This window comes from Luteimonas sp. 3794 (genome assembly GCF_031456825.1).
GTDB lineage: Bacteria > Pseudomonadota > Gammaproteobacteria > Xanthomonadales > Xanthomonadaceae > Luteimonas.
Window position 1 is genome coordinate 57,672 of sequence record NZ_JAVDVJ010000008.1, and the last position, 84,590, is coordinate 142,261.

An 84,590-nucleotide genomic window follows, 5' to 3' on the forward strand; every position below is an offset into this window, starting at 1 on the left:
CGCGATGCTCAAGAAGCGCGTCGACGACGAATTCGAAGCGCAGCTGCCGGGCGGCCTGGTGCGCTTCGCGGTGCTCGCCGTGGACTATCGCGCGGCGTGAGCGCGTCTGTTGTCCCGGCGTGGCGGCGGCGCTTGAACATTCGCCTCGCTGCGCGCGTTCTGTCAGCGCTGCTGCTGCCAGTCGGCTTGTTCGCCCTGCCCGCATGCACGCGTGACGCATCGCCGACGACCTCGCAGGACCGTGCCGCGCCGGCACCGGACGCGAAGGCGCTCGCGCACGCGGACCTGGCGCATCGCCTGCGGCGGTTCCTGATAGAGCGCACCGCACCCGGCATCGCGCGCGGACCGATGGCGGCCGCCGACGAACGTTTCCGGCTCGGCGCGTTCTGGCGTGCCCGCACGGACACCCATCATTTCGGCGCCGATTTTCGGTCGCGCGCGGAGATAGCACTCGCGGCATCCGGCTCGGCGCCGGCCGCCGACGCCGCGCTACGCCAGCTGCGCGACACCGTGGAAGCTCGCTTGCCAGCGTGGCAGGCCCTGGTCGACTACAACGCCGCAGGCACGATGCGCGACGACGGTGGTGACGAAGGCCGCCGCCTGCTGCCCTGGGCGATCGCGTCGATCGACGCGATCGAGGTCGCGACCTGGGACTATGTGGATGCAGTCGAGGCGGCGCGCTGACACACGCTAACGTGCCGACGATCCACGCCTGGTAACGAATCGCGCGTCATCCGCAGCAGGGAGGACGTGCAAAGAACGCATGGCGCGCTCGACCAAGCAGAGGTCGGCGCAGATGCACGCTGTCAATCGACGCGACGCATCTCGAAGATCCCGTCATCCGACAACGCAGTGAAATACCCGGTCGTCGACGTGAAGTTCTTGTCCGGAAACTCGGTGCCCGGCGACACGCGGCAGAACAGGAACGCGCGCGAATACGCGCACTGCAGACGCGCTTCCGGCCCGATGTCCGGGAACAGCCCGTGCTGCTCCATCGCGCTCAGCGGCAACAGCGCGAGGCCCTCGCCGCGGAACATCGCCAGCCAGCCCCGGCCTTCGGCGCGCACTATCAGCTGGGCATCGGCGGGAAACGCCGCGCCGCCTTCGCCGGCCGGCTGATACGTGCCGCTCAATCCGTCGGCGCCCTGCGCGACACCGGCTGCGCATAACCCAGCCGCGAGCAGCACCGCGCGGCGGATCACGCCAGCACCTCGGCGACCTCGCCGTAGAGATCGTGCTCGTCGCTGCCCATGATCGCGACATCGACGAAATCGCCGGGCTGCAGGTCGGCCTCGCGGCCATCCTGGATCTGCACCACGCCGTCGATCTCGGGCGCATCGCCCATCGAGCGGGCGATCGCGAGATCGCCGTCGACCATGTCGACGATGCACATCTGCACCGTGCCGACCTTGGCTTCGAGGCGCGCGGTCGAGATCTCCGCCTGCTTCTCCATGAAGCGCGCGAGGCGCTCCTGCTTCACCTCTTCGGGCACGGCGTCGGGCAGCGCATTGGCCGTTGCGCCGGTGACGGGCGAATACGCAAACGCACCGACGCGATCGAGCTGCGCCTCGTCGAGGAAGTCCAGCAGCTGCTGGAAATCGTCTTCGGTCTCGCCGGGGAACCCGACGATGAAGGTGCTGCGGATCGTCAGCTCGGGGCAGATTTCGCGCCAGCGCGCGATGCGCTCGCGGGTCTTGTCGATCGCGCCTGGCCGCTTCATCAACTTGAGGATGCGCGGGCTGGCGTGCTGCAGCGGCACGTCGAGATACGGCAGCAGCTTCGGCATGCCGTCGGCGTGGCGCTCGGTCATCAGCGGAATGATGTCGTCGACGTGCGGATATGGATACACGTAATGCAGGCGCGTCCACACGCCGAGTTCCGACAGCCCTTCGCACAGCGCTTTCATGCGCGTGGCGTATTGGCGCTCGCGCCATGTGCGCTCCGCGTAGCGCACGTCGACGCCATAGGCCGAGGTGTCCTGCGAGATCACCAGCAGTTCGCGCACGCCGCCGCGCACGAGCTTCTCGGCCTCGCGCAGCACGTCGTCGACCGGGCGCGAGACCAGATCGCCACGCATGGACGGAATGATGCAGAAGCTGCAGCGGTGGTTGCAGCCTTCGGAAATCTTCAGATACGCGTAGTGCTTGGGCGTGAGCTTGATGCCGATGTCGTCGGCCGCCGCGCGGCGCGGCACCAGATCGAGGAAGGGATTGTGCGTCTGCGGCGCCGCCGAGTGCACCGCGCGCATCACCGAGCCGTAATCCTGCGGGCCGCTGATCGACAGCACGCCGGGATGCGCCTCGCGGATCACTTCTTCGCGCTTGCCCAGGCACCCGGTGACGATGACCTTGCCGTTCTCGGCGATGGCCTCGCCGATCGCGTCCAGCGATTCGGTGACCGCCGAATCGATGAAGCCACAGGTGTTGACGACGACGACGTCGGCATCGTCGTAGGTCTGGACGATGTCGTAGCCCTCGACGCGGAGCTGGGTGAGGATGCGTTCGGAATCGACGAGGGCTTTCGGACAGCCGAGGCTGACGAACCCGACCTTGGGATTGGCTGCGGACATGGGAACCATGGCTTGGAGATGGCCGCCGAGGGCGGCTGGGATCGCGGTCGCACGGCGCAGGGCCCGCGCGCGATGGCTGCGCAGTATAGCGCCGGGCCAGGCATGGACCGGGCGCACGGAAACGTCATTGCTGCCTCGGTTAGACTCGGGTCGCCACCTGAACAGGGAATCCGCCATGGGCCGGGATGTCGTCCTCGCCACGCCCTCCGGACCGGTGAACGCTTGGCGTGCCGAACCGCCGCACGGCGCCGCGGCCCTCGGCGCGGTCGTCGTGATCCAGGAGATCTTCGGCGTCAATGCGCATATCCGCAGCGTCGCCGACGGATATGCCGCCGCGGGCTATCTGTCGCTGGCGCCGGCACTGTTCGACCCCGTCGCCCGCCATGTCGAACTTGCCTATGACGCCGACGGCTTTGCGCGCGGCCGCGAACTGGTCGACGCGCTGGGACTGGAGCGCGCACTCGGCATCCTCCGCGCCTGCCGCGACGCGCTGCAGGCCGAAGGACACCGCCGCCTCTGCGTGGTGGGCTTCTGCTGGGGCGGCACGCTGGCCTTTCTCGCCAATACGCGCTTGGGGCTGCCCGCGGTGAGCTATTACGGCGCACGGACCGTTCCGTTTCTCGACGAACCGCTGCAGGCGCCGATGCTGTTCCAGTTCGGCGCGGACGATTCCGCCATTTCGCCCGGGGACATCGCGCGTCATCGCGCGGCCAAGCCCGACGCGGAAGTCCTGGTGCATCCAGGCGGACACGGCTTCAACCGCGATGTCGATCCGGATCACTACCATCCGGCCAGCGCCGCTGCCGCGCGACGCGCCACCCTCGCCTTCCTCGACGCCGCGCTGCGGCAGGATGCGACGCCATGACCCCTGCCTACACGCTGCATTCGCAGCTCGCCGACGACACCCACCCTCTCACGACGCTCACCCTGTGCGAGCTGCGGCTGATGGACGACGCCAACTATCCCTGGCTGGTGCTGGTGCCGCGCATTGCGAACGCGCGCGAACTGATCGATCTCGATGCCGACCAGCGTCGCCAGTTGACCGACGAGATCGACATCGCTGCGCGCCTGTTACGCGCCGTATGCCAGCCCTACAAGCTCAACATCGCCGCGCTCGGCAACATGGTCGAGCAGTTGCATGTGCACGTGATCGGCCGCGAACAGGACGATCCGGCCTGGCCGGCGCCGGTGTGGGGCCGGGTCGCTGCGCGGCCTTATACGCCGGAGCAACTCGTCGCGCGGGTCAGCCAGTTGCAGGCCGGGCTCCCCCGCTGATTCAGCGCGCGCGGACCACGCGCGTGCCGGCGACGAAATCGTGCCCGCAACGGCGGTCCTGACGGAAGATCATGCCCAGGCTGCCGAGCACGACCAACGCACCCAGGCACGGAATTCCGCCCACGATCTGCAGCGGGAAATAACGCGCGAAGATCGCGCGCAGCGCCGTCACCGGCCGGCCATCGAGCGTAACGATGCGGATGCCGAGCAGACGCTTGCCCCAGGTCTGGCCACCGACGTGCAGTGGCCAGGCGTGGATCGCGGCGAATGCGAGCATGCCGATCAGCATCCATATCGCCTGCAGACCGAAGCCGACCTGCTCACCACGTTGCGCTGCGTCGATTACCGCGCTCCAGTAGCCGCCAAGCCACATCAGCGGCGTGAGCACGGCCAACCCGATCAGGCCATCGATCAGTACGGCGCCCAGGCGCGTGCCACGCTCCGCAAGCTGCTCGACCGCATCGGTCTGCAGCTGCGCGGTCGGCGCTTGGTAGGGATTCGGGTCCTGCATCGCAGCGTCCTTGCGTAGTGGTTCGAACGATCAGGTGCGCGGCAGGGTGACGCCGCGCTGGCCCTGGTACTTGCCGCCGCGATCCTTGTACGAGGTCTCGCACACGTCGTCGGCATCGGACTGGAAGAACAGCATCTGCGCGACGCCTTCGTTGGCGTAGATGCGCGCCGGCAGCGGCGTCGTATTGCTGAACTCCAGCGTGACGTGGCCTTCCCATTCCGGCTCGAGCGGCGTGACGTTGACGATGATGCCGCAGCGCGCGTACGTGCTCTTGCCCAGGCACACCACAAGCGTGTCGCGCGGGATGCGGAAGTACTCGACCGTGCGCGCCAGCGCGAACGAGTTCGGCGGAATGATGCACTCGTCCGCCTCGATGTCGACGAAGCTGCCGGGGTCGAAATGCTTCGGATCGACGATCGTCGAGTTGATGTTGGTGAAGATCTTGAACTCGCGCGAGCAGCGCACGTCGTAGCCGTAGCTCGACGTGCCGTAGCTGACGATGCGCTGGCCGGCCGGGTCCTGCTTGACCTGGCCCGGCTCGAAGGGCTCGATCATGCCCTGCTCGGACATGCGGCGGATCCAGCGGTCGCTTTTGATGCTCATCGTGGGATTCCTGCGGCGCGGCGGCCTGGGCGCCCATTGTCGCCGCGCGGGCCGCCTGCGTCACCCCGCTGCGGCAGCGGCTTCAGACCAGCGACGCGGAAATCGACATCGGCGCCCGGGGTCGCTTCTCGAGTGCTTCCACCAGCCGCCGCGCCGTGGCGAGGTACGCCTGTGCGGCAGGCGAATCGGGCGCCGCAACGACGATCGGCACACCCGCATCGCCCTGCGCGCGGATGCCGATCTCCAGCGGCAGCGAGCCCAGCAGCGGTACGCCGTACTGCGTTGCCATGCGCTGGCCGCCGCCGTCGCCGAACAGGTGCTCGACATGCCCGCAGTTCGAGCACACATGCTGGGCCATGTTCTCCACCAGCCCGAGCACCGCGACCTCGACCTTCTCGAACATCTTCAGCGCCTTGCGCGCATCGAGCGTCGCCACGTCCTGCGGCGTCGTCACGATCACCGCACCGGCCACCGGAATCTTCTGCGCCAGCGTGAGCTGGATGTCACCCGTACCCGGCGGCAGATCCACCAGCAGATAGTCCAGCGCCTCGTCGCCGCCCCACAGCGTGTCGTTGAGCAATTGCGTCAATGCCGACGTCGCCATCGGCCCACGCCAGATCATCGGCGTGTCCTGATCGACCAGCAGCCCGATCGACATCGCCTCAATGCAATGCGCGCGCATCGGCAGGATCGACTTGCCATCCGGACTGTCCGGCTTGCCGGACAGCCCAAGCATCATCGGAATGCTCGGGCCGTACACGTCGGCATCCAGCACGCCCACCCGCGCCCCATCCGCCGCGAGCGCAAGCGCGAGGTTCACCGCAGTCGTGGACTTGCCCACGCCACCCTTGCCGGAGCCGATGGCGAGGATGTTGCGGATGCGGGGAAGTGGCGACAGCGCGTTTTGTACTGCGCGTGCGGGAACTGGTACGTACTTCATGGGGGCGAATGACTGATGCAGGACGTGCATTCTCCCATCATCTTGCTTGCCAGCACGCTTGATCGCGCGCCTTCCTAGACTGAGGACATCCTGGTAATAGCCTGCACGATGCATCAGGTAGCAGCGACCACCTCATCAGGATTTGCTGCAGCGTCTCGACAATCGTAGTCAACTTCTCCCCGTCGTTCGCTTATCAGCTATAACTCCGCTATCTGCGCAAGCGCTGTGCTGGACGCAGCTTGAGGGAGGGATAGCAATGCTGAACAAGAAGAAGGGAGGACTGACGGCCTTGGTGGGCCTGACGTTGGCGCTGGCGTCCATGGTTGCTGCCGCGCAGTCGCCGGTCGGCCGCTGGAAGACCATCGATGATGAAACCGGCCGAGTGAAGTCGATCGTCGAGATCACTCAGGCGGCGAACGGCACGCTCAGCGGACGCGTGGCCCAGGTGCTGCATTCCGATCGAGGCCCGAATCCGGTCTGCGACAAGTGCACCGGCAGCCGCCAGAACCAGCCGATCACCGGCATGACGATCCTCTGGGATTTGAAGCCGAATGGCAGCGAGTGGTCGGGCGGCACGATCCTCGATCCCGCCAATGGCAAGACCTACAAGTCCAAGGCGAAGATGCTCGACGCGAACCGCATCGGGGTGTCGGGCTGCGTCGCCTTCATCTGCCGTGAGCAGGTTTGGCAGCGCGAGTGATGGAGGTGGACGTACCTGCCCGCATCAAGACGCTCTGACCGCACTCGGGTAGCGACTGGCTCGTCGCGCCGGGGGAGGCTGACGCTTTGACCCGGCGCCAACGACGCTGGATGAACGCACTGCACGTTGCAGCCTTCAGCAAGGTCTATGCGCAAATTGCGAGCGGATCAGGCACAACTAAACATCTATTCATGCAAAAAATTAAAAAAAACCCCTTGCATTGGTTACCGCCTTGTGGCAAATAGGTTAACGCTGCGTTAAGCAGCTGCTCGCAAGCCACGTGTTCCAGGTGGCGTGCGGTTTTCTTTCAAGGGGACCCAAATGCTCGTGAACAAGATTTCTCCGCTGTATGCGGCTATTGCCACAACCCTGCTGGCCACCGCTGCGAGTACCGCGCACGCACAGACCGCACCCGCCGCCAGTGGCGAAGCCCAGACGCTTGATCGTGTCAACGTCACCGGTTCGCGCATCGCGCGTGAAGGTTTCGTCACGCCGTCGCCTGTCACCTCCATCTCCGCCGAAGAGATCCGTGCCACCGGCGCGGTCACGATCGCCGACCTGATGACCAAGATGCCGGCGTTGAGCCCGACCTACACGCTCGGCAACTCCACACGTTTCATCGGTACCGCCGGTCTGGGCCTGCTCGATCTGCGCGGCCTGGGCACGGCGCGCACTCTGGTACTGGTCAACGGCCGTCGCCACGTCGGCGCCACTCCCGGCTCAACCGCGGTTGACGTCAACACCATTCCGGTCGAGTGGATCGAGCGCGTCGAGGTGATCACGGGCGGCGCGTCCGCGGTCTACGGCGCCGACGCCGTTGCCGGCGTTGTCAACTTCATCACCAGGAAGTCGTTCGACGGCATTGAAATGCGCGGCCAGAAGGGTTCGGCCAGCGAAGGAGGCTTCGGTCGGCAGTTCTTCAGCATCTCGGCCGGCAGCGATTTTGCCGAAGGCCGCGGTACCGCTGCGATCTCTATCGAGCGCAGCGAGCAGGATCGCTTCAGCCGCACCAGCCGCGAAATCGGCCGCCGTTACCTGGTGACCACACCCAATCCCAACTTCGACCGCACGCAGCCTTCCAGCGAGTCAAACCCGCAGAACATTCTGGGCGGCCCGGGCGGCAATCACTCGATCTCCACTGGTGGTTCGTTCTACACGGGCGGCGTCATCAACGCGAACAGCAATCCGTTTAATCCGAACCTGCGTTACCGCTTCAACCCGGATGGCAGCTTCCAGCGCAACCGTTACGACGGCTGGTACAACGCGACCGGCACGTCTTGTATCGATTGTGACTTCACGGATCTCAACGCGCTCGCCGACCTCGAGCCTACGTTCAACCGTTCCAGCGTGAACGCGATCTTCGGTTTCGACCTCAACGACAATCATCGGGTGTTTGCCGAAGCCAAGTACAGCAAGACAGAATCGAACTTCTACGGCCAATCCGCGTTCGACTCTGCGCTGCGCATCCGCACCGACAACGCCTATATCAGCCCCGAGCTGAGCGCGCTTATCGCCGCCAACCCGGGCCTCGTGCGCACGGCGAATCTGGGAGGAACGCCTACTCAGTTCTTCGAGCTCGGCCGCATGAACGTCGACGCCGGTCGCCGCGGCGAGCAGGTGGACCGCGACACCAAGCGCCTTGTGGTCGGGGTGGAAGGCTTCTTCGGCGAGAACTGGTCGTATGAAACCTCGTTTAACTATGGCGAATCCTCGATCTCGCGCCTGAACCTGAACAACCGCATCAATGAGCGTTGGTGGGCAGGCCTGGATACTGTCCGTGACGCTGGCGGCAACATCGTCTGCCGCAGCACTCTCGACCCGAACGCCTTCAACATCGCCACCGGACAACGCTACAACGCCGCGCTTGTCGCGGGTTGCGTGCCGTTCTCGGTGTTCGGCGATGGTGCAGTGGCAGCCAATCCGGCTGCTGCGCAGTGGTTCAACGTCAACTCCCTCAACACCTCCAAGCTCAAGCAAACGGTGTACGCAGCATCTGTCGCCAATAGCGCGCTGTTTTCGCTGCCCGCAGGCGATGTCGGCTTTGCTGCCGGCGTCGAGCACCGCAGAGAGCAGAGCCAGGAGAACACCGACCCACTGGCTGCGCTCGGCCTGACCTTCCTGAACGCGATCTCCAGCCGTGGCGGCCAGTACGACGTCAGTGAAGTGTTCCTGGAGACTTCGATCCCGCTGCTCGCCGACCTGCCCGGCATCGAGCGCCTCGCCGTCGATCTCGCCGGCCGCTACTCGGACTACGACACCATCGGCAGCACCAAGACCTGGAACATTGGTCTCGACTGGCAGATGTTCTCGTCGCTGCGTCTGCGCGGCACGCTTGCCAAAGCCGTCCGGGCACCTGGTATTGGCGAACTGTTCAATCCGCAGTCGCAGAACTTCGCCCCTGTCAACGACCCTTGCAGCTACACGCCGACGAACAGCAACCGGCCTGGAACTGCGGCCGACCAGGCACTGCGCCAGGCCAACTGCACCGCACTGGGGATCCCGGTCGGCTGGCAGGACAGCTATTCGGCGAACCGTCCCGGCGTGAGTGGCGGCAACCCTAATCTGAGCCCCGAGTCTGCTGACACCGTGTCCTTCGGTGTGGTGTGGCAGCCGGAATTCGTCAGGGGTCTGGGCGTATCGGTCGACTACTGGCGCGTCACGCTGGACGATGCGATCGGCGCCGTCACTGCACAGGTCAATGCGACCCGCTGCGTGGACTCGCCCGGTGGCGTGAGCAACAACCAGTTCTGCGACCAGATCAGGCGCGCGGGTCCTGGCGGCCTCACCGATACACAGGGGCGTTTCTTCCCCGAGCACAGCATCTACGACTGGCGCGCGCTCAATGAGAACCTTGCCAAGTCGCGCCGCGTCGGCGTCGATTTCGAAGTGGACTATCGCTTCGATCTGGCAGGCGGCAACGCGGTCACGCGTCTGGTCGGCACCCGCCTGATCCAGTCGCGCGAGTGGGCGTTCCAGGACTTCCCGAACGAGTTCCGTGAGTGGTCCACCTCGGTGACCGACCCGCGCTACCGTGCGAACCTGGAAGCGTCGTACAACCGCAATGACTGGGATGCCTCCTGGACGATGCGCTACATGCACCACAACCTGCGCGTCGAGCCGGCGTCCTATCAGAGCAACCCGGGTCAGACCACGCCGATCCGCAACGGTTCGTACGTCTACCACAATGCACAGGTCGGCTTCACGTTCCCCGACTCGGGCATTAAGGTGTACATCGGTGCAGACAACCTGTTCGACAAGGATCCGCCGGCGAACTACTTCGGCGCGGACGTCGGTACAGCGTTCTACGACAGCGTGGGTCGCTTCGTGTACATGGGTGCCACTTACAGGTTCTGATGTTCCTGTAATTGCTGCATGAAAGAGCCCGGCTTCGGCCGGGCTCTTTTTTTATGGCAAGGGCCGCATGCGATAATCCCGCTCCGCCCGCTCCCGCAAGCGTCAGTCCATGCCGCGCACGCTGCTCGTCACCACTGCTCTGCCCTATGCCAACGGGCCGCTGCACCTCGGCCATCTGGTCGGTTACATCCAGGCCGACATCTGGGTGCGCGCGCGGCGCATGGATGGGGACACGGCGCGCTTCGTCTGCGCCGACGACACGCACGGCACGCCGATCATGCTCGCGGCCGAGAAGGCGGGCACAACACCCGAAGCCTTCATCGCCGACATCCAGGCCGGGCATGAGCGCGATTTCGCAGCGTTCGGCGTGGATTTCGATCACTACGATTCGACCCATTCGGCGGGCAATCGCAGCATGGTGGAGACGATCTACGGGCGGCTCGATGCCGGCGGTCATATCGCCCGTCGCGATGTCGCGCAGCTGTTCGATCCGGTGCGCGGCATGTTCCTGCCGGACCGCTACGTCAAGGGCATCTGCCCCAAGTGCGGCACGCCGGACCAGTACGGCGACAACTGTGAAAATTGTGGTGCCACGTATTCGCCGAGCGACCTGATCGATCCGGTCTCGGTCGTCAGCGGGGCGACGCCGGAAGTACGCGAGTCGGAACACTTCTTCTTCGAACTCGGCCACTTCGAAGCCTTCCTGCGCGAGTGGCTGGCCGGCGATGTCGCCGTGTCGGGCGTCAAGGCGAAGCTCGCGGAATGGCTCGATGGCGAAGGCGGCCTGCGCGCCTGGGATATCTCGCGCGATGCGCCCTATTTCGGCTTCGAGATTCCGGGCCATCCCGGCAAGTTCTTCTACGTCTGGCTGGACGCGCCGATCGGGTATCTCAGCAGCTTCAAGGCGCTAAGCGCGCGCGAAGGCCTGGACTTCGATGCCTGGCTCGCGCCCGAGGGCGGCGCCGAGCTGCACCACTTCATCGGCAAGGACATCGTCAACTTCCACGGCCTGTTCTGGCCGGCGATGCTGCACGGCGCCGGCCTGCGCGCGCCGACGCGTCTGCACGTCAACGGCTATCTGACCGTCGACGGGGCGAAGATGTCGAAATCGCGCGGCACCTTCGTCATGGCGCGTACCTACCTCGACCAGGGACTCGATCCGGAAGCGCTGCGCTACTATTTCGCCGCGAAGTCCTCGGGCGGTGTCGACGATCTCGACCTCAACCTCGGCGACTTCATCGCACGCGTGAACAGCGATGTCGTCGGCAAGCTGGTCAATCTCGCCAGCCGCTGTGCCGGCTTCATCGGCAAGCGCTTCGACGGACGTCTGGCCGAGGCGTTGCCGGAGCCGGAAACGTATGCGCGCTTCATTGAAGCGCTCGCGCCGATCCGCGAGAGCTACGCGCGCAACGAACCTGCAAGCGTGCTGCGCCAGGTGATGGCGTTGGCCGACGAGGCCAACCGCTACATCGACGACCGCAAGCCGTGGGTGATCGCCAAGCAGGACGGCAGCGATGCCGAGCTGCAGGCGGTCTGCACACAGGGCCTGAACCTGTTCCGCGTGCTGGCGACCGCGCTGCGGCCCGTGTTGCCACGCGTGTCGCGCGAGGTCGACGCGTTCTTCGCTGCGCCGGCCGACACCTGGTCCGCGCTCGACGCGCCGCTGCTCGGCCACGTGATCCAACCGTATGCCCCGCTCTTCACCCGAATCGACCCCAAGCAGATCGACGCTATGACCGACGCCTCCAAGGACACCCTCGCCGCCGCACCGGCTGCACCCGCCGCCGCGAAGAAGCCGGTCGAAGCACCTGCTGCGGCGCCCACGAAAGACGCTGACGCGGATGCGCCGGCGCACATCTCGATCGATGATTTCGCCAAGCTCGACCTGCGCATCGGCAAGGTGGTCGCCTGCGAGTTCGTCGAGGGTTCGGACAAGCTGCTGCGCTTCGAACTCGACGCCGGCGATCTCGGCACGCGCCAGATCTTCTCGGGCATCCGCGCGAGCTACGGCGCGCCGGACACGCTGGTGGGTCGCAACGTGGTGTTCATCGCCAATCTGGCGCCGCGCAAGATGCGCTTCGGCATCAGCGAAGGCATGATCCTGTCCGCCGGTTTCGATGGCGGCGCGCTCGCACTGCTGGATGCGGACGCCGCAGCGCAGCCGGGCATGCCGGTCCGCTGAGCCGGCGCGGCATCGCCGCGACGACACAGACCGCACGCCCAGCCGAACGCCACGCATGCCGCCGTCCCTCGTCGAACGTCTCGACCGCCTGTTGCCGCAGACCCAATGCGGCCAGTGCGGTTTCGACGGCTGCCGCCCCTACGCTGAGGCAATGGCCCGTAGCGAGGCCGACGTCGACCGGTGTCCGCCCGGCGGCGATGCGGGGGCACGCGCGCTCGCCCGCGCACTCGATACCGCCGCGTTGCCGTTCGACCGCGAACGCGGCGTGCACAACGCGCTGCCGCCGGTCGCGCTGGTCATCGAGGCCGATTGCATCGGCTGCACCAAGTGCATCCAGGCCTGCCCGGTCGACGCCATCGTCGGCGGCTCGAAGCTGATGCACACGGTGCTCGTCGACGCGTGCACCGGCTGCGCGCTGTGCGTACCGGCGTGTCCGGTGGACTGCATCGAGATGATTGCCGCCGCCTAGGCGGCCGTCTGCGTCAGGTACCCGTTTCGGGCTGCACCTGAGCAGGCGTTGCAGGTAGGGTCGTGTCGGGCGGTGCGCAGGCCGAACACACGCGCTCCACCGAGTAACCTTTCGCCGCAAGCTTCTCGACCACGCCGTCGGGGCCGAGGAGATGCAGCGCGCCGACGACGACGAGGATGTCGCCAGGCTGTTGCAGCATCTGCTCCAGCTTGGGCAGCCAGGCGTCGTTGCGCTCGGTGTTGATGCGCGCGTAGAGAGCGGGGAATCGCGCCCGCATGTCGAGACCCATCTCCTGCCACAGTGCATCTGCGTTGCCCGCGCGCCAGGTTTCATGCAGTGCCTGGATCGATTCGGGCCCCGCACCCGCCTGCTCCAGCGCCTCCTGCAGCATCTGCGTCTGTTCGACACGGCCCATGCCGTCGAGCAACTCGATCTGTTGCTGCGCGGATTCCAGGCCTGCGGTGGGCGTACCCGCGGCTTGCGCCTGACGCGCGAGTTGGGCATCCATGCCCAGCTTCGCTTCCAGGCCAAAACGACCAAGTTCGGTCGTCGTCACCAGCAACGAGACGAACCAGGGTTCGAACAGCTGCAGGCTCGAGCCGCCGCCTGCGCCCTGCAACGACGCCGCATTCGCATCCGCCCATGCGCGCAGTTGCGTCGCCGTCTGCGCGGGAATCTCGTCGTCGAGCTTGCTGCCGTCGCTGCGCAGGCCGGCCTGCATCATCTGCAGGCCCAGCGTGGGCGAATGCAGCTCCTCCGGTGCAAGCTCGAACACCACTTCGCCGGCGCCGGAGATCACCCGTGCAACGTCTTCGGACAGCGGGTAGTCGGCCGGCGTGAGGAAATGGAACGAACCGAGCAGATACAACGCCCCGTGCTCGCCGCTCACCCGCCACAGCAGCGGCACCGGCGCAGGGGCCAACGCGCCGTAGCCGATCGCGGGGATTTCCTGCAGTCCATCGGCAGGCACGACCACCGGCGAGAGCAGCGTCGCAGGCGCTTCCAGCAACGGCAGTTCGGCCTGGCTCGCGCCACCGGCGAACAGGCAGATCAGCAGTGCACACGAACGGAGCAAACGGAACGGCGCGGGTCGACGCATGCGGAGGCGGTCCTGTTCGGAATCTGGGGTCATACCGTGGTGGCCGGGATATAGGTCTTCTCGCCCGCGGGAATCGCGAGGTCGAGGCGGTTGCCGTCAGGCGGCAGCGGACAGGTCGCGAACGCGGTGAACGCGCACGGCGGGTTGTAGGCGCGGTTGAAATCGATCTGCAGCCGCCCGTCGGCGCCCGGCGCCGGCGCATCGAGGTAGCGGCCGGCGCTGTAGCTGCCGTGGCCACTGGTGCGGTCGGCGAAGATCAGGAACAAGCTGCCATCACCGCCTTCGAGCGCCTGCAAGGTGTAGCGCTTGCCGTCGCGTTCGAATGCGACCGAGCCCGGCGTCGGTGTGTCTTCGACCATGCCCAGGATGTTGGCGATCGGCAGCGTCGTACCGGATGCCGCGGGCACGAATTCCGCATCGACCTGCCAGTCGCGTGCGGTCGACCAGTACTCCAGGCCGGTGAAGCGCCTGCGCGTAGGCGCGTCTTCATGACGCGCCCGCACGAACGCCGAGCCGCCGCGTTCGATGATCGTCAGCGCGCCTTTGCCGTCGTCGAAGCCCAGCACGCTGGGCGAAGCATCGGTGTCGGTCTGCAGAAGTACACGGCCGCGCGCCGGCGCGCCATCGAGCGTCACCGCGACGCCGCGCTCGGGCGTGAACGCATACGCGCCATTGTCGGATTGCAGCAGGCCGAGCTTCTCCGGCCCCATCGACAGGCGGATGCCGGCCGTCTGTCCGCTGCCGATGAAATGCGACTTCAGTTCGATGCGATACAGGCCGATCAGGCTCAGCCAGCCATCGGGCGCGACCAGTTCGGCGCGGCGCGTGTCCTGCCAGACGCGGGTCTGCGCGGAGAACATCACATCGAGTCGCGCAGCGTCGGCGCGCGCGGACGGATCCTCACTCTCGACGGTCTCCCCGCAGCCAGCGAGAAGCACCAACAGGCCGATCGTGCAGCAGTGGCGCCATCGCAGCATGTCAGCGTCCTCGCAGGAACCAGCGGTCGATCTCGGCGAGCGGAAAATGCGCCCACGTCGGACGGCCATGATTGCATTGCCCGGAGCGTTCGGTCGCTTCCATCTGCCGCAGCAGTGCGTTCATCTCGGGCACCGTCAGGCGCCGATTCGCGCGAACCGCGCCATGACAGGCCATCGTCGACAGCAGTTCGTCGCGTGCCGAGCGCACCCGCAGGCTCTCGCCATGCTCGCGCAGATCGGCCAGCACGTCGCGCAGCAGGGCTTCGGTGTCGCTCTGCGCGAGCAGGGCCGGCACGCCGCGCAGCAACAACGACTGGATACCGGCGCGCGAGACTTCGAAGCCGAGCTCGGCGAGCGTCGCGGCTTCGGCTTCGGCGACATCGGCTTCGCGCTCCGACACCGCGACGGTCTGCGGCACGAGCAGCGGTTGCGTGCGCACACCCTCTCCGTCGTGCGCGGTCTTGAGCTTCTCGTAGCCGATGCGTTCGTGCGCGGCGTGCATGTCGACGACGATCATGCCGTCGGCCGCCTGGCTGAGAATGTAGATGCCGTGCAGTTGCGCGACCGCATAACCAAGCGGCGGCACCAGCGTGCCGGCATCGTCGACGGCGGCGTCGGGTGCCATCGGCGACGGCGTCCAGGTCTCGGCACCCGATGCGATCTGCGCCGGTGTCGGCCCATAGAGCCCGGCATACGCTGCGCGGGTTTCGTCCACGCGCAGCGCGAGATTCGGCTGCGGCATCGGCCGCGACCAGTCGGGCATCGCCGCAGTGCCGGACGCGGGCACGGCGGCGAATGCCTGCATCGCCGCATCTGCCGGCGCGTGGTTCGTCTGCCCTGCGCGCGTATCGGCCAGAGCCTCGTGCAGCGTGCGGTAGACGAAATCGTGGATCAGGCGCGCATCGCGGAAGCGCACTTCGTGCTTGGCCGGATGCACGTTGACGTCGACGCGCGTCGGATCGAGCTCGAGAAACAGCACGTAGGCCGGCTGGCGGCCGTGGTACATCACATCGGCGAACGCCTGCTTCACCGCATGCGCCACGCTCCGGTCGCGCACCGCGCGGCCGTTGACATAGAGATACTGCTGGTCGGCGCTCGCGCGCGAGTACGCGGGCTTGGCAATCCAGCCGTGCAGGCGCAAACCCGCGGCGCTGTGATCGATACGCAGCGCGTTGTCGGCGAATTCGCGGCCCACCGTTTCGACCAGGCGCGCGCCCGAGAACAGATCCTCGTCACCCTTGTAGCGGCGCGAAGGCTTGCCGTTGTGGCTGATGCGCAGTTCGACGTCGGGCCGCACCAGCGCCAGCGCGCGCAGCCATTCCTCGATGTGGCCGAGCTCGGTGCGTTCGGCGCGCAGGAATTTGCGGCGCGCGGGCACGTTGTAGAACAGATCGCGCACTTCGACCGTCGTCCCGCGCGGATGCGATCGCGGCGTGACTTCGCCGACGCGGCCGCCTTCGACTTCCAAAGCGGAGCCGTGGGTTTCGTCTTCACGGCGCGAGATCAGGGAGAAGCGGCTCACCGAGGCGATCGACGGCAGCGCCTCGCCGCGGAAGCCGAGCGTGGCGACGGCCTCCAGATCATCCAGTGACCCGATCTTGCTGGTCGCGTGTCGCTGTACGGCCAACGTCAGTTCTTCGGGCGGAATGCCGCCACCGTCATCGCGGATACGGATCAGGCGGACGCCGCCTTCTTCCAGATCGATATCGACGCGCAGCGCGCCGGCATCGAGCGCGTTCTCGACCAGTTCCTTGACCACGGACGCAGGGCGTTCGACCACTTCGCCGGCGGCGATCTGGTTGACGAGGATGTCGGGGAGCTGGCGGATCGGCACGTGGGCATCGGCGACGCTGGCGCGTCGCGGCAGGAATCAACGTGGATGATACCGGCTTGGGCGTCGCGCCCGGGGCTCAGGGGCTGCCGCCGGCGGCGCCGTTCGCATCGGCCGCAGCGGCGCGCGCGGCGTACAGCGTGCCCGGCGGCGGCTGGGCGATGAAGTAGGCGTTGATGCCGTTGAGCACGGCGCTGGCAAGACGGCGCTGGTGCGCCGGATCAAGCAGGCGACGTTCTTCCTCGGGATTGGAGATGAAGCCGGTCTCGACCAGCATCGCCGGCATGTCCGCGTTGCGCAGCACCGAGAAGTTCGCGTACTCGACGTTCGCCTTGTGCGTCTTGCCGACATTGCGCAGACCCGACAGCACATGGGTCGCGGCATCCTGGGACGCTCGCATGTGGCCGCTCTGCGCCATCTCCAGCAGCACGTTCGACAGCGTGTCCTGCGACAGCGATACGCCGCCGACCAGATCGGCGCTGTTCTCGCGATCCGCCAGCCAGCGCGCCTGCTGGGACGAGGCGCCGCGCGTGGACAGGGTGTAGACCGACGAACCGTAAGCCGCACGATTGTGCGCGGCATCGGCGTGGATCGACACGAACATGTCGGCCTTGGCCCTGCGTGCACGCAGGGCACGCTGCGGCAACTCGATGTAGCTGTCGTTCTCGCGCACCAGATGCGCACGCATGCCGGGCGTGGCGTTGATCTGACGCGCGAGTTCGCGCGAGATCGCCAACACCACATTCTTCTCGTGCGTGCCGGCCGGCCCGATGGCGCCGGGATCGCGGCCACCGTGGCCGGGATCGATCGCGATCACCAGCGGACGCATGCCCGGCCCGACCGCGGCGGGCATCGGCACCTGCGCCGCCGGCGCGATGTCGCGCTGCACGGCAGGCGGCGGCGTCGGAATGGGCGCCGGGGGCAGCTGCGTGGCAGGTGCTTGCGCGGTGACCGTCTCCGGCGCAGGCGCGGAAGGCGCAGGGCCCTGCTGCGGACCCATGCTCGAAATCAGACGCGAGGTCGCATCTTTCGACGCCAGCGCCGGATCGACCACAGGCGTTGCAGTCGGCGCTGCGGCGGCGGGCGTCGACGCGGTCGCAGCAGCAATGCGTGCGATCGGATCGGCAGCGCCGTCACCCGGCCATTCGATGACGAGCGTCGGCCCGTCCGGACTGTCTTCGATCCGCGGCGGCATGGCCTTCACCGACGACGCCAGGTCGAACACGATGCGCGTGGTGCCGGCAACCGGCTGTCCGCTGCGCACGGAGCGGATCGTGCCGGCACCGGCCGGCATCGCGGTCGCCCGCAACCGGGTACCGGGCAGGTCGACGACCAGGCGATCGGGATTGGCGAGGGAAATCACCGAATACTCGGCGCGCGCATCGAGCTTGAGCTCGGCGCGAGTGCCGGTGGCGCCGGAGCGCACGTCGATCCCGCGCAGCTCGGCGCCGTAGGCGATGTTCCAGCACAACGCGGCGATCAGGGCGACCGCCAACGCGAGCTGAGACAGATTGATCCCCCGGATGCGCATGCGGGCTAGTCAATCACCGCACCCGGAACAATGCAAGTCGTTTTCCCTTTCAAATCCGTAACCTGCAGATCCTTCCTATGGTTTCGGTTCAGGAAGCGTCGACAAACGGGGATCATCGATCAGCTGTGCCAGCCACCTCGTTCCAGCCGCTCCGTACGGCCACAGCTCGACTGCGCGCCCCGCGCCGTCGATCGCCAGTCGTATCTCGAGATCCGCCGGCGGCAGCGCTGCGGCGCCGCGCTCGGGCCATTCGACCAGCCACAGTGCGGCGTCGATGTCGTCGAGCCCGAGGAAGTCGAGCTCGCCCGCATCGCCGATCCGGTAGAGATCCAGGTGCAGGGCCTCGCCGCCGTCCACCGGATAGCGCTCGACAAGGGTGTAGGTCGGGCTGCGTACGGTGCCGGTCACACCGAGCGCGCGCAGCCAGGCGCGGGCCAGCGTGGACTTGCCCGCGCCCAGATCGCCCTGCAGATGCACGACAGCGCCTCTGGGCTGATGCGTGGCGAGCACTTCGGCAAGCCCTTGCGTCGCGGCCTCGTCGGGCAGATGACGGCGGATCATGGGTGAGGCTCCGGATTCGCGCAGGCGCGCAGCACATCGATCAGATCGCCCGGCAGCAGTCCACGCTCGCCCGCCGTGCGCGCGGCCCGGTCGCCGGCCACTGCATGCAGCAAGGCGCCGCAGGCAGCCGCGTGTTCGGCGTCGAGCCCCTGGGCGCGCAGCGCCGCGATGACGCCGGTCAGCACGTCACCCATGCCGCCGGTCGCCATGCCGGGATTGCCTGCAGCGATGAGCCAGGGCAGTCCGCCGGGCGCGCAGACCAGCGTGCCGGCACCCTTGAGCACCACGACCGCATTCCAGCGCGCGGCGAGTGCGCGCACCGCGGATGGGCGGTCATGTTGGACCGCGGCGGTGTCGGTATCGAGCAGACGCGCGGCTTCGCCCGGGTGCGGGGTCAGCACAGCGCCTGCCGGCAGTCCGCGCGGCCGTGCGGCGAGCAGGTTGAGCGCATCGGCATCGAGCACCAGCGGCGTGTCGGCTGCGATGGCCGCATCGAACGTCTCGTCAAACAGCGCGTGCCCCCAGCTGCCCTGCCCCAGGCCGGGACCGAGCGCGATGACATCGGCCGCGTCGAGGGCGCCGGCGAGTGCGGACACGTTGTCAGTGCGGCGGACCATCACCTCGGGCCAGCGCGCGAGCAACGGCGCGACATGCACGCCCTGGGTCGCGACTTCCACCAGTCCGGCGCCGGCGCGCAGCGCGGCCCCGGCCGCGAGCATCACCGCGCCGCCGGTGCCGTGATCACCACCGATGCACAGCACGCGACCGTGGCTGCCCTTGTGTGCATTGCGCGGACGCGGCCGCAGCCAGTGCGCGAGAGCTTGCGCGTCGATCCGTCGCGCCAGTGCCTGCGCTGCTTCGAAGCAGTGCGCATCGACGCCGAGCGCGTCCAGCGACAGGGCGCCGGCGTGATCGGGACCATCGCCGGTCTGCAGACCGAGCTGCGGGGCGAGGAACTGCAAGGTGCGTGTCGCGCGTACGGCGGCGCCATCCGCGCTGCCGCGATCGCCCGACAGGCCACTGGGAGTGTCGAGCGCGAGCACCGGCACGCCGGCGGCGTTGATGGCGTCGATCAGCGCGGCAGTCGCGTGGTCGGGCGCGCGCGACAGGCCGATGCCGAACAGGGCGTCGACGAGAATGTCTGCAGGCGGCAACGCGCCACCAAATGCCTCGACCTTGCCGCCCGCCGCTTCGAAGGCCGCGCACATTGCCCGCGACGCCCCGGTGCGCGGCGCATGCGATTCGAGCCGGACGACGACTGCCTCACATCCCGACGCCAGCGCCTGCGTCGCCAGCACATAGCCGTCGCCGCCGTTGTTGCCCGGCCCGCAGACCACGACGATGCGACGCGCCTGCGGCCAGTGCGACGACAGCGTGCGCCAGCCGGCCTGCCCGGCCCGTTGCATCAGCGCGGTGGCCTCGCCTGCGTGCGCGAGCGCTGCGGCCTCGATCGCCCGCAGCGCGGCTGCGTCGTACAGCGGGGAGCCCGGCAGCAAAGCGCCGGGCGCAGGCGTGGCACAGGAAGCACTCATCGCGCGGATTCTATACTTCGCGCATCGTGATGCCTTCCGCCGCCACCGCCGTTCCGTCCCACGCAGCGCCCGACGCGCTTGCCGCGCGCATCAAGGCGATCGCGGGCGAGATGGGCTTCCAGCGCTGCGGCATCGCCGGCATCGATCTGCGCGAGGACGAAGCGCACCTGCGCGACTGGTTGGCGCAGGGTCTGTACGGCACCATGGACTGGATGGCGCGCCACGGCGACATGCGCGCGCGCCCGGACGAGCTGCTGCCGGGTACGGTGCGCGTGTTGTCGGTCGGGCTCGACTACGGCCGCAACGACGACGAAAGCGCTTGGGACACGCTGGCCGACGGCAGCCGCGCCTACGTGGCGCGGTATGCGCTGGGCCGCGACTACCACAAGCTCATGCGCAACCGGCTGCAGAAATTCGCGCATCGCATTGCCGAGGAAATCGGTCCGTTCGGCCACCGCGTGTTCGTCGATTCGGCGCCGGTGCTCGAACGCGCGCTTGCGCGCAACGCGGGCCTGGGCTGGATCGGCAAGCACACCTGCCTGATCGACAAGAACGGCGGCTCCTGGTTCTTTCTCGGCGAGATCTATGTCGATGTGCCGCTGCCGGTCGATCCGCCGGCGAGCGCGCACTGCGGCATCTGCGTGCGCTGCATCGATGTGTGTCCGACGCGCGCGATCACCGCGCCGCACCGGCTCGATGCGCGACGCTGCATCGCCTATCTGACGATCGAACACGAAGGCGCGATCGACGCTTCCTTGCGCCCGCTGATCGGCAACCGCATCTTCGGCTGCGACGACTGCCAGCTGGTCTGCCCCTGGAACAAGTTCGCCAAGCGTACCGACGAGCCGGACTTCCGCGCGCGCAACAGCCTCGACACCGCGAGCCTGGCCGAGCTGTTCGCCTGGGATGAGAACGAGTTTCTGCAGCGCACCGAAGGCTCGCCGATCCGCCGCAGTGGACACCGCCGCTGGCTGCGCAACCTCGCGGTCGCGCTCGGCAATGCGCCGACCACCCCGGATACCATCGCCGCGCTGCGCACGCGGCAGAATTCAGGCGATCTTCTGATCGAGGAACATGTGGACTGGGCGCTTGCGCGCCATGGCGATCGCTGACCCGATGCGCGCCTCAACGGGCTGAAAGATGCTTCGGATTCAGACGTCGGCGGCGAGCCGTGCCATCAACATCACGTCGACATACGCGCCGTCGCGCAGCGCGTAGGCGCGCGCCAGTCCTTCTTCTGCAAAACCGTGGCGCGCGTACAAGGCGATCGCCGCTGCATTGTCGACGTAGACCTCGAGTTCGATCCGGCGGACGCCGTGCCAGCGCTCGGCAGTATCGATGGCCGCCATCAGCAGCGCCGTGCCAATCCCCTCACCACGCCGATCATTCGACACCGCCATGCCGAGGTTCGCAACATGCCGACGGCGAGGATGCTGGATCACATCGAAACCGGCAGCGCCAACCACAGCACCCCGATCCTCGGCCACCAGTTGCACAACGTGAGACGGCATGTCGGTCAGCTGCCGCGTCCATGCGGACAGCGACGGATACGGCGGCTGCAAGGTGCCGGCATAGGCCGAGAATTCCGAAAACAGTATCTGCAGGCCGACTGCATCGGCCGGCTCGGCATGGCGGATTCGGACTTCGGCGCTCACCTGTGACGGGTGCGCGCGCGGATCTCGTCCAGCAACGCGCGCGTGACCGGGTCGGCCACCGCCACGTCATCGCCCTGCACCGCCGGCATCAGTTCGCCTGCAATGCGCTTGCCGAGTTCCACGCCCCACTGGTCGAACGCATTGATGCCCCACAACACCGACTGCGCGTAGACGCTGTGCTCGTAGAGCGCGATCAGCGCGCCGAGGCTGCGCGGGTCAAGGCGGTCGAGCAGCAACAGCGTCGACGGGCGGTTGCCCGGATACGACTTCTGCGGATCATCGGCCGAGTAACCGTTGGCCAGCGCCTCTGTCTGCGCGAGCAGGTTCGACAGCAGTGCGGCATGGTTGTCGGCATGGGGATGCGCGGGGTTCACCACGCCGATGAAATCGGCCGGGATGGTCTGCGTACCCTGGTGCAGCGCCTGGAAGAAACTGTGCTGCGAATTGGTGCCCGGCCCGCCCCACAGCACCGGCACGGTATCGAGACCGACGGCTTCGCCATCAGGCGTGACCGACTTGCCGAGACTTTCCATGACCAGTTGCTGCAGATATGCCGGCAGCAGCGCGAGGCGCTCGTCGTAGGGCAGCACCGCATGCGTTGCGAGACCGAGCGCGTTGCGGTTCCACACGCCCGTCAGCGCATGCAGCATCGGCAGATTCCCGGCGAGCGGCGCCTGCAACACATGCGCATCCATCTCGGCAGCGCCGGCGAGCAGGGCCTCGAAGCCGTCCATGCCGACTGCCAGCGCGATCGAGAACCCCACCGCGGACCACAGCGAATAACGACCGCCGACCCAGTCCCACATCGGCAGCACGCGCTCGGGCGCGACGCCGAAGGCTTCGGCGCGCGGCACGTTGGCGCTCACCGCGTACAGGCGTTCGCTGCCGCCGAGCCAGTCGCGCACGACTGCGCCGTTGAGCAGGGTCTCCTGCGTGCCGAAGGTCTTGGAGACCAGAATCGCAGCGGTCCTGGCCGGGTCGAGTTTCGCAAGCCGATGCTGGGCATCGCTGCCGTCAACGTTGGTCAGGAAATGCACACGAAAACGACCGGTGCCGAAATCCTTCAGCGCGTCGACGACCAGGCGCGGACCCAGATCCGAGCCGCCGATGCCGACGTTGACGATGTCGGTGACATCGGACGCTTCAAGTTGCGCGACCAGTTCCGCCATGCGCACGCGCGCCTCTGCGGCCTGTGCGTGGGCATCCCGCGCGATCGCGGTCTCCGACAGCGCGGAGCGCAGCGCGACGTGCAGCGCCGGACGATTCTCGGACGTGTTGACAGTGACGCCGTCGAACAGCGCGCGGAACGCCTGCGGCAAGGCCGCGGCTTCGCCGAGCCCGACCAGCGCATCGCGTGCCTCGCGGTCGAGCCGCTGGCGCGCGAAGCTGGCATACAGCCCGCCGATGCGCAGTGCGAAATCGTGCGGACGCGCCGAACCGGCTTCGACGAGGTCGGCGATGCGCGCCGAATCGAGGCGCCGCGCGTGCGGCGCCAGCGTGTCTCGGATCAGTCGCACCGCCATGGTCATCAGGCGGCCTGCGCGGGAATCGAATCGTTGGTGTGGGTCATGCGGTTGTCGCGGTCGACGTACACCAGCTTCGGCTTGAACTTCGCCACCTCGGCTTCGTCCAGCGCGCCATAGGCGCAGATGATCACCAGATCACCCACGCCGGCCTTGTGCGCGGCGGCGCCGTTGACCGAGATGATGCCGCTGCCGACATCGGCGCGGATCGCGTAGGTCGCGAAGCGTTCGCCGTTGTTGATGTTGTAGATCTCGATGCGCTCGTACTCGCGGATGCCCGACAGGTCGAGCAGGCGACCGTCGATCGCACACGAGCCTTCGTAATGCAGCTCGGCATGGGTCACGGAGGCGCGGTGGATCTTGGCTTTCAGCAGGGTGAGTTGCATGGCGTAGGCGGCCGGATCACGGCAGCGGACAACGCGGGAAGCCCGCAGGAACCGCGAAGTATAGGGACCATCTGCGGCATCGCAACATCAGCGGCGCGCCGCAGCGACGCTGATTCAGCGGGCCGCAGGCGTCCTGTGAAGACTGAATTCGAGGTTGTCGATCAAGCGCGTGGTGCCCAGGCGCGCCGCTGCCAGCGCGACGGCGGCAGGTTGCGCCTCGCCATGCGGCGACAGGTCGGGCGCGCGCACCTCGACGTAATCGACCTCGAAGCCGGTATCGCGCAGCGTCGCGATCGCACGCGCGCTCGCTTCGGCCGCGGATTGGCCCGCCTGCATGGCATCGCGCAACGCGCGCAGGGCGCGATGAATCCCCGGCGCGCGCGCGCGCGCATCGGCATCCAGGTACTGGTTGCGCGAACTCATCGCCAGACCGTCGGCCTCGCGGGCGATCGCGACCGGCAGCAGTTCCACCGGGAACGCGAGGTCGGCGACCATGTGCGCGATGACCGCCAGCTGCTGGTAGTCCTTGCGGCCGAACGCGGCAACGTCGGGCTGCACCTGGTTGAACAGGCGTGCGACCACGGTGGCGACGCCGTCGAAATGTCCCGGGCGGTGCGCGCCATCCAGCACTTCGGTGATGCCGGGCACGCGCACGGTCACCGTGTTGTGCAGGCCCAGCGGATACATCGCCTCGACCGACGGCAGCCACAGCAAGTCGCAGCCGGCCGCCGCGAGGCCCTGCGCGTCCTGTTCGGGCGTGCGCGGATAGCGGGCGAAATCCTCGTTCGGGCCGAACTGGGTCGGATTCACGAACACGCTGGCGACCACGCGGTCGACGCGTGCGCGCAGCGCCTCCACCAGCGAGAAATGGCCCGCATGCAGATTGCCCATCGTCGGCACCAGGCCGACGCGCAGGCCCGCACGCTTCCAGCCGGCGATCCGGGTCCGCAGCGCGGCGAGGTCATGCACGGTGTCGATCACGGCGGGTCCAGCGATGGGTGAGCGCCGATTTTCGCAGATCGGCGACGTCCGGCGTCAGCGCGTGTGCTTGGGCAGGTCGTCGTCGAGCGCGTAGTAGTCGCCCTGCTCAGAGACGAAGATGTGCATGTGCAACCGGGTACCGGTGGGTGTGTCGAATGCCCCCATCGCTACCGCGGTCTTGCTGCCGCCCACCGGCGCCCAGAACAGTGAGCAACCGCAGCGCCCGCAGAATCCGCGGCGCACGCGCGCCGAGCTGGCGTACCAGCGCAGCACGGCCTGCGGGTCATGGATCGTCAGCGCCTCGACCGGCACGTCGGTCGAGGCGAACACATGACCGGACGATTTCCGGCAGGCGACGCAATGACAGGCATCGGGCGGCGCGAGTTTGGCCGCGACCTCGAATCGCACATCGCCGCACAGGCAACTGCCGCTGTGCATCGCCGGCTACCGGTAGGAGTGTTCGGGGCCGGGGAAGCTGCCGTCGCGCACTGCAGCGACGTAGGCGCGCGCAGCGCCCGCCACCGAGCCGCCGCCGACAAGGAAATCGCGGACGAACTTCGGGCGGCGATGGCCGCTGTCGAGGCCCAGCATGTCGTGCAGCACCAGCACCTGACCGTCGCAATCCGGTCCTGCGCCGATGCCGATCGTCGGCACCGGCGAGGCGGCGGTGATGTCGGCGGCGAGCGCAGCCGGCACGCCTTCAAGCACGATCAGCGTCGCACCTGCTTCGGCAATCGCGCGCGCATCGTCGCGCAGCGCCTGGGCAGCGGCGTCGCCGCGTCCCTGGATCTTGAAGCCGCCGAAGCGCAGCACCGACTGCGGGGTCAGGCCCAGGTGCGCGCAGACCGGAATCTCGCGCTCGACGAGGAAGCGCACCACCTCGCACTTGTTCGGCGTCGCACCTTCGAGCTTGACCATGCCGGCACCCGCCTGCAGCAGCCGCGTCGAGGCATCGAGCGCGCGCTCGGGCGTGGCGTCGGCCTGGAATGGCAGATCGGCGACGACCAGTGCACGCTGCACTGCCCGGGCCACGCAGGCGGTGTGATAGGCGATGTCGTCGACGGTGACCGGCAACGTCGAGCCGTGGCCCTGCACCACCATGCCCAGCGAATCGCCGACCAGCAGCAGGTCCACACCTGCGGCATCGAACGTGCGGGCGAAGCCGGCGTCGTAGGCGGTCAGCATCGCGAGCCGGCGACCGGCGGCGCGTGCCTCGAACAGCGCGGGGACGGTGACGGGCGCGGAAGATGAAGTGTTCATGGCGCTAGCGTAGCGCTTCGATGCCGGCGCGATCCACGCGGATGAGCGCATCTGCGGCCGCGCCGATGCGCGGAATCACGATCTCGGCGTCGAGTTCCAGCATCGGCACGAGGGCGAAGGCGCGTTCGTGCAGGCGCGGGTGCGGAACGGTCAGTCCCGGCAGTGTGATCACCGCGTCGCCGTAGAGCAGCAGGTCGAGGTCCAGCGTGCGTGGACCCCACTGGTCGTCGGCCTCGTCGCTACGGGTACGGCCGAACCTGCGTTCGATGTCGAGCAGCGCGTCGAGCAGATCCATCGGCGCGCGGCTGGTGTCGAGCACTGCGACCGCGTTGACAAAATCAGGCTGGTCAGTGCGCCCCCAGGCCGGCGTGCGGTACAGCGACGAGAGTCGCAGGCCCTCGACATCGGGCAACGCCGACAGCGCCGCGGCGGCATCGCGCAGCACCTGCGGCACATCACCGAGATTGCCGCCGAGCCCGATCCACGCGCGCACGCTCATGCGTGGGCCTCAGGCTGCACGCCGCGGACGGCGCGGGGTGTCATCCAGTGGCGGCCGGCGTGCGGCGACGCCGACGGCGACGACGCGGCGCGTCTTCGTCGCCGGCCACCTCCTCCTCGCCCGGATACAGCGCGATCGCATGATCGGGATCGTGCTGGGCTTCTTCCCAGAACGCCACATCGGCTGCATGCGCATCGGACGCGGTCTGGCGGAGTACGAGGAAATCGAATGCGGCGCGGAAGCGCGGATGCGACAGCGTGCGCGTGACCCGCTTGCGCTGACGCAGCGGGAAGCGCGCCTGCAGCAGCCAGATCTCCTGCATCGGCAGTGAGAAGCGACGCGGCAACGCAACCGTCGTCACCTGATGCAGCGTGACGCGGTCAGCCGCGCGGCGCTGCGCCTCGACCGGCTGCACACCGTCGGCCTGCAGCTTCATCCAGGCGCGGCAGAACGCCGGCCACAGCAGCGTGGCGAACAGGAAGGCGGGCGAGACCGGATCGCCCGCGGCGATGCGCGCATCGGTCGATGCGAGGCCCGCGAGCACCATCGACCGCAACGCGCCGCTGCGGTTGCTGGCGAGTGCTGCAGCCGACTCGGGAAACAGCGCCGACAGCAGACCGTGACGCTCGAGACCTTCGAAACTGGCGACCGCGTGCCCCGACAGGAACAGCTTCAGGCATTCCTCGAACAGCCGCGCCGGCGCGGCTTCGCCGAGCAACGCCGCCAGACGCGGAATGGGCTCGGCAGTGCCCGGCTCGATGGTGAAGTCGAGCTTGGCCGCCAGACGCACCGCGCGCAGCATGCGCACCGGATCTTCGCGGTAGCGCGTGTCGGGATCGCCGATCAGGCGCATGACCCGGTTCTGCACGTCCTCGAAACCGCCGGTGTAGTCGCGCACCGAAAAATCGGCGATCGCGTAATACAAGGCGTTGGCGGTGAAGTCGCGGCGCACCGCGTCGTCCTCGATCGTGCCGTAGACGTTGTCGCGCAGCAGGCGCCCGCCGTCGTGGACTTCGCGGTCGCCACTGCCGTCGTCGACATTGGCGCGGAACGTCGCCACCTCGATGATCTCGCGGCCGAAGACCACATGCGCCAGCCGGAACCGGCGGCCGATCAACCGGCAGTTGCGGAACAGTCCCTTGACCTGCTCCGGCGTCGCGTCGGTCGCGATATCGAAGTCCTTCGGGGTCAGGCCGACCAGCACGTCACGCACCGCCCCACCGACCAGATAGGCCTGATGGCCGGCCTCGTGCAGGCGGTACAACACACGCAGCGCGTTCTGGCTGATCTGCCGCCGCGAGATGGTGTGCTGGTCGCGCGGAATGACCCGCAGTTCGGCGGACACGTCGCTTGGAATCGGAGTGGGATCGGTATGCATCAAGTCTGAAAATTTTCTCAGGCGGCCGTTGCGGCGCCAGCAAGCCTGCTATACTAGCAAGCTGCAAACGACTTAGACGCGTTTGCAGGCCGGTCGTCCAACCGGAGCCGTTCGCGGCACCCCAGCTCCCTTCGTCTAGAGGCCCAGGACGTGGCCCTCTCAAGGCTAAAACACGGGTTCGAATCCCGTAGGGAGCACCACATCAAAGCAGACAGCCCATGCCGCAAGGCGTGGGCTGTCTGCATTTGTACGGTTGCGGCAGCACGGCGCTACCTGGCATTCAATGGATGACGCAGCGTTCGCGTGGCGACAGTCCTGGCGGGTTGCCTGCGCGTGCCGGGACGCGACGATTGCCAAAAATGCGAACACTTCGCACCGGTGCCGGCACTGCTGCCTTAAACTGCAGCCCGTCGTCGCCCCGCCCGATCCGAATCCATGCCTTTCGTCGTCACCGAAAACTGCATCAAGTGCAAGTACACCGACTGCGTCGAGGTCTGCCCGGTGGACTGTTTCCACGAAGGGCCGAACTTCCTCGTCATCGATCCAGACGAATGCATCGACTGCACGCTGTGCGAGCCCGAGTGCCCGATCAACGCGATCTATCCCGAAGACGATGTGCCGGCGGGCCAGGAAGCGTTCGTCGCGCTCAATGCCGATCTGGCCAAGGCCTGGCCGGTGATCACGACACGCAAGGATGCGCTGCCCGACGCCAAGGATTGGGAAGGCAGGCCGGACAAGCTGCCGCTGCTGGAGCGCTGATCCGCGCGCCGCGAGCGAATTCACGAATTCACGAAAACGGGCGCCGAGGCGCCCGTTTTCGTATCCGGTGATCGACGACGCCCGGCTCTCGGACGTCGCCTCCAGCCGCTTATTGCGCCAGCGCCGCCTGCAGCGAAGCGATCAGACGCGTCGGTGCGTCACCGGTCGCGGCCACGCCGCGTGGATCGACTGCCGACACCACCGCGCCGCCCTGCTGCGACGCGATGCGCACCAGGAACTGGCTGCCGGCATAGGAGACGTCGTAGGTGCCCAGCACCTGCGAGCGGCTGTTGACGGTGACGCCATCGGTCGCGGCCAGCGCTTCGCCGACCTGCGCGAACACCGCATCGCGCGCACCGGTCGCGCTGAAGGACACGTTCGAATCGGCCGGCACGGCCGCCGTACCCGAACGCGTCACGGACGTGGGGGCTTCCGGCAGCGCCATCGCACCGTCGGTACGCGGACGGTCGAGATCCGGCGGCACTTCCAGCGGACGGGTTTCCGGGCTCTGCGCGTACAGCGCGTTGTCCTTCTTGAACCAGCGGCAGCCGCTGGTGCCCACGACTGCGACCGCGACGACGGCAATGGCGAGATAGCGCATGGAGGAACGGGGTGGACGCATCGTGGAATCTCCTGGGAAATCAGGCGGCGCGGGCACGGCAGGACGTTTCGAGGTCCGCCGCGAGTCGCGTCGCATCGTCAGCCTGCGCATCATGCGCCTGGGCCAGTGTCGTCAAAGGCAGACGCAGGCCGTGGCCGAGGCCCTGCCTGGCTAGCACCGCCTTGACGGGAATGGGGTTGGGTTCTATGCCGCAGAACAGATGCAGCGGCTGCAGACGCGCGTCCCAGTCGTGCGCGGCATCAGCCTGACCGCTGCGCGCGAGATCGCTGAGCTTGCGGAATGCACCGGGCACCACGTTGGAGACCACCGAAATGACGCCATCGGCACCGGCGAGCATCGCCCGCGCGGCCGTCGGGTCGTCGCCGCTGAGCACTGCGAAATCATCACTCTGCAGCGCGAGCAGCGCCTGCATGCGCTCGACGCCACTGTGTGCTTCCTTGATGCCGACGATGCGCGGGTGGCGCGCGAGTTCGGCGACGGTCTCGGGCAGCATGTCGGTGCCGGTGCGGCCGGGCACGTTGTAGAGCAGCACCGGCAGGCCCCCGTCATCGGCGACTGCGCGGTAATGCGCGAGCAGGCCCGCCTGGGTCGGCCGCACATAGGCCGGCACGACGACCAGCGCGATATCGGCGCCAAGCTGCGCGAGCCGCCGGGTCGCGGCGATGGTCTTCGACGTCGCCGACAGGCCGGTACCGGCAAGCACCGGCACCCGGCCGGCAGCCAGCTCAACCGCGCTGCGCACCAGCCAGTCGTATTCATCGTCTTCCAGCGTCGCCGCTTCGCCGGTCGAGCCGGCGACTACGAGGCCCTGCGTTCCGGCCGCCAACTGCCACTCGATCAGCCGTTTCCACGCCGCGCGGTCGAGTGCACCGGTGGCGTCGAAGGGGGTGGCGAGTGCGGTGATGCTGCCTGAAAGTCGCAAGATGAATATCCGATGGGCGACTGCAGCGCGGTCGCGAAGCAAAAAAGGGCCGGGAAACGCGTTGGTTTGGCCCGGAAAATGCTGGCCGATGTTACTTGCGGCCACGAAGCGCGGGCAAGTATGCTGACCACCGCATCCGGCCGTGACCGGACTGCCGTTCACCCCCCAGTCGCCATCGACCTTCGCAGTCGAACAGATTTCCCGCCGCGGACGCCCCCTTGACCGATTCCGACACCGCTGCCCGGCCCTCGCCGAACGAGAACTACCTGCTGATCAACGCGTACACCACGCATCCGGCCTCGCCGCTGCTGTCGGTGTCGCGTCGCATTTCCGACAGCGGTTGCAACATGGTCGACACGCGCCTGTCGACGGTGGGCCGGGATGTCTCGGTGACCGCGCTGGCGAATGGTCCATGGGACGCGGTCGCCAAGCTCGAAGCCATGCTCACGCGTCTGGAGCGCGAGGAAGACCTGAAGCTGGTGTGGTACCGCACCGGTCCGAAGCCGATCCAGTCGAACCTGCTGCCCTACGTGGTGGAAGTGGTCGCTGCCGACAAGGCCGGCATCCTGTTCCAGCTGGCGGACTTCTTCGATCGCCAGGGCATCACCATCGAAAGCCTGCATTCCTCGCGCTATCGCGCCATGCAGACCGGCGCCGACATGTTCTCGGCGCAGATCACCATCGGCATCCCGGCGAACATGCACATTGCCGCGCTGCGCGACGATTTCCTCGAGTTCTGCGATCACCTGAACCTCGACGCGATCATGGATCCGATGAAGTTCTGAGGTGAGGCGCGCGGACGCTTGCGAAAGCAGGAACACGCGCGCATTGTGATCATGACCGTCGCAATGGAACGCCCGTTCGAACGATGAGCGGAACACGCAAGAAGCTCGCAAAGGCCACCCTGCAGCTGCCACTGGCGCTGTCGGGCGGCGCGAAGGCCACACTGGCCGACTACGCCGGACGCTGGCTCGTCCTCTACTTCTACCCGAAGGATTCCACGCCCGGTTGCACGACCGAGGGCCTGGATTTCAGCGCGCTGCTGCCGCAATTCCAGTCACTCGATGCCGACGTGCTGGGCGTCTCCCGCGACTCGGTGAAATCGCACGACAACTTCTGCGCCAAGCAGGGCTTCGCGTTTCCGCTGATCAGCGACACGGACGAAGCGCTGTGCGGCGCGTTCGACGTGATCCGCGAAAAGAACATGTATGGCCGCACCGTGCTGGGCATCGAGCGCAGCACGTTCCTGATCGATCCCGATGGCCGCATCGCGGCGCAGTGGCGCAAGGTCCGCGTGCCGGGCCATGCGCAGGCCGTACTCGACGCACTACAGGCTGCGCAGTCGCAGTGACGGCCACTTCCGAACGTTCCGAACGCCGTCCCGCATCGCGGGTCACGGCGGCGCGGCCGTGCGTGTGCGACACAGGCTCCACTCCGTCATCCCCACTCAACACGGAACGCTGACACTCCGATGATGACCAAAGGCAAGCGCGTCTACGTGCTCGACACCAACGTGCTCATGCACGATCCCACGGCGCTGTTCAAGTTCGAGGAGCACGATGTCTACCTGCCGATGCAGGTGATCGAAGAACTCGACAACGGCAAGAAGGGCACCACCGAGGCCAGCCGCAATGCGCGGCAGGTCAGCCGATTCCTCAACGAACTGATCGAAGCGGCGGGCAGCGACCAGATCGCGACCGGCCTGCCATTGCTGCGCCCACAGGGCCTGCAGCTGCGCGGCGTGCAGAGCGTCGGCAAGCTGCGCTTCCAGACCACGACGCCCAGCGAAGACCCGACCTCGTTCGGCGCGGCCGCGCCCGACAACCGCATCCTCGGCGCGATCCTCGACCTGGTGCGCACCGAACCGGACTACCCGGTGGTGTTCGTCTCCAAGGACATCAATCTGCGGATCAAGGCGGCGATCGCCGGTATTCCGAACGAGGATTACGAAAACGACCGCGCGCTCGACGATTTCAGCCTGCTCTACACGGGCGCGACGGCGTTGCCGGCGGATTTCTGGACGATCCACGGCAAGGACCTGCGGTCGTGGACCGACCGCGGCCGCACCTTCTACGAGCTGGCGGCCGACGAGAACGATGGCTGGTATCCCAACCAGTTCCTCTTCCTGCCGGGCGACGAGGAATCGGAATTCCGCGTGGTCGGCGTCGAGAACGGCCGGGCGACGCTGCAGATCGTCGACGACTTCCGCCATAGCCAGCACGCGGTGTGGGGCATCAATGCGCGCAACCGCGAGCAGAACTTCGCACTCAACGCGTTGATGGATCCGGAGATCGATTTCGTCACCCTGCTCGGTACCGCCGGCACCGGCAAGACGCTGCTCGCACTCGCGGCAGGGCTGGCGCAGACGATGGACCAGCAGCGCTACCGCGAAATCATCATGACCCGCGCGACGGTCAGCGTCGGCGAAGACATCGGCTTTCTGCCCGGCACCGAAGAGGAAAAAATGACGCCGTGGATGGGCGCGCTGACCGACAACCTCGAAGTGCTGACGCACAACCAGGAAGGCGGCAGCTGGGGCCGCGCGGCGACCAACGACCTGCTGGCCTCGCGCATCAAGATCCGCTCGATGAACTTCATGCGCGGGCGCACGTTCCTGTCGCGCTATCTGATCCTCGACGAGGCGCAGAACCTCACGCCCAAGCAGATGAAGACGCTGATCACCCGCGCCGGTCCCGGCACGAAGATCGTGTGCCTGGGCAACGTCGAACAGATCGATACGCCCTATCTCACCGAGACCACGTCGGGCCTGACCTACGCGGTCGACCGGTTCAAGAACTGGGCGCACAGCGCGCACGTGACCTTGCGTCGGGGCGAGCGCTCTCGCCTGGCGGATTTCGCTTCGGAAGTCCTGTGATGCGACCGCGTGCGCCTCGCCGTCGCACGCTGCAGATCGGGGCCGCCTGCGCCCCCGTCTGCGGCGTGCGTGGCGCGGCGCGTGCCGGCAGCGGCAGCGGCAGCGAATGACGGACCCGCGTCGACAACCCGGCACACCGGCGCTCCAGACGACACCGGAGTGCTGAGCCTGGGCATGCGGCTGCCGCCTTGGGTGTGGATCGGTGCGGTCGCCCTCGCCTGCGTGGCCGGCATGGTCAATGTCATCGGATACCTGGGGTTCGAGCACCAGGCGGTGAGCCACCTGACCGGCACCACCAGCCTGCTCGGCGCCGCACTCGTCGAGCGGGACTGGCGCACGGTGATGCATCTGTGGGGCGTGGTCATTGCGTTCTGCGCGGGCGCAACGGTCAGCGGCGTGATCCTGCAGGACGAGACACTGCGTCTGGGCCGCCGTTACGGCGTGGTGCTGGCATTGGAGGCCGCGCTGTTGGCAACTGCGGTACCGATGTTCGAACGCGCGCAGATCTACGGCGCGCTGCTCGCGGCAATGGCCTGCGGTCTGCAGAACGCGATGGTGACGACCTACAGCGGCGCACTCGTGCGCACGACGCATCTGAGCGGCATGTTCACCGACCTGGGCATCGGGCTCGGCCATCTGATCCGTGGCCTGCCGTTGCCGATCAAGCGATTGACACTCAGCGGCTTGATCATCAGCGGGTTTCTCGGCGGCGGCATCCTCGGCGCCTGGCTCTACGGCGCGATCGGCTACCAAGCGTTGCTGGTGCCTGCCGCGCTGACCGGTGCGACGGGTATCGGCTACACCGCCTATCGACACTGGCGTGGCGTGCCACTCGACAGGGCACCTTGAACCTCTGCGTCTGCCCAGCCTCGCAGGCACAATGCACGCATGTCGCAATTTACTGCCCGCCCCCCGTCCGCACTGACCATCGCCGGTTCCGATTCCGGCGGCGGCGCCGGTATCCAGGCCGATCTCAAGACCTTCGCCGCGCACGGTGTGCATGGGCTGTCCGCGATTGCCGCGCTAACCGCGCAGCACACGCGCGGCGTCACCGCAGTGCATGCGCCGCCCGTTGCGTTCCTGCGTGCGCAGATCGAGGCCTGCTTCGATGACTTCGACGTGCGTGCGGTGAAGATCGGCATGCTGGCGACGGCGGAGATCGTCGAGGCCGTGGCCGACGCGCTGGCGCTGTATCCCGACGTGCCGGTGGTGCTGGATCCGGTGATGATCGCGACCTCCGGCGCGAAGCTGCTTCATGACGATGCACTGGGGGCATTACGCACCCGTCTGATTCCGCGCGCGGATGTGCTGACACCCAACCTGCCGGAAGCCGAGCTGCTGCTCGGCCGCCGCATTGGTGCAGGCGCAGATGCGGAAAATGCACTCGCGGCGCTTCGCGCACTGGGCGCACGCGGCGTCCTGCTCAAGGGCGGCCATCTCGACGAGGGCGATCAGGTCGTCGATCGCTATACCGATGCCGCGACCGCGTTCGCGCATCATGCCCCGCGGCTCGATATCGACGGTCACGGCACAGGTTGCACGTTGTCGTCGGCGATCGCCGCGCGTCTCGCACTCGGCGACGACGCGGCGACCGCATGCCGCGCGGGCATCGACTACGTGCATCGCGCAATGCGCGACGCCTATCGTCCCGGTCGCAGTGCGGTCGGCGTGCTCGGACATCTGGGCCCGCTCGCGTCGTGAGCACGCTGGCTGCCCGCGTCGAACCGCTCGACAGCGGTGACGGCCATCGCTTCGAACTGATCATGCGCGTGCCCGATGCGCCGACCCGTCGGCTGCTGTGGCTGCCCGCGATGGGCGTGCCCGCGAAGCACTACCTGCCCTTCGCCGATGCCCTGGCCTTGCGCGGGATTGCCGTCGGCCTGCACGAGTGGCGCGGTATCGGCTCGAGCAGCCTGCGCGCCGGCCGCGCGCACGACTGGGGCTATCGCGAACTGCTGGTCGACATCGCGCGCAGCGACGCGGCGCTGGATGCCGCCGTGCCGGGCACGACACGCGTCATCGGCGGCCACAGCCTCGGCGGTCAGCTCGCCTGCTGCCATCTCGCACTGCAGCCCGATGCGGCCGACGCACTGTGGCTGGTCGCCAGCGGCGCGCCCTACTGGCGTGCGTTCCCGCCGCATATGCGCTACACGCTGCCGCCGCTGTACCGCTTCATGGCGTGGCTCGCGCGCACGCGCGGCGTGTTGCCGGGGCGCCGGCTGCGCTTTGCCGGCAACGAGTCGCGCGGCGTGATCGCCGACTGGACGCGCAGTGGATTGCGCGGGCGTTATGCGGCGGCCGGACTCGATGTCGACATCGATGCGGCGATGGCGCGTATCGACATTCGTGTGCGCGCCGCATGGCTCGACGAAGACTGGCTCGGACCGCCGTCCTCGCTGCGTTTCTTGCTGGACAAGTTGGGTAGTGCCGACACGAAGATCGACGGTTTCGATGCGAAACGTCTGGGTGCGAAAGCCGACCATTTCGCGTGGATGCGCACGCCGGACGCGATCGCCGCCTGGCTCGCCGACAGCTGAGGCAGTGTGCGGGCGTCCGCTACACTGCGCCGATTGTCCAACGAGCGACTTCCTGCATGACTGCACCGCTGCCCGCACGCGACGCCATCCGCATCGCCGTCATCGGCCTCGGCTACGTGGGCCTGCCGCTCGCGGTCGCATTCGGGCGCCGCCACGCGACACTGGGCTTCGACATCGATCAGACGCGTGTGGCGGGCCTGCAGCGTGGCGACGACCACACCCGCGAACTTTCGCAAGACGAACTGCGCGCGGCCGCGCACCTGCGCTATAGCGCCGACGCGGCCGACCTCGCGGACTGCAACGTGCACATCGTGACCGTGCCGACGCCGGTCGACGCCTACAAGCGGCCCGACCTGTCGGCGCTGGAAGCAGCGAGCCGCGCGGTCGGCGCCGCCCTGCAGCGTGGTGGCGTGGTGATCTACGAATCGACGGTATATCCGGGCGCGACGGAAGAGATCTGCGTCCCGATCCTCGAAGCCGCGTCGGGCCTGCGCTACCGCGAGGACTTCCATGTCGGCTACAGCCCTGAACGCATCAATCCGGGCGACAAGCAGCACCGGCTTGAGAACACGCTCAAGGTCACCGCGGGTTCCAGCGACGCGGCCGCGGCATTCGTCGACGCGTTGTATCGCGACATCGTCGAAGCCGGCACGCATCGTGTATCGAGCATTCGCGTAGCCGAAGCCGCCAAGGTCATCGAGAACACCCAGCGCGACGTCAACATCGCACTGGTCAACGAGCTTGCGCTGATCTTTGATCGCCTCGGCATCGACACGCACGAAGTACTGGAAGCCGCCGGCACAAAGTGGAACTTCCTGCCATTCCGGCCGGGCCTGGTCGGCGGCCATTGCATCGGCGTCGATCCGTACTACCTGACGCACAAGGCGCAGGAGATCGGCTATCACCCGGAAGTGATCCTCGCCGGCCGCCGCATCAACGACAGCATGGGCCTGCACGTCGCACAGCGCGTGGTGAAGCTGATGCAGCAGCGCGGCATCCAGACCGCCGGCGCGCGTGTCCTGGTGCTGGGCCTGGCGTTCAAGGAGAACTGCCCGGACCTGCGCAACACGCGCGTGATCGACGTCGTGCGCGAACTGCAGAGTTACAGCATCGAAGTCGACGTGCACGATCCGTGGGTGGCCGCGGCATATGCGCAGCACGAATACGGCCTGACGCCGATCGACACGCCGGATGCCGGCGCGTACGACGCGATCATTCTTGCCGTTGCACACACCCAGTTCCGTGAACTCGGCGCTGTGGGTATGCGCGCTTTCGGCAAGCCGGGCGCAGTGCTGTTCGACGTCAAGGCCGCGCTGCCCGCCGACGCGGTGGACGCGCGGCTCTAGCGCGTCGCTGCAACACGCTCTCCGGGCGGGCTGCATCCAGAGGCAGCCGGTCATATGCGCAGAATCCCCGGACACCCGCCTGTACGGGGATGACGAGAACTGGGCGATCGCCCCGCGTTTCTGGATGATTGCGCCTGTGCAGTAGTGGCTTCCATGTGCCCCGCGCTGACGCGCTATCTCCCTTTCATCGACTGGTGTCGACGACAGGTGTTGTGGAGACCACACGCCTGCATCGGATCGCACACCGCGGCATTGCGCGGGCGAATCTCGCTGCAGCAAATACACGCCGACAGGAGCCGTGGCTCACCACGCGCAATCCATGTCATCGCAGACGCGCCATATCACTGGGCGATACACGCGCAGCACGCGTTCGCGCGACCGATCGAAAGCGTCACCAACGTCGCGGCAAAAACACGCACGCAACAAAAAAGCCAGCGATCGCTCGCTGGCCTCTTCGTTGTTCTGGTGCGCCCGGAAGGATTCGAACCTCCGACCCCCAAGTTCGTAGCCTGGTGCTCTATCCAACTGAGCTACGGGCGCCTTGAACAGAAGCGGAATTTTCTAGCAAAACGTTTGCTTCGTCAACCACTATCCGAAATTTTTCTCTGCGATTTCCGGGGAAATCCGATCGAATTCGAGCAGTGGCGGAGAGTGAGGGATTCGAACCCTCGATGGAGTTTTAAGCCCCATACTCCCTTAGCAGGGGAGCCCCTTCAGCCACTCGGGCAACTCTCCGAAGCAACACGTCCGACGCAAGCGCCGAACGCGGTGCGAAGGATACCGGCTTTATGGCGTCTGCGGCAAATCTTCTTGCGCTTCGGCCTCTTCGCCTTCGCGATGGATGCGCTGGTAGATCTCTTCGCGGTGCACGGCGACATCCTTGGGCGCGGTGATACCGATGCGCACCTGGTTGCCCTTGACGCCCAGCACGGTCACCGAGACCTCGTCACCAATCATCAGCGTCTCCCCGACGCGGCGGGTCAGAATCAACATAGAAATCTCCTGGAACCGGCGCGTTTCAACGCACCGGCGTGGACTGTATTCGGACCGTTCTCGACCGTGGAAACCGATTACAGACCTAATGAGGTCGTGAAGCATGTCCCCTGCCGGGCACCCGGTCAACAACCCGGGACAGGCGTTTAGCGCCCGCTTAGCCGAGGCGTTCCGCGACCCACTGACGCACCTCGCCGAGGGCCGCCACCAGCGCCGGGCCATCCTCGCCGCCGCCCTGCGCCATGTCGGGTCGACCGCCGCCCTTGCCGCCGGTCTTCGCCGCGACGTGCGACAGCAGTTCGCCCGCCTTGACGCGACCGGTCGCGGCGCCGCCGACACCCGCCACAAGTGCGGCCTTGCCATCGCTCGCGCCTGCCAGCAACACGACCACATCGCCGAGCTGCTGCTTCAGGCGATCAACCGCATCCCGCAGCGCCTTGGCGTCGAGACCTTCGATACGCGCGGCCACGACCTTGATGCCGCCGACGTCGACCGCGGAGGCGCCGAGGTCCGCGGTCGCGCCGCTGGCCGCCTTGGCCTTCAATGATTCGAGCTCGCGCTCGAGCTGCTTCTGGCGGTCGAGCAGTGCGCGCAGACGCTCGCCCACTTCGCCCGCGGTGCCACCGAGCAGACCGGCCGCCTGGCGCATGCGCTCTTCGTCGCTGCGCACGTGGTCGAGCGCGGCTTGGCCGGTCAACGCTTCGACGCGGCGCACGCCGGAGGACACACCACCCTCCGACACGAGCTTGAACAAACCGATACGGCCAGTGCGATCGACATGCGTGCCGCCGCATAGTTCGACCGACTCACCCATCGTCACCACCCGCACGCGTTCGCCGTATTTCTCGCCGAACAGCGCCATCGCGCCGGAATCGAGCGCGGACTGCATGTCCATCTGCTCGATGCTCACCGGATGGTTGGCGCGGACTTCGACGTTGACACGGCGTTCGATCTCAGCCAGTTCGTCGGCGGTCACCGGCTGGAAGTGCGAGAAGTCGAAACGCAGGCGCTCGGGTGCGACCAGCGAGCCCTTCTGCGCGACGTGCGTACCCAGCAGATCGCGCAGCGCGCCGTGCAGCAGATGCGTCGCGCTGTGGTTGAGCACGATGCTGCCGCGGCGTGCGACATCGATCGCGCCGCGCACGCGGTCACCGCGCTGCAGCGTGCCCGACACCAGGCGGCCGACGTGGCCGTGGAACTGGCCGGCGAATTTCTGGGTGTCGTCGACTTCGAAACGCATACCGTCGGCTTCGAGCACGCCGGTGTCACCGACCTGGCCACCCGACTCGCCGTAGAACGGCGTGCGGTCGAGGATCACGACGACTTCGTCGCCGGCCGATGCGGACTCGACCGGGCGCCCGCCGACCAGCAGCGCGAGAATCTGAAGGCCGTCGGCTTCGGTCTGGTCGTCGCCGACGAACACGGTCGGCAAGAGCTGGGCGACGAGATCGGCCGACAAGCCGGCGCTGGAGGTGAACTTGCCGGCCGCGCGCGCAGTCTCGCGCTGGCGCTGCATGGCCGCGTCGAAGCCGGGCATGTCGACCTCGAGACCGCGCTCGCGCGCGATGTCCTGGGTCAGATCGAGCGGGAAGCCGTAGGTGTCGTAGAGACGGAACGCATCCTCGCCCGGAATCGCGCCGCTGCTGCGCGAGGCGACGTCGTCGAAGATGCGCATGCCGGCGTCGAGCGTTTCGGCAAAGCGTTCTTCTTCAGCCTTGAGCGCACGTTCGACCAGTTCGCGCTTCTCGCGCAGTTCCGGATACGCATCGCCCATCACGTCGTCGAGCGTTCCCACCATCGCGCTGAAGAACGGCTGGCGGACGCCGAGCATCCAGCCGTGGCGCAGTGCGCGGCGGATGATCCGGCGCAGCACGTAACCGCGGCCTTCATTGGACGGCAGCACGCCGTCGACAATCAGGAAGCTGCAGGCGCGGATGTGGTCGGCGATCACGCGCAGCGACTTGTTTTCCAGATCCTGGGTGCCGGTGAGCTCGCCGGCCTTGCGGATCAGGGCCTGGAACAGGTCGATTTCGTAGTTGCTGTGCACGCCCTGCAGGATCGCGGCGAGGCGCTCCAGACCCATGCCGGTGTCGACGCACGGTGCAGGCAGCGGCACCAGGGTGCCGTCGGACTGCTTGTCGAACTGCATGAAGACCAGATTCCAGATCTCGATGAAACGGTCGCCGTCTTCGTCGGGCGAACCCGGGGGACCGCCGAAATGCGCGGGACCGTGGTCGTAGAAGATCTCGGTGCAGGGCCCGCAGGGGCCGGTGTCGGCCATCTGCCAGAAATTGTCGGAGGCGAACGGCGCGCCCTTGTTGTCGCCGATGCGGACGATGCGGTCTTCCGGAATGCCGACCATGTCACGCCACAGCGCGTAGGCCTCGTCGTCGGTCTGGTAGACAGTCACCAGCAGGCGCTCGGCCGGCAGTTTCCAGACCTGGGTCAGCAGTTCCCAGGCCCAGGCGATGGCGTCTTTCTTGAAGTAGTCGCCGAACGACCAGTTGCCGAGCATCTCGAAGAAAGTGTGGTGACGCGCGGTGTAGCCGACGACGTCGAGATCGTTGTGCTTGCCGCCCGCGCGCAGGCAGCGCTGGACGTCGGCGGCGCGCACGTAGCTGCGCTTCTCGGCGCCCAGGAACACATCCTTGAACTGCACCATGCCGGAGTTGGTGAACAGCAGCGTGGGGTCGTTGCCGGGGACCAGCGGCGCCGACGGCACGATGGTGTGGCCCTTGCCCTTGAAGAACTCGAGGAAGTCGCTGCGGATCTGGGCGGTGCTGGTGGGGGTCTGCGTGGTCATGGGCCTGGCGTGACGGACGTGCTGGAGGGGAATGGGCACCCCCGGCAGCCGCGCGCGCCCATCGTCGACGGGTGCCGGTCCGGAGCCATGCCCACAGCCGCAAAGGGTAGCAGGCCGTCCGGGGGCCACGCGCGCCCGCACTTCCGGTGGATATCCGCCCGTGCCTTCCGCAGTGCCTAATCGCCTCGCAACGCACGGACCGCGCCGTAGGCGGTCTCGCCATCGAATCCACGGCGCAACAGGAAATCCACTGCTTTGCGCCGCAACGCCGGATCGTCCGTAAACGCGGCCACGTCGTACCGACGCTCGAGCAGATCGCGCGCACGTCCCGGCCAGTCGGCCTCGCCATCGGCGGCCAGTGATTCGAAGGCGGCGGCAATCGTGCCCGCATCGAGCCGGTGCGTCGCCAGTTCGGCCTCGATCCGCAGCGGGCCGTGTCCGCCGGTCGCCCGGGCGCGCGCAAGGCTCGCGGCGAAACGTCCATCGTCCTGCCAGCCGGCGTCGCGCATGCGCTCGACGGCTTCGGCGGCGGCGTCGGGCTCGATCCCGCGCGCTGCAAGCTTGCGCAGGAGTTCGGATTGCGAGTGCTCACGCCGCACCAGCAACGACAACGCCCGCTGGGCGGGCGTCAGTTCGCGGCGTTTCTTGCGCCTGCCGGTGGCAGGCGCGTCACTCTCGGTGCTCGATCCAGACCCGGCTGCGTCGAAGCCTTCCACGGACCCGCCAGCCGGCAGGTCCGTGTCATGCGCTTCGCCGCTGCCGGGCAGGCCCGGCGCGACCGGCTCAGTCGTCGTCGTTTTCTTCATTGCCCGCCGCTGCGGCCGCCAGCACTGCCGCAGGCAGCAGCTTCTCGCGGATGCCCGCCTCGATGCGCGCGGCGACTTCCGGGTTGTCCTTCAGGTACTGGCGGGCGTTCTCCTTGCCCTGCCCGATCCGCTCGTCGCCCGCGCTGTACCAAGCGCCCGCCTTTTCGATCAGCTTGGCCTCGACACCCATGTCGATCAGCTCGCCTTCGCGGCTGATGCCTTCGCCGTAGAGGATTTCGGTGATGACCTGCTTGAACGGGGGCGCCATCTTGTTCTTGACGACCTTGATGCGGGTCTGGTTGCCGATGATCTCGTCGCCCTTCTTGATCGCACCGATGCGGCGGATGTCGAGGCGGACAGAGGCGTAGAACTTCAGCGCGTTGCCGCCGGTCGTCGTCTCGGGGCTCTGGCCCGGCATCATGATGCCGATCTTCATGCGCAGCTGGTTGATGAAGAACACCATGCAGTTGCTGCGCTTGATGTTGCCGGTCAGCTTGCGCAGCGCTTGGCTCATCAGGCGGGCCTGCAGGCCCGGCAACTGGTCGCCCATCTCGCCTTCGATTTCGGCACGCGGGGTCAGCGCGGCGACCGAGTCGATGACGACCATGTCGACCGAGTTCGAGCGCACCAGCATGTCGGCGATCTCGAGCGCCTGCTCACCCGTGTCGGGCTGCGAGACCAGCAGATCCTCGACGTTGACGCCGAGCTTCGCGGCGTACGTCGGATCTAGCGCATGCTCGGCGTCGATAAACGCCGCGACGCCACCGAGCTTCTGGCACTGCGCGATCGTCTGCAGGGTCAGCGTGGTCTTGCCCGAGGATTCAGGGCCGTAGACCTCGATGACGCGGCCGCGCGGCAGGCCGCCGATACCGAGTGCGAGATCAAGCTGCAGCGAACCGGTCGGAATCACCGGGACCACTTCCGACACGCGGTCGCCCATGCGGATCACCGAGCCCTTGCCGAACTGCTTCTCGATCTGGCTCAGGGCTGCGGAGAGCGCGCGCTTCTTGTTCTCGTCCATCGTGGTGGTCCTCGTCATTCGTGTTCCGGTCTGGTGGAGGCATCCTCGCAATCACAGGTCGCACAGGCTGCGACGCTGCAGGGAGAATGCAAAATTAAGTGGGTGGATGCGCGCCGGTCAGCGGCGCGCGACGCGGATGCCCGTCGGAGAACGCCGCGCGCGCCATGCGCCGGAGCGGCAAGTCGCTCAACGGTTCGGCCTGACCAGCCCGCAATACAGGCCTTCGATCGCGAAGTCCTGGTCGGGCAGCACCTCGATGGGTGCGTAATCGGGATTGCGCGGCATCAAGCGGATGCGGTCCTTGCCGATCTTCAGCAGCTTGACCGTGATCGCGTCATCGACCCGGGCGACGACGATCTGGCCCGAGCGCGCATCGCGGGTGCGGTGCACGCCGATCAGATCGCCTTCGAAGATACCTTCGTCGCGCATCGAATCGCCCTTGACCTTGAGCAGGTAGTCGGGCGACGGCGAGAACAGCACCCGGTCGAGCACGAGGTAGTCGTCGGAGCCGATGTCCGCACCGATCGGCGCGCCGGCAGCGACCTGTCCGAGCACCGGCAGGCGCAGGGCTTCGTCCGGCGTCGCGCCAAGTGTCAGCGCATGTTGCGCCTGCTGCACCGGCACCAGTACCCGGATGCCGCGCGCCCGCCCCGGCACCCGCTCGATCGCGCCGGCAGCTTCGAGTGCATCGAGGTGGTACTGCGCGGCGCGCACACCGCTGAAGCCGAATGCACGGGCGATCTCGGTCTGCGACGGCGGCATGCCTTCGGACGCGATGCGCTCGCCGATCATCTCGAGAATGGCGTGCTGGGTCTGGGTGATGTCCATGGTGAGTAGTATTACTACTAACGCATGGGCGGTGCAAGCGCTGGCGTCCGTGCGGGGCCAGGCGTCGCAGGTCAGCGCGGGATGGCGAGGTGGGCGGCGTCCAGTGCCTTGCCGGCACCGCGCGGGGTCGTGGAGATGGAAGCATCCGTCGGCAGTGCGCTCTTGTCGTCCAGGTGCGCGTCGACGTGGTCGAGCGCGGCATACACATACGGCAGCAGCGGCACATAGCGCGCTGCGTAGTCCGGCAATCCGAGGAACCCGTCGAAATGCTGCGCGTTGGCAACCTGCCACAGGCGCACGTCGCGCCCCGCGGCCTGTGCCCAGCCGACGTAGGGGGTGCTGGTGAAGGCCAACGGAATCAGGCCGTCGTCGGTGCCGTGGACCACCACGACCGGCAGGCCTGCGCGCGGCAGGCCGACCCGGGTTTCGGCGATGCCGGCCTGGACGCGACGCGCGGCCGCATCGTCGCCTTCATTGAGCGCACGCAGGCACTGCAGGCCCGGCAGCAGCGGATCGGGGCCGGCCATACGCGTGTCGACGAGACCGACGCCCGCACCCGGTGGAATGCCGCTGCCGTCGCTCCACCACGCCGCGCGTTCGATCGCGGTCGACGGACGCGGACTGCCGTCGGGTGCCTGCGCGGCGTAGCGGTACCCGCAGGGATGCGCGTCGGCATCGAAACGGCCATAGGCCGATGCATAGGTCGCGGCGACCGCGCGCCACAGGTCGAAGCCGGCCGACAGCGCGCCGGCACGCAGCGCGCCGTCAGTCCAGCCCTGCGTGCGCAGGATCTCCAACGCGGAGCGCGCCTGCGCCGCGGCATCCTTGCCTTCGACCAGGCCGGCCGCGCGCAGCGAGGCGCAGCGCGCGGTCCACAGCGGTGCAACCTGCGCGGTCAACGGCGGCTGCGGCAGATTGTCGACCGCCAGCAGCGCGCACGGCATCAGCAGCGCCGCCTCGGTGGTGTAGTCGTAAAGCGAACGCGCGCCGGGCGCATCGACATGGATGCTGGGCTCGCCGGCGACCACGGCATCGAGCCAGTCGCCTTCGAGCTCCGCCGCGCGCAGCACCGCGCCGCCGCCGTTGGAAATCCCGACCGCGATGACGCGGGTGTTGTCGAAATCGAACGGCGCGTCGTCGGGATACGCCTCGCCAAGGGCCTGCAGGGCGAATTCGGCGGCCTGGCGCACATGACGGCCCCAGTCGGCCTCGGGGTTGTCGCCAGAATGCGCATGCTTGAACGCGACGCCCTGCCCCGCGCCCTCAGGCGCGAACACGGCCTGCGTGCGACCGGCGGACGGCGTGCCATCGGCCGCGATGCCGATGCCCGCGTCTGCATCGAAGTAATCGGTGCCTGCACCCTTGTCGGTGTACGCGACGGCGCAGCCCTTCGGCAGACCCCAGGCGCCGGCGACGGCGATCGCGCCATAGATGCCGCGGGAGCCGGACGACGCGGTCACCACGATGCAGCGGCGCTTGCGGTCGAAGCCGTCGGGCACCTGCACCAGCACGCGATGTGGCTGCGAGGCACCGGGCACCGTCGCCAAGGCGTGGAACTCGCGGCCCGGCACCGTGGCAAGGCTGCCGTAGAGCGTGCCGTAGCCGCCGCCGGGCGCGAGGTCGGCGATGCCGCGCCAGTTCGCCCATAGCGCGCGGCGGCGCGCTTCGGCGGCGAGCGGACGCTCGGGATCGGCAAATGCCGGCGGAGTCATCGCCTGCAGGCCGACCAGACCGAGGCCGGCGGTCAGCAGGTCGTCATTGCCGCGATGGAGACTGGTGCGCTGGGCAGTGAACATCGTGGCGTCGTCTCCGCGCATCGAGGCAGGATCGCCTCGCGTCGCATTGCCGGCACAGGCGGCGCACGTGGCGAAGCGTAGGGGACGGAACATGCAGGTCCCAGTCGCGCAGGCAGCGTAGCAGCACATCCGCTGTGGGCCATCGTACTTTGTCGTAAGGCGCGGAACTGGCTTGTGCTTGCCCAGACGTCTGAGCGCCGGGACGGTGAACTGGTGATTCGAGAACGCGGATGATTCGATCCGTCCCTCGTCACCCATTGATAGACCATCGCGCTCGATGCCCGGGTTGCCGATCGCCGACGACGCCCCTTTTCCGCCGTATTGGATGACGCGCGACGCACGGGCGCAGGCCGCCGGTGTGCATGCGGACTAGATGGTCCGGAAGCAGCACACCACGGTGGTACTTCGCGGCACTGGCCCGCGAGCAGGTCCGTCGACGTGACGGCCTCTGCCCTTGCGCCATATCCCTGCGGCACGCGCGGGGATCAAACGTCCGTCGGCGCTGCCGCCGCCAGCCGACGGACGGCGGCGTTGCCGATAGTGCCGAGTTCGGCGAGCACCGAGGTCGCGTAGCAACCGGCCGGCAATACGAACGCAATTTGCAGCCGGTCTGGCGACTGCCAGGTCCACTCCAAATCGCCCGGTCGCAGCCGGGTCGCGCGGCGTTCCTGCGACAGTCCGGCGGTTTCCAGACCGTCGCGCAGCGCGAGCGCCTGCGCATCTTCGAGCGCCGCGGTTTCGCGCACGAGCGCCGTGCCCGTGCTCCGCAGCGGGCCACGGCCCCACAGGGGCGCGGTGGGATGGATATCGTGCGCGGCGACGCGCGCGTCGAGTGCGGCGCTGGCCGGCTCGGGTCCGAACACGCTGCGGCTGCCGTCGAGCATCCACACCTCGCCGTCTAGACCTGTGTCCCAGTCGCCGCCCTCGACACGCGCAGCAAGCACGCGGTTGAACAGGGCCGAGCGCGCGGCCGACAACAGCATCGCGCGCTGATCGCGATCCATGCGCCGACGCGGCGCGGCGAACATGCGCAGCGCCTTGTCGACGTTGCCGCCGTCGTGGCCGAAGCGTTGTTCGCCGAAATAGTTGGGCACACCGCGTGCGGCAATCACTTCGAGGCGAGCGTCGATCGCGGCAGCATCGCCGACGACGTCGCGCAGGGTCAGCACGAAGCGGTTGCCCGCCAAGGCTCCACGCGGCAGTTTCCTCGAATGCCGCGCCTGCGCCAGTACGCGCAGCGACTGTCCATGACCCGTCGCCAGGGCTTCGAGCGCGGCGATGTCGGGTGCGTCGCGGCCCGGAAGCTGCACGGTGAAACGCTGTGTCGTCAGCGCGTGGCGATCCTTTAGGCCGGCATAGCCGACCGCGCGACCGTCCACGTCCGCCCATTGCGCCAGCAGGCGCGCGACAAACGCGGTGTTCATGCCCGTCTTCTCGACCGTCAGCAGCAGGTGCTCGCCCGCGCCGCTGGCCTCGAAGCTGTCGATCTCGTCGACGCGGAAGTCGGAAGGATGCTGGCGGATCGTCGCCGACAGTACCGGCGCGCCATGCGCGGTCGGCGTGCCGGTCGCGATGTCGGCGCTGCCGTCCGCCTCAGCCGTCATCTCGCACCAGCAGGCACACGGCCTGTGCGGCGATGCCTTCGCCACGGCCGGTGAAGCCGAGCTGCTCGCTGGTCGTCGCCTTGACCGACATGCAGTCGAGCGCGATGCCGAGGTCCTCGGCGATCGCCGCGCGCATTGCTGAGGCGTGCGGACCGATCTTCGGCCGCTCGCAGATCACGGTGACGTCGGCATTGCCGACGCGCCAGCCACGCTGGGCCAGCAGCGTGTTGCAGTGACGCAGCAGCGCGCGGCTGTCGGCGCCCTTCCAGCGATCATCCGACGGCGGGAAGTGCACGCCGATATCGCCGAGCGCGAGCGCACCCAGCATCGCGTCGCACAGCGCGTGCAGTGCGACATCGCCATCGCTGTGCGCGAGCACGCCCCGCTCGAACGGAATACGGACGCCGCCGACCATGACGTGGTCGCCGTCGCCGAAGGCGTGGACGTCGAAGCCCTGGCCGATGCGGAAAGCAGGCGTGGCGGTCATGGGTTGGGCCCTGCAGAAAACGGGACGGCAGCTTGCCATGGATCGGGGCGTGGGCAAGTCGGGAGTGCGCCAGGACAAAGGTGCCGGAACCATCACCTGGAGGTCTTTTGGTCGGCCGGGTGGAGCGTCAGCGAACCCCACATTGGATCGGGCGGCGCGCTTGCCGGCGTGCGGAAGATGCCTTCCTGTAATGCTCCATGCCTCTTGCGAACCGCTTCAGTGCGCTCGGAGCTGCTCTCGGCAGCGCCCTGCCCTCACTCGACGCGCAGAGCGTCACAGACGGCGCGACAACTCGAACTCGAAGCGCGCGAAATCGGCCGGCGTGGTGATCTTGAAGTTGTCCTCGCGGCCTTCGACCAGCAGCGGGCGGGCGCCCTGGCGCTCCATGGCCATGGCTTCGTCGGTGACGGCGATACCGTCGGCGTCGGCAGCCTCCAGTGCGCGCGCCAGTTGCAGGCGGCGGAACAGCTGCGGGGTCAGCGCCCGCCACAGGCGTTCGCGCGGTTCGGTGCCGTCGATGCCGCCATCGTCGCCGGCGCGCTTGAGGGTGTCGCGTACGGGCGCGGCGAGAATCGCGCCGACCGGATCCATGCGGCCGCGTTCGAGCAGGGCATCAAGATCGTCGGCATGCAGGTTCGGGCGGGCGGCATCGTGCACCAGCACGAAGTCGTCCGGACGGACCGATTCGGGCAATGCGCGAAGACCCGCGAGTACCGAGGCCGCACGCGTGGCACCGCCCGCAGCGCGAACCCACGGCTTGCCATGCAGCACGGCCTCAGGCACGACAGGCGCGTCTTCCGCACCCAGCACCAGCACAACGCCAGCGATGCCGGGATGACACGCGAGCGCGTCAAGCGTGTGCGCCAACACGCTGCGCCCACCGACGTCGAGAAATTGTTTCGGCACCTCGCCACCGAACCGGCTGCCGCGACCGGCGGCCGGCACGATCACCCAGAGCCCGCCCCGGACCCGATCCGGGGTGCTCAAGGCGTCTGGTCCTGCGCGCGGCGCTGGGCGTCGGGGTCGAGCGCGTGCTCGGCCGGCAGCGGCGCGATGCGCGCATCGTCGACGACGCGGTAGAAGGTCTCGCCGGGCTTGATCATGCCGAGCTCGCCACGCGCACGTTCCTCGATCGCCGCCTCACCGGATTTCAGATCGGCGACTTCCGCAGCGAGTGCGGCATTGCGCTGTTCAAGGCCTTCGTTCTGACGCGCCTGCGCCTCGACGCGACCGCGCAGTTCCTCGACCTGTTCGGTCCCGCCCACGCCGAACCACAACCGGTACTGCAACCAGGCCAGCAGCGTGGCGAGCACCAGCAGCACGACGAGCAACGCGCGCATCGACCTGTGACCTGTGGAATCAGCGCTTCAGCGACACGAACGCATCGCGACCGGCGTACCGGGCAGCGCTGCCCAGGGCCTCTTCGATGCGCAGCAGCTGGTTGTACTTGGCGACGCGATCGCTGCGGCACAGCGAACCGGTCTTGATCTGCGTGGCGGTGGTGGCGACCGCGATGTCGGCGATCGTCGTGTCCTCGGTCTCGCCCGAACGGTGCGAAACGACCGCGGCATAGCCGGCCGCATCCGCCATCGCGATGGCTTCGAGCGTCTCGGTCAGCGTGCCGATCTGGTTGACCTTGATCAGGATCGCGTTCGCGGTCTTCGAATCGATGCCTTCCTTGAAGATCTTCGGGTTGGTGACGAACAGATCGTCACCAACCAGCTGCACCTTGTCACCGATGCGGTCGGTCAGCAGCTTCCAGCTGGCCCAATCGTCCTCGGCCATGCCGTCCTCGATCGTGACGATCGGATACTGCGCGGCCCAGTCGGCGAGGAAGTCGACGAACTGTTCGCCGGTCAGGCGCTTGTTCTCACCGACCAGGTGGTACTTGCCGTTGTCATGGAATTCGCTCGAGGCGACGTCCAGACCCAGCAGCACGTCGTCGCCCGCGGCGTAACCGGCCTTGCCGATTGCTTCGAGGATGGTATCGAGCGCTTCGACATTGCTGCGGAAGTCCGGTGCGAAGCCGCCCTCGTCTCCAACCGCGGTGCTCAGGCCGTGGCCTTTGAGCACCGACTTGAGCGCATGGAAGATTTCGGTGCCTGCGCGCAGCGACTCGGAAAAGCTGGTGAAGCCGACCGGCAAGACCATGAATTCCTGGAAATCGACGTTGTTGTCGGCATGCGCGCCACCATTGATGATGTTCATCATCGGCACCGGCAGCACCGGCGCGCGGTCGCCGCCGAGCAGCTTCCACAGCGGAATCTTCTTCGACGCGGCCAGCGCGTGCGCATTCGCCATCGAAACGCCCAGCAGCGCATTCGCGCCCAGGCGGCCCTTGTTCTCGGTGCCGTCGAGATCGATCAGGCGCTTGTCGAGCCCGGCCTGGTCGGCGGCGTCGAAGCCCTTGAGCGCCTCGGCGATCGCGCCGTTGACGTTGCCCACGGCCTTCTGCACACCCTTGCCCAGATACCGCGTCTTGTCGCCATCGCGCAGTTCCACCGCCTCACGGGCGCCGGTCGAGGCGCCGGAGGGCACCATCGCACGGCCGAAGCTGCCGTCTTCCAACGTCACTTCGGCTTCGAGGGTCGGATTGCCACGGGAGTCGAGGATTTCGCGGGCGTGGATCTTGGCGATGGTCGTCATGGTCGGTTCGGAAGTCTCGTTCGGCAGAAATGGGAAGGATCAGACGATGGCGCAGCCGCAAGATGATGCGGGCGACGCTGCAGTCAGAGGTCGGATTCGGCAAAGCCCGCGCGCTTGGTCACGGCGTCGAGTTCGAGCATCGTTTCCAACAGCGCGCGCATTCGGTGCAGAGGCCATGCATTCGGGCCGTCGCTGAGCGCCTCTTCCGGCTTGGGATGCGTTTCCATGAACACGCCGGCCACGCCGACGGCGATCGCCGCGCGTGCCAGCACGGGCACGAACTCGCGCTGACCGCCGCTGGAATTGCCCTGCCCGCCCGGCAGCTGCACCGAGTGGGTGGCATCGAACACGACCGGGCAATTGGTTTCGCGCATCACCGCCAGCGAGCGCATGTCACTGACGAGGTTGTTGTAGCCGAAGCTCGCGCCGCGCTCGCAGACCATGATCTGGTCGTTGCCGGTGGACTTGGCCTTCTCGACGACCGGCTTCATGTCCCAGGGCGACAGGAACTGCCCCTTCTTGATGTTGACCGGCTTGCCGGCCGCGCAGACCTTCTTGATGAAGTCGGTCTGGCGCACGAGGAAGGCTGGCGTCTGCAGCACGTCGACGACCGACGCGACCTCGTCCATCGGCGTGTATTCGTGCACGTCGGTGAGCACCGGCACGCCGAGCTGGCGCTTCACTTCACTCAGCACCCGCAGGCCTTCTTCCATGCCCGGGCCGCGAAAGCTCGTGCCGGAGGTGCGATTGGCCTTGTCGAAGCTCGACTTGAAGATGAAGTTGATGCCGAGATCGGATGTGATCTCCTTCAACTGGCCGGCGACGTCGAGCTGCAACTGCTCGGACTCGATGACGCACGGACCGGCGATCAGGAAGAACGGCTGGTCGAGACCGACCTCGAATCCACAGAGTTTCATTGCGTCATCCCAGTGCGCAGACCATCCGCGCGTTGTTGTGTCTTACGCCGCGACAGCAGGCAGACGATCGCACAAATCAGCGCGACGACCACCAGCAGCGCGGCCACCAGGCCGGCGCCGATGAGGGTGTACACCAGCCCGTAGCCATAGGGGTCCTGCAGCTGCTGCGTCGCCATCCAGTAGCGGTATCCCAACCACGCCAGCGGAAAACAGGCCGCCGCCGCAACCACCAGGCCCAACGCCCAGCGGTTGCCCGCGCAGCGACGCGAGGCCGGCAGGTTCACCGGATCACTTCATTGAGCAGTTTGCCGCCGGCCTTGCGCTCGCGTGAGGCGCGGACGAAGCCGACGAACAGCGGATGGCCACCGCGCGGCGTCGACAGGAACTCGGGATGCGCCTGGCAGGCGATGAACCACGGATGCTGCGGCAGCTCCACCATCTCCACCAGCAGGTCGTCCATCGACTTGGCGGCGATCACCAGGCCGGCGTCCTCCAGCTGGGTGCGGTAGCGGTTGTTGAATTCGTAACGGTGGCGGTGACGCTCGCCGACGACATCCTGACCGTAGAGTTCGCGCGACTTTGTGCCGGGCTTGAGACGCTGCTCCTGCAGCCCCAAACGCATCGTGCCGCCAAGGTCGCTCTTCTCGTCGCGCCGTTCCACTTCACCGGTCTGCGTGCGCCATTCGGTGATCAGGCCGATCACCGGGTGCGGCGACTGCTTGTCGTTCTCGGTGCTGTTGGCGCTTTCCAGGCCGGCGACGTTGCGCGCCATGTCGACGACGGCCGCCTGCATGCCGTAGCAGATGCCGAAGTACGGCAAGCCCGACTCGCGCGAATACTGCGAAGCCAGCACCTTGCCTTCGAAGCCGCGATCGCCGAAACCGCCGGGCACCAGCACCCCGTCGACATCACCGAGCCACGCGGCGGCGCCGTCGCGCTCGATGTCCTGGGATTCGATCCACTTCAGGCTCACGCGCGTGCGCTGGCGGATGCCGCCGTGCTTGAGCGCTTCGCCGACCGACTTGTAGGCGTCCTTGTGATCGACGTACTTGCCGACGACGCCGATCACGACCTCGTCGATCGGATGCTCCACTGCCTCGACCACATCGACCCATTCCGACAGATCCGCATGCGGCGCGGCCTTGCCGCCCAGCTGCAGGCGTTCGACGATGATCTCGTCCAGACCCTGGGCATGCAGCCACATCGGAATCTTGTGGATGTTGTCGAGATCGACGGCGGAGATCACCGCCTTCTCCGACACGTTGGTGAAGGAGGCGATCTTGCGGCGCTCGCTGTCGGGCAGCGGCTGCTCGCTGCGGCACAGCAGGATGTCGGGCTGGATGCCGATCGAACGCAGCTCCTTGACCGAATGCTGCGTGGGCTTGGTCTTCAGCTCGCCGGCGGCCGCGATGTAGGGCACCAGGGTGAGATGCATGAAGACGGCCTTGTCGCTGCCGCGGTCGGTGCGGATCTGGCGGATGGCTTCGAGGAACGGCAGCGACTCGATGTCACCCACCGTGCCGCCGATCTCGACCAGCGCCACGTCGAAGCCCTGGGTGGCTTCGTCGATCGCGCGCTTGATCGCGTCGGTGATGTGCGGGATGACCTGCACGGTCGCGCCGAGGTAGTCACCGCGGCGTTCCTTGCGAATCACGCTCTCGTAGATCTTGCCGGTCGTGATCGAGTTCTTGCCCGACAGGCGCACATTGATGAAGCGCTCGTAGTGGCCGAGATCGAGGTCGGTCTCCGCACCGTCGTCGGTCACGTAGACCTCGCCGTGCTGGAACGGGCTCATCGTGCCCGGATCGACGTTGATATAGGGATCGAGCTTCATCATCGTCACCCGCAGGCCGCGGGCTTCGAGAATGGCCGCCAGCGAGGCGGCCGCGATGCCCTTCCCGAGGGAAGAGACCACGCCGCCGGTCACGAACACGAGCGGAGTGATGGAACTGGAAGAAGGCGTCATGGGCACAGCAGGTCGCTGGAAAGCCCCATTCTACAGGCTGTGACCGAATGGCGCCCGGTCGGGCGCACCGAAAGGGCACATCGCCGCCATTCCAGACAGCAGAACGCCCCGGATGACCGGGGCGTTCCGTGGGTGATGCCAGGCGCCTGGATCAGGCCGGATCTTCCTCTTCTTCCTCGACCTGCGGCACCGGCTCTTCAGCGGTCTGTGCGGCGGCCTCGGCCTGCGCGTCGTAGGCCTCGTTCACCGCGTCGGTCGCGTAGTCGGCCTCGGTCGCAGCGGTCTTGGCAGCCTGCGCCGATGCTTCAGCGGTCTGGGCCGCCTGCTCGGCCTGCTGCGCGGCGACCTGGGCGTCGCGGGCCTGCTGCTCGATAGAGGCATCCTGGGCGAACGCGGGGGCAGCGAAGGCGGTGGCGACAATGGCGGCGAACAGCACGTTGCGGGTCTTCATGAGGACTCTCCGATATTTGAATTCGAAAGATGGAGCAGCGTTTCGTCTTGCAAACCATCCGCAGTGGAGCGGCGGATGAAGGGTGTCGGCTGGACTGCTCGACGGTTCGAACCTAGCCATTGCAACCCGGCCCGGAACTGAACAACGGCCTGCTTACAACGGGTGCACAAGGCCCTAACTTCACTGCAACCGCTTACACGCAGCGGTGACGCGGATCCGGCGATTTCACGCTGTGACGAGCGGGAAAATCGGCGAACCGTCAATTCCTTTAACATGCGCCGATTCCCGCCGCGCAGCATCGAATGAACACCCGTTACAACGCCGCCGACATCGAAGTCCTCTCTGGCCTGGATCCGGTCAAGCGCCGCCCCGGCATGTACACCGACACCACGCGCCCGAACCATCTGGCGCAGGAAGTCATCGACAACGCCGTCGACGAAGCGCTGGCCGGGCACGCCCGCGAGATCGCAGTCACGCTGTTCAAGGACGGCAGCTGCGAGGTATCCGACGACGGCCGCGGCATGCCGGTCGACATCCATCCGGAAGAAAAGATTCCGGGCGTGGAGCTGATCCTCACCCGGCTGCACGCGGGCGGAAAGTTCAACAACAAGAACTACACCTTCAGCGGCGGCCTGCATGGCGTCGGCGTCAGCGTGGTCAATGCGCTCTCGACGCTGGTGGAAGTGCACATCAAGCGCGACGGCAGCGAGCACCGCATCACTTTCCAGAACGGCGACCGCGCCTCGCCGCTGGAAGTCGTCGGCACGGTCGGCAAGAAGAACACCGGCACCCGCGTGCGCTTCTGGGCCGACCCGAAGTATTTCGACAGCCCGAAGTTCAGCGTGCGCGCCCTGCGCCACCTGCTGCGCGCCAAGGCCGTGCTGTGTCCGGGTCTGACCGTGACGCTGCTGGACGAAGCGACCGGCGAACGCGACCAGTGGCTGTTCGAAGACGGCCTCCGCGATTACCTCAAGGGCGAGCTTGCCGAACGCGAACTGCTGCCGCCGGAGCTGTTCGTCGGCGCGCTCAAGAAGGACACCGAAACCGTCGACTGGGCGGTCGCGTGGGTGGTCGACGGCGAACTGGTGCAGGAGAGCTACGTCAATCTGATCCCAACCGCGCAGCACGGCACCCATGTCAACGGTCTGCGCACCGGCTTCACCGACGCGCTGCGCGAATTCTGCGACTTCCGCAATCTGCTGCCGCGCGGCGTCAAGCTGGCGCCGGAAGACGTCTGGGACCGCGTCGCCTTCGTGCTGTCGATGAAGATGACCGACCCGCAGTTCTCCGGCCAGACCAAGGAGCGGCTGTCCTCGCGGCAGGCCGCGGGCTTTGTCGAAGGCGCCGCGCACGATGCCTTCAGCCTGTGGCTCAACCAGCACACGGATCTGGGCGAGAAGATCGCCCAGCTGGCGATCGACCGCGCCAGCGCGCGCCTGAAGACCGAAAAGCAGATCGTCCGCAAGAAGGTCACCCAGGGGCCGGCGCTGCCAGGCAAGCTGGCCGACTGCATCAGCCAGGATCTCTCGCGCACCGAATTGTTCCTGGTCGAGGGCGACTCGGCGGGCGGCAGTGCCAAACAGGCGCGCGACAAGGACTTCCAGGCGATCCTTCCCCTTCGAGGCAAGATCCTCAACACCTGGGAAGTGGCGAGCACGTCGGTCCTGGCGTCGGAGGAAGTGCACAACCTGGCGATCGCGATCGGCTGCGATCCGGGCAAGGATGACATCTCCGGCCTGCGCTACGGCAAGGTGGTGATCCTGGCCGATGCCGACTCCGACGGCCTGCACATCGCAACGCTGCTGTGCGCGCTGTTCCTGCAGCACTTTCCGGCGCTGGTCGCGGCCGGCAACATCTTCGTCGCGATGCCGCCGCTGTTCCGTGTCGACGTGGGCAAGCAGGTATTCTACGCGCTGGACGAAGAAGAGAAGCGTCTGCTGCTGGAGAAGATCGCGCGCGAGAAGCTCAAGGGCCAGATCAACGTCACCCGGTTCAAGGGCCTGGGCGAGATGAACCCCTCGCAGTTGCGCGAATCGGCGATCCATCCCGATACGCGCCGCCTGGTGCAGCTGACCATCGACGACAACCTGCAGACGCGTTCACTGGTCGACATGCTGCTGGCGAAGAAGCGCGCCGGTGATCGCAAGGCGTGGCTGGAGACCAAGGGCGACCTCGCGACGCTGGAGGTCTGAGCATGGGGGACGCCGCGTCCGTTCGCGAGCATGCCGAACCGACTGAGTCGGCGCCCGTCGACGCTCACGGCGCCGTGAGCGTCATCCACTGGACGTCGACGTCGCTGTGACGCGACCACGCCCTGTCGCGAGCCTGTTCGCGCTCGGGCTGCTGGCCGGGTGGCCGGTGCTGGCCTGGGCCCTGGTCCGCCTGCTGGTCGACCCGATGCACTGCGGCTTTGCCGGACTGTCTTGCGCCATCGGCATCCTGATCGCGTGCCTGATGGGATGGGTCGGCGGCGCGCTATGCGCGATTGCCGCGCTCAAACGCGGCGAGCGCCGCCCGTTCGCGTTAAGCATGTTGGGCTTGAATCTGCTGCCCTTGGTGATTGCCCTGAGCGACAGCATCGGTGTCCTGACGCACTAGCGGATCCGCACCTGCGCACGATAGCCGGCAGCGCATGGCTAACGGCCGCGTAACGCCTGAATGCGTGTTTCGCGGCACAATCCGGGGATGCCACTTCCCGACCGCCATCTCGATCTCGGCTGCGGTGATGCCCCGCGCAACCCCTACGGGCGTGCGCAGCTGTGCGGCATCGACATCCGCGCCCCCGACGGCGACCTCGCACACGAGCACCGCACCGCGAACCTCGTGGTCGCGCCGATTCCCTACCCCGATGACAACTTCGGCTCGGTGTCGGCCTACGATTTCATCGAGCACGTGCCGCGGATCTTTCCCGATGGCCAAGGCGGCACGCGCTTTCCCTTCATCGAGCTGATGAACGAGGTTTGGCGGGTGCTCGCGCACGACGGCCGTCTGTACGCGCTGACGCCGGCGTTCCCGCACACCGATGCCTTCGTCGATCCGACCCACGTCAACATCATCACCGACGACAGCCACACGTATTTCTGCGGGCCCGCGCCCGACGGGCGCATGTACGGCTTCCACGGGCATTTCGAGATCGTGCGGGTGATCCGCACCGAACGTGGCGCGGCCTACAGCGGCCTGCCCGGCTCGCCGCAGAATCACGGCCCGCGCAAGCTCGCCGCACGCGCATTGCGGCGCTGGCTGCGCTGGATGCGTGGCCGCGCGTTCACGCCGCGCGCGCCGTATCTGCTGTGGGAACTGCGCGCGGTCAAACAAGCGTCGCGTCAGGCCTGATCGCTGGTCTCGACAACGCGCCCCGGAATGCGATGGGTGCGGCCGAGCTGGGCAAAAATCGCCGCCGATGCCAGTGTCAGCGCGCCGATGCAGACGAACGTCCAGCGGAAGGCCGCGAGCACCGGCGCATCGCCGACCGGCTCGCCACTGAAGGCGCCGAGCAGCCCGCCCGCAGTCGCGACCCCCAGACTCATCGCCAGCATCATCACCATCGACAGCAGACTGTTGCCGGCGCTCGCTTCCGGGCCGCCGAGATCGCGCAGCGCCAGGGTGTTCATTGCGGTGAACTGCAGCGAATTGACCGCGCCGAAGATCGCGAACTGGACGATGTGCAGCCAGGTCGGCTGGCCCCTGTCGACCAGTGCGAAGCTGGCCATCGTCAGGCCCGTCAGCACGGTGTTGACCACCAGCACGTTGCGGTAGCCGAAGCGCTGGACCAGCGGCACGACAATGCGCTTGGAGAACATGCCGGCCAACGCGACCGGAATCATCATCAGCCCGGCACGGGTCGGCGGATAGCCGAGTGCGACCTGCAGCAGCAGCGGAATCATGTAGGGCATACCGCTGCTGCCCAGGCGCGCGAACAGGTTGCCCAGCAGGCCGACGCTGAAGGTGCGCGTGCGGAACAAGCTCAGCGGAAACAACGGCGCGACCGCCCGCGCGGCGTGCAGCCAGTACGCGACCAGCGCGGCGAGGCCGGTGACCAGCAGCACGACCAGGGCCGCATGCCGCCCCGCATGGCCGGACAAGGCCTCGACCGACAGCGAGATCGCGATCATGCCGAAGGCGAGCATCGCGTAGCCCGGCAGGTCGAAACGCGACACCGGCGCGCGCAGATCGGGCATCCACTTCAAGGCCGCAATCGCACCGAGCACACCCAACGGCAGGTTGATCAGGAAGATCCAGTGCCAGGACGCGACCTCCGTCAGCCAGCCGCCGAGCGCCGGCCCGATCAGCGGACCGATCAGGCCGGGCACGGTGACGAAACTCATCGCCGCAAGAAACGCCGTGCGCGGCACCGCGCGCAGCACCGCCAGTCGCCCGACCGGCAGCATCATCGCGCCGCCAATGCCCTGCAGCACGCGCGCGGCGACCAGCGCATCGAGGTTCTGCGAGAGCGCACAGGCCAGCGAGCCTGCTGAGAACAACACGATCGCGGCGACGAACAGACGCCGGGTGCCAAAGCGGTCGGCCAGCCAGCCCGACGCGGGAATCAGCATCGCCACCGTCAGCGCGTAGGCCACGACGACCGACTGCATGCGCAGCGGCGACTGGCCCAGATCGACCGCCATCGACGGCAGCGCGGTGTTGACGATCGTGGTGTCGAGCATCTGCATGAACACCGCCGCGGCCACCAGCCACAGCATCGGCCGGAACGGCCTCAGCAGCTCGGAATCGCGGGCGCGCGCGTCGCTCATGCGCGGCGGGCGTCTCCGATGGCATGCCCGATCGCGTCTTCGATCAACATGCGCAGCAGCGGCTGCAGCCGTGCGGCGCGCGCGGCGTCCCAGGCAAAGCTGTCTTCGTCCATGTAGCAGCGCTGGCTGATTTCCAGCTGCACGGCTTCGATGCCGGTCTCCGGGCGTCCGTAATGGCGCGTGATGTGGCCACCCTTGAAGCGCCCGTTGGCGACGAAGCGGAACGTCGACTGCGCCGCCAGTTGCGCGGTCATCCGCGCTTCCAGTTCGGCACTGCAGCTCGCCCCGCTGGCGGTGCCGAGATTGAGATCGGGCAGCGGGCCTTCGAACAGGAACGGCAGCGTGCCGCGGATCGAATGCGCTTCCCACAACACGACCCGCCCGTGCGCGGCCCGCAATCGCGCGAGCTCTTCGGTGAGCGCGGCGTGGTAGGGGCGCCAGTAGGTGTCGATGCGCGCCTTGATGTCGGCTGGTGACGGCTCTGCACCGGGCATGTAGACCGGACCGCCGTCAAAGCGCACCACCGGGCACAGGCCGGTCGTGTTCTGGCCCGGATACAGCGAGACATCGTCTTCGGACCGGTTGAGGTCGACGACATAGCGCGAATGCGTGGGCACCAGCATCGAGGCGCCGAGTTCGCGCGCGAACGCGTAGAGGTCGGCTACGTGCCAGTCAGTGTCGGGCACGCGACGCGATTCACCGGTCAATCCCGAGGCGATCGCGTCGGGCACGCGCGTGCCATTGTGCGGAATGCTGATCAGCAGCGGCGCGGCGCCGCGATGGAGCTCGAAGAGATCGGTGCGCATTGGCGCATTGTAGGCGCGCCCCGGCGATGCCGGTGTCCTCGCCGCCCGACGCTCAGCGCATCAGCACCACTTCCTCGGCGCTGGTCGGGTGGATCGCGATCGTGTCGTGCAGGTCGTCGAGGGCTGCGCCCATCTTCAGCGCGACCGCGAAGCCCTGCAGGATCTCGTCAGCCGCATCGCCGAGCAGATGGATACCGACCACGCGCCGTTCGTCGCCGACGCAGACCAGCTTGAACAGGCTGCGCTGGCTCGATTCAGCCAGCGCCTCGCGCATCGGGCGGAAATTGCTGCAATAGACGTGCACGTCCTCGCCGTAGGTCTCGCGCGCCTGCGCCTCGGTCAGCCCGACCATCGCCAACGGTGGATGCGAGAACACTACCGACGGCACGTTGTCGGCATCCAGCTTCGCATCCGGCTTGCCGCCGAACAGGCGATCGCACAGACGACGCGCCGCAGCGATCGCGACCGGGGTCAGCGTCGGTCCACAGCCGCAGATGTCGCCGACCGCATACACGCCCGGCGCAGGTGTGGATTGCCACGCGTCGACCGGGATGTTGCCGGCCGCATCGGGCGTGATGCCGACGGTGTCGAGCCCGAGATCGCCAGTATTGGGACGGCGGCCGGTCGCGAACAGGACTTCGTCATAGCCGTTGCGCATCGTGCCGTCTTCGGCTTCGAGACGCAGGCCATCGTCGTCGCGATGCAGGGCCTTGAGCCCGTACCCGAACACCAGTTCGATACCCTGCTGGCAGTAGTTGTCCTGCAGCTGCGCGACGAGTTCGGCATCGGCCTGCCGCAGCAGGCGCTGGTCGCGCACGAACACGTCCACCTGGCTGCCGAGCGCCTGCAGCACGCCTGCGAGTTCGACGGCGATATAGCCGCCACCAATGAGCGCGACGCGTGGCGGCGCCTCGCACCAGCGGAAGAAATCGTCGGAGATCGCGCCCAGCGCGGCGCCCGGGATATCGGGACGCTGCGGATGTGAACCGGCGGCCAGCACGATGTGCGGCGCGGTCAGACAGGTACCGTCGTCGCACTCGACGCGGTCGCGCCCGGCAAGCCGCCCACGCGTCGGCAGCACGAGGATGCCGTCGCGATCGAGACGCTTGCGATAGCTGTCATGGATACCGTGGATGTAGCGCTGACGGTCGGTGATGAAGGACGGCCAGTCGAAGGCGACATGCGCATCCATCGGCAGGTCGAAGCCCAGCCGCGCTGCCTGCTCCAAACGCAGGCGCAGATCGGCCGCGAGCCACATCGCCTTCTTCGGCACGCAACCGACGTTCACACAGGTGCCGCCGAGCGGCTGCGGCTCGAGCAGCGCCACGCGCTGGCCGTATTCGGCGGCGCGGAATGCTGCGGCCAGACCACCGGAGCCCCCGCCGATGACGATGAGGTCGAAGTGCAGCAGCGTGGAATCGTCGTGTTGCGATGCGCTCATGCGAACCGCGCCGGCGCGTAGGGCGCGGGGTCGAAACGCGGCGCGTGGCCGCAGATCAGATCGCTCATCAGTTGTCCGGTCGCCACGCTCATGCTGACCCCGAGCATGCCATGCCCGGTCGCGAGCCAGAGGTGACGATGGCCGGGTGCGAGGCCGAGAATCGGCACGTCGTCGACGCTGACCGGACGCCAGCCGTACCACTCTTCCTCACGCACCGGCCCCACCGGCTCACGCAGATATTCGCGCGCGGCGCGCTCCAGCGCATCGAGACGCACGCGATTGAGCGAGCGGTCGTAGCCGGAGAATTCCATGGTGCTGCCAAGCCGGAACCCGCTGTCCCAGACGGTCACGCAGACGCTGCGTTCGTGCAGCACCATCGGCATGCGCGGCACGATCGACGGACGCGAGTAGGTGATCGAGTACCCCTTGCCCGGTTGCACAGGCACCCGCAGCCGCAGCGACTTCGCGAGCAGCGGCGACCAGGCGCCGGTGGCCAGCAGTAGATCGCGCCCGGTCAGCACCCCTTGGCTGGTGTCCACGCGCACGCCGTCGCCGGTGTCCTCGATCGAGCGCACTTCGCAATGTTCGACCAGTTCGCCGCCCAGCGCGCGGAACGCCTGGGCGAGGCCTGCGACGTAGCGATCGGGGCGCAGGCGCGCATCACCAGGAAAGCGAATCGCGCCGACCACGCCCTCGCGCAAGGCCGGCTCCTGGCGCAGATAGTCGGCGCCGTCGATGCGTTCGACCGCGACGCCCAGTGCGCGCAGCTGCGTGGCCTCGTCCTCGAAGGCATCGAAATCGGCTCGGTCGCGATAAACGTAATCAACGCCGGAGGCTTCGAATTCGCAGTCGATACCCAGTGCGTCCAGCCAGTCCGGAAACGCGGCGCGCGAGGCTTCGAGGATCGTCGAGCGCGCGTGCATTGCGCGCAGCCAGTCGGGCCGGTTGCAGTGGCGTGCGAAGCCGATCATCCAGCGCCACAACACCGGGTCAACGCGCGGGCTCACCCGGAACGGCGCGTCGGGCATCAGCATCCAGCGCAGCGCCTTGGCGACGGCGCCGGGCGCGGCGAGCGGCGCGGCGTGGCTCGGCGTGATCGTGCCGCAGTTGCCGTGTGAGCTGCCGCTACCGGCAGTGGCGGCCTCGAGCACGCGGACGCTGCGACCGGCCTGCAGTAGCGCGATGCCGCTGGCGAGGCCGATGACCCCGCCGCCGACGATCAGCACATCGTTACGCGCGTTCAAGCGGGGTCGCTCACGGCAGGGCGGGAATGCGCCGCCAACCCGGACGCCGTCCGTAGGTCAGCCAGCGCCAGGTCCACTCCATCGGCCCATGGCGGTGATGCGACAGCCAGAGGTGGCTGACCGCGATCTGCAGCGCGAATACGCCCAGCACGATGCCGGTCTGCGCTGCGCGGCCGAGTTCACCCCACAAGCCGAATCCGTAGCCGTAGAACACCAGCGAGCAGATCAGCGACTGGCCGAGGTAATGCGTCAACGCCATGCGTCCGGCCGGCGCGAACACGCCGAGCACGCGCGCGCCCGTGGCACTGGTCCAGGCGAGCACGACCAGCGCGACATAGGCCAGCGACATCGGCAGCGCGCCGCACAGCATCAGGCCCTGCGCCAGAATCCCGCGCGGATCCATCGCGCCCAGGGCGAACGTCGTGCCCACGCTGACACCGAGCGCGGTGAACAGCAGTCCCATCGGCAGGGTGAGCGCCAGCAGGCGCCACCAGAACCGGCGCTGCCCGGCCGGTGCCTGCAGCCAGCCGCCGGACATCAGCCAGCTGCCGATCAGGAACACGCCCAGCACCATCGGCACCAACATCGTCTGGCCCATCAGGCCGATCTGCGCGTAGTCGCTGACGCGCTGCACGAGCACCGCACCGAAGCCGCCGTCGGGATAGACACTCGCTGCGCGCTCGGCGCTGGCCGCGATCGGTGCGGTCAGCTCGACCAGTGTGGCCTCGGGCAGCAAGAACATGACGGCGGCGAACAACAGATAGCACGCCGCAATCCCGGCATAGAGCAGCAGGCCGGTCAGCAATTGCCACTTGGGCGCCAGCGTGCGCATCGCCATCAGGATGGCGCCGGCGATCGCATAGGTATGCAGGATGTCGCCTGGCCACAGCACCACGATGTGCAGCACGCCGAACAGCAGCAGTGCCGCCATCCGGCGCAGGTAGACGCGTTCAACCGACAGCCCGGCAGCGGCGATGCGCCCGCTCAGCAGCACGAAGCCCATGCCGAACAACAGCGAGAACATCGTCCAGAACTTGCCGGCGACGAACACGTATACGACCCACGCGACCGCGTAATCGAGCCCCGTCGCATCGACCGGAATGCCCGAACCCATCTGCTGCATCGGCCGGTTGAACCATTCGATGTTCATCGCGAACACGCCGAGCAGCGCGATCCCGCGCAGCACGTCCATGACTTCGAGACGTTCGCCGGTGGGCACCGGTCCAAGCGTGGCTTGTGTCTGCATCCTGCGGTCCTCGCGATATGGGCGCCGCCGGGCGATTGCCGGCGGCGCGGATCATCCCCGGAGCCTGCCCCAACTCCCGCTGCGCGTATCACTCACCGCGCCTGCGGTGCCCGGAGCCCGCCCGTATCGACTCTATCTATATAAGTGGCGCTTTGTTGCCGTCCGCCGCATTGCAGTGGGCCGCGTCTGCGACGGACGCTGCAGCAGGCCTCAGTGCTGGTGGCCGCCGTCGCCGTGCACATGGCCGTGCTCGACTTCCTCGGCCGAGGCTTCGCGCACTTCGACGATCTCGATGTCGAACTGCAGATCCTTGCCGGCCATCGGGTGATTGAGGTCCACGTCGACCACACTCATGCCGATCTTTTCGATCGTCACCGCACGCGGGCCGAAGCTCGTGTTGAGCACGACCTGCTGGCCGACCGAGAGCCGCTGGTCGCCGAAATGCTTCTTGGGCACGCGCTGGGTCATGCCGTCACGGCGCTCGCCGTAGGCGTCGGCCGCGATCACGTCGGCCTTGAAGGTCTCGCCCGCCTCGCGGCCGTCCATCGCCTTCTCCAGGCCCGGAATGATGTTGCCGTGGCCGAACAGGATGGCCAGCGGCTCGCGATCGCGCGAGGTCTCGACCGGCTCCTGGCCCGCTTCGGCGACGCTGTAATGGAAACGGACGACGCGGTCTTTTTCGATCTTCATTGCTGGAATATCCGGGTAGCGCGGCAACGCCGCTTGAGGAGGAAGGTGTGGTGGGGCAGGATGCCGCGATGCAATCCACCGGGCGCCCCATGCAATCAACCCCGCATTATCCGGACTCCAGCACGCCGGCGCCAACCGCCGCGTACCGCTGGCTGGTGCCGCTGCTCGCGGGCAGCCTCGCGCTGGCCGCCTGCGGGCGCCAGGACGTGCGCCCCTCCCCGCCAGCGGCAAAGCCGCAGGCCGCGACCCGTACCTGGACGCCGGTCGCGCCGGCCGACCCGGCGGCGGCGAACGCGGTGCTGATGCGGGCGATCAGCCTCGTCGGCACGCCCTACCGCTATGGCGGCAACACGCCGGAGGGCGGCTTCGACTGCAGCGGGCTGGTGAACTACGTGTTCCGCGACATGCTGGACCTGCGGTTGCCGCGGACCTCACGGGACCTGTTCGCGTATCAGGGGCCGAAGATCGCGCCCGACAGACTCGCCACCGGCGACCTGGTGTTCTTCGGCAGCGGCGGCAATGTGAGCCATGTCGGCATCTATGTCGGCGAGGGCCGGTTCGTCCATGCGCCCAGCACCGGCGGCACCGTGCGGCTGGATCATCTCGACGGCAGTTACTGGCAGCGGACCTATTCCGGCTCCCGGCGCGTGCTGCAGTAGGCCGGGGCGGGTGCCCTGATCCGGTGATCCCGATTGGCGCCGGATGTGTCCCGACACAGCTCTCAAGGACGAATTGCGGCGGGCCTGTCCGGCGCTCGCATCAACGGATTGAATCTCGGCCCTGGCCGTTCAGGAAGGCCGCATTCACTTGGTCTCGACGCCTGTGCGCCGGTCTTCACGTTCCTGCCAGCCTGAAGCGCGACGACGTTTCCTCCACATGACCTTCACTGAATTCTGTTCAAAAACGAGCACTTGTACGCATTCATTAATTTTTGTTTAACAACTTTCACATCCTCGTCCGGTAGCTTCCCCCGCTGGTCCGCGACAATGTGAAACCCACGTGACGATGACAGACGTAACGCCAGGCGCCCGCGCCACACGCCACCACCGCCTTCGCACTGCCTTTGTCGCAAGCGTTCTCGCGTTCTCCGCAGCTCCCGTGTTCGCGGGCCCCGGCCTCGCCGCCGACTCTGCCGACCAGCTTGAAGCGACCACCTCGGTCGCCCGCGCGCTTACCGCGCCGACCGCACAGCTCGCCCAGCCGGAAATGCTGCTGGCCAGCGACATCAATCAATTGATCGCGATGGACGTCGACCAGCCGGTCCAGGCCGACGGCCGCGTCGAGGGCCTGCTCAAGCGCGCCCTGAGCTTCATCGGCACCCCGTACCGGTGGGGTGGCTCCAGCCCCGACAGCGGCTTCGATTGCAGCGGCCTGGTGGGCTACGTGTTCCGCACCGCGCTGGGCATCGAGCTGCCGCGCGTCTCGCGTGACATGGCGCAGAACGGCGAGCGCGTCGAGCGTACGGCCCTCACCGCTGGCGACCTGGTGTTCTTTGGTCGTCGTGGCAACCGCATCGACCATGTCGGCATCTATCTGGGCGACGGCCGCTTCGTGCATGCCCCGCGCACCGGCAAGGACGTGATGGTGTCGGAGCTGGATTCGGGCTACTGGGCCACGCGCTTCAAGTCCGCACGCCGCGTCGCCGGCGTCTGAGGGCGCCCGCCCGGACACGAGAAGGCCGCCGAAAGGCGGCCTTTTGCGTTGTGGGAACAGCGTCTTGTCGCGGGCAGCGGTTCTGGAAGCCCTCCCCCGCGTGCGGGGGAGGGCTGGGTGGGGGCGAGCTGTGGGGACATCGATCAAACGATCTGCACCCGCGGGCGTCGCGCCTACTGGTTCCGATGGGCGCCAGAACTTGGGCGTTCAAAGCGGATGCCCGGCACCGGCAGCGCGCCCGCATCAGCGGACGCCACCCTCTGAGGGGTTCCCACCCAACCCTCCCCCGCACGTGGGGCATTGCGCCTTCACGGGTGGAGGGCTTTGGTCTTGCAGCACCTGATACGCCCAGCAACTGAAAAGTCAGCGGCGAAGAAGCGTGACGTCGGCACTGCGCGATTGCAGGGACAAGAAAAAGGCCGCCCGGAGGCGGCCTTTTTCATCAGCGCTGATCGAACGAGACCCGGGCAGTCATGCCCGCGCCGCGCCGGGGATCACGCGCGGCTGTCGCTGCGACGCTCCTGCGGACGGCCGGCACCCGGACGGTGCTGCTTCGGGCCCGCGTGCGCGTGCGCGCTGCGGTCCATCGGCTTGCCGTGGCCCCGGTTGCCCGGCTTGCGCGGTGCGCGCTCGCCACCTGGCTTCTGCTCGCCCATGCGTGCACCCGGACGTCCGGCAGACGGCTGACGACGCTGACCGCCACCGTTCTTCGGGATCGGCGTGTCGAGACGCACCGGCTGGCTCGGCTCGAAGCCGGGCACCGCAGTCAGGTCGATCTCGGCCTTGAGCATGCGCTGGATCTGGCGCAGCAGACCGCCCTCTTCCGGCGAGACCAGCGACAGCGCCTCACCCGTGGAACCGTTGCGACCGGTACGGCCGATGCGGTGCACGTAATCCTCGGCGACCATCGGCAGATCATGGTTGATCACCAGCGGCAGGTTCGGGATGTCGAGACCGCGCGCGGCCACATCGGTGGCGACCAAAATGCGGGCGCGACCGGACTTGAACATGTCCAGTGCCTTCTGGCGCTGCGCCTGGCTCTTGTTGCCGTGGATCGCGACCGCCGGCAGACCCGACTCGGCCAGCTGCTCGGCCAGACGGTTGCAGCCGTGCTTGGTCTTGCCGAACACCAGCACCTGGTCGGTGTGGCGCTTGGACAGCAGTTCGACCAGCAGGTCGCGCTTGCGGCTGTTGTCCACCGGATGCGCGCGATGCGCGATGGTGTCGGCGATCGTGCTGTTCTGCGCCACCTGCACCTGCTGCGGATCGCGCATGAACTCCAGCGCCATCGCCTTGATGCGCGGCTCGAACGTGGCCGAGAACAACAGCGTCTGACGCTGCTTCGGCACACGGTTCATGATGCGCTTCATCTGCGGCAGGAAGCCCATGTCGAGCATGCGGTCGGCCTCGTCCAGCACCAGTACCTCGACGGCGTCGAGCTTGGCGTGACCGCTTTCCATATGGTCGAGCAGTCGGCCCGGACACGCGATCAGCACATCCACGCCACGGCGCAGGTTGTCGATCTGCGGCTGCATGCCGGCGCCGCCGAAGATCGTCGTGACGTTCAGGCGCAGGTGGCGGCCGTAGGTCTTGAGGTTCTCGGCGACCTGCACCGCGAGCTCGCGGGTCGGCACCAGGATCAGTGCGCGCGGCTTGCGCGGGCCCTTGGGCGGCGTTTCCTTGGCGAGACGCTGCAGCAGCGGCAGGCCGAACGCAGCGGTCTTGCCGGTGCCGGTCTGGGCGCCGCCCAGGACATCGTTGCCGCCGAGGATCAGCGGAATCGCCTGGGCCTGGATCGGCGTGGGCGTGTTGTAGTCGTTTTCGGCGAGCGCGCGCAGCAGCGCGGGCGACAGCCCGAGGTCTTCAAACGTCATTGCAGTGAACTCCTTGCGCTTCCCCACGCCACCGCCGACGACACGTGCAGATGCACGACCGGAACGGAAACCGCTGGGAAGTCTTGCTCGGAGCTATCCAGAACCGCGCTGCGAGCAATATATGAAACGGCTACGGATGCTCCGGGCCGTGGTCTGCGCGACGAAAGACGTGCGGGATAAGTCCGCGCGGATCAGGAATCGATCAATGCGGTAGGCGTACCAGGATCGTATCTGTCGGCGCGGATCGCGTCGGACAGGGGCAGCCGTGTTGCAGAACGGGGCAGAGTCTACGCCAATTCAGCCCCGTACTCCAGAGGCCTGCAGCGAGCGACGACAGCGGGCGCTCAGGCATCCCACTGCGCGAGGTGCCGCCTCGCTGGAGGCTGGGCGCCGATGGGGCGCTGTGGCACGCTTCACGCACCCTCGACAGGACCCGCCCATGGCCTTCCGCTCCCCTCGCTCTCTGCACCGATGGTGCTGGCACGTGTGCTCATGGCGAGCCTGTTCATCGTGCTCGGCGGCTGGCGGGTCTGGGGCGCGATCAACGGCATGGCGCTGTCCAATGCGGCCCTCGCGCTCAGCATCGGCGAACTGGTACTGGGCCTGCTGCTGCTCAGCGGCCGGCGCCTGCGCTGGACTGCACTCGCCGCCGCGGCGCTGCTGGTGGCGGACGCGGCGCTGTCGCATCCGTTCTGGGCGGCGCGCGCTGGCGCCCAGGACGGCCAGCTGCTCCACTTCATGAAGAACATCGCACTGGCCGGTGGTTTCCTGCTGTTGTCCGCCACCGCCCCACGGAAATAGGCATGGCCACCGAGTCCCAGGAAACCACCAGCCAGCTGATCCAGGTCGTCGCCCTGCTGGGCGCTGCCGTGGTTGCGGTACCGCTGTTCCGCAAGCTCCGGCTCGGCTCGGTGCTCGGTTATCTGGCTGCAGGTCTGGCGATCGGGCCGTTCGGCTTCGGCTGGTTTTCCGACCCCGAATCAATCCTGCATGTCGCCGAACTCGGCGTGGTGATGTTCCTGTTCGTCATCGGCCTGGAGATGCGGCCCTCGCACCTGTGGAGCCTGCGCCGGCAGATCTTCGGCCTCGGCGCGCTGCAGATCATCTTGAGCATCACCGCGCTGACCCTGCTCGGCGCGGCGTTCGGCTTCCCGTGGCCGATCGCCTTCGTCGGCGCCGCCGGCTTCGTGATGACCTCGACCGCGGTGGTGATGCAGTTGTTGTCGGAGCGCGGCGAGACCGCCCTGCCCCACGGCCAGAAGATCGTCTCGGTGCTGCTGTTCGAGGATCTGCTGATCGTGCCGCTACTGGCGCTGCTGGCGTTCCTCGCACCGACGCCGGAGGCCGCGGTTGACGCGCCTTCGCGCTGGACCTCGATCGCGATCGGCATCGGCTCGCTGGTGGCGCTGATCGTCGCCGGCATCTACCTGCTCAACCCGATGTTCCGCATCCTCGCCGCGGCCAAGGCGCGCGAGGTCATGACCGCGGCCGCGCTGCTGGTGGTGCTGGGCGCGGCGCTGCTGATGCAACTCGGCGGCCTGTCGATGGCGATGGGCGCGTTCCTGGCCGGCGTGCTGCTGTCGGAGTCCTCGTTCCGGCACCAGATCGAAGCCGACATCGAACCCTTCCGCGGCATCCTGCTGGGTCTGTTTTTCCTCGGCGTCGGCATGGCGCTGAACCTGACCGTGGTCGCTTCCAACTGGCCGCTGATCGTCGGCGGCGTGTTCGCGGCGATGGCGACCAAGGCGCTGTGCATCTACCTCGTCGCGCGCATCACCCGCAGCTCGCATCCCGAGGCGCTGGAGCGCGCGGTGCTGATGGCGCAGGGCGGCGAGTTCGCGTTCGTGCTCTTCGCCACCGCCGCCGCGACCGGCCTGATCGCAGCGGAAGTCAACGCGAATCTCACCGCGATCGTCGTGCTGTCGATGGCGCTGACGCCGCTGGTCGTGCTGTCGACCCAGCGATTCATCGTCCGCGCCAAAGCCGCGCGACCGGACGACGTGGAAGACGTCGCAGGCCAGAGCGGCAGCGTGCTGATCATCGGTTTCGGCCGCTTCGGGCAGGTCATGAGCCAGTCGCTGCTGGCGCGCGATGTCGACGTCACGATCATCGACACCGACATCGAGATGATCCAGAGCGCGGCCGAATTCGGCTTCAAGGTCTACTACGGCGACGGCACCCGCCTCGACGTGCTGCACGCGTCCGGCGCCCGCACCGCCCGCGCAATCGCAATCTGCATCGACGACCGCGAAGCCGCCGACCGCATCGTCGAACTGGCCGGTCATGAGTTCGCCCAGGCCAAGCTGCTGGTGCGCTCCTTCGATCGCGAGCACTCACTGTCGCTGGTCAACGCCGGAGTCGATTTCCAGATCCGCGAGACCTTCGAATCGGCGGTGCAGTTCGGCGCCGCGGTCCTGCGCGAGCTTGATGTATCCGACGACGACGCGGCCGCGATCGCGGCCCAGGTCCGCCGTCTCGACGCCGAGCGCTTCGAGCTGGAAACCGCCAGCAACGACACCCGCGCCGGCATTCCGTTGATCATCAAGAACACCCACGCGCCGGGCCCGAAGCCCACGCCGCTGACGCGACCGCGCCGCGAGAGCAAGCGGCTCAACGACGCGGCGCCTGCGACCGACGTGCCGCCCCCCTGATCAAAGTCTTCGGAACGAAGGGCTGCTTCGCTCCGAAGACTGGTTCCGCTACAGCGTCACCCGCCGCCGGTTGTCCGACGACACGCGGTCGATCAGCTTGTTGTACGGATCGAAGCCGGCTTCGAACGGCGCCTCGTCGACGGTCACGGTGATCACCGGATCGGCTGTCGTGATGTGGTGGCGCTCCAGGTACAGCACCTTTTCGTCGCGCTCCTTGCCCGACGGGCCGCGCGCGAATACACCGACCTCGATCCAGTCATCGAGTGCGCCTTCGGTCTCGCGACCGGTGCCGTCGGCATACCGTTTGGCCGCGTGCAGGGTCAGCGTGACGTCGTAGCGCCCGTCCTCTCGACGCTTCGCAGCCGCCGTCATCACCCGGTTGTCGTAGAAGCTGATGTTTTCGAACAGGTCTGTGATCAACGCCTGCTGGTCGGGTCGCGCTTCGGCACGGATGTACTCCAGCAGTTCGCGCGACGTTGTATACGGCGGCTGCTGGTAGGCCTTGTCCTCGAGGAAACGCTTGAGGGCACGATTGAGCGCGGCCTCGCCCATCTCATCGCGCAGGCGGTAGAACACCAGCGAACCTTTCTGGTAATGGATGTACTGCTGGTTTTCCACGCGGTAGAGCGGCAATTCTTCGAGCAGTTCTCCCCCGCGGCCACCGAGATAACGGTCCAGTTCGTACTTGAGGAACTGGCGCATGCGGGGCCGGCCGTATTCCTGCTCCATGACCATCAGCGCCGAGTACTGCGACAGCGACTCGGACAGCATCGTCGCGCCCTGCACGTTCGCGCCGATCACCTGGTGCGCCCACCACTGGTGCGCGACCTCGTGCGCGGTGACATAGAACACGTAGTCGAATTTGTCGGCGTCACGCAGATCGGCAATGAAGCCGATCGACTCCGAGTACGGCACCGTGTTGGCGAACGCCTGGGCGAAGCTGGCATAGCCGGGGAACTCGATGATGCGCAGCTGGCGATGCTGGTAGGGGGTGAAATTGGCCTCGTAGTAGGCCAGTGACTTCTGCGTGGCCTCGATCATCCGGTCGACGTTGAACGGATGCTTGGGATCGAAATACACCTCGATCGGAATGTCCTTGTACGTGCCCTTACGGACTTCCCAGCGCGCCGACAGAAACGCATAGAAATTCAACATCGGGCGGTCCATCGCATAACTGAAACAGCGGCGCCCCTCGCGCTCGAACTCACGCTCGATGTAGCCCGGTGCCAGCGCGATCTGGTCGGGTGCGGTGCAGATCGTGGTGCTGAAATCGATCCAGTCGGCGTCGTCGGTCAGATAGGTATTGGCGCGGGCCGCTTCGTCCTCGAGCCTGGGCATGCGCCGCGGCTCGCCCAGATCGCGCTTGCGCCGCTCGTTGCGGTCGCTGATCTCGGCACGTGCCTCGTAGCCGAACTGCGGGAACATGCGGCTGTTGAAGAAGCTGCCGTTCTCGACGAACTGGCTCTGCGCCTGGCCGCTGGTAATGCCGGTCGAATGAAAATCGACCCGGAATCGGAACTCGCGCTCTTCGCCAGGCGCCAGCGGCGTGGCGAGCCGATAGATGCGGTATCCCAGCGCTTCGTCGTGCTGAGCGAGCGTCTGACCGCCGAGATCGACATCCACCAGCGCGCGGTCCTCGGTCATGCCGATGTGGATGTCTGCGATCGGCTCGGCGTGCGGATTGCGCACCGTGTAGATCAACGTGCCGGTCATCGACTGCGTTTCGGGTCGCAGATCGATGTCCGAGCGGCTGGCGACGATGCGCGGCTGCGGCAGCGATTCGTACTGCTTGTAGTCGCGCTCGTAGCGGGCCTGCAGATCGAGCTGGCCGTCGGGCGAAACGAAATCGTTGCGGACGTTGGTGTTCCAGAACAGCACGCCCCCTACGGCCGCGAACGCAAGCACGGTGATCGCGAACGCGATGCCCAACCCGCCACGCAGCTGCGCACGCATGCCGGACAGACGCTGGCGCCAGCCGCCATCGACGCCGCGCACCCACAGCGCCGCCGCGAGCAGCAACAGCGCGGCGACGAACAGGCCCCAGTAGCCCTGGAACGCCAGCTGCCCGACGAGGAAATGCCCGTAGCCGTTCATGTCGGAATACGGTGCGTTCGGCCACGACCCGATGGTGTAGAGGTTGTGGGTAAAGTCGAGCATTCCGAGCACGGCCTGCGCGACGAGCACCAGCACCAGAAGCCCGTACCCGATGAACTTGTTGTTGGCAAAGACCTGCAGCGCCAGCGCGAGCCCACCCATGATCACGTAGGGTATCGAGTCGAACACCAGCGCCTGCGCATAGACCAGCGGCTCCAGCTGCACGCTGCCCTTGAACAGCTGCACCGCCATCGCCATCGCCATGCCGATTAGCTGAAACAGCGCGATCACGACCAGCAGGGTCAGGAACTTCGCCAGCAACGGAATGCGGTTGGCCACGGGCATCGCATCGACCACTTCGTTGAGCTTGGCGCTGCGTTCCTTCCACACCAGTTCGCCGGCGTAGAACATCACCACGATCAGCAGCAGGAAGCTGTAGCTGCCGCGCATCGCATCGAGCATCTGCGAGGTGACCGGATAGACCGACGTGCCGTACATCGACTGCTGCAGCAGCGCCGAGGGTACGAAATTAAGGATGCCGAACAGCAGCATCACCAGGAACGGCACGCTGCGCAGAACCCCCGCCGTGTCGAAGTGCACCTGCCGCCAGGTCTGCGACCACCCGGTGGCCGCACCGAATACGGGCTGCACGCGGATCGGCGCGCGCGAGGGCACGACAGAAGCCAAGGTCACCGGCGGCACCACGCGGCGACGCTTGAACAGGCTGCGCCCGGTACCGCTGCGCTCGGTGCGGAACAACGCGAACGTCGACGCGAACAGCGTCAGCGACACGCCCAGCCACAGCGCGCGGTTGGCGAGCAGATAGTCGGCCAATGCAGGCAGGCCGGAGTTGCGCTCCTCGGCGGACCAGTAGCGCACCGTGCGCGACAGCGCGCGGGCACCTAGGGGCTCGGCCAGCGTGGCCAGCCAGATGTTGTCGATGTCTCGCATCAGCGTCGCGCTGACGAGATAGAGCACGAAGAACGCGAGCACACCGATGTAGACCCACAGGATCGAACGCGTGGTGACGGCAAGCAGCGCCAGCAGCGCGGTGACGAACAGCAGGTTCGGCAGCACGATTACGCCGAGCGACCACAGATACGGCTGCAACGACGCCGGCCCCAGGCGCGCCGGATCGATCCACGGCATGAACTGCGCGACGAACAGGCCGATGGCGATGACCACGAACACCGCCAGGCTTGCCAGCAGCGCGGCACCGATCCGGCCGAGCAGGTAATCGCGCCGGCGCACCGGCCCCGAGAACAGCAGGTCCGCGGTGCCCTGCTCGAAATCGCGCAGCAGCGCGGTACTGACGAAGATCGGCACGATCAGCATCGTCAGCAGGGTGAAGGCGCCGAACAGCTGGGCGACGACGACCGGCGCGTTGCGATGCACGTTGCCGATCGCGCCGCCGATCTGCACGGCATCGCTGGAGGCGGCGCCGAACCCGAGCAGTGCGAACAGCGCCGCGAGGAACCACAGCAGCGGCGAGCGGAGCTGCTGACGCAGCTCGAAACGGAAGAATTCGAGGATCATGGCGGGCTCCGGCTCAGACGACCGGCGCTGCGGCGGCCTGCTGCCGTGCCTGCAGGCGCAGGCGCTGGAAGTACACGTCTTCGAGATCCGGATCGATCTGGACGAACCCGTCTTCCGGCCGTTCCGCACTGTGCACGTGGATGACCGGCTGACCGGCGACCAGTCGCGTCGACAGCACCGTGTGCGCGGCTTCGTACCCGGACAGCGTCTCCTTGGTCACCTGCTTGCGCCAGACCTGTTGCGACAGCGCTTCGATCGCATCGCTGGGCCGTCCGGTCAGCAACACCTGGCCGCGATTCATGATCGCCATCGTCGGGCACAGGTCGGTGACGTCCTCGACGATGTGCGTCGACAGGATCACCACGACGTCCTCGCCGATCGCCGCCAGCAAGTTGAGGAAGCGGTTGCGCTCCTCGGGATCGAGACCGGCGGTGGGCTCGTCGACGATCACCAGGCGCGGATTGCCGAGCAGCGCCTGGGCGATGCCGAAGCGCTGGCGCATGCCGCCGGAGAACGTGCCGAGCTTGCGCTTGCGCGCATCCCACAGGTTCACCTGCGCAAGCAGGCCGTCGACGACCTCGCGCCGCTGCTTGCGATCGGTCAGGCCCTTGAGCACAGCGAAGTGTTCGAGCAGATCCAGCGCGCTGACCTTGGGATACACGCCGAAATCCTGCGGCAGGTAGCCGAGCTGACGGCGCACGGCATCCTTGTCGCGCAGCACGTCGATCGGACCGTCGCTGCCGTCGAGCGTGGCGCTGCCGCCGTCGGCCGATTGCAGTGTCGCCAAGGTGCGCATCAGCGATGACTTCCCGGCGCCGTTGGGCCCCAGCAAGCCGAACATGCCGCGCGGGATGTCGAGCGTCACGCCGTCGAGGGCGCGCACGCCGTTGGCATAGATCTTGGTCAGGTCACGGATCGCGAGCATCGGTTCTCTCCCTGTGCCATCGGCACGACGGGTCGATCCTCCTCCACCGTGCGCGGGCGCGCATGGGTCGAACGTCACCCGTCTCCGACACACGGGGCGCCAGGAACCGCAAAGCAGGTCTTGGCCGGAATCAACGGCGCCGGGCACAGCCGGTCCACGCATGACCTTCGACACCCCCGGCGCTTCCGGGGCAAGCGTAGAGTGCGCCCACACCGGGCGCCGCCCGGCGGTCCTTCCTCTACGGAGATTCCACGTGATTGCCTTCGCACCCAAGCGCCTGTTGCTGACCTGTTCGGTCGTGCTGGCGCTGTCCGCCTGTTCGGGCGGCCAGGACACCCCGCCGGCCACGGCCGCTGCGCCGGCGACGGATGCCGCCGCGCCAAAGACACTGACGCTCGACGAGAGCGCGCTGCCCGGCGTGAACCGTTTCGAGATCGGCGATCTCGATACCAGCAAGAACGCCTGTACCGATTTCGACGCGTACGCGAACGGCAAGTGGCTCGCCGCCAATGCCATCCCCGGTGACCGCACCTCGTGGGGCGCGTTCGAGATGCTCGACGAGCGCTCGACCGCGATCCAGCGTCAGCTCGCCGAGCAATCCGCCGCCGACACCGCTGCGACCGGTGTCGAGAAGATCGTCGGTGACTTCTGGGCCACCGGCATGGACGCAGCCAGGATCAACGCCCAGGGCGTCGAGCCGCTGAAGGACCGCTTGGCCGCGATCGAATCCCTGGCCGACGGCCCGGCGGTCGCCGAGTACCTGCGCCAGACCTATGCGCGCGGCGAAGGCGGCCTGTTCGGCTTCGGCCCCGAGGCCGATTTCGACGCGCCGACGATGAACATCGCCTACGTGATGCAGGGTGGCCTGGGCCTGCCCGACACCAGCTACTACACCGATGCCGACAAGGCCCCGGTGCGCGAGCAGTACGTGGCGCACGTGGCGAAGATGCTCGAGCTGTCGGGCGTGCCGGCGGCCGACGCGGCGACACAGGCCAAGTCGGTGCTGGCGTTCGAAACGCGCCTGGCGTCGAAGTCCAAGTCCAGCGTCGAGATGTCGCGTGACGTGAAGCTGTTCTACAACCCGGTTACCCCGGCCGAAGCCGACGCGCTGACGCCGAACTTCCCGTGGACGGCGTTCTTCGAATCGCAGGGCGTGGCGGTGCCGGAGAAGTTCTCGCTGGCGATTCCGGATTTCCACAAGGAAGTCAGCGCGATGCTCGGCGACACGCCGGTCGCCGACTGGCAGAGCTATCTGCGCTACCACCTCGTCGACGGCGCCGCGCCGTATCTCGGCGATGCGTTCGTGCAGGAGAACTTCGACTTCTACGGCAACAAGCTGCGCGGCCAGAAGGAACTGAAGGCGCGCGAGAAGCGCGTGCTCGATACGCTCAATGACCAGGCCGGCGAAACACTGGGGCAGCTCTACGTGCAGGTCGCGTTTCCGGCCGAGTCCAAGGCGCGCATGGAAACGCTGGTCGAGAATCTCAGCCAGGCACTCAAGGTCCGCATCGAGAATCTCGACTGGATGACCGACGAGACCAAGGCCAAGGCGATGGAGAAGTGGGCCTCGTTCACGCCGAAGATCGGCTATCCCGAGAAGTGGCGCGCCTGGGACGGCCTGTCGACCTCGCGCGACAGCTACATCGGCAACGTGCTCGCCGCGACCGAGTTCAACTACAAGTGGATGCTGTCGAAGATCGGCCAGCCGGTCGACAGGACCGAATGGGGCATGACGCCGCAGACGGTCAACGCCTACTACAACCCGCTACAGAACGAGATCGTGTTCCCGGCCGCAATCCTGCAGCCGCCGTTCTTCGATCCCAACGCATCGGATGAAATGAACTACGGCGGCATCGGCGCGGTGATCGGTCACGAGATGACCCACGGCTACGACGACCAGGGCAGCCGCTTCGGGCCGACCGGCAAGTTCGAGAACTGGTGGACCAAGGCCGACTCGACCGGCTTCACCGGCCGCACCGACCTGCTCACCTCGCAGTTCAGCGCGTACGAGGCCGCGCCGGGCAAGCATGTCGACGGAAAGCTCACGCTTGGCGAGAACATCGCCGATCTCGGCGGCTTGGCGACGGCCTACGACGCGATGAAGAAGGCGGCCGGCGACACGCCCGATCCGATGACCGACGGCCTGAGCCGCGACCAGCGTTTCTTCCTCAACTGGGCCACCGTGTGGCGTCGCAACTTCACCCCGCAGGAACTCGACGTGCGGCTGAAGACCGACTCGCATGCACCGGCGAACTTCCGCGCGATCGGCGCGCCGTCGAACCTGCCCGCGTTCGCGGCTGCGTTCGAGTGCAAGGCCGGCGATCCGATGGTGCGCAGCGGCGACCAGCAGGTCGTGATCTGGTAATCCGCGCGGCATCGCGGTAACGACGAAGCCCGGCAGCGATGCCGGGCTTTTTCTGTTTGGGGCCGACGCCCCTTGTAGGAGCGCGCTTGCGCGCGATGGATCTCCGGTGAACCCATGTCGCGCGCAAGCGCGCTCCTACACCGTCGACAGCAGATCCAATCGAGCTGAACAGGTTGGGCCGAATGATCGATGAAGTTCCAGCTGCGGACGCCATCGCCCACGCGGTCAATCGCACCGTTGCGCCATCCCGCAGCTTGCTAGACTTGCGCGATTCATGCCCGCACGGACTCCGCAATGCCGATCCAGCACACGCTCGCCCGCCCCGCCCTGCTCGCCGCCTCGATCGCATTGCTGATCGGCCTGAGTTCCGACGCCGACGCCCAGCGTCGCCGCGCCGCCGCGCCGAAGGGGCCGCCGCCGGTCACCGCGTGCACCGATCTCTACAGCTTCGCCAACAAGGACTGGTTGGCCGCGAACATGGTCGTCGCCGGTCAGGGCACGCGTTCGGCCCTCGGTGAACTGCAGGCGCTCGCGCTTACCCAGCAGCACGATCTGCTCAATGCCGCGATGACGTCGCCACAGAACGACGTGCAGCGCCTGCTCGGCGACTTCTGGGCCAGTGGCCTGGACGAGGCCGCGGTCGAGGCCGACGGCGCCAAGCCGATCGCCCCGCTGATCGCACGCATCGACGGCATCCGTCGCACCCGCGACATCGCGCCGGCACTGGCCGCGCTGCATCAGGTCGGCATTCCGGTGCTGTTCGATTTCGGCGCGGAAGTGGACCTCGCCGATCTCAACCGCCATGTCGGCTACTTCACCCAGGGTGGCCTCGGTCTGCCGGATCCGGCCTACTACAGCCGCGGTGACGCCGAGACGCAGCAGATCGTCGCGCAGTACACGCAGTACGTGCGCAACATCCTCGCCCTCACCGGCACGGCCGAAGACCGCCTCGACGCCGAAACCGCGCTGGTGATCGATCTGGAACGTCGCATCGCGGCCGCATCGCGGCCGGTGGCGGACCTGCGGGATCCGCGTACGCAGTACGCGCTGGTCGACACTGCCGGTCTCGACAAGCAGTACCGCCGTCTGCAGCTCGGCGAGTTCCTCGCCGCGCAGGGTGTGCAGGCGACCCAGGTCTCGCTGGCCAATCCGGCGCTGTTCACGCAGCTCGACACGCTGGTCAATTCGCTCAAGGCCGAGCAGTGGAAGGCGTACCTGCGCTTCCATATCGGCAATGCGATGGCGCCGTACCTGTCGAAGAGCTTCCGCGACGCCGAATTCGACTTCCACGGCCGCATCCTGCGCGGCGAGAGCGCACAGCCCTCGCGCCAGCAGCTTGTGCTTGGCGCGATCAACCGCGCCGCCGGCCCGATGATGTCGCGCGAGTACGTCGCCGCGCATCTCCCCGACACCACACGCGCGCGCGCCGAGACCATTGCCGGCCAGGTCCGTGACGCGCTGGGCCGCGGCATCGAGCGCAACAGCTGGATGACCCCGACCGCGAAGACCGAAGCCAAGGCCAAGCTCGCCGCGCTGAAGATCGAGATCGGCGCGCCGCTGCAGGACATCGACTACACCGTGCAGCCGATGGGCCGCGCCAGCTTCGGCAGCAACATGCTGATCGCATCCACCTGGCGCCATGCACAGGAAATGCGTCGTATCGGCCAGGCCAACGCCGGCCGCCGCTGGGACGTGCTGCCGCAGACGCCGGCGCTGGCCTACGACCTCGCGCAGAACCGCCTGATCGTGTCCGCCGCCGTGCTGCAGCCCCCGGTACTCGACGTCAGCGCCGATGCGGCCACGCATTACGGTACCTACGGCGCGCTGGTCGGCCATGAGCTGAGCCGCGCGATCGACATCAAGGGCAAGCTGGTCGACAGCACGGGCACCGTGCGCACCTGGTGGAGCACCGACGACGACGCCGGCTGGCTGACCGCCACCGACAAGCTGGTCTCGCAGTACAACGGCTACGGCTATCCGGGTCTGACCGGCATGCAGGTCAACGGTGCCCTGACCCGTGACGAGAACGCCGCCGACCTGGCCGGCGTGGAACTCGCCTGGGACGCGCTGCAGCAGGCGAACCCGGAACTCGCGCAGCCGGCGCGGGAAGCATTCTTCCGTGGCTGGGCGCAGCTGTGGCGCCAGCAGTCGGCCATCGATACCGCCACCCGCAATGCCGCCACCAGCGTGCATGCGCCGGGCCAGTGGCGCGCGAACGGTCCGGTGGCGAACCTGCCGGCCTACACCGAGACCTTCAAGTGCGGCGCCAACGATGCAATGACCCGCAAGGCCGAAGACCAGGTGCGTATCTGGCGGTGACAATCGGTCGTCCCGATCGCGTGATCGGGAATTCGTGACTGGGGATTCGAAGAAGCGGATCCCCATCGCCGACAGAAGAAAGGCCGCGCATTGCGCGGCCTTTCTTCTGATGACCGACGCTGGATCAGGTCGTGGACGGGCGCGATCCGAATCCCGAATCACGTCCGACGGCCACGCCGTCCCATCACACCCGCCGCACGTGCCGCTTGCCACCACTGCGGTTGAACGGCGGACGTCCGCGCCAATGCTGCAGCAGCAGCCAGCCGAACAGCATGCCGCCCAGATGCGCGAAGTGGGCGACGCCCGAGCGCGTGCCGGTGATGCCGAGCACCAGCTCGACCAGACCGTAGACGATCACCAGCGTGCGCGCGCGCATCGGGATCGGCGGAAACAGCAGTACCAGGCGCTGGTTCGGGAACAGCACGCCGTAGGCCAGCAGGAGGCCGAACACACCGCCGGATGCGCCGAGCGTGGGATACGGAAACGCGCCCTGCGCCAGCGACCACGTCACCACGCCGAGCTGGCACAGCCCCGCCCCGATCACGCAGACCAGGTAATAGGTGACGAAGCGCCGCGTGCCCCAGGTGTATTCCAGCTGCGAGCCGAACATCGCCAGCGCCAGCATGTTGAACGCGAGGTGGGCGATGTTGCGCGGGTCGTGCATGAAACCGTAGGTCACCAGTTGCCATGGCTGGAAACCGAGCCCGCCCGCGTCACTGCCGCCCAGCGGCCACAACATGAAGTACGCAAGCGCGTTGCCGATCGCCAGCTGCAGGACGAACACGACGACATTGATGGCCAGGATCACTTTGACGGCCAGTGGCAACCTCGGGAACATCCGGACTCCTCGTTTTTCGGCGCCATGATACCGGCCCCGATGTGTAGAGCATCGTGCCCGATCAGGCGTGGGCGCCGGGTCCCCACAACGCGGCATCGAGCGTGCCCTCGGCCGGCATGCGCACCCGGCCGCGCGTCACCGTGACACCCTCGGCGCGCAGCCGCTGCGCCTGTTCGCGAAAGCCCGGTGAACCGGCGGGAAATGCGATCCGGCCGTCGCTGCGCACGATGCGGTGCCACGGCAGGTCCGGATCGCCGTGATCGCGCAGCACCCGCGCGACCAAGCGTGCGCGGCCCGGCAGACCGGCGCGGCGTGCGATGTGTCCGTAGCCGGCGACGCTGCCTGCGGGCACCGCATGGATCGCGGCAAGAATGCGGGCGCGGGATGCCGCGTATCCGTCTTCGGCGTCCGACGTCTTCGGCCTCATGTGTCGGCCGCGCTCAGACCCGGCGCGCCTGGCGCACGACGTGCACGATCCGGCCGATGACGTAGAGCACCACGCCGCTCAGGAATCCGCCCTGCGCGCCCCACATCAGCAGCTCGAACGCGGTGCTGTCCGCCCGCGGCCTCACTGCGAACAGCGCGCCCCCGCAGACCAGTCCGACCACGATCAGGACCAGTCCGCATTTCAGATAGATGTTGGTGAGGCCGAGTCGGGACACGGGCACATCCTCATGCGGGTGTCCGATGACTCTAACAAACGGCCGACAGACGCCGGCCGCGGCGCATCAGACCCAGCCGAAGTGGTGGAACATGCGGAACAGGCCGTAGGCGATGCCGCCGGACATCGGGATCGTCAGGATCCACGCCCAGATCATCTTGTTGACGACCGTCCACTTGATCGCGTTGAGGCGCTTGGCCGTACCCACGCCCATGATCGCGGCGGAGATGTTGTGCGTGGTCGACACCGGAATGCCCATCGACGAGGCGGCCAGGATCACCGACGCGGCACTGGTTTCGGCCGCGAAGCCGTGGATCGGGTGCAGCTTGACCAGCTTGTGGCCCAGCGTCTTGATGATGCGCCAGCCACCCGCGGCGGTACCGGCGGCCATGACCACGGCGCAGGTGATCTTGATCCACAGGTCGATGTCGCCTTCGGCCAGCGCGGCGTCCGAGGGATGCAGGAACGCCAGCCAGGCCGGCAGGTTGTCGAGCGTGCCGACGCTCTGCGCACTGACCAGGGTGAGCGCGACGATGCCCATGGTCTTCTGCGCATCGTTCATGCCGTGCGCGAAGCCCATGCCGGCAGCCGAGACGATCTGGCTCTTGCCGAAGAACGCGTTGACCCAGCGCGGCCGCGCGATGCGTGCGAGCACGCCGCCGCTGCGCGCCATCATCGAGATCGCGAAGAACAGCACGCCCATCATCAGAAAGCCCGCGGCGAACCCCAGCACCGGCGAACTGACCATCGGCACGATGACCTTCCACAGCACGCCCGCGCTGTGCCAGATCGGCTGCGCCGGCTCCGACCAGATCACCACGTCGAGATTGTTGGACGCGGCCGCCAGTGCGGCGCCGATCAGACCACCGATCAACGCGTGCGACGACGACGACGGCAGGCCCCACCACCAGGTGATCAGGTTCCAGACGATGCCGCCCAGCAGCGCGCACAGGATCAGCTGCGAGCCCACATCGACGACGCCGGCATCGATCAGCCCGGAGGAAATGGTCTTGGCCACCGCGGTGCCCATCAGCGCGCCGATCAGGTTCATCGACGCGGCCAGGCCCACCGCCTGCATCGGCGAGAGCACCTTGGTGGCGACCACGGTCGCGATCGAATTAGCGGTGTCGTGGAAGCCGTTGATGTATTCGAACACCAGCGCGGTCGCGACCACGATCAGCACGAGGGTCAGCATGGGAGGCGGCCGGTCAGGAGTTCTTGAGCACGATCTCGTAGGCGACCACGCCAGCCTCGCGGCAGCGGTCGATCGCCTTTTCGAGAATCTCGAAGAACTCCTTGAGCAGGAACATCTGCAGCGGATCGAGCTTGCCCGAGTAGATGTCGCGGTAGAGCTCGAGCATCAGCCGGTCGGCCTCGTTCTCCAGCGCGCGCAGCTCGTCGTTGAGCGCCTTCATCGGCTCGAGCTTCATGCTGCGCAGGGTCTTGACCATCTTCACCACGACCGCGGACGCCTGTTCCAGCATCGCCGCGCGCGGCGCGAAGTCGATGTGCTCAAGATGCATCGTCGCCAGCGAATAGCGGTCGGCGAACTTCTCCACCTGCTTGGGAATCTTGTACAGCGCAGATCCCAGCGCCTCGATATCCTCGCGTTCGATCGGGGTGATGAAGCTGTCGACCAGCGCCTGGCTGATCTTCTCCGACGCCTCGCGCTCGCGCATGCGCGCCAGCTTGAACGCGTCCAGCGCCGGCTGCCGGTCCGCCGCCTTGAGCATCGCGTGAAGCGCCACGGTGCTGTCGTGGGCGGCCACCGCGGCCTCCTCGAGCAGCGTATAGAACTGGTTGCCTTGGCCGAAGATCGTTTGCAGGGAGAACATGCGGGACGCCTTGAAGTCGCGCGTCCGGGACCGGACGCTCTGCGCGAGGCGCGGATTATGACGGTTCCATGACAGTCCGGGCCAGCCCGGCGCGCCCTGAGACGCCCCGATCCTCACGCCACGGCCTGCTATAGTCCGGCCGCGCCCCCTTGCGCTGTTCATCTTTCACATGGACGACGACTCTAGACCGCCTGCCGCGACGCCCACCGCTAACGCCTCCCCCGATGCTCCGCATCGCCTGTCTTCTGGCAGGAGGCCCCGGCCATGCTCGAACTGATCCTCATCGTCCTGGCCCTGATCGCCTGCAACGCGTTCTTCGCGCTGTCGGAGATGTCGGTCGTCACCTCGCGCAAGCCGCGTCTGCGGCAGCTCGCCGCCGAACACCGCAGCGCGCGCGCCGCCCTCGACCTTGCCGAACATCCGGAACGTTTCCTGTCGACCGTACAGGTCGGCATCACGACGATCGGCGTGCTCACCGGCATGCTCGGCGGCGATGCCTTGGGCACGGCGATCGGCACCTGGCTCGCGAGCAGCCTGCCCGTTCTCGGTACCTACGCCTCGACCGTCGGCGTAGTGTTCGCGGTCAGCCTGATCACCTTCCTGACGATCGTCTTCGGCGAATTGCTGCCCAAGCGCCTCGCGCTGCTCGCTCCGGAACGTCTGGCCTCGTTCGTGGCGCTGCCGATGCACTGGCTGTCGCGGGCGGCGACGCCGGCCGTCTGGCTGCTCAGCGCCAGCGTGCGCGGCCTGCTGAAACTTTTGCGGCTCGACAAGACCGAAGCGGCACAGGTCTCCGAAGAGGAGATCCGCATGCTGGTCAGCGAAGGCCACGAGCAGGGCGTGATCGACGCCGACGAACGCAACATGGTCAACCGCGTGCTGACGCTCGGCGACCGCGACGCCGAAAGCCTGATGACGCCGCGCACGCGCATCGCCTGGCTGGATATCGCCGCGGGATTCGAAGAGAACCTGGCCGAAATGCGGGAGACGCCCTACTCGCGATATCCGGTGTACCGCGGCAGCGATGCGGACGTAGTCGGCGTGCTCGAGATCAAGTCGCTGATCGACAGGCTCGAGAAGAAGGAATTCGACCTGTTCAAGTATCTGCGCGAGCCGCTGTTCGTATCCGAATCCACGCCGGCGATGAAGCTGCTCGAGATCCTGCGCGAGAACCAGCAGTCGCTGGCCCTGGTGGTGGACGAGTACGGCGACATCGCCGGAATGGTCACGCTCAACGACGTCATGGAAGCGGTGATCGGGCGCACCCAGAGCAGCGGCCTGGACGCTTCGCCGCTTGTGGTGATGCGCGAGGACGGCTCGATGCTGGTCGACGGCACGCTGCCGACCGGCGCCTTGCGCGAACTGCTGGGCGGCGGCCCCCTGCCGGGCGAGGACGAACACATCTTCCACACCGCGGCCGGCATGACCATCGCGCGCTTCAGCCGCATCCCCAATGTGGCCGAGTACTTCGACTGGCACGGTTGGCGCATCGAGATTGTCGATCTGGACGGTCCGCGGGTCGACAAGCTGCTGCTGCAGCGCATTCCGGATGCGGACGCGGGCGGCGATGACGCCTGAGGTCCCGTCGCGCGAGGAAGCCAGCACCCGGGAACTACTCGCCGCCATGGCGCTGGGCGATCCCGGCGACCAGCTGCGCTTCGCCGACCTGCTGCTCGGTCTGGGCAAACGCGCATTCGGCATGATGCTGTTCGTGGCCACCCTGCCTGCCTTCATTCCGATCCCGGGCGTGGGCGGCGCCGTCGGCGGCCCTCTCGTGGTCCTGGTCGGCCTGCAACTGCTGATGGGCCTGCGCAAGCCGTGGCTACCGCGCTGGCTCGCCAACCGTGGCCCACACCGCAGTTCGGTGCAGCGCTTCGAGACCGTGGTCGAACCCTGGCTGCGCCGCGTGGAACGTGTCAGCCGGCCGCGCCTGCCGGGCGTACTCGACCACCGCGCAGCGGCCATGTTCACCGGCTTGCAGCTCGTGCTGCTGGGCGTATTGCTGGCCTTGCCGATTCCGTTCACCAACTACGTGTTCGGCCTGTTGCTGCTGGCCTATGCGCTGGCACTGCTGGAGCGCGATGGCGCCCTGATGCTGTGGACATGGGCGGGTGGTGCACTCGCGATCGGCTTCTTCGGCGTGCTCAGTGGCGCGCTGGCCTCAGCGGCCACCGAATGGCTGGCGCATCTTTTCTGAGCGGAGCCTTGCCGCACCTGCAGAAATAGCCGGGCCGACCGGTCCAGGCTGGAGATCTCCACGCCCGGCATCGGCTTGGCGTTGCCTTGTCTGGATGCGCGCCGCCTTCGCCTTTAGTTCTGGCTTTAGTTCTGGCTTTGGCTTTGGCTTTGGCTTTGGCTTTGGCTTTGGCTTTGGCTTCCAGCTTTTGATTTGAATCGAGCCGTAGAGCGAGCCGAGCACCGGAGCCTGGCGTGGCCGAAGAGCAGCCCATGTCTGAGCGCAGCGAG

At 67.3% G+C, this 84,590-nt stretch carries 78 protein-coding genes and 3 tRNA genes (1 of these 81 only partly in view); 29 read left to right on the forward strand and 52 right to left on the reverse strand.

Features of this window, described 5'->3' with window-relative positions; all coding sequences use genetic code 11:
• Together greB and J2X52_RS11985 are read left to right on the forward strand one after the other, a co-directional pair.
• Positions 1 to 100: the 3' portion of a transcription elongation factor GreB gene (gene greB / locus J2X52_RS11980; protein ID WP_310153488.1), read on the forward strand. The gene continues 407 nt to the left of window position 1, outside the view; the window shows 100 of its 507 coding nt (coding positions 408-507); the start codon falls outside the window, past its left edge; the stop codon is at positions 98 to 100.
• Between the two features lie 32 nt (positions 101 to 132).
• The gene (locus tag J2X52_RS11985; RefSeq protein WP_310153491.1) at positions 133 to 684 is read left to right on the forward strand and encodes a hypothetical protein; all 552 of its coding nucleotides are present in this window, start codon (positions 133 to 135) and stop codon (positions 682 to 684) included.
• Positions 685 to 806: 122 nt separating this feature from the next.
• Here the strand turns inward: J2X52_RS11985 and J2X52_RS11990 are convergent, their stop codons facing one another.
• Together J2X52_RS11990 and rimO are read right to left on the reverse strand one after the other, a co-directional pair.
• Entirely contained in the window at positions 807 to 1,202 is a 396-nt protein-coding gene (locus tag J2X52_RS11990; RefSeq protein ID WP_310153494.1) for a hypothetical protein, read from the reverse strand.
• Positions 1,199 to 2,569, reverse strand: coding sequence for a 30S ribosomal protein S12 methylthiotransferase RimO (gene rimO, locus J2X52_RS11995; protein ID WP_310153495.1), 1,371 nt, complete (start codon positions 2,567 to 2,569; stop codon positions 1,199 to 1,201). The genes J2X52_RS11990 and rimO overlap by 4 nt, the downstream gene beginning before the upstream one ends.
• 175 nt (positions 2,570 to 2,744) lie before the next feature.
• Here rimO and J2X52_RS12000 point away from each other — a divergent pair, with 175 nt between their 5' ends.
• Together J2X52_RS12000 and J2X52_RS12005 are read left to right on the forward strand one after the other, a co-directional pair.
• Entirely contained in the window at positions 2,745 to 3,434 is a 690-nt protein-coding gene (locus tag J2X52_RS12000; RefSeq protein WP_310153498.1) for a dienelactone hydrolase family protein, read from the forward strand.
• Entirely contained in the window at positions 3,431 to 3,844 is a 414-nt protein-coding gene (locus J2X52_RS12005; RefSeq protein WP_310153502.1) for an HIT family protein, read from the forward strand. The genes J2X52_RS12000 and J2X52_RS12005 overlap by 4 nt, the downstream gene beginning before the upstream one ends.
• Position 3,845: 1 nt before the next feature.
• Here J2X52_RS12005 and J2X52_RS12010 read toward each other — a convergent pair whose 3' ends face one another.
• The 3 genes from J2X52_RS12010 to apbC all read right to left on the reverse strand — a co-directional run bounded on the left by J2X52_RS12010 (position 3,846) and on the right by apbC (position 5,898).
• The gene (locus J2X52_RS12010; RefSeq protein WP_310153504.1) at positions 3,846 to 4,355 is read right to left on the reverse strand and encodes an RDD family protein; all 510 of its coding nucleotides are present in this window, start codon (positions 4,353 to 4,355) and stop codon (positions 3,846 to 3,848) included.
• A gap of 30 nt (positions 4,356 to 4,385) precedes the next feature.
• Positions 4,386 to 4,958: a dCTP deaminase gene (gene dcd / locus J2X52_RS12015; protein ID WP_232117224.1), complete on the reverse strand. Its 573-nt coding sequence runs from the start codon at positions 4,956 to 4,958 to the stop codon at positions 4,386 to 4,388.
• Positions 4,959 to 5,040: 82 nt separating this feature from the next.
• Positions 5,041 to 5,898 (reverse strand): iron-sulfur cluster carrier protein ApbC, encoded by an 858-nt coding sequence (gene apbC, locus J2X52_RS12020; RefSeq protein WP_310153511.1) that lies wholly within the window; start codon positions 5,896 to 5,898, stop codon positions 5,041 to 5,043.
• 256 nt (positions 5,899 to 6,154) lie between these two features.
• On the opposite strand from apbC, the gene J2X52_RS12025 reads away from it, so the two are divergent.
• The 4 genes from J2X52_RS12025 to rnfB all read left to right on the forward strand — a co-directional run bounded on the left by J2X52_RS12025 (position 6,155) and on the right by rnfB (position 12,603).
• Entirely contained in the window at positions 6,155 to 6,598 is a 444-nt protein-coding gene (locus J2X52_RS12025; RefSeq protein ID WP_310153513.1) for a DUF2147 domain-containing protein, read from the forward strand.
• Positions 6,599 to 6,919: 321 nt separating this feature from the next.
• Positions 6,920 to 9,952, forward strand: coding sequence for a TonB-dependent receptor (locus tag J2X52_RS12030; protein ID WP_310153516.1), 3,033 nt, complete (start codon positions 6,920 to 6,922; stop codon positions 9,950 to 9,952).
• A 109-nt stretch (positions 9,953 to 10,061) separates the two neighbouring features.
• Positions 10,062 to 12,134 (forward strand): methionine--tRNA ligase, encoded by a 2,073-nt coding sequence (gene metG, locus J2X52_RS12035; RefSeq protein ID WP_310153519.1) that lies wholly within the window; start codon positions 10,062 to 10,064, stop codon positions 12,132 to 12,134.
• Positions 12,135 to 12,189: 55 nt separating this feature from the next.
• A complete protein-coding gene (rnfB, locus tag J2X52_RS12040; RefSeq protein WP_310153522.1) occupies positions 12,190 to 12,603 on the forward strand; it encodes an Rnf electron transport complex subunit RnfB in 414 nt (137 codons plus the stop codon).
• A 13-nt stretch (positions 12,604 to 12,616) separates the two neighbouring features.
• Here the strand turns inward: rnfB and J2X52_RS12045 are convergent, their stop codons facing one another.
• From J2X52_RS12045 to J2X52_RS12070, 6 genes are all read right to left on the reverse strand, one after another.
• A complete protein-coding gene (locus J2X52_RS12045) occupies positions 12,617 to 13,702 on the reverse strand; it encodes a TraB/GumN family protein (protein ID WP_310153525.1) in 1,086 nt (361 codons plus the stop codon).
• Between the two features lie 29 nt (positions 13,703 to 13,731).
• A complete protein-coding gene (locus tag J2X52_RS12050) occupies positions 13,732 to 14,679 on the reverse strand; it encodes a DUF1684 domain-containing protein (protein WP_310153528.1) in 948 nt (315 codons plus the stop codon).
• Position 14,680: 1 nt separating this feature from the next.
• Positions 14,681 to 16,513 carry a DNA mismatch repair endonuclease MutL gene (gene mutL, locus J2X52_RS12055; protein WP_310153533.1) on the reverse strand — a complete coding sequence of 611 codons (1,833 nt, stop codon included), beginning with the start codon at positions 16,511 to 16,513 and terminating at the stop codon, positions 14,681 to 14,683.
• Between the two features lie 76 nt (positions 16,514 to 16,589).
• Positions 16,590 to 18,041 carry an N-acetylmuramoyl-L-alanine amidase gene (locus J2X52_RS12060; protein WP_310153536.1) on the reverse strand — a complete coding sequence of 484 codons (1,452 nt, stop codon included), beginning with the start codon at positions 18,039 to 18,041 and terminating at the stop codon, positions 16,590 to 16,592.
• A 75-nt stretch (positions 18,042 to 18,116) separates the two neighbouring features.
• Positions 18,117 to 18,602, reverse strand: a complete 486-nt coding sequence (tsaE, locus tag J2X52_RS12065; RefSeq protein ID WP_310153540.1) for a tRNA (adenosine(37)-N6)-threonylcarbamoyltransferase complex ATPase subunit type 1 TsaE — start codon at positions 18,600 to 18,602, stop codon at positions 18,117 to 18,119.
• Positions 18,599 to 20,134 carry an NAD(P)H-hydrate dehydratase gene (locus tag J2X52_RS12070; RefSeq protein WP_310153543.1) on the reverse strand — a complete coding sequence of 512 codons (1,536 nt, stop codon included), beginning with the start codon at positions 20,132 to 20,134 and terminating at the stop codon, positions 18,599 to 18,601. Before J2X52_RS12070 ends, tsaE begins: the two co-directional genes overlap by 4 nt.
• Positions 20,135 to 20,163: 29 nt before the next feature.
• Between J2X52_RS12070 and queG the strand changes: the two genes are divergently transcribed.
• Positions 20,164 to 21,246 (forward strand): tRNA epoxyqueuosine(34) reductase QueG, encoded by a 1,083-nt coding sequence (gene queG / locus J2X52_RS12075; RefSeq protein ID WP_310153546.1) that lies wholly within the window; start codon positions 20,164 to 20,166, stop codon positions 21,244 to 21,246.
• A 39-nt stretch (positions 21,247 to 21,285) separates the two neighbouring features.
• Here queG and J2X52_RS12080 read toward each other — a convergent pair whose 3' ends face one another.
• From J2X52_RS12080 to pcnB, 8 genes are all read right to left on the reverse strand, one after another.
• Positions 21,286 to 21,789, reverse strand: a complete 504-nt coding sequence (locus J2X52_RS12080) for a GNAT family N-acetyltransferase (protein WP_310153548.1) — start codon at positions 21,787 to 21,789, stop codon at positions 21,286 to 21,288.
• Complete coding sequence (gene pgi / locus J2X52_RS12085) at positions 21,786 to 23,312, reverse strand: glucose-6-phosphate isomerase (RefSeq protein ID WP_310153695.1); 1,527 nt, start codon at positions 23,310 to 23,312, stop codon at positions 21,786 to 21,788. The genes J2X52_RS12080 and pgi overlap by 4 nt, the downstream gene beginning before the upstream one ends.
• Positions 23,313 to 23,317: 5 nt before the next feature.
• Complete coding sequence (panD, locus tag J2X52_RS12090) at positions 23,318 to 23,698, reverse strand: aspartate 1-decarboxylase (protein WP_232136944.1); 381 nt, start codon at positions 23,696 to 23,698, stop codon at positions 23,318 to 23,320.
• 114 nt (positions 23,699 to 23,812) lie between these two features.
• A complete protein-coding gene (gene panC, locus J2X52_RS12095; RefSeq protein WP_310153552.1) occupies positions 23,813 to 24,679 on the reverse strand; it encodes a pantoate--beta-alanine ligase in 867 nt (288 codons plus the stop codon).
• 54 nt (positions 24,680 to 24,733) lie between these two features.
• A complete protein-coding gene (locus tag J2X52_RS12100) occupies positions 24,734 to 25,117 on the reverse strand; it encodes a GFA family protein (RefSeq protein WP_310153557.1) in 384 nt (127 codons plus the stop codon).
• 6 nt (positions 25,118 to 25,123) lie between these two features.
• Positions 25,124 to 25,939, reverse strand: a complete 816-nt coding sequence (gene panB / locus J2X52_RS12105; protein ID WP_310153559.1) for a 3-methyl-2-oxobutanoate hydroxymethyltransferase — start codon at positions 25,937 to 25,939, stop codon at positions 25,124 to 25,126.
• Between the two features lie 4 nt (positions 25,940 to 25,943).
• Entirely contained in the window at positions 25,944 to 26,438 is a 495-nt protein-coding gene (folK, locus tag J2X52_RS12110; protein ID WP_310153560.1) for a 2-amino-4-hydroxy-6-hydroxymethyldihydropteridine diphosphokinase, read from the reverse strand.
• A 40-nt stretch (positions 26,439 to 26,478) separates the two neighbouring features.
• Positions 26,479 to 27,816 carry a polynucleotide adenylyltransferase PcnB gene (gene pcnB, locus J2X52_RS12115; protein ID WP_310153563.1) on the reverse strand — a complete coding sequence of 446 codons (1,338 nt, stop codon included), beginning with the start codon at positions 27,814 to 27,816 and terminating at the stop codon, positions 26,479 to 26,481.
• A gap of 124 nt (positions 27,817 to 27,940) precedes the next feature.
• Between pcnB and J2X52_RS12120 the strand changes: the two genes are divergently transcribed.
• Positions 27,941 to 28,016, forward strand: a tRNA-Glu gene (locus J2X52_RS12120).
• Between the two features lie 235 nt (positions 28,017 to 28,251).
• Positions 28,252 to 28,575, forward strand: a complete 324-nt coding sequence (gene fdxA, locus J2X52_RS12125; protein WP_310153565.1) for a ferredoxin FdxA — start codon at positions 28,252 to 28,254, stop codon at positions 28,573 to 28,575.
• A 109-nt stretch (positions 28,576 to 28,684) separates the two neighbouring features.
• On the opposite strand, the gene J2X52_RS12130 is transcribed toward fdxA, so the two are convergent.
• On the reverse strand, positions 28,685 to 29,197 hold the full coding sequence (locus J2X52_RS12130; protein WP_310153569.1) for a hypothetical protein: 513 nt from the start codon (positions 29,195 to 29,197) through the stop codon (positions 28,685 to 28,687).
• 19 nt (positions 29,198 to 29,216) lie between these two features.
• Positions 29,217 to 30,119, reverse strand: coding sequence for a 4-hydroxy-tetrahydrodipicolinate synthase (gene dapA, locus J2X52_RS12135; protein ID WP_310153572.1), 903 nt, complete (start codon positions 30,117 to 30,119; stop codon positions 29,217 to 29,219).
• Positions 30,120 to 30,337: 218 nt separating this feature from the next.
• Here dapA and J2X52_RS12140 point away from each other — a divergent pair, with 218 nt between their 5' ends.
• The 7 genes from J2X52_RS12140 (at position 30,338) to J2X52_RS12170 (ending at position 36,877) form a co-directional block, all read left to right on the forward strand.
• A complete protein-coding gene (locus tag J2X52_RS12140) occupies positions 30,338 to 30,904 on the forward strand; it encodes a glycine cleavage system protein R (protein ID WP_310153574.1) in 567 nt (188 codons plus the stop codon).
• A gap of 83 nt (positions 30,905 to 30,987) precedes the next feature.
• On the forward strand, positions 30,988 to 31,470 hold the full coding sequence (locus J2X52_RS12145) for a peroxiredoxin (RefSeq protein WP_310153576.1): 483 nt from the start codon (positions 30,988 to 30,990) through the stop codon (positions 31,468 to 31,470).
• A gap of 123 nt (positions 31,471 to 31,593) precedes the next feature.
• Positions 31,594 to 32,994 (forward strand): PhoH family protein, encoded by a 1,401-nt coding sequence (locus J2X52_RS12150; RefSeq protein WP_310153579.1) that lies wholly within the window; start codon positions 31,594 to 31,596, stop codon positions 32,992 to 32,994.
• Positions 32,995 to 33,162: 168 nt separating this feature from the next.
• Positions 33,163 to 33,843, forward strand: a complete 681-nt coding sequence (locus J2X52_RS12155) for a YoaK family protein (RefSeq protein ID WP_310153698.1) — start codon at positions 33,163 to 33,165, stop codon at positions 33,841 to 33,843.
• 39 nt (positions 33,844 to 33,882) lie between these two features.
• Positions 33,883 to 34,695 carry a bifunctional hydroxymethylpyrimidine kinase/phosphomethylpyrimidine kinase gene (gene thiD, locus J2X52_RS12160; protein WP_310153581.1) on the forward strand — a complete coding sequence of 271 codons (813 nt, stop codon included), beginning with the start codon at positions 33,883 to 33,885 and terminating at the stop codon, positions 34,693 to 34,695.
• A 62-nt stretch (positions 34,696 to 34,757) separates the two neighbouring features.
• A complete protein-coding gene (locus tag J2X52_RS12165; RefSeq protein WP_310153701.1) occupies positions 34,758 to 35,531 on the forward strand; it encodes an alpha/beta fold hydrolase in 774 nt (257 codons plus the stop codon).
• Positions 35,532 to 35,587: 56 nt separating this feature from the next.
• Positions 35,588 to 36,877: a nucleotide sugar dehydrogenase gene (locus J2X52_RS12170; RefSeq protein WP_310153584.1), complete on the forward strand. Its 1,290-nt coding sequence runs from the start codon at positions 35,588 to 35,590 to the stop codon at positions 36,875 to 36,877.
• Positions 36,878 to 37,340: 463 nt separating this feature from the next.
• On the opposite strand, the gene J2X52_RS12175 is transcribed toward J2X52_RS12170, so the two are convergent.
• From J2X52_RS12175 to J2X52_RS12255, 17 genes are all read right to left on the reverse strand, one after another.
• A tRNA-Arg gene (locus J2X52_RS12175) sits at positions 37,341 to 37,417 on the reverse strand.
• Between the two features lie 102 nt (positions 37,418 to 37,519).
• Positions 37,520 to 37,612, reverse strand: a tRNA-Ser gene (locus J2X52_RS12180).
• A 51-nt stretch (positions 37,613 to 37,663) separates the two neighbouring features.
• Positions 37,664 to 37,870 (reverse strand): carbon storage regulator CsrA, encoded by a 207-nt coding sequence (gene csrA / locus J2X52_RS12185; protein ID WP_310153587.1) that lies wholly within the window; start codon positions 37,868 to 37,870, stop codon positions 37,664 to 37,666.
• A 157-nt stretch (positions 37,871 to 38,027) separates the two neighbouring features.
• Positions 38,028 to 40,673 carry an alanine--tRNA ligase gene (gene alaS, locus J2X52_RS12190; protein WP_310153589.1) on the reverse strand — a complete coding sequence of 882 codons (2,646 nt, stop codon included), beginning with the start codon at positions 40,671 to 40,673 and terminating at the stop codon, positions 38,028 to 38,030.
• Between the two features lie 176 nt (positions 40,674 to 40,849).
• The gene (locus J2X52_RS12195) at positions 40,850 to 41,479 is read right to left on the reverse strand and encodes a regulatory protein RecX (protein WP_310153592.1); all 630 of its coding nucleotides are present in this window, start codon (positions 41,477 to 41,479) and stop codon (positions 40,850 to 40,852) included.
• Positions 41,457 to 42,500, reverse strand: a complete 1,044-nt coding sequence (recA, locus tag J2X52_RS12200; RefSeq protein WP_232137357.1) for a recombinase RecA — start codon at positions 42,498 to 42,500, stop codon at positions 41,457 to 41,459. The genes J2X52_RS12195 and recA overlap by 23 nt, the downstream gene beginning before the upstream one ends.
• 186 nt (positions 42,501 to 42,686) lie before the next feature.
• Positions 42,687 to 43,328: a transcriptional repressor LexA gene (gene lexA / locus J2X52_RS12205; protein WP_310153597.1), complete on the reverse strand. Its 642-nt coding sequence runs from the start codon at positions 43,326 to 43,328 to the stop codon at positions 42,687 to 42,689.
• Positions 43,329 to 43,399: 71 nt separating this feature from the next.
• Positions 43,400 to 45,382, reverse strand: coding sequence for a 3-hydroxybutyrate oligomer hydrolase family protein (locus tag J2X52_RS12210; RefSeq protein WP_310153599.1), 1,983 nt, complete (start codon positions 45,380 to 45,382; stop codon positions 43,400 to 43,402).
• A 227-nt stretch (positions 45,383 to 45,609) separates the two neighbouring features.
• The gene (gene truD, locus J2X52_RS12215; RefSeq protein ID WP_310153602.1) at positions 45,610 to 46,728 is read right to left on the reverse strand and encodes a tRNA pseudouridine(13) synthase TruD; all 1,119 of its coding nucleotides are present in this window, start codon (positions 46,726 to 46,728) and stop codon (positions 45,610 to 45,612) included.
• Complete coding sequence (gene ispF, locus J2X52_RS12220) at positions 46,718 to 47,215, reverse strand: 2-C-methyl-D-erythritol 2,4-cyclodiphosphate synthase (protein WP_310153605.1); 498 nt, start codon at positions 47,213 to 47,215, stop codon at positions 46,718 to 46,720. Before ispF ends, truD begins: the two co-directional genes overlap by 11 nt.
• A gap of 273 nt (positions 47,216 to 47,488) precedes the next feature.
• Complete coding sequence (ispD, locus tag J2X52_RS12225; protein WP_310153607.1) at positions 47,489 to 48,202, reverse strand: 2-C-methyl-D-erythritol 4-phosphate cytidylyltransferase; 714 nt, start codon at positions 48,200 to 48,202, stop codon at positions 47,489 to 47,491.
• Positions 48,199 to 48,555 (reverse strand): cell division protein FtsB, encoded by a 357-nt coding sequence (gene ftsB, locus J2X52_RS12230; protein ID WP_310153610.1) that lies wholly within the window; start codon positions 48,553 to 48,555, stop codon positions 48,199 to 48,201. Before ftsB ends, ispD begins: the two co-directional genes overlap by 4 nt.
• 19 nt (positions 48,556 to 48,574) lie before the next feature.
• On the reverse strand, positions 48,575 to 49,861 hold the full coding sequence (eno, locus tag J2X52_RS12235) for a phosphopyruvate hydratase (RefSeq protein ID WP_310153613.1): 1,287 nt from the start codon (positions 49,859 to 49,861) through the stop codon (positions 48,575 to 48,577).
• 83 nt (positions 49,862 to 49,944) lie between these two features.
• Complete coding sequence (gene kdsA / locus J2X52_RS12240) at positions 49,945 to 50,778, reverse strand: 3-deoxy-8-phosphooctulonate synthase (RefSeq protein ID WP_310153615.1); 834 nt, start codon at positions 50,776 to 50,778, stop codon at positions 49,945 to 49,947.
• Positions 50,775 to 51,062 carry a hypothetical protein gene (locus tag J2X52_RS12245; RefSeq protein WP_310153618.1) on the reverse strand — a complete coding sequence of 96 codons (288 nt, stop codon included), beginning with the start codon at positions 51,060 to 51,062 and terminating at the stop codon, positions 50,775 to 50,777. The genes kdsA and J2X52_RS12245 overlap by 4 nt, the downstream gene beginning before the upstream one ends.
• Positions 51,059 to 52,723, reverse strand: coding sequence for a CTP synthase (locus tag J2X52_RS12250; protein WP_310153706.1), 1,665 nt, complete (start codon positions 52,721 to 52,723; stop codon positions 51,059 to 51,061). Before J2X52_RS12250 ends, J2X52_RS12245 begins: the two co-directional genes overlap by 4 nt.
• Positions 52,724 to 52,895: 172 nt before the next feature.
• Positions 52,896 to 53,195: a hypothetical protein gene (locus tag J2X52_RS12255; protein WP_310153621.1), complete on the reverse strand. Its 300-nt coding sequence runs from the start codon at positions 53,193 to 53,195 to the stop codon at positions 52,896 to 52,898.
• A gap of 302 nt (positions 53,196 to 53,497) precedes the next feature.
• Between J2X52_RS12255 and parE the strand changes: the two genes are divergently transcribed.
• The 3 genes from parE (at position 53,498) to J2X52_RS12270 (ending at position 56,528) form a co-directional block, all read left to right on the forward strand.
• On the forward strand, positions 53,498 to 55,387 hold the full coding sequence (gene parE / locus J2X52_RS12260; protein WP_310153624.1) for a DNA topoisomerase IV subunit B: 1,890 nt from the start codon (positions 53,498 to 53,500) through the stop codon (positions 55,385 to 55,387).
• Between the two features lie 106 nt (positions 55,388 to 55,493).
• On the forward strand, positions 55,494 to 55,793 hold the full coding sequence (locus J2X52_RS12265) for a hypothetical protein (protein ID WP_310153628.1): 300 nt from the start codon (positions 55,494 to 55,496) through the stop codon (positions 55,791 to 55,793).
• A gap of 87 nt (positions 55,794 to 55,880) precedes the next feature.
• Positions 55,881 to 56,528 carry a hypothetical protein gene (locus tag J2X52_RS12270; protein WP_310153630.1) on the forward strand — a complete coding sequence of 216 codons (648 nt, stop codon included), beginning with the start codon at positions 55,881 to 55,883 and terminating at the stop codon, positions 56,526 to 56,528.
• On the opposite strand, the gene mdtD is transcribed toward J2X52_RS12270, so the two are convergent.
• The 6 genes from mdtD to J2X52_RS12300 form a co-directional block, all read right to left on the reverse strand.
• Complete coding sequence (gene mdtD / locus J2X52_RS12275; RefSeq protein WP_310153635.1) at positions 56,519 to 57,946, reverse strand: multidrug transporter subunit MdtD; 1,428 nt, start codon at positions 57,944 to 57,946, stop codon at positions 56,519 to 56,521. The genes J2X52_RS12270 and mdtD overlap by 10 nt on opposite strands.
• Positions 57,943 to 58,752, reverse strand: coding sequence for an N-formylglutamate deformylase (gene hutG / locus J2X52_RS12280; RefSeq protein ID WP_310153637.1), 810 nt, complete (start codon positions 58,750 to 58,752; stop codon positions 57,943 to 57,945). The genes mdtD and hutG overlap by 4 nt, the downstream gene beginning before the upstream one ends.
• Positions 58,753 to 58,804: 52 nt before the next feature.
• Positions 58,805 to 60,193, reverse strand: coding sequence for a glutathione-disulfide reductase (gorA, locus tag J2X52_RS12285; RefSeq protein ID WP_310153640.1), 1,389 nt, complete (start codon positions 60,191 to 60,193; stop codon positions 58,805 to 58,807).
• A complete protein-coding gene (locus J2X52_RS12290) occupies positions 60,190 to 61,437 on the reverse strand; it encodes an FAD-dependent oxidoreductase (protein WP_310153643.1) in 1,248 nt (415 codons plus the stop codon). Before J2X52_RS12290 ends, gorA begins: the two co-directional genes overlap by 4 nt.
• Before the next feature lie 10 nt (positions 61,438 to 61,447).
• A complete protein-coding gene (locus J2X52_RS12295; protein WP_310153646.1) occupies positions 61,448 to 62,683 on the reverse strand; it encodes a DUF418 domain-containing protein in 1,236 nt (411 codons plus the stop codon).
• A 210-nt stretch (positions 62,684 to 62,893) separates the two neighbouring features.
• Positions 62,894 to 63,373, reverse strand: a complete 480-nt coding sequence (locus J2X52_RS12300; protein ID WP_310153649.1) for a peptidylprolyl isomerase — start codon at positions 63,371 to 63,373, stop codon at positions 62,894 to 62,896.
• Between the two features lie 89 nt (positions 63,374 to 63,462).
• Here J2X52_RS12300 and J2X52_RS12305 point away from each other — a divergent pair, with 89 nt between their 5' ends.
• The gene (locus J2X52_RS12305) at positions 63,463 to 64,032 is read left to right on the forward strand and encodes a C40 family peptidase (RefSeq protein WP_310153652.1); all 570 of its coding nucleotides are present in this window, start codon (positions 63,463 to 63,465) and stop codon (positions 64,030 to 64,032) included.
• Between the two features lie 346 nt (positions 64,033 to 64,378).
• Entirely contained in the window at positions 64,379 to 65,026 is a 648-nt protein-coding gene (locus tag J2X52_RS12310) for a C40 family peptidase (protein WP_310153708.1), read from the forward strand.
• Positions 65,027 to 65,520: 494 nt separating this feature from the next.
• Here J2X52_RS12310 and J2X52_RS12315 read toward each other — a convergent pair whose 3' ends face one another.
• Complete coding sequence (locus J2X52_RS12315; protein ID WP_310153655.1) at positions 65,521 to 66,900, reverse strand: DEAD/DEAH box helicase; 1,380 nt, start codon at positions 66,898 to 66,900, stop codon at positions 65,521 to 65,523.
• Between the two features lie 471 nt (positions 66,901 to 67,371).
• Here J2X52_RS12315 and J2X52_RS12320 point away from each other — a divergent pair, with 471 nt between their 5' ends.
• Positions 67,372 to 67,701: a hypothetical protein gene (locus J2X52_RS12320; RefSeq protein ID WP_310153658.1), complete on the forward strand. Its 330-nt coding sequence runs from the start codon at positions 67,372 to 67,374 to the stop codon at positions 67,699 to 67,701.
• Between the two features lie 2 nt (positions 67,702 to 67,703).
• The gene (locus tag J2X52_RS12325; RefSeq protein ID WP_310153660.1) at positions 67,704 to 69,551 is read left to right on the forward strand and encodes a monovalent cation:proton antiporter-2 (CPA2) family protein; all 1,848 of its coding nucleotides are present in this window, start codon (positions 67,704 to 67,706) and stop codon (positions 69,549 to 69,551) included.
• A gap of 48 nt (positions 69,552 to 69,599) precedes the next feature.
• Here the strand turns inward: J2X52_RS12325 and J2X52_RS12330 are convergent, their stop codons facing one another.
• Positions 69,600 to 73,181 carry a M1 family aminopeptidase gene (locus tag J2X52_RS12330; protein WP_310153664.1) on the reverse strand — a complete coding sequence of 1,194 codons (3,582 nt, stop codon included), beginning with the start codon at positions 73,179 to 73,181 and terminating at the stop codon, positions 69,600 to 69,602.
• A 13-nt stretch (positions 73,182 to 73,194) separates the two neighbouring features.
• Positions 73,195 to 74,106, reverse strand: a complete 912-nt coding sequence (locus tag J2X52_RS12335) for an ABC transporter ATP-binding protein (RefSeq protein ID WP_310153668.1) — start codon at positions 74,104 to 74,106, stop codon at positions 73,195 to 73,197.
• A 277-nt stretch (positions 74,107 to 74,383) separates the two neighbouring features.
• Here J2X52_RS12335 and J2X52_RS12340 point away from each other — a divergent pair, with 277 nt between their 5' ends.
• Positions 74,384 to 76,471, forward strand: coding sequence for a M13-type metalloendopeptidase (locus J2X52_RS12340; RefSeq protein WP_310153711.1), 2,088 nt, complete (start codon positions 74,384 to 74,386; stop codon positions 76,469 to 76,471).
• A gap of 294 nt (positions 76,472 to 76,765) precedes the next feature.
• Complete coding sequence (locus J2X52_RS12345; protein ID WP_310153670.1) at positions 76,766 to 78,790, forward strand: M13 family metallopeptidase; 2,025 nt, start codon at positions 76,766 to 76,768, stop codon at positions 78,788 to 78,790.
• Between the two features lie 184 nt (positions 78,791 to 78,974).
• Here J2X52_RS12345 and J2X52_RS12350 read toward each other — a convergent pair whose 3' ends face one another.
• The 5 genes from J2X52_RS12350 to J2X52_RS12370 form a co-directional block, all read right to left on the reverse strand.
• Positions 78,975 to 79,628 (reverse strand): rhomboid family intramembrane serine protease, encoded by a 654-nt coding sequence (locus J2X52_RS12350; protein WP_310153672.1) that lies wholly within the window; start codon positions 79,626 to 79,628, stop codon positions 78,975 to 78,977.
• Positions 79,629 to 79,689: 61 nt separating this feature from the next.
• Complete coding sequence (locus J2X52_RS12355; protein ID WP_310153674.1) at positions 79,690 to 80,055, reverse strand: MGMT family protein; 366 nt, start codon at positions 80,053 to 80,055, stop codon at positions 79,690 to 79,692.
• Positions 80,056 to 80,068: 13 nt separating this feature from the next.
• Positions 80,069 to 80,290, reverse strand: coding sequence for a hypothetical protein (locus J2X52_RS12360; RefSeq protein WP_310153676.1), 222 nt, complete (start codon positions 80,288 to 80,290; stop codon positions 80,069 to 80,071).
• A 66-nt stretch (positions 80,291 to 80,356) separates the two neighbouring features.
• Positions 80,357 to 81,484: an inorganic phosphate transporter gene (locus J2X52_RS12365; protein ID WP_310153679.1), complete on the reverse strand. Its 1,128-nt coding sequence runs from the start codon at positions 81,482 to 81,484 to the stop codon at positions 80,357 to 80,359.
• A 13-nt stretch (positions 81,485 to 81,497) separates the two neighbouring features.
• Positions 81,498 to 82,124, reverse strand: coding sequence for a DUF47 family protein (locus tag J2X52_RS12370; RefSeq protein WP_310153682.1), 627 nt, complete (start codon positions 82,122 to 82,124; stop codon positions 81,498 to 81,500).
• A 264-nt stretch (positions 82,125 to 82,388) separates the two neighbouring features.
• Between J2X52_RS12370 and J2X52_RS12375 the strand changes: the two genes are divergently transcribed.
• Together J2X52_RS12375 and J2X52_RS12380 are read left to right on the forward strand one after the other, a co-directional pair.
• Positions 82,389 to 83,702, forward strand: a complete 1,314-nt coding sequence (locus J2X52_RS12375) for a hemolysin family protein (protein ID WP_310153684.1) — start codon at positions 82,389 to 82,391, stop codon at positions 83,700 to 83,702.
• Positions 83,692 to 84,321: an exopolysaccharide biosynthesis protein gene (locus J2X52_RS12380; RefSeq protein WP_310153687.1), complete on the forward strand. Its 630-nt coding sequence runs from the start codon at positions 83,692 to 83,694 to the stop codon at positions 84,319 to 84,321. Before J2X52_RS12375 ends, J2X52_RS12380 begins: the two co-directional genes overlap by 11 nt.
• Positions 84,322 to 84,590 lie beyond the last annotated feature (269 nt).

Coding starts and splice junctions, on each gene's coding strand:
- J2X52_RS12270 (WP_310153630.1), top strand. CDS start 55,881: ATGCCACTTCCCGACCGCCATCTCGATCTCGGCTGCGGTGATGCCCCG.
- J2X52_RS12070 (WP_310153543.1), bottom strand. CDS start 20,134: ATGAGTGCTTCCTGTGCCACGCCTGCGCCCGGCGCTTTGCTGCCGGGC.
- J2X52_RS12355 (WP_310153674.1), bottom strand. CDS start 80,055: ATGAGGCCGAAGACGTCGGACGCCGAAGACGGATACGCGGCATCCCGC.
- metG (WP_310153519.1), top strand. CDS start 10,062: ATGCCGCGCACGCTGCTCGTCACCACTGCTCTGCCCTATGCCAACGGG.
- gorA (WP_310153640.1), bottom strand. CDS start 60,193: ATGAGCGCATCGCAACACGACGATTCCACGCTGCTGCACTTCGACCTC.
- recA (WP_232137357.1), bottom strand. CDS start 42,500: ATGGACGAGAACAAGAAGCGCGCGCTCTCCGCAGCCCTGAGCCAGATC.
- J2X52_RS12325 (WP_310153660.1), top strand. CDS start 67,704: ATGGCCACCGAGTCCCAGGAAACCACCAGCCAGCTGATCCAGGTCGTC.
- J2X52_RS12145 (WP_310153576.1), top strand. CDS start 30,988: ATGAGCGGAACACGCAAGAAGCTCGCAAAGGCCACCCTGCAGCTGCCA.
- folK (WP_310153560.1), bottom strand. CDS start 26,438: ATGAGCGTGCGCGCGTGGATCGGGCTCGGCGGCAATCTCGGTGATGTG.
- J2X52_RS12010 (WP_310153504.1), bottom strand. CDS start 4,355: ATGCAGGACCCGAATCCCTACCAAGCGCCGACCGCGCAGCTGCAGACC.
- J2X52_RS12130 (WP_310153569.1), bottom strand. CDS start 29,197: ATGCGTCCACCCCGTTCCTCCATGCGCTATCTCGCCATTGCCGTCGTC.
- hutG (WP_310153637.1), bottom strand. CDS start 58,752: ATGCGCACCGATCTCTTCGAGCTCCATCGCGGCGCCGCGCCGCTGCTG.
- ispF (WP_310153605.1), bottom strand. CDS start 47,215: ATGACCGCCACGCCTGCTTTCCGCATCGGCCAGGGCTTCGACGTCCAC.
- J2X52_RS12165 (WP_310153701.1), top strand. CDS start 34,758: ATGCGCGTGCCCGATGCGCCGACCCGTCGGCTGCTGTGGCTGCCCGCG.
- J2X52_RS12195 (WP_310153592.1), bottom strand. CDS start 41,479: ATGAAGAAAACGACGACGACTGAGCCGGTCGCGCCGGGCCTGCCCGGC.
- J2X52_RS12005 (WP_310153502.1), top strand. CDS start 3,431: ATGACCCCTGCCTACACGCTGCATTCGCAGCTCGCCGACGACACCCAC.
- pcnB (WP_310153563.1), bottom strand. CDS start 27,816: ATGCATACCGATCCCACTCCGATTCCAAGCGACGTGTCCGCCGAACTG.
- J2X52_RS12320 (WP_310153658.1), top strand. CDS start 67,372: ATGGTGCTGGCACGTGTGCTCATGGCGAGCCTGTTCATCGTGCTCGGC.
- J2X52_RS12315 (WP_310153655.1), bottom strand. CDS start 66,900: ATGACGTTTGAAGACCTCGGGCTGTCGCCCGCGCTGCTGCGCGCGCTC.
- tsaE (WP_310153540.1), bottom strand. CDS start 18,602: ATGATCCGCCGTCATCTGCCCGACGAGGCCGCGACGCAAGGGCTTGCC.
- J2X52_RS12310 (WP_310153708.1), top strand. CDS start 64,379: ATGACAGACGTAACGCCAGGCGCCCGCGCCACACGCCACCACCGCCTT.
- J2X52_RS12345 (WP_310153670.1), top strand. CDS start 76,766: ATGCCGATCCAGCACACGCTCGCCCGCCCCGCCCTGCTCGCCGCCTCG.
- fdxA (WP_310153565.1), top strand. CDS start 28,252: ATGCCTTTCGTCGTCACCGAAAACTGCATCAAGTGCAAGTACACCGAC.
- J2X52_RS12060 (WP_310153536.1), bottom strand. CDS start 18,041: ATGCGCATCCGGGGGATCAATCTGTCTCAGCTCGCGTTGGCGGTCGCC.
- dcd (WP_232117224.1), bottom strand. CDS start 4,958: ATGAGCATCAAAAGCGACCGCTGGATCCGCCGCATGTCCGAGCAGGGC.
- J2X52_RS12255 (WP_310153621.1), bottom strand. CDS start 53,195: ATGAAGACCCGCAACGTGCTGTTCGCCGCCATTGTCGCCACCGCCTTC.
- rnfB (WP_310153522.1), top strand. CDS start 12,190: ATGCCGCCGTCCCTCGTCGAACGTCTCGACCGCCTGTTGCCGCAGACC.
- truD (WP_310153602.1), bottom strand. CDS start 46,728: ATGACGGCTGAGGCGGACGGCAGCGCCGACATCGCGACCGGCACGCCG.
- J2X52_RS12295 (WP_310153646.1), bottom strand. CDS start 62,683: ATGCAGACACAAGCCACGCTTGGACCGGTGCCCACCGGCGAACGTCTC.
- J2X52_RS12045 (WP_310153525.1), bottom strand. CDS start 13,702: ATGCGTCGACCCGCGCCGTTCCGTTTGCTCCGTTCGTGTGCACTGCTG.
- alaS (WP_310153589.1), bottom strand. CDS start 40,673: ATGACCACGCAGACCCCCACCAGCACCGCCCAGATCCGCAGCGACTTC.
- ftsB (WP_310153610.1), bottom strand. CDS start 48,555: ATGCGCGCGTTGCTCGTCGTGCTGCTGGTGCTCGCCACGCTGCTGGCC.
- J2X52_RS12030 (WP_310153516.1), top strand. CDS start 6,920: ATGCTCGTGAACAAGATTTCTCCGCTGTATGCGGCTATTGCCACAACC.
- J2X52_RS12025 (WP_310153513.1), top strand. CDS start 6,155: ATGCTGAACAAGAAGAAGGGAGGACTGACGGCCTTGGTGGGCCTGACG.
- parE (WP_310153624.1), top strand. CDS start 53,498: ATGAACACCCGTTACAACGCCGCCGACATCGAAGTCCTCTCTGGCCTG.
- pgi (WP_310153695.1), bottom strand. CDS start 23,312: ATGGCGGTGCGACTGATCCGAGACACGCTGGCGCCGCACGCGCGGCGC.
- panB (WP_310153559.1), bottom strand. CDS start 25,939: ATGAACACTTCATCTTCCGCGCCCGTCACCGTCCCCGCGCTGTTCGAG.
- J2X52_RS12335 (WP_310153668.1), bottom strand. CDS start 74,106: ATGCTCGCGATCCGTGACCTGACCAAGATCTATGCCAACGGCGTGCGC.
- J2X52_RS12365 (WP_310153679.1), bottom strand. CDS start 81,484: ATGCTGACCCTCGTGCTGATCGTGGTCGCGACCGCGCTGGTGTTCGAA.
- panD (WP_232136944.1), bottom strand. CDS start 23,698: ATGCAACTCACCCTGCTGAAAGCCAAGATCCACCGCGCCTCCGTGACC.
- apbC (WP_310153511.1), bottom strand. CDS start 5,898: ATGAAGTACGTACCAGTTCCCGCACGCGCAGTACAAAACGCGCTGTCG.
- J2X52_RS12305 (WP_310153652.1), top strand. CDS start 63,463: ATGCAATCAACCCCGCATTATCCGGACTCCAGCACGCCGGCGCCAACC.
- J2X52_RS12300 (WP_310153649.1), bottom strand. CDS start 63,373: ATGAAGATCGAAAAAGACCGCGTCGTCCGTTTCCATTACAGCGTCGCC.
- csrA (WP_310153587.1), bottom strand. CDS start 37,870: ATGTTGATTCTGACCCGCCGCGTCGGGGAGACGCTGATGATTGGTGAC.
- J2X52_RS12330 (WP_310153664.1), bottom strand. CDS start 73,181: ATGATCCTCGAATTCTTCCGTTTCGAGCTGCGTCAGCAGCTCCGCTCG.
- J2X52_RS12210 (WP_310153599.1), bottom strand. CDS start 45,382: ATGGGTGACGAGGGACGGATCGAATCATCCGCGTTCTCGAATCACCAG.
- lexA (WP_310153597.1), bottom strand. CDS start 43,328: ATGGACATCACCCAGACCCAGCACGCCATTCTCGAGATGATCGGCGAG.
- J2X52_RS12170 (WP_310153584.1), top strand. CDS start 35,588: ATGACTGCACCGCTGCCCGCACGCGACGCCATCCGCATCGCCGTCATC.
- J2X52_RS12100 (WP_310153557.1), bottom strand. CDS start 25,117: ATGCACAGCGGCAGTTGCCTGTGCGGCGATGTGCGATTCGAGGTCGCG.
- queG (WP_310153546.1), top strand. CDS start 20,164: ATGCCTTCCGCCGCCACCGCCGTTCCGTCCCACGCAGCGCCCGACGCG.
- J2X52_RS12375 (WP_310153684.1), top strand. CDS start 82,389: ATGCTCGAACTGATCCTCATCGTCCTGGCCCTGATCGCCTGCAACGCG.
- rimO (WP_310153495.1), bottom strand. CDS start 2,569: ATGTCCGCAGCCAATCCCAAGGTCGGGTTCGTCAGCCTCGGCTGTCCG.
- J2X52_RS12380 (WP_310153687.1), top strand. CDS start 83,692: ATGACGCCTGAGGTCCCGTCGCGCGAGGAAGCCAGCACCCGGGAACTA.
- J2X52_RS12000 (WP_310153498.1), top strand. CDS start 2,745: ATGGGCCGGGATGTCGTCCTCGCCACGCCCTCCGGACCGGTGAACGCT.
- J2X52_RS12350 (WP_310153672.1), bottom strand. CDS start 79,628: ATGTTCCCGAGGTTGCCACTGGCCGTCAAAGTGATCCTGGCCATCAAT.
- J2X52_RS12050 (WP_310153528.1), bottom strand. CDS start 14,679: ATGCTGCGATGGCGCCACTGCTGCACGATCGGCCTGTTGGTGCTTCTC.
- J2X52_RS12150 (WP_310153579.1), top strand. CDS start 31,594: ATGACCAAAGGCAAGCGCGTCTACGTGCTCGACACCAACGTGCTCATG.
- mdtD (WP_310153635.1), bottom strand. CDS start 57,946: ATGAGCGACGCGCGCGCCCGCGATTCCGAGCTGCTGAGGCCGTTCCGG.
- eno (WP_310153613.1), bottom strand. CDS start 49,861: ATGACGACCATCGCCAAGATCCACGCCCGCGAAATCCTCGACTCCCGT.
- thiD (WP_310153581.1), top strand. CDS start 33,883: ATGTCGCAATTTACTGCCCGCCCCCCGTCCGCACTGACCATCGCCGGT.
- kdsA (WP_310153615.1), bottom strand. CDS start 50,778: ATGAAACTCTGTGGATTCGAGGTCGGTCTCGACCAGCCGTTCTTCCTG.
- J2X52_RS12370 (WP_310153682.1), bottom strand. CDS start 82,124: ATGTTCTCCCTGCAAACGATCTTCGGCCAAGGCAACCAGTTCTATACG.